Here is a 115343-nt window from a genome sequence, read left to right as displayed (position 1 = left end):
CTATATGGGAAGGGCACTAAAAGCCCTGAACTATGAAAGGGTAAAACAACGTCAAGGTGGGATATATGGCTACCTGATCAAACCCAGGTGGCAGCCGATAATGTAGCCAAGGAATTAGGACTTACCAGGGTTCGGGAAGTACAGAAGGAAAAACTTCACGAGTTAAAAGGCTTAAGACAGGAAATCAAAAATATTAATGACCGGGTGCTTCAAAACAGACCAAAATCGATGGATGAGTACATCAGTAAAATGAAAGCCCATAAAGTAGAAGTGATCCCCACCATTAACAAAGCTAACCAGCTGCAGGGCTTTCGGGTAGCATATAAAGGAGTAAACCTAAAAGCCAGTGAAGTGGACCGTTCGATGAGCGGAAATAGATTAATTCCCCAGATCTCCCAAAACAGGAGTTTTACGAGGCTAAAGGAAGTACCTAAAACCTTCCAGGTATTGGATAAGACGGTACAACTAAGCAGCAATCTATCTACTAAAATAGCTAAAGAACTTGTAAAAGGAGCAATAAAAATAATAAGAGATACCGGAATAGGTATGGGATATTAAAACTTTAAGTGATGAAAAAACTAGACGAAATTATGGAATTGATGGCCGATGAAATGAAGGATTTTAAAACTGCTGTCCTGGAACTCCAAAAGCTTTCGGGACAATTGGCTAAGATGAGCATTCCCATTAGTGCAGAAGCATTGGAAAAGAACCTGAACACATTTCTGCTAAAGCAGGAAGCGGAAAAGGAAAAAACGGATGAAATCCTTAAAGGGATAGACCGGAAATTAAAACATGCCAGGGTTATACCTAATTACCTGCTGATCCTTTTTGGAATCTCAGGAATTATTGTTCTGGGTTCAGTGGGGTATTTCGGCTACACCTCGAAAGAAAAAGTAGAAGAAAATTTTGAAGTCTACCAGACGATCATGGAATCTCAGCATAAACATTATGAAGATTATTTTGCAGCATATCCGGAAATCCAGGAAGCTTACTGCGAGTGGCTAGAGGATGGATACCAGGGTTTGTAATGACAAATGCCCCTGTAGAAAAAATTAGTAAAATTGCGTCAAATGGCCTGAAACCCCAGTAAAACCGTTGAAATTTGCGGCAAAAATTTACTCGATAATCGAGATTTGAAAGCTTTGCGGCTTGCCTTGAAATTCAATTTTTTTTAATCAATAGAAAATAAGTGGACATTACCAGTAAATGAGTTGAAAAGCCCTGTAAACAGGCGGAAATTTACTGATTTAATAAATATAAGTAGGTTGCTCCCTATGCTGTTTTTACTTTACGCTTAACTTCCCGTACACTATAAAAACAGCATAGGATCCGGCGCAGGTAAGTTATGGTAGACATGGGGGCAGGAGGTTAAAATATAAGTTTAAAATTTGGTAGAACAGGTAGCTCTAAGGCTAAAACAATTCGATCAGATCATGTTGGGCATTAAGGAACATTCAGATGAAGTTATCTAATTAACACGGGTGTTTTTTTATAGGGAGCTAACCGACGAAATTAAATTCAGGATTATCAATACCGATTAAAGCAACTGAAAAGATAAAGTCTTAACGGGAATTAAAAAATTTCATGGTTCAGTTCCGGGAAGTTTTCAGCCTATCCAATTAAAATGAAAGATCAATGCAAAGCTTAAAGAGACGAAAGCTTATCTTCTTGATCGTATTGAAAAAATATTGGATGAGACTTAGGTTTATGTGTTTTCCCTGCCAGATTTATAATTAAAAATGACTTAAAAAGGAAATATTACGTCATTTGTCATTATATTTGTGATAAATGGCGCTTGATATGGTGGAAACAATTAATCATAAAAAAGAAAGAGAAACAGTAGCAAAATGGCTGGACCTCAAATCACTCTCCTTAAATAAGGGGAATGCTTCTTTTGCTTACCTAAAGGTTTTAAAGGAAGGTTTGCACCGGAATTCAGTAAACTCTTTTATCAAACATTCAAGTTTGACGCTAAAACAGGTAGCCAAATTGATTCACGTTTCCGAAAGAACCCTTCAGCGCTATTCTCCCGAAAAGACTATGGATATTAATTCTTCGGAGCGATTAATAGAACTTACCCGTCTTTTCCACAAGGGAATTGATGTTTTTAATGAAAAAGAAAAATTTATTGCCTGGCTGGATCGCCCCAATAAATCTCTGGCAAATTCGAAACCAATAGGTCTAATTGAAACCAGCATGGGGATTGATTTGGTTATGGATGAGTTACTTAGAATAGAACATGGAGTTTTCTCATGATTGTCTATAGAATTGCCAAGAAAAAGTGGATTAAAGATTTAAGCGGAACCGGGGCTAAAATAACGGGAGGTCGCTGGAACCCTAAAGGCTTTCCTGTTTTATATTGCGCATCAACTTCCTCTTTGGCTATTTTAGAAAAATTAGTTCACGTAGATTTTGATCTCTTGCCAAATGACCTTTACATCGCAGAAATAGAAATCCCGGATAATAGCATTCAGAAACTAAGGCTAAAAGATTTACCTAAGGATTGGAATAAATATCCTGCACCTGATAAAATCAAATTTCTGGGAAAAGATTGGATTATGGCAAATAAATATTTAATACTACAAGTGCCAAGTGCTGTAAATCCTAATGAAATGAACTTTTTAATTAATGTGGATCATCCGGATTCCGGTAAAATTAAGATCAGAAAAAACTATCCTTTTGAAATTGATGACCGGTTAATAAAATAAACCTTGGCACATAAGAATCTTGATTAGTCTATACAAAAAATAGAAAACATAGGCCCTTATGTATTTTAATTGCATTCAGTGAGTGTGATTTTCACTTTCGCTTAGCTTAGACAATTTGGTACGATAACACATGATGTTAAGTTTTTGTACTTCTAATTTACTAAAAAGGGCTTCAATTGTTTATAAATATGGCAACCCTAAGATTGATAATTTGAATTGAGTTACTCAAATTGTACATTTTAGAATTATAAGACCAAAATTGCAAATACAAGAACAAATGAAAAATATTACCTTTCAGGTTTTTAGAAACCCATTATAAATGAACACCTTCTCCAATCTAAAAGAACTTCTCAGGGCGCTCCAGATGGAGGAAAAGCTGCTTTCTGAAATGTTCGTAAAGAGAAAATCCCTGGTGTACCGCTATGATTTTGCGCTGGAGATGGTGGATTATAAGGAAGAGAAGATCCAGTTCCTTATCGATCATTCGGTTATCTATAAAAATGGAGATTACCTGGAACTGGATACGCAGTACTTGGATTTTTTTGAAAATGTGCTGGGGGTTAATGAGGAAATAAATACTTCCTATATCAATGAGAATATTAGAAACGTCCGGGAAAATATTAATTATTTACTGAACGAGAAAAATGAGATTAGGAGATACAATTACCTAAGGTTTATAAAAAATACCTTTAAAAAGATCGCATTAAGCACTTTCAAAAACGTCGTGGATCTGCGCCGTAATATTGATACCACTTTTAAAAACGAACCCAATTACAAGAACAAGAAAGCAAAACTAGAAAACCTGGATCGTAAAAGACTTGATATCCTAGACCTGATATATCAAACGGAAAACTTGATTTCAAGCGAAGAGAAAACTTTCTTTAAAGCCGCCCTGGATGAAGAACTAAATAATATTATTATTCAGCTCAAACGGGATCTTATCGAATGTTCCCACAACCTTATTGAAACGGAAAAACAGATCATTGAATTTCTGAACCAGATCAAATATCAAAGCGGAATAATTGAAAAATTACGGAAAATAAAATATCTTAAAGACCAATTTATTATAAAGGACGGTACTGATATTATAGAGGTGTTAAGTCAACGGAATTTAGTGGTTTTTGAAAAGCAACCGACCTATCCCGTTAAGCTTTCCCCCGATTTTCTGGCTACAGATGAAGGTTTTGAGGCTATAAAGAGGATAAGCGGGCGAATTAAAACTAAAGCCGAGATAAAAATTCCTGTTGCAGAAAATATCTCACGCGATCAACTGGATACTCAAATACAGGAGGAAGTTTTGATTAACCTGGAGGAGGTGAAAAACAATTTTATGGCTACTGGAAATAACCTCTTTAATTTTTTAATGAATTATAACTTTTTAAAAGAGGTTTCTTTTCCAGAGCGGGTGACCCTGTATTGCCAGCTGATCTCACAGTATGAAGAGATATTTGAGATCATCTCCAGTTATGAAACTTTTCAGGATATTGAATATACACTTGTTTATCCAAAAACAAATTAAATGCAAGAATTCCCAAAACATACCGCAGCGATCTTTGAGATGCTGAGCAAAGGAAAATTTATTTGTTCCAACAGTTCAAGGGATCTTGATCGCAAACTATATGCTGTCCTGGATGATGAAGATCATTTTGAGCTGCTCACTTTTTATTTCGGAAATATCAATTTCATCTTGGAAAAAGGCAATGGATACTTTTATTTTAGTCGAAATGAATCAAAGGTGAACCTGGAACGCAAACTGGAAATTGCTTTTAAGTGGATAGATATTATTGACTTTTTTAAAACCTTTGATCATTCTTTTGGCTCCGGATTTCGGTTTAGCATTGCAGATATTACCGTGCGGCTGAATACAGATGCCGACCTTAAGTCGAAATTAAATTCCTTAAAAAAGATCACAAAGAAGATCAATCATACAGAAGCGGTTTCCAAACTTGTGGACTATCTATTAAAAGACAATTTTTTGGAATTGCAGGATGAAATTACAAACACATATAAAGTTCTTTCATCCTTTGAATACCTGGAAGAATTAATAATGACCTTAAATATCCCTGAAGATATCGCCAATGAGATCCCTGAATAAAATTATCTTCATCAATAGCGCCGCGGCACAATATGCAGAAATTAATCTGGATGGAAATGTCCATTTGATAGGAACACAGGGTGTTGGAAAAAGTACCTTGTTAAGGGCAATCCTATTCTTTTATAATGCTGATAAAACGAAACTGGGTATTCCCCGTGAGAAAAAGAACTTTGATCAATATTATTTCCCATATCAAAACTCTTATATCATTTATGAGGTAAAACGGGAGGATATTACCTATTCTGTAATAGCCTTTAAATCCCAGGGTCGGGTGGCATTTCGGTTTTTTGATGCCAGGTATGATAAGAATTATTTTATAGATGAGACCGGAAAAGCTTTTCCGACTTTTGAACAGACAACGGCTTTTGGAAGGGAGGTCTATTATACAAAGATCATTAGCAACTACGAGGATTATCGCAATATTCTCTACGGAAACAACAAAGGCCTAGCAACCGAATTGAGGAAATATGCCCTTCTGGAAAGCAGGCAATATCAAAATATTCCGCGGACAATTCAGAATGTATTTTTGAATTCCAAACTGGATGCCGCTTTTATCAAGGAAACCATTATAAAATCTCTTAGCGAAGAAGAGATAAAGATCGATTTAAGCACCTATGCCCACAACCACCTACGGAATTTTGAAACAGAACTGAATGATATAAAGATCTGGTCTCAAAAAAACAAGGCCGGAAAGATCATCGTGCGCTCTCAGGCTGAAGCTGTGGCCACTGCCAACCGTTCCTATTTATTTGTGAAACAGGAAAAGAAAATTTTTTCCCGACAATTAGGCTGGTTTCTGAACAGTATAAAATCCACCAAGCCAGAAATAGAAGAGAAACTGGAAAAATCCACGACGGCGGAAACAAAAGCCGAGGATCGCCTGAAGGCACTTAAAGCCAACTTTGAAAAAACCCAGAAACAGCTGCAAACAGAAATTGGGATTATCTTCAGCCAACTCAAGGACCTGAAAGAGAAAAAGAAGGTTTACGACGCCAAAAATATTGAGGCAATCTTATTTAGAGCTGAAAGAAAATCGGGGTTAATTTTCAGCAGACAAAGTTTACAGGAGGAACGAAAGTTGCTTACCGGCAAATTTGAGGCCATTGAACAACAATACCGGGCCAGATTGGATCAACTTGAAACGCAGCTTGAAAAGTTTAAAAATAAGATCACAGGGGAAAGACTGGAGCACCAGGAGAGCTTTGGCACTTATAAAGAAAACCTGCAGGAAAAATACGAAACTCTGATCGCGCAGATAAAGAAACAGCACCGCGAAGCAATCGCAATTGCCGAAAAAGAGTTTCAGGATAAAGACCTCTCTTTACAGGAATTAAAAATTAAAGAAGTAGAAATTAAACATACATCTCTTTTTCAGTCAGAAACCAAAGCTCTGGAAGAGGAGAAAAAGGAGCTGGAACAACTAATAACTACTGCAGAAAGGACTATAGAAAATTCCGGAAAGGAAAAAGACCACCTGAAAAAAGAATGGGAACTGGAAAATGCAAAGGCAGAAAACGGTTCTAAGGCTATAATAGATGATCTGGAAAGATCGCTTCAGGAAATCAGTAAAAATATTGAGTCTGTTCAAAGAAAAATAGATGATAGCAAAGGCTCTTTTTATGAATGGCTCAATAATAACATTCCCAACTGGGATGGCTCTATTGGAAAAGTGGTGGATGAAGAAAACGTACTCTTCAACAAAGATCTTAATCCGCAATTAAACGAGGAAAATTCGGGTAGCTTTTATGGGGTGCAGCTTGATCTAAACGCAATTGACAAACAGGTAAAAACTCTGGAAGACTATGAGGAGGAAATTCAGAACCTTTCAGAAGAAAAGGAAAAACTGCAATTAGGGAAAAAAGAAGCATTAGAAAACCTGGAAAAAGAAAAGCAGAATTTAAAGAGAAGATTCCGTCCTAAGATCAATAGCCTGAAAGAACAAATTTCCTCTAATAGCTATCAAAAGGAGCAATTTTCACAAAAGCTGACAAAAAAAGAAAATTCCCTTCATGACCTGGAGCAAAAAGCAGCTGCAGAAAAAACAAAGGCTCTTGAAAAACTTCAGGAGGATCGAAAAAAATTAGCCGCGGAAAAACAAAGTGCGAAAGATGCTTTGGACAAATTACTAGCGCGGGTAAAGAGGGATGTTTCAGCTAAAAATAAAGAAAAGGAATACCTGTTGCTTCAGGAGGAAACGAATTTACAATCCCTTCTTCAGCAATTAAAGGAGCAGGTAACAAATAAAAAGAAAGAAATTGCTGTTCGAACAAAAGAGATAAAAGACCGGGAAAAATCTGAACTCGGTAAGCAGGGAGCAGATACCGGACGGATCGAAGGAATTGATAAAAACCTGGAGGAAATAGTCGGGGAATTGGATCTTATTGAATCCAATAATACGCTGGTCATTGAATATCAAAAGGACAAGCGGGAATTATTTGATAAAGAGCCGGACCTCAGGAACCGCCGATCTTTATTAAATAAAGAACTGGAAGGAACAGAAGCAGAATATAGAGGTAAGGAACACAACCTTCTAGAAGATCTAAAAAATAAAAGTGAACAGGTTAAAGAACTAAAAGATCAATTGGGACAGATTTTCCAGGACCTGGAAAAGTATGAGGATTTCAAGAAGCTGGAATGGTTTCCTGAAGTTGAGAAGCTTTTAAACCAGTTTAATGAGAAAGACAAAACTGAACTCAGCGGAAGCAAACTGATTGAAAACATAACTGAAAAGCACTACTCCGGCATTGGAAAACTCAGCAGCCTACAGGAAGCAATTACCAGGTTTACCGGAAATTTTACGGAAGATAATATTTTCCATTTCCCAACCCGCTTCAACAGCATCAATGATTACCTAAATTTTGCAGAAGAATTAAGGGAATTCCTGGAGGAGGATAAAATTGCTGAATATGAGACGAGGGTCAATGAACGTTTTTCCAACATCATAAGGCAAATTGGAAAACAGACCGGGGATATGCTTTCTAAAGAAGGGGAGATCAACCGGGTTATCCAGAAGATCAATTCAGATTTTAAAGACAGAAACTTCGTAGGCGCCATAAAAAGTATGGCGATGAGGACGGTGGAAAGTTCCAATAAGATCATGAAGATCCTGCTTGAAATAAAAGCCTTTAATGATGAAAACGGAATGCAGTTGGGGAAAACCAATCTTTTTTCTTCAGATGATCAAACTGGTAATAATGCCAGAGCGGTAAAGCTTCTTAAGCAGTTACTTACAGAAATAAACTTTTTTAAAGCCGATGAATTGAAGCTTTCTGATTCTTTTGGGCTCGAATTCAGGATCGTTGAAAATGACAATGATTCTCAATGGGTAGAAAAACTTTCAAATGTAGGATCTGAAGGAACTGATGTGCTAGTAAAAGCAATGATCAATATTATGCTGCTGAATGTATTTAAAGACAATGCTTCAAAAAAGTTTAAGGATTTTAAACTTCATTGCATGATGGATGAGATTGGAAGGCTTCACCCCAACAATGTGAAAGGTATCCTGAAATTTGCCAATGACCGGAATATCCTATTGATCAATGGTTCCCCAACCAGTTATAACGCAACAGAATATCGGTACACCTATATCCTGTCTAAAAACAACAAAAATTTCACCACTGTAAAACGACTGGTACAAAAGATACCGGCAGCGAAAAGCCTGTAGTAAATGAAACTTCCACTGCGCATAGCAAAAGCTCTTTTGAAATTATCTAATGGTGCTATACTTCCCGGAAGTGCCGCGAAGCATTCTGTAATTGAAGATCTTATCCAGGAGAATATTTTATTCCGAACCGGAAAGATTAGGAAAACACTTGGTTTAACCAATCAGAACAAGCTGGAATTGTACCTCTACAATAGATTTTCCATTAAAGAACTCAAAACCTACGTTGCAGCATTGGAAGAAAGTGAAACTTCACGTGCATCACTTGTAGATATCACAGGGGACTCCAAAATAAAATCGGTACGGACATTTAAAGGGTTTTTAGTAAACTCTTTCAATCCAGTGCCGGCAATTCTAAATTCTGAGAAAATACTTTTAGAACCCCGAGAGGGAATATTTCATTTTATCTATGATTTTGAAAATTTTATTCCTGCGACTAATGTTACTATAGTCGGAGTAGAAAATTCTGAGAATTTTAGAAGGTTAAAGGAACAGGCTTATCTTTTTAAAGATATCAGACCGCTATTTATAAGCCGCTATCCACAAAACCAAAGTAAAGATTTTATTTCCTGGATGAAATCCATTCCCAATAACTATCTCCATTTCGGAGATTATGATATGGCTGGAATCGGTATTTATTTGAATGAATATAAAAAACACTTTCCTGAAAAAAGCCGGTTTTTTATTCCTGATGGTCTTGAAGAAATCCTGAAAAACTCTGGTAGCCGAGAAAGATACAACGCTCAAAAAATTAATTTTAGTGTTTCAGCGATTGAAGAAGGTGCACTTTTAAAGCTTATCAATTTGCTTCATAAATATAAAAAGGGATTGGATCAGGAAATATTAATTAAATAATAGACTTCAATCTAATTCTGAAAATGATCCTTCTCTAGGAAAAGTGATTTTACCCTTATAAAGACCTTAACATTTCTCTAAGATTTTTCTATATTTACCTTTAATTCATTTGCGCCCTACCGCAGTTAGTTATTTAACCCAAACTACCATTTAATGGCAGAATGTATTCAATGTGGATCCTACACTAAGTTTAATGGAGGTCTATGTTATGGTTGCTATAAGAGCGATGATAGCAATGAAGTAGCAGTTTTAGAAGAAGAACCCCAAGAGACTAAAATTGGGCTTTCCGATAAAGACCGAAACTACCGCTATAACATGATTAAAGGAAGAATAGCGGAAACCTTAATTCAAGAACTTTTTCTCAGCTTAAATTATAATGTATTCCGGTATGGGATGGAGAATACTATTCCTGGGATTATGGATCTTTTGAAAGGGGTGAGAACTGATGTGGCAGATGATATTAGAAGGATGCCTGATTTTGTTATCCAAAACCCAAACAATAAGGCGGTATATTTTATAGAAGTAAAATTTAGAGCAAGCGGTGAATTTAAGCTTAAAAACCTACCAGAGAATTATCCATATCAAAATGCCTTTATAATTCTCGTCTCAAAGAAACATATAAAATGTATTACGGTTGAAGAATTAATAGCAGGAAAAGAAATTACTCCAAAAACCAAAAATTATTTCGGTAGTAGAAAGGAGTTTGATCTTGATAAGGAGGTTATAATAGATTTCTGTCAATTCGCAGTACAATTTTTTGAAGGAGTATAGACTTATGAATAACTCTAAATTTTCTTTTCTCGAATCCTCATATCCTGAACTTTTTAAAGTTGCTGAACTTTCAGAAAAGCTAATACATATAGATCCAAGTTCTTCTTTAGCCAAAACACGGTTATTTTCAGAGAAAATTTCGAAACTTGTTTGGAAATTTGAGGGTCTGGATGGTTTTGAGGGGAACCAGATGGAAAGAATAAAGCAGCTGTTTTATGCCAATATTATTCCTGAGATTGTTAAAGATATTCTACACACTATCCGAATATCTGGCAATAAGGCAAGTCATCAAGGAGAAAGGTCAAACCGGGAGGCATTTTTCATTTTAAAAAAATCTTATCAATTAGCGAGGTGGTTCTATGAAACCTATGAAAATGATTATCTGGAAACGGAGGAGTATAAATTACCTTCTAATGAAGAACAAAAATCTGTTGAAAAACTAGAGAAAGAATTAAAACTACTTTCAAAAAAGGTTGTCAATTATGAAGAAAAGATAGCTTCTTTAAATGCTTCAGAGAATGTAGTAGAAGAACGAAAGGAGAGATCTAAAGTTGTAGCAAACAATCTGACCAAAACTGAAGCTGAAACCCGGGAGCTTATTGACGAAAAACTTAGGGAAGCTGGTTGGGAATGCGATACAGAAACTTTCAATTATAAAAAGAATAAAACTGTACCTGAAAAAGGTAAAAACATTGCAATCGCTGAATGGCCGTGTGGCTCTAAATGGGCAGATTATGCCCTTTTTATTGGAGAGGATTTATACGGAATTGTAGAAGCTAAGAAATATGCTTCAGATATTTCTACCGATTTATATCAGTCAAAGAGATATGCGAAAAGCATTCAACCAAATGGAATCTGTAATTTCCTTGGAAAGTGGGATGAGCACTATGTACCGTTTCTTTTCTCCACCAATGGGAGACCATATCTTGAACAGCTTAAAACAAAAAGCGGTATTTGGTTCCTAGATGTTCGTAACCATCGCAATCATTCAGATGCTTTACGTGGTTGGTTTTCTCCGGAAGGTTTAAAGGAATTGTTTGATCGGGATGTGGAAAAGGCGAATCAGAAACTGGAAAATAGTGATTATGCGTATTTAAAAAATCCGAATGGCCTTGGTTTAAGATATTATCAGATCGATGCCATCAAAGCTATTGAAAATAAGATCATCAAAAGTCCCGATGATAAAAGAGCCTTGTTGGTAATGGCTACTGGAACAGGTAAGACACGAACCATTCAGGGGCTGGCTTATCGTTTTATTAAATCAAACAGGTTTAAACTAATTTTATTTCTAACCGATAGGCGTTTACTGGCTAACCAGGCTCTCGGAGGTTTTAAGGATAATAAAATTGAAAACATAAACACTTTTGCCGAAGTTTACCAGGTAGAAGATCTGAACCAGAATGTCCCTGAAGATACGACCAGACTGCATTTTGCTACCGTGCAAAGTATGGTGAAACGCCTTTTTTATAATGAAAATGATCCTCTGCCTATAGATACCTACGATTGCATCATTATAGATGAAGCCCACCGGGGATATAACCTGGATAGGGAAATAGATGAAGATGATTTTTACTTTAAAAATGAGCAGGATTATGTAGGGCAGTATAAACGTGTAATTGAATATTTTAATGCACATATCATTGGGCTTACTGCCACGCCGGCGCTTCATACCAAAAAGATATTTGGAAAACCTGTTCACAGTTATTCTTATCGTGAGGCAGTGATTGATGGATTTCTTGTAGATCATGAACCTCCTTTTATCATCAAAACAAGGCTAAGTGAAGAAGGAATTCTGTGGAAAAAAGGAGAACGACCAAAAGTTTATAATCCTGAGACCAATGAAATAGAGGAACTGGCAGAACTGGAAGATGAGCTAAAAGTAGAAATTGAGCAGTTTAATAAAGGGGTAATCACCGAATCTTTTAATCGTGAGGTAATTAAACAATTGGTTCAGGAATTGGATCCTGAAGGTGATGAAAAAACCTTGATTTTTGCCGTTAGGGATTCTCATGCCGATACTATTGTTAGAATGCTGTTTGAGGAATTCGAAGCGATTGGAGTTGATGTGCCGGAAGGATCTATAAAGAAGATAACTGGGAACACTTATGATCCTGAGGATCTTACCAAACGTTTTAAAAATGAGAAATATCCGAATATCGGAATAACCGTAGATTTACTCACTACCGGCGTAGATGTACCGCATATAACCAATATTGTTTTTATGCGTAGGGTTCGCTCCCGGATTCTATTTGAACAAATGCTGGGAAGAGCCACCAGGCTTTGCCCTGAAATCGATAAGCAGTTTTTTAGAATCTATGATACAGTGAGGGTGTATGAAGCTTTAGAGGATTATACACAGATGAAAACGGTTTCTAATCCTTCTACCTCCTTTCAGCAATTAGTAGAAGAATTGGAGGTCATTGAAAAACCGGAACGTGCTGAAAAGCAACTACAGCAGATTATCGCTAAAATTCAACGAAAAAAGAAGGATCTGGAAGAGTACCGGATTGAAGAATTTATGTACCAAACCAACGGTAAAGATCCGGAAGAATTAATCAAGGTTTTAAAAGCTACCGAAGGAGCTCAGGCTAAAAGGATGGCCGATGAATATAAAAATCTTTGGAGCTTTCTGGATAAGAAAATTTTTATTCCAAGGAGACAATTGGTTTCAGAACATCCTGATGAAGTGCTTGGAATAGAAAGAGGCTATGGAAGAGCCAAAAAACCTGAAGATTATATAGAAGGATTTAGAAGCTTTATTCAGCAAAATCGAAATAAACTTGCAGCACTGGATATTATCTGTACTAAACCTTCAGCCTTGGACAGGAAGTCGCTTAAGGAATTAAAGCTGGCGCTTGATCAGGAAGGTTATAATGCGAAAACCTTGAGTACCGCCTGGAAATCTACTAAGAATGAAGAAATAGCCGCCGACATTATTTCGTTTATTCGAACTATGGCTCTGGATACACATTTAATAAGCCACGAACAGCGGATTAAAAATGCCATTGAAAAAATAAGAAGTTTAAAAGACTGGAATAAAATTCAGCTAAAATGGATTGAGCGTTTTGAGGCGCAGTTGCTCAAAGAAACTGTTTTAACAAAAGAAGACCTGAATGAAGATCCCTTTAAGAGGGATGGAGGCTATAAACGCCTGGATAAAATTTTTGAAAATAACCTGGATGACATCCTAAAAATGTTAAATGAAAATCTATATTCAGCATCCTAAAAAATAGAGAAAAGACGAATGAGCGCAGATCAAATAGCACAAAAATTATGGGGACTTTGTAATGTTTTACGAGACGATGGAGTTACCTATCACCAATATCTAAATGAATTAACTTATATACTTTTTCTGAAATTATCTGAAGTAAAAGACTTCGAAAAGCATATTCCGGAGGAATACAGATGGCGCAGTTTTGTTGATGAAGATGATAACAATGAAGCTTTTGTACGTTACCGTAAATTCCTGGCAGAAATTAGTAATTCCTCCACCAGTGAAAGTATTAAAGAGATTTACACCAATGCTTCTACTAGTTTAAAGAAACCCGTAAACTTTGATACACTTGTGCAGGCTATTGATAAGATAGACTGGTATGAGGAAGATGACCGGGATACTATGGGTGATATTTACGAGAGCCTGTTGGAAAAGAATGCCGGGGAAAAGAAAAGTGGTGCTGGGCAGTACTTTACGCCAAGACCGCTTATTAATGTGATGGTAGATCTTTTGGTGCCAAAATTGGGAGAACGCTGGAACGATCCCGCGGCGGGCACCTTTGGTTTTATGATTTCTGCTAACCAATATTTAAGAGATAAGAACGACAATTATTACAAACTTTCAGAAAAGGAACGCAAATTCCAGGAAGAAGAAGCATTTAGCGGTGTAGAACTGGTAGGTGATGCCCACCGCCTGGCTTTGATGAATGCCAGGTTGCATGGACTGGAAAGCAAAATTTATTATGCTGATACCTTAACGGAATTTGGAAAAAGTTTAAAGAATTTTGATGGCGTGCTCGCTAATCCTCCATTTGGTACTAAGAAAGGTGGGGAGAGACCTTCTCGGGATGATTTCACCTTTCCTACCAGTAACAAGCAACTAAATTTTCTACAGCATATTTACCGAAGCCTTAAACGGGACGGGAAAGCTCGGGCTGCTGTTATCTTACCTGATAACGTTTTATTTGAAGATGGAGACGGCCAGCGTATTCGCCGGGACCTGATGGATAAATGCGACCTGCATACCATTCTTCGATTACCTACTGGTATTTTTTACGCTGCCGGAGTAAAAACCAATGTTTTGTTTTTTACCCGAAGCACCACCGAAATTGAAAATACCAAAAGAGTATGGTTCTATGATATGCGAACCAATGTTCCTAATTATGGGAAACGTACGCCTTTCACCGAAAAAGCATTTGAAGATTTTGTAAAAGCTTATACTGGCGGGATTTCTGTGAAAAATGTGGAAGCAGATTATGACGGTATTATTAGCGACGAAAAAAGAAAGCAAATTAAGGATGAACGCTGGAAATCTATAAGCCGGGAAGAAATCGCCAAAAAGAACGATAGCCTGGATTTAGGCTTAATTGCCGATGAAAGTATTAGTAATGGTGATGATTTAGGTGAACCCATAGAAATCGCTGAAGAAGCTTTAGCTGAATTAAATAGCATTACTGCCGAGTTAAATGCGATGATAAAGGAGTTGAAATAATGAAGGAGGAATTACCGGATAATTGGACTAAAGTTAATCTTGAAAATGTTGTAGAAATCTATGATAATAGAAGAAAACCTATTAGCGCGAAAGAGAGAAGTAAAAGATTAGGAGATATACCCTATTATGGAGCAACAGGAATTGCCGGATACATTGATGATTATATATTCGATGAGGAATTGGTTTTATTGGGGGAGGACGGAGCTCCATTTTTAGAGCGAAACAAGAACGTTGCTTATTTAATAAAAGGTAAATCTTGGGTTAATAATCACGCACATGTATTAAAGGGCAGGGATGGAATTGTTTCTAATAAAATAGTACTATACTTTTTAAATCAATTTAATTATAATGGTTATGTTGGGGGTACCACGCGTTTAAAATTAAATCAAAAGAATTTAAAAATCATACCTTTTCCACTATCTCCTCTAGCCGAGCAAGAACGAATTGTAGCTAAATTGGATAATTTATTCACGAAACTGGATAAAATCAAAGCCAGTTTAGCTAAAATCCCTGAGCTTTTACAAAATTTTCGTCAGCAGGTTCTAACCCAGGCTGTAACCGGGAAATTGACGGAAGAGTGGAGGAAAGGAAGTTCAAAATGGAATAAGGCTACAATAAAGGAATTATCTCAGAAAATTTTTGATGGTCCCTTTGGTTCTAAATTGAAGACTGCCGATTATACTCCTAGTGGAGTTCAAGTTGTGCGGCTTGAAAATATTAAACGATTGTCTTTTGATACAACAAAGCAAAGTTTTATTTCAAAGGAGAAGTATGAAGAATTAAAGGGGAATACTTTAAAAAAAGGAGATATCATTTTTGCATCCTTTGTTGGTGATGAAATTCGCGCGACCTTACTTCCAGAATTAAGCACACCTGCAATCAATAAAGCTGATTGTTTCTGTATTCGCTTAGATCAAGAAAAAATAGATAAACACTTTTGCCTTTATGTTTTGTTATCTAATGAGGGAAAAGATCAAATTATTGAACTGGCTCATGGCATAACTAGGCCTCGAATAAATCTCACCCAGTTGCGTAGTATTAATATTCCATTACCTTCTTTAAAAGAGCAACAAGAAATCGTTAATCGTGTTGAGAATTTATTTAACAAAGCGGATAAAATCCAGAAGAAATATGAGGTGTTAAAAACCAATATTGAGCAATTACCACGGGCTATTTTGCATAAAGCTTTTAAAGGAGAATTAGTGCCGCAATTAGAAAGTGATGGGGACGCGAAGGATTTATTGAGGGAGATTGAGGGGTTGAAGGCAGAAAGTTTACTTAAAAAAGCTTCTGGCCGAAGAAAGGCAATTAAGGATTTCGGTAAAGACTATACTTTGGAACAGGAAAGGCAGCTAAAAGTTGCAGAAGAGAAAGAAACTTATAAAAAATAATTGATGCATACAGGTACTGCAGTTTTTGATAAAAAAGTAATTACAAAATCAGTGGAGAAATTGGAGGGAGTTTCGCCAATCTTTGTAAAAGAACTTATAGAAGGGAATAGAAAAAAAGATTTTTCGGATCTAGCTAAGAAAGCCGGTGTTTACGCCTTTTGGTGGGTAGGTGATACTACGGTGTTGAAAAAGGAAATTAACGAACAGCGGTACAAATTAAAGGGGCCATCAAACCGAAAAGAACTTATACCTGTGCAGATTTGTGAAGCCTGGTTGCAAGCTGCTACCTGCAATGAGCGGATTTGTTTGTATGTTGGAAAAACTACCAATTTAAAGCAAAGAATCTCCGGGCATTTACGTTACACCACTGATAATATCTGGACAGATAGGGAAGGGAAACACCGCACAAATAAGCCTTTTTCTTTTGAAAAAAAGCCTAACACGGTAAGTCAGTTAAGAATTGGTTTAGAACGAATTTTTCAAAATCACTCTCTCAAATACATCAAGAAACACATTGCTATCTCCTGGTTGGAACTGGAGGATAGGGAAGCAGTTAATAATGCGGTGAATCGATTTTATATAGAAGATAAAATGGTTGCTGATCTGTTTCCAATTTTTAATGTGGATGTCGAGAGATAATAATCCAATTTATTTTTATAATTAATCCTATGCTCTTGAAAAAATTATTTTTAGAAAATAAACAATTCGTGCTAAATGCTGCATCTAAATTTGAGAACTTTTTTAATAAAAAAGAATTAGAGCTTTTAAGAATTACAAGAACAGTTTTATTGTTGATTTTTTTAGGATTATTATTAGCATTTTTCCATGGCAAGTTGGAAGTTTTATTTCTGAAAGTTATCCCTTCACCTGGTTGGTCTAATAGAGTAACAGATGGATTGTTTCTTCTATTGTTTTTAATAATTTATCTACATGGCTTAAGACTGTTACGGAAGAATTATGTTTTTTCCAGTTTTCAAATTTCCCTGTTACTATCGGCCTTAGTAGTCCTGTTATTCTTTCACTTTACTGAAAAGGCCTGGAGGTTTTCACCAGTCTTAAACTCTGACTGGGGTCTTACATACTTTCATTTGCTCTTTGGAATCGTTATACATTTCATAGGAATTGTCTTATATACTTCATTAATACCACCTAAACAGAAAAAAAATATAGCATCATTTTGTGAGGATATTTCTATCCAGGGAAATAATTCTGAACCTGATCTACTTAATTACACCAAATTGGCAATAAATTTAAAAGAAAAGATTTCTTACCAATCTTTTATAAATTCCTTTACTGTGGGTGTTGTAGGTCCTTGGGGAAATGGTAAGTCCAGTTTTATAAATCTTTTAGAGAATGAAATTAAAAAAACCGATAGTATAACTCTTCACTTTAGGCCTTATTTAAACCATACAGAAGATGAGATCTCCATGGAGTTTTTTCATGCTTTTCAAGAAGCATTAAGGCCCTATAGTGGAAAAGTTTCAGATTTGATTTTAGAATATTCTAACAAATTACTAAATCTTTACCAAACCAAAAATATTCGAAATTTTTTTAAAAAAGAATCTGTAAATGTGGATTCTTCAGCCAATTCTACCTTTAGAAAGATAAATTCTTCACTTGAAGAGATAAATAAGAAGATTATTGTATTTGTCGATGATCTAGACAGGTTAAACGAAATCGAAATTCTTCAGGTTTTGAAACTAATCCGAAATACGGCCAATTTTACCAATACTACCTTTATAGTTGGAATGGATAAGGGTTATGTGTTAAAGCGACTAAATTCTGGAGATTCAGTATTAGACAATCGATTTATAGATAAATTTTTCCAGTTAGAAATTTATTTACCTGAAATTGATTCATCTATTCTAAAAGTGCAGTTCAAAAAAATTTTAAAAAAATTAATTCCTGATTCTCAGCCGAAGCTGGAGCAAATATATTCCAAAATTGATTCTGATAAAGTCCTTTTTGATGATCATATCAGAAATCTACGGGATGTGAAAAGATTTTGTAATCAAATTCTTTTTGAATTTGATTTTGTAAATCAAGAATTGGATTTAAAGGATTTCCTGAACTTTATTTTATTAAAACTGAAATTCCCCAATTTTATTACTCAATTGAGAAGATACCCGGAAAGGTTTCTACATTTAGAAGGTAAAGAATATACTCTTCGTCTGGAAGGGGAGGGTGAAGTGGAAGCTAATGATAGAGAGAATTTTATACTGGACTTGACAAGAGAATACTTCAATCCTAAAAAATATCAATTGTATTCAAGGCTAAATTTGGAAGAGGATTGTAAACTTGAGTCGGAATTAGGTATTCAATGCGAAGATTCAGAGCTTCTAATAAAAACCCTTGCCCGCTTGTTTGATTCTGAGGATGACACTCCACCAAATTCTATTAAAATAACAACCAATTTCAGAAGATTTATACAGCTTGATTATAATAATTCCGACTTTTTATTCAAGGATTTTGAAAATTTTATACAGCAGGATGATCAATCGAAATTTAAAGAGGAAATAATTAAACTTTCTGTTGATCATCGTGAGGAACTTATAGCCCTTCTCGACTATTTTGTTCCTCAGAACTCACAAGAATTCCAAAATAGTATTCTGATTTACTTATTCCAACTAGAGACAAATAATCTAGATCATGGAGAATTAATGCGAAAGCTAAGTTCTTTTATTTTAATACACTTAGAAGAAAATAAATCTTTAGAACGGTCTGAAAAGAATCTTAAAGAATGGATTTGGCGGTTAGTAGATCAGGATGATTATTTACAACTAGAAACTCAGCTAAAGATCCTTATCTATTTTGGAGAAATTAAGAAAAACAATCTTATAAATAAAAATAAGGAGGAAATTATCCCAGTTGTAATAAAAAAATATAGGGAATATCTAGAAAGACGCAGGAAAGAAAAATGGAAGGTTAACGATTATTCCTTTTATAAAATATATCATGGAATACGTGCATTTGGTGAAGAGACACATGATATAACAAATAAAGTTTTTATTGAAAGCTTAATTAATAACACTGAAAACCTTAGAATATTTTGCGCTCAGATTACTGAGCTTGAGACATTGGGTGCTAACAATTATAAAATTTCAGAAAGTGCAAAATTATTTTTTGGAAGCCATGAGGCTTTTGTTTCGTTTGTCCAAAAAGGTTTAAATGAAAAGGACGACGGTGATAAAGAATATTTGAATTTCTTGAAACTAAATACCATAGTCGATTTCAAGATTGAGGTAATTTTTAAATTTAAAAAGTTCATTCCTATGGTTCAGAAAATAAATCTTCTTAGGAATAATCACGAAGCTATGTTCAATCAAAAAATTGAGGTAGAACAAGTCTTTTATAAAATTCATGATGAAGCAATCTTCAACCTTTTCCTTCAGCATCCTTGGGATATGGAAGAGCATTTCAAAATAAATCACCTACTATCTTTTACATCTAAGGATGGGCATTTTTTAGTTGGTACTGATTACTACAATACTAAAATTTCTTCAAGATATTTACAGACAATGCGTGTTATTTTAGAAATGAAAAATCTACCAATAGCAGTAAATAATGTCGTATTAAAAAGTAGCGAAGGCCAAATAAAAATTGATGGAAAAGTGGTGATTGAAGTGTATTCAATACAACCTAACTAAAAGCCTGTATCAGGAGCCTTAGTGGAAAGGATTCAATATATTACGAGAACAAATGACTAGTTAACAAAATTTGTTACATTTCGAGTATGGAATCATATAAACGTTTAATTGCAGAAGCAAAAGAACATATGGAATTTACTGGAGCACAAATAGCTGTATTAGATTATCTACTGGAGACGCTCAAATTTGAACAACTAGATTTCGAAGAGAAAAATTTTACATATAATTTTATATATCATCTGCGGCAATCCGCTCCGAAATACAAGAGAATAGCCAGTTGCAGGAAAAAGGAAATCTGTCACGATAATGAGAAAAAATACATTCCTGAAAACGGTCTCATTAGCATTCCTTATAAAGAGAATGAGAATGAATTTGAAGCTTTGACTTTGTCAATTGATAATTTCCTACGATTAGAAATTAATCTAAAACGAAAAAAATTATATGAAAGGGTTGACAATTTCAATGAAAATGTTTCCGCAACTGACATTTCCAGTTTTACCTTTTGTCCTGCTAATTATTCTATTTCCAGATCACTCAAATATAAAATATTAGAATCTAGTAACTCTGGTCTAGAACTTCATGAAAAAAGTCCTATTCAAAAATTATTAAAAAAAAGGCCTAAGACCACACTGTCAAAAAGCTACGAATCAGAATTGGAGAATGAAGAATCTTATCAAAACCTTCAAAGTTTGATTCATAATTGTGAGATTTTATACAGTGGTCATTCTATTAACCAGAAAAAGGTTTTTAAAAGTAAGAACGGAAAATTTGTAGGTCAGCCAGATTACATTTTATATGATAAGCATGAGCAAAAGGTGTTTGTTGTGGAAGAAAAATATCACCACATCCCTAAGGAATTTCTGAGTTATGGGGATGATCCGTATTATGATGCATTAGAAGAAAGGAACAGAATTCAAAGAAACAGACAATTTTTTCATGATAACCACATGAACCAAGTCTTATCATATATCTTCGGAATAAAAGAATACAAAATTGAATTTGGTGTTCTTATTTATTGGAAATATGAATTTCAGGACAGCGGAAAAAAAGAGATTACCAAATGTGATTTTAAGATCATAAAGCCGGACAAGAAAGAAAAAGAGAAATTGAACCATTTGTATCTTCAAATTAAAGCATTTAAGGAAAAAGGGGAAATAGTATTTGATCCATCGATCAGAAACCCGAAGAAATGTGCTAATTGCGTGAATAATTACTTATGTGGGCATAAAACGGGTAAATTCAAAACATTGACTTTCCCTTATAAAGAAGATTATTTGAATTTGAATTCTGTAGACTTTCCAAAAAAAATTAAAAGTGTTAAGGATGATCGGAGTTATGAAGAAAGATTTCTAGAAAGGTTAGAGGAGGTCAAAAAGAAATTAGATGAAGATTCTCTTACAATTTAACACTCTACTGCCGAAGCTTCGACAGAAAAATAGCCTTCATCGGCCTCGATCATACCTTCAAGGGTATAGCGCTGGTCTCTCTGGCCCATCGCCTCCCTGATCTTGTGTACCATTGACCAGACGGGTTCGTAACGTTTCAGCCCAAGCTGACGCTGAATCTCCTTGCTGGAAAAGCCCTTCTTGGTGGCACTCATAAGGCAAATAGTTTTATACCAAATCAAAAAAGATAGATTTGAGTTTTCCATTATAGTTCCGCTACGCAAGGTCTGTCGTGCCTCACAGGATTTACACTGGTAGGCCCACTTGTTTTTGAGCCAATAATGTGATGTGCCGCCACATCTATTGCAGGTGACACCTTCCTTATCGCGTTGTGCTTTATAATGTAAACGACAACTCTCTTCATCTGTGAAATGTACTGTGAATGAAAAAATATCCATAACTTGAATTATTACAACTTATCTAATATAGGATAAATTCCTTAATATTGGAATAATTACGGATATGCAATTGATTTTCTATAAAAATTAAAATTCCAGAAGAGTAACGAATAAGACCTTTAATGAACTCATCGGCTAATTCCCTATAGAAATACCTTTAATTTACTAGTTCACGCAAAATCTAAATTGCATAATAATCAGTTAAATTAAAAAAGACTAAACATTTGCTAACATTTTTTGACTTTTTCTAACATGTTGGGATGGGTTTTCGCCTAGATTGTACCTCAAAATGCGGGGAGAGTGAAATAATACTGGAACAATGATTTCCGTATTTGGAGAAAACGACGTCCGTAATCACATTATGATGTGGATCTCAATGTATCTTCGGGGATTAATGCCATAAATACTTTAATTTCCACATTAAAGTGTGGATTTTAATGTAATTTTGAATTCAATAATATTTACAATGTCGGATTCCACATTATAATGTGGATTTAAGGATTTGAAAAATAAAAGAACCTATGGCAGCGATACAAAAGATTGGTCAGCTGATTCAGCAACGCCGCGATAATATGCGGATTACCCAGAAACAATTAGCCGAGATGGCTGATATCGGGATCAATACGCTCTATAAGATCGAGACAGGCCAGGCTAATCCTACCCTGGAATCTTTACAAAGAATAACAGATGTCCTTGGAATGGAGATCACACTGCAGGTCAAAAAAGTATAGATATAAATGAGGCAAGCGACTATATGCTATAAGGGAAAGGAGGCTGGTACTCTGAAACAGCACGACGATGGAAGTTTTACTTTCCGGTACCTGGAAGCCTGGTTGGCTGATTCGGAAAATCCATCTATTAGTCTTACCCTGCCAAGATCCCAACCGGAATATCATGCTGAATACTTATTCCCTTTCTTCTACAATATGCTTCCGGAAGGAACTAATAGACAAACAGTATGTAAAGCTAACCGATTAGATTCCGATGATTACTTTGGAATTCTCATGACTACCGCTCGATATGATACTGTGGGTGCAATTACTGTCAAAAAAAATAAAGAGGTTAAATGAAAGTAGATCACTGCCCAGGAACTTTAGCAGAAGGATTTAGCACTTATAGCAGGACATGTTTAAAGCGTGTTTTTGATGGACGTAAAGTTTCGCACGTGCTGCCTTATGATGCGCCAAATTCTAATCTTAAAACCGATAAACTTTTTGAAGACAATCAAAAACGGATCTCTATTTCCGGGGTGCAGGAAAAGTTTTCGGTTCTTCTGGAAAAAAATAAGTTGCGCCTCATCAAAGAAGGGGGGCAGGGCACTCATATACTAAAACCGATTCCCAGTGCCGGCAAAAAGAACTATGAAATGCCGGCCAATGAGCATTTAACCATGCAGATCGCACGCCAGGTATACAATATTGAAACTGCTGAAAATTCGCTTATTTTTTTTGAAAATGGAGCGCCAGCCTATATAACGAAGCGTTTTGATGTAAACCCGGATGGTTCAAAGAAAGCAAAAGAAGATTTTGCCACCCTTGCCGGTAAAACTCCTCAAACTCATGGAGAACATTATAAATACGAAGGGAATTACCTCGAATTATTTCAGTTGATGAAAAAATTCCTACCGGCTTACCGTGTAGAAATACCTAAATTATTTAAACTACTATTATTTAATTATTTGTTTTCTAACGGTGATGCCCACCTGAAAAATTTCGCCATTTTGGAAACACCGATGGGAGATCACCGGTTAAGCCCGGCTTATGATTTATTGAATACTCGTATCCATGTAGATGATAGCGATTTTGCTTTGGATGAGGGCTTATTACCAAAAAGTATGGGGCAAACCACAACTGCAGGGCAGTTTAAAATTTTGGCAGAACAGGTACAGCTAAAGCCAAAACAATTTGATCAGATAATGACAGATATGATGGAGCATCCAGAAAAAGTTATCCAATTAACCCAGGCATCCTTTTTAGAGGAAGCTACTCAGAGAAATTATATCCAGGACTATCAATCCCGATTAAAGCAACTGCAGAAAAACAACATCTTATAAAATTTTTAAAAAGATAAAGCCAGGCCAACGCCGTTTTGATTTCCTATGAAATTAAAGGTGACCTGGAGGGGGTTGGGCGGTGAAGAATTAACCCGGTTGATTCTTTCTATTGCTTCAAGCGCCTGGTTATTTGACCTTATAGAAATAGGTATGGCTACCCCAATAAAAGCTGCGCCAACCCCTGCTAGTACCCAAGGGCCATCTTGATTGGAAGCCGCGATTCCTATTGGAATACCTACAAAACTACCTCCGATACTTCCTAAAATGGTTGAGATTGTATTATTCTTCCTTGCTTTTTTTATCAAACGTGTAGCTTCCTTGTCCGCGATCATTAATTTTTTCATTGCTTTAAGGTCAAGCCTTTGATTGTTCAAGGTAAACTTATAGCCCAGAAAAACCTTTTCAGATTCGATTTGCTGAGCAGATAATGAAGTGATACTTAAAAATAGTAGAAGTAATAGACTAAGCGCTTTCATGGTAGAGGGGCATTAAATAGAAATCAGTAATTAGTTGCCAATGATCGCAAAATGTTACGTTTTGGTATTTATTTTTTTGTGAATAGGAGTTTATTTAATCGCGCCCTTATAAACCAACATAGCAACATCAGTTTACTGCTTTTTATCATTGTATTATTAATTTCCTATTGCGAATATCAATAGTGATTATTTCACCAATCCAATTGATCCCCATAATTCCTTCATAAATTAAATCGTCAATAAAACTGGCTTTAAAAAATCGAGATTTTAGCAATTTTTAATTATGAGTTTTAACTGTTCAATAGGGTTTGTGAGATTCGGGATGGACCTTTTACCAATATAAAATGGATGAGTGTTAAACTGGTGGACAATGGTATTTATAGGCATATATTTCAGGCTACCGTATTCAGCTTTTCTATACTCCAGGGTGTAAAAATGAGAATTCTGAAAACCTATGATTTTTTTATCGTTATTGGTGGGATAAAACTGTATTTTTCCAATTAGGTTACGTATTTTTTCTGAAGTAATAGCTATACCGTCGAAGCGAATTTGGATTTGTAAGGAGGACTCAAAAATTTCATTAATCTCAATAAGATCTTTTGCTTTTATATCGGTAAGAATTACAGAATACTTCGTTTTAGCATTAGTTGCAAGCCAACACTTTTTTCGCTCTACATAGAAAAGGTTTACATTCCAGGCACCTAATTTTCCGGTATCTATTTCTTCAATACTAGCATTGGTCATTAATCCGCTAATATGTTTTTCTAGTTTTTTGGATGTATAAAGAGGCGTGATCATTTATTTTAATTCTGTCTGTCTCAAAATTTTAGAAATATGGTCTAAATGGCGCTTTTTACGAGATAGAAAAGATAGGTTAATCAAAACATTCCGCACAATCAGGTTCCCCGGTCAGCTGTCCATTTTTATTAATTTCATACTTACAGCATTCATTGAACCTTTGTTTTAAGAGTGATTTAGCGCGCCTAATCCTTGCTTTTACATTTGCCAGACTTATTTTTAGAACTTGAGCAGCTTCTATTTGGGTCTTTCCATCAATATAGACCAATTTTATTACAGATTTATAATGTTCGGGCAATTCTTCAATAAATCGGTTGAAACAGCATATATCTTGATATTTCTCAGCTCCTTTATCTTCCTCACCTTTTAACCTGACCGAATATTTAGCTTCCCGTTTAAAATAATCGGCTATTTCATTCCTGGCAATTTGAAAAACCCAGGATCTTATTTTGATGAGGTCTTCTATTTGATTCAGGTTCTTATGGGTATTATAAAAGGTATTCTGTAAGATGTCACTTGCTGCCTCGGTATCCTTTACCCGTTTAAGAATAAAAAAGTATACTTCTTCACTATGTGCTCTCCATATTTCCTGGGTATCCATATTCAAATTTAAGATATTATAAATAAAAAAGCCGCCTATTTAAAGGCAGCTCTTATTAAGATTTAGTTACAGCAGCTGCAGGTATCACATTCGCATGTGCTACAGGGACAGTTATTTTCCTGGCAATTGGTACAATTACATTTAGTACAACTACAATTGGTGCATTTACAATTATTCATAATATAAAGATTTTATGGTTTATAGAGTAGACTGGAAAAAGTCTAAAAAGATACTCCTAAATTGAAAAAACTCAGATTTTGATTTGCAAATTATAGTAGGTGAATGGATATCAATAGCTACGACTAAGCTTTAGCTAATATTATAAAATTTCTTGTACGAAGTAGATCCATTTATCTTTAAAGTTCAATATTTGACTCCAGTGTTTTTTTTATCCCTTTCTATGGTTTGATTTTAACCCTAAAAAAAGACATATATGAAAACACTCACAAAATAAAAGAAGTTTAAATTAAGTTTACCAGAAGGTAATTGATAAATAAAATTATACTAAGTTAGAAGATGCGGTTGATGGGCCGGATACCAGTAGCCAACTTGAAAATAATACTATTTAGCATTATTTAGACAACAAAAAAAGACTGTCTTTTCAGACAGCCTCTTTAAGAATTTTTTTATCTGTAAAAGATAAATATAATTTAGAATTAGTCTATAACTTCTACGTCAATAGCATTTAATCCTTTTTTTCCTTGTTCAGTATTATACTGTACCTTGTCATCTTCTCTAATATCATCTTTTAAACCAGAATTATGTACGAAAATGTCTTCGCCTGTTTCTGATGATTTAATAAATCCGAATCCTTTTGAATTGTTGAAAAATTTTACTGTGCCTTCTTGCATTTTTACTTAATTTTAAGTTACTAATTATTTTTTCACAATAAAAAATATCCTAGTTATGAAAAGTATACTAAAGAATTATTATAATTAAATTGTAAAAACAATTTATTAACTTAAAAAACTATTGAAAAAGTAATTGGAAAATAAAATTGGAAAGAAGAGAAAACTCTTAAAAACTAATTGTACTATCTACTACATTAAAACTCTATAGGTATCTTTATTGTGTTGCAAATATAATATATTTATGTATTGCTCTCTAATAAGTTGAAAAAAAATATTTTACATCCACCCATTTGGAGTAATCACATTCATTTTTAGTTTTTACCTGGCCGGCAAATTATAGTATTTTGCAAACAACTCTAGATCATTTTTTAGTTTCAGTTCAATTACACGTTATAGATAGATCTACCGGGCCAAATATAGGTTCTGACCATTTACCGATTAATATGATAATTGGAAATAAATTAAACCGGGCAAAAAGAATGTTTAGGCTTAGTTCCATCCTGATAATATTAATGTAGTTGAGCAAAATCCAAAATATGAATAGAATTACGAGAACATTTTTTTTCTTTTATTGTTGATAGTTCAATTTGGATATTCCCAAAAACAAAATATTGTTTAAAATTCTCGATTTAAAGGCTTCTAATACCGTCTAATTACTTCGTTATTTTTCTACATAACTGTTTAGGATTTTATACCCTTTATTCAGAAGGGATCATAATTATTGTTAATCGGTTGTCTATGATTAGTTGCGGCTTTTTCCATCGAAATATGTCCGCTTATTTCTACAGTTAGTTGATTTCAGGAGTTTCTAAATGGTAGTTCCACCCGCAATTAATTGTACATTTGTAGCCTTTAAAAAAAGACCGTTCTATCTTAATTTGAAATCAATAGCAGTTTATGGATAATAAACACTTAGTAGAAGTTATAAAACAAAATACCCAACGTTTTAAAAGCAAGAATGCCTTTTATTATAAGAGTAACGACCTTGATACATGGGAAGGCATCTCCTGGTTAGATTTCCATGATCGTGTTGAAAAGCTGTCTAAAGCGCTCTTGAATTTTGGAATATCGGAACAGCAAAACCTTGCTATTTTTGCCGAAAACATGCCTAATTGGATCATTGCAGATCTTGCCATTATGAGTGTAAAAGCGGTAAGTGTTCCAATTTTTGCTACAAATTCTACAAAAGAAGCTGAATATATAATCAATGATGCTGAGGTGAGCCTGCTTTTTGTTGGCGATCAAAGTGAATATGATAAGGCTCATGAACTTCTGGAAACTTCCAGGCATTTAAAATTAATTGTAGCCTTAACAAATACCATAAAACTTCAACCTTCAAATAAATCTATATATTTAGAAGATTTTGTAGCGGTTGAATCTACTAAAGAACTCGAAACCGAACTTCAGAAAAGATATTACGAGCTCGATTTAAATGATCTGGCAAGTATTATTTATACTTCGGGAACCACAGGCGAGCCAAAAGGTGTTATGCTGGATCATCATAATTTTGCAGGTTTTTTAAAAGCTCATGAATCTGAAATAGACCTGTCGGAAGAAGATGCTTCCTTAAGTTTCTTACCCTTAAGTCATATTTACGAACGCAGCTGGGTGTTCTTTTGTTTATATACCGGAGTTGAGATTTATTTTAATCAGGATCCTAAAAAGATAGCAGAGGTCTTAAAAGAAGTAAAACCCACGGTAATGTGTACCGTGCCTCGTATTTTTGAGAAAATTTTTGCAGCCATCCAGGAGAAACGAAAAGAAGCTTCTCCGGCTAAAATGAAGCTGGCAAGCTGGGCCTTAGGGATTGGTAATAATTATTATAACAAGCACAAAAGACTCGAAAAAAAGGTGCCACTAGCCTTGCAATTGAAATATAAAATAGCCGATAAACTAGTGTTGAGGAAATTGAGAGAAGTATTTGGTGGGCGTATAAAATTTATGCCTTGTGGAGGTGCTCCTTTGGCAGCAGATATGGTTTCGTTTTTTCATTCCTTCGGCCTTAATGTTAAATGTGGCTATGGATTAACTGAAACTACCGCAACCGTTACTTTTTTTGGCGACACCCATTTTGAATTTAATTCTGCCGGGAAACCCCTAAAAGGCACTCAAATTAAAATTGCTGAAAATAACGAGATCTTAGTAAAAGGTCCCGGGGTAATGAAGGGATACTACAAAAAACCTGAAGCTACCGCCCAGGCTTTTAAAAATGGGTGGTTTTGTACCGGTGATGCGGGGAAAATAGATAAAAAAGGCAACCTGGTAATTACCGATAGAATAAAAGATTTAATGAAGACTTCTGGCGGGAAATATATTGCACCGCAAAAACTAGAAAGCGCCTTAATTAATGACTCATTTATCGAGCAAATTGCGGTAATTGGAGATCAACAAAAATATGTTACTGCATTGGCTGTTCCAAGTTTTGAGAATTTAAAGAAATACGCTTTAGAGCATAAAATCAGCTTTGATAATGTAGAAGAATTAATTCATCATAACCAGATTAAAGATCTTTTTGAAAAACGATTTGAAGAACTGCAAAAAGAGTTTTCGAAATTTGAAAAAATTAAAAAATTCACCTTGTTACCAAAAGAATTTAGCATAGAAACAGGAGAAATTACGGCTACTTTAAAATTAAAAAGAAAGGTAATTCAGAAAAAATACAAAGCACTTATCGATAAAATGTATTCAGAATAGAAGTTTTTAAGCCGTTTAGATAGTATTTCACAGCTTTAGTGCTTACCACTCTTCTGTCCATAGCTTTTGTTCTTTCTTTGAAAGGAACGTCCAGGCTACAATTCGGCTGCTTTTATTGCCGGTTCCCATCTCAATGGTTTTAGACTGAGTGGGTTTTACTTTTTCCAGTAATTTATAAATACCTTTAAGGTTAGATTGCTTTGATACCAATGTTGAAAACCAGAAACAGCTCTTAGCATATTCTTCACTTTCGCGAATCATGTTTTTAATGAATTGATATTCTCCACCTTCGTAAATAAGTTCATTTTTAGCTCCTGAAAAATTTAGTTTAGCTTCATTTACTTTTTTCCCTGAAAGGTTCCTTATTTTTCGTCTAGTACCTCTTTGGGCTTCTTCAATGGAGGCATGAAAGGGTGGGTTGCAAATGGTAAAATCAATTTTGTCTTTTTTATTGATTATTCCTCCAAAAATTGCATTCGAATCTTTTTGCAATCTACAATCAACTTTGTCTTTTAGGGACGGATTTGAATTAATAATTTGCTGAGCTGAGGCAATTGATTTAGGATCAATATCAGAAGCTATAAAGTTCCAATTGTATTCTTTAACGCCAATAATTGGATAGATGCAAGTTGCTCCAACTCCAACATCAAGGCCACAAATTTGACTTCCTTTTTGTATTTTACCAGCATTGCTTTCGTTCAGCAAGTCGGCAATATAGTGAAGGTAATCAGCTCTGCCCGGGATGGGTGGGCATAAATTTTCATCAGGGAACTCCCAATTGTTTATACCATAATAATGCTTTAGTAGCGCTTTATTTAGAAGTTTTACAGCTTTTGGATTTGAAAAATCTACTGAATCCCCTCCATATTTATTGACTTTAATATAGTTTTTTAATTTTGGAATAGCATCTGCCAGGGCTTTCAAATCATAAGGTTCCCGGTTTCTATTCCGTTCATGAAGCCTTGTTTTAGGTGTTTGATTTTTTGATGGCATAGGAGGTTGTAAGAGTTTAGCTTCAGAATATTTTTTTCAAAAGTATAAATTTTCCTGTCTTAACGAGTTTATTTTTCCACTGGATCAAAAGCTTTAATACAATAAAGGGTCAATATTTCTGTATTGAAAAATAAAAAATATTAGAGAAATAGGGTATTAATGTCTATCCTGAAAATAGAATGGGGAATAGGTAGCTGATGCGATACATCCTTTTTAAAGTAGCTTTTTTAATTAAGCTGATCATGGTCATTATTTCAACCGCTCTTTTTTCCGAAGTTTATACTATCAAAATCAATAACGAAAACGTTTTCTTAAGATCGGGAATAAACAATCTGTAACTATGAAAAATACTGAAACTCTTGGTGATTTAGAAATAGCACAACGAATTCAACTGCGACATATTTCAAACATCGCTGAAAAAGTGGGTTTAGCAACTCGTGAAATTGAAATGTACGGAAATTACAAAGCTAAAATCCCCCTCGACAAGATCGATAAAGAAAAAATTAAAAAATCAAATCTCATACTGGTCTCAGCAATTTCCCCAACACCTGCAGGAGAAGGGAAAACCACTGTTTCAATAGGACTTTCTGAGGCGTTGAACCGTTTAGGCAAGAAAACTACTGTGGTGCTAAGAGAGCCTTCTTTAGGCCCAGTTTTCGGGATTAAAGGAGGGGCAACAGGAGGTGGTTTTTCACAAGTACTACCTATGGAAGATATCAATCTGCATTTTACCGGAGATTTTTCGGCCGTTGAAAAAGCACATAATCTTTTGGCTGCAATTGTGGATAATAATTTACAGAGCAAATCAAGAAGTCTTGGGCTTGATGCCCGTACAATTTCCCTTAAAAGAGTGATGGATGTCAATGATAGAGCTCTTAGAAATATAGTTATTGGTTTGGGTGGTACCGGCTCTGGAATTCCCAGAGAAACCGGTTTTGATATTACAGCTGCTTCAGAAATTATGGCTATCATGTGTCTGGCTGAAGACCTTACAGATCTTAAAAGAAGGCTGGGGAATATTTTTATTGGGTATACTTTTGACAAAAAACCTGTCTTTGCTCGCGATCTAAATGCAGAAGGAGCAATGACTGCGCTTTTAAAAGAGGCAATAAAACCTAACCTGGTACAGACAATTGAAGGAAATCCGGCTATTATTCACCTCGGTCCTTTTGCTAACATTGCGCAAGGTACCAACTCGGTTATTGCCACGAGAATGGGAATGAGTCTTTCCGATTATACCGTTACCGAGGCTGGTTTTGGCTTTGACCTGGGTGCAGAAAAGTTCCTCGACATCAAATGCCAAAGCGCCGGTCTTGCTCCAAAAGCCGTTGTGATGACCACAACTATTCGTGCTTTAAAATATCACGGAGGTGCTAAATTGAGCAGTTTAACCATTCCAAATGTGGAAGCTTTAGAGAGAGGTCTTCCTAACCTGGAAAAACACCTTGAAAATGCCAAACTCTTCAATCTTACTCCGGTTATCGCCATCAATAGATTTATTTCAGATAGTGAGGAGGAAATCCAGATTATAAAAGATCTGGCAGATAAATTAGGAGTGAAAGTTGCTTTGGCCGATGGATGGGCTAAAGGAGGGGAAGGTGCTTTAGACCTGGCGCAAAAAGTTATTGATGTAGTTGAAGGTGTTGAAGAAGAATTTACTCCGCTTTATGAATGGAACTCTGCAGTGATTACTAAAATTGAAATTATCGCCAAAAAGATATATGGGGCAGAGAAAGTTGAATTTGGTGCTAAGGCCAGAAAAGATCTTAAGAAAATCTATGACCTGGGATTGGAAAATCTGCCGGTTTGTATTGCCAAGACTCAAAAATCTCTTTCAGATGATCCTTCGCTTTTAGGAAGGCCTGAAGGATTCACTCTCAATGTTAGGGAGATTGAAATAGCATCAGGTGCGGGATTTTTGATCCCAATTACGGGAGAAATGATGCGTATGCCGGGATTACCTGGTGTGCCGGCTTCAGAAAGGATTGATATTGATATAGAAGGAAATATTTCGGGGCTAATCTAAAGGGCAAGATTTATATTCTTCTATCGAAAAACGGAGCTTTTTAAGTTCCGTTTTTTATTCTAGGAGGGTAAATATACCGAGGCTTGCCTTGTGAGTAAATTCCTAAAGGTTGAAAACGTGTTCCACTAAAATGCTACATGGGCTTGCCCCCGGAGAATTTTACTTCACTAAAGTTTCCGAATCTAATGATTAACCGGGGATGCCTTCATAGACATTGGAAATACAATTGAATTTCATTTAATTTTCCTCAAAAGAGAAAATAGTCTCTATGGGTAATTTAAAGAGTTTTGAGATCCTAAATGCCGTTGGTAAACTGGGATCAAACTTCTCTTTTTCTATGGCATTAATAGTTTGTCTGGAAACACCAATAATATCCGCTAAATCTTCCTGTGTATAATTATGCTCGGCCCGAAGCACTTTTAATTTGTTTTTCATCTGTATCTCCTGGTATTTATGGTGACCAAAATTAAATAAGTTAAGCCTATAAAAATTACCAGGTTGCTTATTTCTGCATCATTAGCAATCAGGTTGGTAACCTCCAGTAAAGAATAAGACAAACCTACTACAACCGCCAATCCCAGGGTTAAAGCCAGAGATTCTAAATGTATTTTCCGCTCCAGTTCATCGAAATTATTAAACATTTTTCGGTTGGCGATAATCATGAGAATTCCGTGAACAAAATTTACGGAAACAGCCAAAGCGGTTAAAACACGATGATCGTCCCAAATATATTTAGATCCAAAAGTGGCAATTGCCAGGGTAGCCACCCAACTCCAGGTCCAAATAGCCAGGTTGTAAAGATTTTTTTTGCGTTCTTTTATCATTTTAAATGTTATTAATAGTTTACTAAATGTAATGTTTGCTTTACAAATTTAGGAAAAATATTTAAAATGTAAAGTTTTATTTACATAAAATATTTAAATGCCTAATAAAATAAAAGTAGGAGAAGATATAAGTGGGAGAAAACTAAATAGAAAAATACTTGTGGAAACGGGACTACACCTTTATTTTTTCCTGATTTATATATAATAAAGGAACTATATTTGCGCAAAAAAATATGAAAACTAAATTTTTAGCCCTACTACTCGTTTTCTTTATTTCTTGTAGTGATGATGACGAACAGGTAGACTATATAAGCCTTAATGACCAGGAAATTCAGGATTATTTGGAAGCGAATGATCTTCAAGCTGAAAAAAGTGTTTCAGGTTTATATTATGTGGTGGATAATGAGGGAGATGGAGCTCAACCAAAAACAACAGATCAGGTACGTGTAGCATATAAAGGTTATTATACAGATGGAGAAGTTTTTGATCAAAGCCCGGCAGATGGAATTTCTTTTAGTTTAAGACAGGTAATCCCGGGTTGGACAGAGGGAATTACGTATTTTAAAGAAGGTGGCAATGGAATTCTTTTAGTTCCCTCACACTTAGGTTATGGTTTTAACGATTATAGAGGGATACCCGGAGGATCGGTTTTAATTTTTGAAATTAACCTCATTGAAGTCGTTGATAGCTCAAATTAAAGGTAGACCGTATTTTCTATTGAATTCCGAATTTTTGAGGAAAGCTAAATCTTTCATGGTTTTAAAGCAATATATTTTCCGCTCCATTCACTAGCTATAAAAAAGAATAAACCTGCCTCATTTTTTTGAGACAGGTTTATTCTTTTAAGTAATTTTGACTTATAACTCAAAAGAAAACTTGATAGTTTTGTATATCCTGAATTTCTTTAGTTCCATAATTTATTCCATCCTTTGATAGGGATACTTCCACATTTTGATAAGTACGGGTATCACCATTAAATACACCTAATTTCATGGCATCAAAATTCACTTTTTGCCCAAGATCAATAATCATTAAGCCATTAGAATCTAAACCATAGTAACCGGTACTGGCTCCATTTACACCAATACCGTCTCCTAATACTGATGGCGCATCATGACCTGCCGGTAGCACTAACTCAGTTCCTTCACTTATTAAGGTGACTTCAGTTAAATGACTCCAGGAATTTGTGGTACTCCCATTCATTTGTATCTTAATATATTGGTTACTCGTAAAGTTGAACGTATTAAAATTCTGTACATCTTTAATAAGTGCGGGTTTGTACTGGTTTCCATCTGTTGAAAGAGACACTTCTACATCTTCGTAAATACGAGCGTCACCATTATAAACGCCCAATTTTACGGCATCAAAATCATAACCCTGTCCCAGATTGATAACTAATAAGCCATTGGAATCTAACCCATAAAAGCCAGTGCTGGCTCCATTAATGCCAATCCCGTCTCCTAATATTGATGGCGCATCATGACCAACCGGAAGTGTATATTCAGCATTGTCATTTATTAGGGTAACTTCAGTTAAATGGCTCCATTGATTTGTGGTACTTCCATTCATTTGTATTTTAATGTATTGGTTTGATCCTGAGGGTGGAGTAGGAGATGCGATGTACTCGTAGTATTTTACATAATCTATCACATAATCAACCGGTAACTGACTTGCATCAACACCGCCAACCCAGCTTCCTCCCAGTTGTTGGGATAATATAAGATGAAAGTCGCGATCAAATGGCCATTGGCGCCAGTCGGCACCTGCTTCTTTATAATAGGTGAATGTAGTAGTCCCGTTAATAGAAAATACTATTTTATTGGGATGCCACTCTACACCGTAGGTATTAAATTCACCAGGGTTCACATTTGCAGTTTTGGTGCTTGGTGAGCTTTTGGTGTTACTGTGCACGGTAGAATGGATGAAATTGTCGAAATTAAGATGTTCCATAATATCTATTTCGCCATAATCTGGCCAACCACCATATTCATTTGTACTACCAAGTAGCCAAATTGCTGGCCAACACCCTTGTGCTGAATCCATTTTGGCACGCACTTCAACCTTGCCATAGGTAAAATTGAATTTGCCTCTGGTCCAAACTCCTCCCGTTAGATAGGGACGTGGATCAGTTTGTGTGTCTGGGTTAACTATTCCTTTTAGATGAAGCTCCCCGTTTGAAACTTCGTAGACTTGATCGTCTGTGGTCATATAGTTTTTCCAATCTGGATTCCCTTCCGGAATTCTGCTCCATTTGGTGGTGTCTATAGTTGTACCATTAAAGTCATCTTGCCAAACCAATTGAAAATTTACTGATGTTGTTAAGTCGAGACTTGTATGTTCTTTTTGATCAATAATTTCTTCATCTGCTTTATCACATCCAGAGAATAGTGCAATGGAAAACAGGATAATCCATGCTTTTTTCATTTTTTTTCATTTTTAGATTAATAAATAGTTTTAATAAAGAAGTTAGTTTACCAGTACAGGCTCATTGAAAAACAGTTCCAGAAAGCAGCAATCCATCTGGTAAGATATTATTTCTTTTGCCTTAGAAATTGAGAGAATCTTTATAGCAATAGGGCTTAGTAAGCTAATCTTAATGGATATTTTCAAAGTCTCAATATCCTATAATTAAATACCTAAGGTATAATTCCTCAATGTAGGCATAATAAGAAGAAGGGAGTTTTAGAGTCTTAGGTGTTCAAACTCCCTTCTATTGAATAATTAGTATACTTGTATTGAGTGCTTTACTCGATAATCAAGATTTAATGTTTCGAAGCTTGCCTCGAAATCCAAAAAAAATCTCTATTTAATGCCTCGCTGGCTTACCACGAGGGAATCTACTATTATTGAATTATAATTTGATTGTTAACCTTATTTGAGATTGTCATTTATAGATGTCTCAGAAAAAGGTAATGGAAAAGTATAATCCTCTTTTGTGATTTCTCCTAAAGGCTGTAAATCTTCCGGGCTTTTATTAGCATTAGCTTCTTTAACCATTTCCAAACGAACCAAATCAAACCAGCGTGTCCTTTCTGCGGCAAATTCCCAGGCTCTTTCCTGTACTACTGCCTTAGCAAATTCTGTCCCTGTCATTCCGCTTAATTCTTCTAAACCTGCTCTACGGCGAATAGAATTTATACTTTCATAAGCTAAAGCATCAGGGCTACCTGTTGCGCGTGCTTGTGCTTCGGCATAGATTGTCAATACATGGGCATAACGCATCATAGACTCTGGTACTGATGAGCTCCAGGTTCTTATATCTCCCTTAATATAGTACTTTTCGTAATATGGATGCCCTGTTTGGCTGTCTTGCCACGGGATCACCTCTCCGTTTCCGGTTATAAATTCGGTACGAAAAGTTACTTCCTTTCTTACTCCTTCAGGGAAGTCATGAAAGAAATTTAACTCAGCAAAAAAATCATCCCATCCAGATTCTTCTCCTGGCATTGCTGCTGATCCATAATTGGCATTGGTGGTACTGCCGTTACCTCTAAATGTAGAAATCTGAAATACTGTTTCCCTGGTGCCATTCTTTTCAGGATCGTTTTCAAAAACTTCTGCAAGGCTGGGAAGAAGCTCAAAACCGTAGGTTTCCTTATTTTCAATTACTTCTTTTGCTTTAGCAGCAGCAAGTGCATACTTATCGATTTGCTTTAATGGCCATCCTGCTTCGGTTAAATAAACATCGGCAAGATAGGCTTTAACCGTACCTTTATTAGGGCGGCCTGCATCCCGTTTTGTATTCGGAACTTTTTCCTCCGCCATTTTTAAATCAGACTCTATTAAAGCATATACTTCTTCGGGAGAAGATTTTCCGATAGATAAGAGGTCGTCGGTATATTCCGCTTGTGTGAGAAGGGGAATTTCTCCGTATAATCTTACCAACCAATAATAAGAGACCGCTCGCACAAAATAGGCTTCACCAGCAATGGTATTGATATGTTCTTCATTTCCCTTGGTGTTTTCATAATTTGCAATAATGTTATTTGCACCTTGAATCGCTTTATAACAACCTGTGTATAAGGCTTGTGTTCTCTGGTTGGTTTCGGAAACATTAAATTGATCAAACTCCCTAAAGCTGGCTTTGTTGCTGGCCTTATGGGTGGTTACATCATCACCCCCCATGGTTGCCGCTATTGAAGTGGAATGTAAAAAACCAGAGCCCCAAGTAGTACCCCAGGCTTTATAGGCTCCTGTTAGGGCAGCTTCAAGGCCTTCTTCGCTACTTAAAGCCGAATTACCTACTAAGGCCCCATTTACTTCCTCATCAAGAAAGTCTGAACATCCCAGTAGTAGCATTGAAAAAGCTGCTATAAAAAATATTTTAAACGTTTTCATACAAAGATTTTTTTATTAAAAAGTTAAATTAAGTCCTACAGTATAAGTTTTGGAATTAGGATAGGCACCATAATCAATACCTTGAGCTGTATCTGTAGCTGAACCAATATTGCTTGATTCTGGATCTATACCTGAATAATCTGTAATGGTGAATAAATTTGTCGCGCTTAAAGATAGTCTCAGCTTAGTTTCTTTAAGAAATGATTCCGGTAACTCATAAGCCAAGCTTATATTCTTTAAACGAATGTAATCTCCCTTCTCCACAAACCTACTGGATTGAGTATACATAACATTGGAATTGCTAAAAGCTGGAATATCGGAAGTTTCATTTACACCCGGAATATACCTGTCTTTTATATCAGACAAAATAAATTGTCTTGCATCTCCACTACCCGTCATTGCGGCACCACGGGTATAGTTAAGCTTATCTATACCAAATACCCCCTGAAAAAATAAGTTTAGGGTAAAGTTGTTATAAGCAAGAGTATTATTCCATCCAGCTGTTGTAGTTGGAATTCCTTTTCCTATTATTTGAAAATCATCTGTGGTAATGGTACCGTCATCATTAAGATCTTCATATCTTGAATCTCCTGGCACCGCATTATACCTGCTTGCCTCTTCTTCCTGCCCCGGTTTCCAGGTTCCTAAATATTCCAATCCCCAATAAGAGGCTAAAGACTCCCCGGGCATTAACATAAACTCACTAGTTGTAGATAATCCTGCACCCACACCGGTACCTTGTGGTATTCTCGAAGCAATTCCACCAAGGCTTACCACTTTATTCTTAACTGTTGATACATTCAAATTACTTGACCAGCTAAATAATTCTGTATTAAAAATATCTGCACTTAACGCAAACTCAAAACCTTTATTCTCAATTTCTCCTACGTTTTGCGTTTGAGTTCCACCTCCCACATAAGAGGGTAGTGCCTGGTTTAAAAGCAAATCTTTTGTTTCTTTTTTGAAATAATCAACTTCTACAGAAAGCCTTCTATCAAAGAATTGCATTTCCAGTCCGATATCGGTTTGGGAAGTTGTTTCCCATTTTAAATTTGAGTTTCCGGGATTACCTATTTGAATTCCGCTTGTTACCCCGCCGCTATTAAATGCCATTGGGGTATTTGTATTGTAAGCGCTCAAAGTAGCATAAGGATTAATGGCCTGGCTACCGGTTTTTCCCCAACTACCCCGCAGTTTTAAATGATCGAAAACATTTAAATTTTGGATAAATTCTTCTTCAGAAAGAACATATCCTAATGCGAAAGAAGGAAAGGTGCTAAACCTATTATCTTCAGAAAATTTTGACGATCCATCCCTACGAACAGCTATAGAAGCCAGTAATTTATCATTATAGGTATAATTAAATCTACCTAAATAAGATAACAGACTCCATTTGGTATAACCCGAGCCAACTGAATATGATTCCGCAAGTGGTAAGTTATAATACCCTAATGAAGGAAAAAGCAGGGTATTACCCGTAGAAGAAAAATAATTATTGGTAAACTGTTGTGTCTCAAAAACTGCTACTGCACTAATTTTGTGAACATCATTAAAAGTTCTATTATAATTTAAGGAATTAGTACCTTGTAATGTAATTTGCTCACTTGAGGAACGGCTTGCGCCGGGATTGTTTTGGCTAACGGCATTTCCTAAAAAGCTTTGACCTTGCCCGTTTACGTAATTCACGGCATAGTTTAAATCTACCGATAGTCCTTCTACGGGTAATTTATAATTTATATTACCTATAATATTTGCAATGTTTCTTTGGTTGTCATTATTCCTTTCATAAAGCAGGGCTGCAGGACTATAGGTGAAAGACCCCACTGGATCTGAAAGTATATAATCACCATTTTCATCATAAACCGGAGTGGTTGGAGCCCAGGCCAGGGCTTGCACTACCGGATTAGAGGTTCCGCTTCTTAGCCCTGTATTATGATTTTCCAGACGTGTAGCATTAATGTTTACACCAATAGTTAAATTATCGTTTATTTCAGAATTTATATTGGAACGTATCCCATAACGTTTAAAATCGGAATTTTCAATGATCCCTTTTCTGTCAATATAATTCCCCGAAACCAAATAAGAGGTTTTTTCGCCACCGCCTGAAACGTTCACTTTATGTTCCTGACCCCAGGCAGTTCTAAATATCACATCCTGCCAATCTGTGCCTCCATTTGCACTATAACTGGCAATTTCTTCTGGAGTGTAGACCGGCGAAATCCCTAAAGCATCAGAACGTTCATTTACTATCTGCGCAAATTCTTGAGCCCCTAATACATCCCATTTCTTTATAACTTCAGATACAGAGAAATTACCTTCGTATGAAACCTGCATTTCACCTTTTGTACCATCTTTAGTGGTGATTATTACCACCCCATTAGCACCTCTACTTCCGTAGATTGAGGTTGATGCCGCGTCCTTAAGAACCTGGATAGATTCTATGTCACTTGGATTTACCATATTAAAATCTGCACCCACATAACCGTCAATAACGTATAAGGGGTCATTATTTCCCAATACAGAGTTTGCACCTCTAATTCTTACCCGGGACTCACCGCCAGGTGCACCACCTGCTTGTGTAACTTGTACACCAGCAGCCCTTCCCTGTAATACCTCGTCAACGCGGGTTACAGGTTGTTGTGCAAAATCTTCGGTGGAAACTACTGAAATAGATCCTGTTAAATCTTTTTTACTTTGGGTACCATATCCAACTACAATCACTTCATCCAGTGCAGAGGCCTCATTTTCCATATTAATGTTAATCTCGTTTCTTCCATTTACCCGGATTTGTTTTGATGCATAACCAATAAAACTTATTTCTAAGATGGCATTTTCAGAAACTTCAATAGCATAATTTCCATCAAAATCGGTCATTACACCGTTTGTAGTGCCTTTTTCTAAAATATTAGCACCAGGAATTGGAATACCCGTTTCTGCTTCAGTTACCGTTCCAGTTACCTCAATAGATGCTTGCGCAAGCATATCGAGTTGAACCGATAGAAGTACTGTACATAGAATTAAAAATTTTCTCATAAGGTTTAATAAATTAAAATAATTTAGTTAGTTGAATTTTTATTAAATAGTGTGTTGTTTTATAACATATCATACTTGTAACTTGAATTGTAATTTTAAATCATAATTGAATTGTTTTAAGGTTAATACTTCATCATTATTTTTGCCCAGAGGTTATTTTTATACTTAGCTATAGAAGTTTTAAACAAATCATTTGCTTTCTCTGGTTTTTTTAAACCTCTATAGCCAAGTGCTTCCAGATAGTATGCATACGAAATTGTCTTTTCGTTCCCAAGTGTAGCCTGCGAAACTCCGATGGATCTGTTATCTGAATCACCTTCCCTAAGTTCTTTTCCTTTAGTTATTAGAGTTTTAAAAAGGTGCTCTGCTTTGTCAGGCCGTCCTAATTTTTGAAATGATTTTCCCTGGAAATAAAGTAGATCGGTCATTCCGGGACCATTTTGAGAAGCAACGCTATTTTGATATTTATTTTTGGCCTGCTCAATATTTCCCATTTTTTTATAAGCTTCTCCCATAAAATAATAGATCATGGCATTTTTCTCGTCGTGAAGTGGTTTTCCAACTTCAAGATTTTCTGGATAGAGTAGTGCTTTGTTTAATAAACTAATGGCTGTTTTATATTCCTTATTCTTTATAAGATGAAGGGCTTTAATGGTATGAGCATTTACATAGTTCCAATAGGTCTCCCTTCCACCTTCCCAGGTTCTAAAGTGATGATTTTCCAGGAAGTTGATGGCCTTATCATATTCTCCGTTCAGATTTAATAATTTTACATAGGTTTTGGGTGCCGCTACGTCCTTTTTTACGATATCGAGGTTGTTACGGAAAATGCTAAGCATACTCTTAAAGTCCTGTTTAGACTCATCATAATATTGCGATAATTCATCGTACCAAAGCGGGTATGAATTATCAAGCGAGATGGCTTTAGTCATATAATCTATAGCCTGGTCAGGATTTTTTTGATGGTGAAAAGCACCAAAAGCAAGATTTCGCCATACCATAGGGAAAGAACGGTCTAATTTAGTAGCACTTTGCCAGTGAGCCATAGCCTCCTCTGGTCTGTTGTCATAAAGTAGATTTCCTAATAAATACTTTGCCGTGGCATCTCCATTATCTGTTTCCAGAGCATATTTAAGTACTTTTTCAGTTTCTGTTCTATATGGAAATACATAATCTAAAGAACTTTCCTTTGCCATTTTCTGCATTTTGGAAGCCTTTTCAGTATTTCCAGAATTTGCATAAAACCAGGAGAGGTAATAGAATGTTAAAGGATTTTTCGGGCTTTTAATCTCAGACAAAAGGGAAATGCCTTCTTTTAATAAACCGGCATTCATGTAATGTGTAGCAACTTCTAAATAATTGTTTTCTACATCTTGCATATTTTTGTGCCATTTAAGAAGGGAAGCGTCATTTTGTAAAATACTCTTTTCGTAAAGAGCCGAAAAATTTAGAGGGTCATAGGATAATAAATCGTCAATTAATTCTGTCGCCTTTTCTGAATCTCCTACTTCGCGTAAAAGTGCGCTATATAAAATATTTATCCTCCCATCCCTTGTATTTGTGGAATAGGCCGCCTCTATATACTCCAGGGCTTTTTGATAATTAGCATTTTTAGTTTCAATTTGAGCTAACTCGAAGTTACCCGAAGACAGCCATTGATAATACCAGGTAGCACGTCCAAAATTCGTGTAGGCCTGGTCAATAAGTCCTAATTCCTTTTGGGCAAGTCCCATATAATAGTAGAGCTCTCCTTCTTTAGGTTGATAATATTTAATTTTGAGTTTATTGGCGGCAGTTTTAAAATAGGAAAGTGCCTCTTCGTATTTGGTTTGGTTTAATCGTCTAATACCTAAAGCTATATTCACTCTATAATCTTGTGGTGATTTTTCTAAGGCGGCCAAATAATAATTGTCAGGGTTTATTCCCGCCCTTTTGAACTGTTCCACAAAACGGCCGGTAAGATAAAGGTCCTCTACAGATTCCAATTCTTCCGGCTTTTTAATCCTTTCCTGGGGTTCGGGTAATTCTGGCTCTTCGGGTGTATGCGGAGTATAAGAAATCAGTAAATTTCCTTTGCTATCCTTTAATTTAAGAGAAAGTTTAAATTCATTAATTGTTTTCTCACTTTTATAAGTCGCCGTGAAAGGATTGTCTGGAGCAATATCAATATTTTTCTTTGCCAAAATATTATTTCCACTTTTTAAAATTAACTGAGCATTTTTAAAAGCTCTGGTTGTATTAAACCCGTAGAAAACTGTTTTATCATTGCGCATCTGTAGTGCTACCGAAGCATCTTTAGTTGAACTTTTTACAATTTCCAGGTCACGAATAGGATACCAGTAATTCTTAGCGTCTTTTACCGAATTTGGGAGAATCCAACTATAATCTGGTTGATTATTTGAAAAAGTTCCTGTCATCAGTTCAACGTAGGCTTTGCCATCGTCAGTAAGTTTTCGTCTTGCGTTTTGGCCTTGTAGCCCGGGACCAAACTGCCATAGTTTTGAAGTGCTGTTTTCAATGGGGTTACCTACATGAACAGTTCCTGCGTTTTGGCCGTAATCATACCCCCCAATAAAGCCCTCTTTCGCATCCCACATAAAGATTGAAACCGGATTAGGATGATTTTTCCACCAGGTAAGATCTACACCTTCGGTATAATCAATTCCATTATAATTTTGATGTGAAACAGGCCATGCTGTAAAGCTTGTATTGTTATGAAATACACCTATTTCCTGGCTTGGAGGCCAAAAAGTGCGAAAGTCATCATTTGCGGTAATGGCCACATTGGCCCAAAAAAGAAAGTTCTTGGTTAAGGTATTTGTGTTATTAATGCGATAATCTACTTCAATAAAAGAACGTCCTGGACGCAATGTTATCCCTACAACTCCCCGTAAATCCATGGTTTTTTCGGTTTCGCCAATCCAAATAGTAGCACTACCATCTTCGTTTTTTATCATTCTATAGTCGCTGGGCAACATAGTAGTGGTTCGATGATGATGCGGGAAGCACCATTCAATACCACCTGAGACCCAGGCGCCAAGGGTGCCTATAAGATCTGGTTTAATAACACTATTAATATGGAATAATTCGTGTCCGTTGGTTTTGTCTATCGCAGAGAATAAGCGACCGCCAAAAGCCGGTAATACTTTAAGCTTGATGTATTCATTCTCTAAGTAGAGCATTTCATACTCGGTATCCATAAGTTGATTTCCTAAATTTGTTTGAGATGGATATGGATATACTCGGCCCTCGGCTCCCTGAACAGCTCTTCCGGTATAGAATATAGGGCTGGTTTTATTTTCACCCATTTTATAAGTAGGGATAACTTCTGTTCCTTTATATATTTTTACCTGTGCATTGAGATTCATACCAATGAAGAGGGGAAAAATGACCAGTAAAAGGCGAAAACGTTTTAGTTGTTTCATTTTAATTCACTTATTTTTTAATAATTAGTACCTGTAATTTTGAAGTAAAAAAACTCTATACAGTCTTGGTCAATTTTTTACCTTTATAAAAAAACCAAACCAATTTTAAGATTAATTAACGAAACTCTCAGAATCAGAGCTATACAAAGCCTGTTCAAAGTTTTGCATACTTTTTGAATACCGCATGAAAGACCATACATACTTACAATATTGCTTATTTCAGATAGAAGAAAAATTTGACTGGGGGAAATCTCAATCGTGGAAAGAAACCGAATTTTTACGCTTATCTGAAATAATCTCTAAAGAAACTGAGATATCAATAAGTCCGCACACACTTAAAAGATTGTATGGTAAAATTAAATATAAAGAGCACTATAATCCACAACGAGCAACAAAAGATGCTTTAGCCAAATTTATAGGATATGCCAACTGGGGAGCCTTTATCACCTATTATGATGATGAAATTCGTGATGAACCACAAAAGGTAAAACCACGTTTCTGGAAGCAGAAAAGAAATAAAATAGGATTTGTTGCTTTGGCGGGATTTGTTTTGATATTGTTTCTAATACAATGGACAGATACAATTGCGGCCTTTGGTAATAAGGAGCATGAAAGTTCTTTCACCTTCAATACTAATGATACTATCGCGAAGGCACCCCATACCGTATCGGTAAGATATAATATTGAGAATGTAGAATCTGATAGTACATATCTTGATTTTGACTTTGATCACCCCATAACTGGGCCCGCAATAAAGAATTTAGATAATCAACGTTCTTTATATAATTATACTTATCAAATTCCAGGCTATTATCATATTAAATTAACCAGTCAAGGACAGCATCTTGACGGGAAAAATATACTGGTAACCTCAGAAGATTGGTTTAGTTATTATTATCCTGAAGGCAAACAAGTTCTTTGGCTGGATAACCAGATAAAAACTTTGAAAGAAGATGGGTATTTATATCAAACCTCTGAAAGTTTACTCGATGAAGGATTTGATATTAACTCGGTTTATTATGTAGAACACCGAATTTTTAAAAATTTTCAAATTGATGGTGATAATTTTGAAATGAAAGTAAGGTTCAAGAATTCAGAAAAAAGCGGAGGAATAACTTGTTATGACTTTTTCCTGACTTTGTTTTGTGAAAAGGATATTGCCAGTTTTAGCTTAATGGAAAAGGGATGCTCAAGTTATTCCGGGATAAAAGTGGGGAAATTGGAATTAAATGGAGTTGATGAAGACCTGTCATCCTTAACTTTTGATTCTGATTGTTGGAACAATCTTAGTGTCACCGTAAGAGAAAACCGAGTTAAGGTTTTTATCAATAAGGAATTGGTGTTCTCTAATACTTATGAAGGCTCAAACGGAAATATTGTAGGAATAGGCCAATTGTTCAAAGGAACCGGGAAGTTAGATTATCTACGCATAAAAGATCTTGGTACGAATAAGGAGTTTTTTGATGATTTTGAGGAGGTTATAAAATAATTGTCTTTAGCAACATTATAAGCTAATAAATGTTATGCGGGAAAGTAGGTTTAATTAGTTTATGTGGGCTTAGGTCGTATTGTTAAGATAGAAATATCAAAATAGTACAAGAACATTTTACGCTTACTAACGAAAAATATTCATCAAAAAAGGTGTAATATTTTTGGGTAATTCTAAAGTATTTCGGCCTTCCTCCTTATCTTTATATTCGTTAATAATCAATCAAACTTTTACAATAATGAAGAAGCTATATTTTTTCCTGATGCTTTCGGGAATATGCCTTTCTGCAACAGCTCAAACAATGACTCCCGAAAAACTATGGGGACTTGAGCGAGTTTCTCCAATAGGCTTAACCAATGATAGGGAGCAGGTTATTTTTTCAACCAGGTCTAACGATATTAATAGTAATTCTAGCAGTTCAAAAAACTTTGTGCTTTCTCTTAAAGGTGGAGAACCAATCCAAATAAAATCTTACGATAGTATTTTTACAGACACTAAAGTTTCGCCGTCTGGCGAATACAAAATAGTGTCAAAAGAAGTGAAAATTCAGCCTGTTAGCGGAGAGGATTTTTATCCTGAAATGAAAAAATCTGATGTCTATATTTACGATGATCTTAATTACAGGCATTGGGATACCTGGGAGGATGGTAAGTACAGCCATTTATTTATAAAGAATCGTTCTTCAGAAGAAGAATGGGACATTATGGAAGGAGAACCTCATGATACCCCTTTACAGCCATTTGGAGGCTCAGAAGATTATATCTGGAATAAAGATGGTAGCAAAGTGTTTTATGTTTCTAAAAAAGTAAAGGGAAGGGAATATGCAGAAAGTACCAATACTGATATCTATTCCTATGACATAGCTTCCAAAACCACTACCAATTTAACCGATGAGAATGAAGGTTATGATACTTCGCCTGCAATTTCTAAAAACGGAACACTTGCCTGGTTGCAAATGGATGAACCCGGATACGAAGCCGATAAAAATGACATTATAGTTCTGAAAGATGGCGAAAAACTGAATCTTACCAAAGATTGGGATGGGACAGTAAGTAGCTTTCTATGGAGTGAAGATGGAAAAAAGCTTTTCTTTATTGCTCCAACTATGGGTACAAAGCAATTATTTGAAGTGAATATTCCAGGAAAAGCTTCTCCTGAAGTTAAACAAATTACCAAAGGTCAATTTGATATCACCGGAATGGTAGGACAATCAGATAAAAAAATGGTGGTGACCAGAACAGATATGAATCACGCTTCAGAGATTTATACCGTAAATCTTAAAAGCGGAAAAATGGATCAGCTAACCCATGCAAATGATGCTTTTTACAATAAAATTAAACTGAGCGAGGTAGAAAAAAGGATGATTCCAACTACCGATGGAAAAGAAATGTTAACCTGGGTAATTTACCCACCAGACTTTGACCCAAACAAAAAATATCCAACGCTGCTTTACCTTCAGGGTGGGCCTCAATCTCCTTTATCACAATTTTATTCCTTCAGATGGAATTTTCAACTAATGGCGGCGAAAGGTTATATTGTAGTTGCTCCAAACCGAAGAGGAATGCCGGGTTATGGTGTGGAATGGAACGAACAGATAAGTGGCGACTGGGGAGGTCAAAATATGAAAGATTATCTCTCAGCCATAGATGAATTGAGTAAGGAGGACTTTATCGATAAAGAAAGGATTGGAGCTGTAGGCGCAAGCTATGGCGGATATTCGGTTTATTATCTTGCGGGTCACCATGATAATCGTTTTAAAACTTTTATTGCTCACGATGGGATATTTAATACTCGTAGCATGTATGGAACTACAGAAGAACTTTTCTTTGTAAATAAAGATCTTGAAGGTGCATACTGGCAAAGTCCAACACCCAAAGCATACACTGAATTTAATCCTATTAATTTCGTTGAAAAATGGAATACTCCCATGTTGATTATTCAGGGAGGGAAGGATTTCAGGGTTCCAATTGGGCAGGGTCTTGAAGCCTTTCAGGCTGCACAGCTAAAAGGTTTAAAAAGTAAGCTGCTTTATTTTCCTATGGAAAACCACTGGATTTTAAGCGCCCAAAACGGGATCATCTGGCAAAGAGAATTCTTTAAATGGCTGGAGGAAACTTTGTAAGTTAAATTGAATCAGGAAATAATGGTTTCGGAGGATGCGTTACATTTCCTGAAACCAAAATTAATATTTCTTTTTACTCGATAATCGAGATTGAATGCTCCGAGGCTTGCCTCGAAATCAAATTATATTTTTCAATATTAATGCTTCGTGAGCTTGCTCCGAAGTAGTTTACTCCCTCGTAAACTTTTTCCGGGGGAGTTTATTTTTATAGTGTATTAGATGGTTTTTCAATAATTTATTCCAAAACTACACCAACTCCAATTTTACCCAGCAAATAAGGATTATGATCAATAATTAGAATATCATTGGCTTCGCTGAGTTTTTTGAGTATAGCATACAGTAGATCTATATCGGCATAATGAAGTCCTGTGCTGGGTTCATCTAAAATATAAAGTACACCGTTAGCTTCGGCCTGTAGCCAGTTCAACAATAATAATCGTTGCTTCTCTCCAGAAGAAAGAGATTGTACCGGCTGGTTCAATCTAAGATGCTCCAACCCGATTTCCTCTAATTGATTCAGGAATTCTTGGGTTTTAGGATTTACAGTAAGCTTATCTAACCATTCTTTTAATTCTATGATATTCAGGGAAAGTACTTCTGTTATATTTTTCGTTTCAACAGAATGCGCCAGTATATGAGTCCGATAGCGTTTCCCCTTGCACACTTCACATTTTTCAATGGCATTGGCGGCAATATCAAGACTGGTTTCCACATAGCCTTTTCCTTTGCAATTTGGGCACTGACTGCTCTTGGTTTTATAGGAGAAATCTTTGGCCTTTAAGCCGGTTTCAGCTGCAAAGATTTTGCTGACTTCCTTTAAAATATCCAGGTAGGAAATCAATAAAGTAGCCGCGTGAGTATTAAGCTTTTTAGGCTCAAAATAATGAGCGCCTGTATAATTTTCAGGAAAGTCTATGCTCTTACAATTCACCGGCTGGCCGGTTTCAATACTGGGCACCAGGATATCTTTCACCAGGGTGGTTTTCCCTATACCAGATTTTCCTGTTAGTGCAGTAATGCCCCCAATAGGCAGGGATAATGAATCCCTTACCAAAGTATGCCTGGCTAGCTTATTAATAGTAATGTGCTCTTTCCCCTGTTTAAGTTCCACCGCTTGGGTAGGCGCTTTCAGAAATGGATGGCAATCGGCTTGTTGTAATAAACCTTCGGTGCTGCCTTGATAAGTGATATAGCCACCTAATTTTCCCGCTTTAGGACCAATTTGCACTATATGATCTGCTTCGTGTATAATGGCTTTATTATGTTCAATGACCACAACTGTATTTCCTTTTTCAATAAGCTCTTTAAGGATTTGAATCAGGTCCGGAATATTATCATTAGATAAGCCTGCTGAAGGCTCATCTAGCAAATAGGTGATGCCTTTAAGCGGACTGTTTAATTGTTTGATAAGTTCTACCCTTTGATTTTCTCCACCCGAAAGTGTAGGCGATTTTCGGTTTAGTTGCAAGTGGTCAATGTGTAATTGCTTAGCTCTAACAATAGTGTTGATTAAATGAGGTTCAATCTTGGTAAGTAGTTTTCCATCAATATTTTTCCCGGTGGAATTTTCGGCTAGCCACTGGCCAAGCGCTTTAAAATCCATTGATTTAATGTCATGAATAGATTTGTCCGCTATTTGAAAAGCCAATCGTTCCGGTTTTAATCCACTGCCCTTGCAATGGCTGCATTCTCTATTTGAAAATAGCGCAGTTAGCTGACTTATATTTTTATTCTTTCGGGTTTTGAAATACTCGTCTTGTAAGTAATGGTAAAGGCCTTCCCACTTCATACTTAAGGCTTGTGTACCTTCCCTTGTTTTAGTTTTGTACAACCAGTTGGCTTTCCATACTTTTTCACCCGCTCCGTTAAGTAAAATTCCTTTTTGTGAGTCGCTCAGCTCTTTAAAAGGGGTTTCCAGGTTAAATTCATGTTCTTTACCAACTTTTTTTAAGATCGCCATATGCTTTCCTGACGGATCGCCGTAATACCCTAATACTTTATTATGAGCAAAGAGTCCGTTGGTAATGCTTTTATTCTCATCCAGTATAAGTTTGTTGAGGTCGGGGAGTAGTTCTTGCCCAATACCTTCACAAACCGCACATTTTCCTAATTCGTGATTGTTTGAAAAATGACTGGCCGATAATTCCTTTCCTTCGTACTGTGCCTTTCTGGAAAAGGCAAAGCGCAAAATTTTATCAATTCCCGTTTGCTTTGCAATATCTGAGCGTTGAGAATAATTCTTTTGCTTTCGGGTGATACAAATAGTAGGAGTAAGCCCTTCAATATGACTAACCTCCAACTGAAAATTCACACCCACTCTAGATTGCTGATAACTTGAAAATTGTTTAGTCATTTCCTGTAGCCCAAAGCCATGCAGCGTATCAATTACCAATGAAGATTTCCCGGATCCGGAAATTCCCGTCACCACGGTTAATTGGTGCTTTGGCAAATCTAAATTGAGATCTTTTAGAGAATGCGTACGCGCACCCTGAATGGAAATTTTATCCCTTTGCTGTACGGGCTCTTCTTTCACTTTAATAGGTTGAACCTTCAGCGAATTATCTACTAAGGTATCACATTGAGATTGAAAAAGTGAATGATTTTCAAAGCAGATAATGCCTGCAGTTTGTTGCTTAAGTTGGTGCAATGCATCTAGCAACTGACTCACATTTTGTTGATGCAATCCTATACTGGGTTCTTCAAGTAGGAGGAGCGTCTTTTTTGATTTCTTGGCGAAATGCTTAGTGAGTTTAATACGCTGCGCTTCTCCACCGGACAAGGTATTGGAGGGCTGCCCCAGTTTGATATAGCCAAGTCCTAATTGCAGCATTAAAGACAGTATTTCTTTGATTTTCTTTTCCTCAGAAAAGAAATCAAAAGCTTCTTCTATGCTTAGATTATAGAGATCTGCAATATTTTTTTTATTCCAATGAACGCGAAGTACTTCTGGTTTAAAACGTTTGCCATTACAGGTAGGACAAACCTGGTTGATACTGCCTAGTGCACTCATGGAGAGGGTGATTACGCCAGCCCCTTCACAGGCTTCACATCTACCGGTTTTATTGTTAAAAGAAAAGGCTCCTTTGGCTAAATTCGAAGTTTTCGCTTCAGGAGTTTTTGCGAGTAGATCCCTTATTTTATCTGCTAAACCTGTATAAGTAGCCGGATTACTTCGGGGCGTTTTACCTATAGGTTGATCGTTTACAGTAAGAAGATTTAGATCTTCCTTTTTACAAAACTGGCTGATGCTTTCAATAATTTGAGGAGTTTTGCGGCTCACCGCTGTCAGCTCCATTTTGCCGGGTTGAAAAGATTCAGCCGACACTTTTTTAGGTTGGATTTTAGGTGTTTTGTTATTCCCTGCTTCCTTTAATGCCGCTAAAGTTGGGCTGCTTAGGTCTTTTGCTTTTAGAAAATTATTAATGGGGCCGTTAAAAACCACTTCGCCGCCGTGTATCCCAGCTTCAGGGCCTAATTCTACTACCCAATCTGCCGACTTTATAAAATCTAAGTCGTGCTCCACCACCATAACCGTATTTCCCCGGCGAATCAGTCGGTTAAGAATATGAAGTAAATACTTTTGATAGGCTGCAGGCAAACCGATAGAAGGTTCATCGAATACATACAAAATACCTTGTAGCTTACTATTTACCTGATTGATGAGTTTGATTCTTTGCCCATCACCAGAGGAAATCTCCATACTTGGCGTGCTTAGCTGGTATTCTTCCATACCCAGACGAATCAAATCATATAATTGGGTACAGATCTTATCTACCAAAACTTGCTCTCCGGCTGTGAATTGCTGAGACTTCAGTTTTGCATATAATTCTATTAAGGAAAGCTCCATCCAGTCTTGAAAATTGAGTCCTTTCCACTTATATTTTAAATGTTCTGCTTTAATGCGCGCACCTTTACAACTAGGGCAAATTTTAGAGCTGGCAAATTTTAAGATATTGGGATTTCTATCACGTCTTAAAATATCCTGCATAATAGGAAGCATTCCTTTATAGAATCCTTCTTCACGAGGTTTGGCTTTAATTCCTTTCCATCTAAGCCTGGACTCCAGGCCGTGCTTCCCAAAAAATACTTTGAGGCGATCACTGCCATTTAGAACCACATCCTGTTGTTCCGCTGTGAGTTCCTTCCATGGTATATCTACATTAAAGCCGTGCGCCTCACACACTTTATTTAATTCCTCTACGGTTATTTGGGAATAGACGATATAGCCATTAGGCAGGGTAGTGGTAATGGCCCCTTCTCTAAGCGTCTTATTTTCATCCCCTACTAATTTATCAAGGTCAATATATTCTGCTTTTCCAATTCCACGACATACCTCGCAGGCTCCTCTAGGGTGATTAAAAGAGAATAGCGACTTACTCATTGTTTCAGCAGCCGAATAGCGGGCAAATAAAATTCTGAATACAGAAGTAAGTTCAGAGAGCGTACCAAAAGTGGTATTGATAGATTGGAAACGTTTAGATTGCTCTACCTTAATAACTGGAGGGAGCTCCTTTATATCATCTACTTCAGCAGTAGGGATTAACTGACTGTTTTGTTGATTGTAAGCAGGTAGGCTCTCTAAAAAATAGCGATAACCTTCGTTAGCAATAACGCCCATAGCGAGGGAGGATTTCCCGGAGCCCGATAGACCCGTCACTACTATTAATTGATTTTTAGGAATGCTAAGATCAATATTTTTAAGATTATTTTGATGGGCATTAATTATGTGCATAAAGGCTTATTGTTTCTCTTTTTTAATAAATATAGACAGACTATAACAGCTTAAAATGAGTTTTATGGAAAACAAAGCATATTATTAATCTCCCCTTAGCTAGTAATTTCTTTTTTAGTTCAGCAACAAGCAAAACTAAGGATGCTTAGAGTATGGAAAAAGTTGTTGAGGGAATAATCGCAATTAAAATTGAATATATCCCAAAATATTTGCTTTCTCATAGGGAATACTTTTCAAATTTCCTCGGAGTAAAAAGGGCTAAAACAATGGTTAATTAATGTGAATTTTCTTCTTTGCTTTAATGTTTGTAATATATTTAAGTAAAAAAGAGATGTTCGGATTATTCAAAAAAAAGTCAAAAGTTGAAAAACTGGAAGTGAAATACAAGAAACTTCTGGAAGAAGCACATCAACTTTCTACCACTAATCGTAGTAAAAGTGATGAAAAAATGTATGAAGCAAATGAGGTTTTAAAGCAAATCGATGAGATTAAAAAATCAGAAGAAGCTTAAATAATCACGTTTGAGATTTAAATATATTTTTAGAAAATAGAGAATCAGTATCCGGTTATCGGAATTTTATCATTTTACTCGTTAATCGAGATTAAATGCTCCGAGATTTGCCTCGAAATCAAATTGTATTTTTGATCATAATGTTCGAGAGCTTGCTCCGAAGTAGTTTACTTCAATAAAAAAAGGAAGCCTTTCGGTTCCCTTTTTTCTTTTAAATTTTTAATCTTTTGTGATTATCCACGGGTAAGCCAACCTCTTTTGCTTGCGGTGGCAATGGCGTATGGAGTGATCCAGAATAAACCAAAAGTATAAAGTATACTATAGGAATACGCCCAGAAAGATTCCGATAAATTATATCTCTTCGCATAGAAAAGTACCGGGAAACTAGACCATATCAGAATACTGAATAAGGTTGAACTTAAGAATAAAATTGGATCCATAGAGATGAAGAAAAGCATCATCAAGATTGTTGGATAACTCATTACTAATTTCAATACCTGGTTGATGAACAGAAGTCGAGATCCGGCTTTAGAGCTTTCCCTGAAATCTGTGAAAACATATTTTGCCATCGAAATATTCTCACGAACGTTACTTCTTCCCCACCTGATAAACATTTTATAAAGTCCGGTGTATTTTTCAGGTACATTGGTATAAGCGAAAGCATTTCTTTGGAAAAGTACGTGATAACCCTGTTTAAGGATCATATTAGTCATTGCACGATCTTCGCCGATATCTGAAGCCTTGCCCATAAAAGTCTGGTTAATCCATTCTTCCAGGCAACCAAAAACAGCCTTCTTCCTGTAAGCCGCAAGTGCACCAGGGGTACAAAGCACCGATTCCAGGCTACTTTCTGCCGAACGAATAAATTCGAAACTAAGCACAAAGCTCACATCCAGCATCTTAGGCAGCATAGCCTTTTTTTCGTTGTTAAGCACACGAATGTTTCCTGCAACAGCGCCGCATTTTTCATTAACTACAAAAGGGCTTACCAGGTTGCGCAGCGTATCTTTAGTAACTTCAGAATCACTATCTACGGTTACTAGAACCTCTCCGGTACTTAAATTGAAGCCTCGGTAAAGCGCGTGTCTTTTTCCTTTGTTTTCTGGTTGCTGGTAGATGTTCAATTGATCTCCAAGCTCCTTTTTAGCCTTTAGCATCCAATCCCAGGTGTCATCTTTACTTCCGTCATCTATGGCGAGTAGCTGTATTTTATGACTGGGATAATCACTTTTAGCCAGGCTTTTAAGCGTTGCCCAAACCTGTTTTCCTTCATTGTAAGCGGGAACTATTACCGTACAGGTTGGTAGTTCTTTATTGCTTACAGAATTAATTGGTTTATACCTAAGGTAGAGGTAAAGATTATAGAAAAAGAATCCGGCTCTAAATAAAAGTAAAGAACCAGTAACTGCTAAAAATGCTAATTCCCAGGTTGAATCGAGACCGTTGAGGTTATATCTGGTGAAGTCACCTTGCAAAACATATACGAGATATGCGGCACCAAAAAGCAAGGCAAGGCTACTGGCACGTACTATTATTCCTCTTAGATCCCTGGACTTATTCTTTTGATCCTTAACGGAAGGTTTATTAGCAGAAGGAACTGATTGATCTGAAGCTATTTTATTACTTTTCATTTTAATGTCTTTTATTATTTGATCTCAAAAGCTTAGGTTATTCCTTTGAGACTACTAAGTGACAAGCTTAGCAATCTACATACCAACTAATTAAAATGCTTATAAAGAGACTTACATTAGAAGCTTCAGAAGAAAACTGGGGATTTTTTCTACGTTTAAACGTTCAATCTTGCCCCATTCCCGAATCTTAGGAATAAAGTAATTATTGAGTTTGGATGTGGATGTATTCCCTATGAATAAAAAAAGGGCTCAACGCTAAAGTCAAACCCTTCTATGGTATTAAAATGAATTAATCTTGAGTCCTTAAACTTCCTGGGCTTCCGTTTCTTCTGAAACTTTTTCCTTTTGAGTTTCATCTGAATCAAGAACATTAAATTTTTCTAATTGTTCTTCTTCACCGGTAAAATATGGGAATACATCAAGAATTGGAGATTCTGTAATGGATGGAATATTATAATCGCCCATAGTTTCTTCCATAGCCGTGGTAGTATTTTCAAAAGCCTCTTTTACATCGTTAGCCTGAACAAGTAAATAAATATTGGTCTTTTTTTCCTTTCCGCTTTCTTCATCCATAGCGACCAGGGAAACTTTTGATTTAAACCATCGGTCTGAATTCTCAAAAGGATGAACTTCTGAGAAATTGGCAACTTTTATATTCATAATCCTGAAATCCTCACTGGTATAAGCCGTCATTTCCTCGGTGATCCTCGCTTCTGCTTCTGTAAAAGATACTGCATCAAGAAGGTAGGTATCTGTAGTCATTTTTTGCTCTCCTGTTTCGTGTGTTTTTTTGTATTTCACCTTACATTCAAACCAAGTTACGCTCATATCTTTATTATTTAGGGATTCAAAAATAGGGTTTATAACAAGTCTCCTGTGTAAAATAATCAATAGATATTCACAAATTTATATACACCTCTTAATCAGTGGATTGTAGTTAAAATATGGATTCTTACGCAATCATAAAATAAACTATGAAGTGAAGATTAAAAATGCTTTTTGAACACTTTCTTTTACTATCTTTATCTGGTTAATTTTAAAATCTTAAAAGATTATGGCAAAAGAAAAATCACCCTCAAAGAATTCGGCCAGGAAGGAGCCGGTTTTGAGTTTAAAGGAAAAGCGCGCTGCTAAAGCCGCTAAGAAAAAGAACAGAACTTGATGAATGTTTTAAATAAAAATCCCGCTAATTAGCGGGATTTTCTCTTTTTAATTAATGTCAATTGTATAGGCTGCCTGAAAATCTTTTCCTGCTGCCAGTGTTTCAATCCCTTCTTTAGTCTTTAAGTTTTGATCAGTGCCCTCTACATCGGCAATTCCCAACCAGGGTTCAATGCATACATAAGGTGCTCCCGGTTTTGCCCAAACCCCTAAATTTTTAAAATCTTTATATGCTACACTTAGAACCGTACCTGAGTTTTTACTTTTTAACGCAACTTTTTTAGATGGAATATTTTTAAAAATCAATGCATCATTAGCGAAAAGCTCTTTATGTAATCTAATTTTATCTTCGTTATCTAATATTCCTTCAGTAGAATCGCTAACCAGTCCGTCTTCACTTAAAATATAAGTTCTGAGATCCATTTTTCTATCAAATTCAAGAAAATAGTCTTCGTAGACTTCATTGCTGCTTAGTGGAGCATTAAATGCAGGATGCCCGCCTAATGAAAAATATAGAGGTTTATCGTCTAAATTAAAAACTTGATGATGCACAGTAAGCGATTTCCCGATTAATTGAAAAGAAATTTTAAAACTGAATTTAAAAGGATAGATCTCCAGCGTTTCTGCAGAATAATCCAATTGAAAAACCAATTTATCCGCTGTTTTTTCTTTTAACCGAATGTGCTCATTATGCCTTACAAAACCGTGTTTAGGCATAGCATATTCTTTGTTCTCAAAGATAAACTTCCCCTCTTTTAAAATACCAATTACCGGAAATAAATTAGGCGCCTGGCCCGTCCAGAATTCTGGATTTCCCTGCCATATATGTTCAACACCGGTTTCCAGATTTTTAAGGCTGGACAATTCAGCGCCAACGGCATTTATCTTTATACTTAAGAATTCGTTCTGTAATTCGTGCATTTCAAAAATTATTTTTTCTTTCTTCTGTTCGCATTTTTATCGCCACGGGTTTTTGGCTTTTTATACTTTTTGGCAATTTCCCTTCGGTAAGATCCGCCAAGATTCTCTTTCCTGTTTTTTTCCTTTTTTTCGTGAAAAGCGGGACCGGGAGCGTTTTCATCTTTATTTTTCCCCGGGTTATTTATTTCAAAAACCTTAGGTTGCTCTTCCGGAATTAATTCTGAAGAAATTTCAATTTCAGCCGGTAATTCCCTTTGCGGAACTTCCATCTTCATTAAAGCTTCAATTTTTTCCAAATATTCCATTTCAGCTTCGGTAGTCATTAATATCGAATTCCCCTCTTTTTCGGCCCTTCCGGTACGGCCAATTCGGTGCATATAATTTTCAGGATATTTAGGGGTGTCAAAATTAATCACGTGGCTTACCGATTCAATGTCAAGACCTCGCGCCATAACATCGGTTGCGACTAAAATTCGGCAAAATCCGCTGCCAAATTGTTTGATACTGCGTAAACGATAATTTTGGGTTTTATTGGAATGAATCACCGTGCACTCATCCTGGAAATACTGTTCTAATTCCGCGTAAAGTCTGTCGGCCATTCGTTTATAAGCCACAAAGATGAGAACCTTGGAGTAGGTTTCTTTATCGGTTAAAATATGCTTTAGCAAATTTACCTTCGTATAGAAATTCGGGATCTTATACCCGGTTTGTTTAATATTATCGAGTGGTGTTCCGCTGGCGGCTACAGAAATAGTTTGCGGACTTTTAAAATTAGCCTCGATTAAATTTTCAACATTTTCGGTAATTGTTGCCGAAAACATAACATTTTGTCTGTTTGTAGGAAGTAATTCAAAGATATTATTGATCTGAAATTTAAAGCCCAGGTCTAACATCACATCTACCTCATCTATTACTAATTTTTGAATAGATTTTAACTGAAGCGCTCGCCTAAGCACAAGATCGTATAATCTTCCCGGTGTTGCTACCACAATATCCTGGCCCTGCAAAAGCGATTGGTGTTGGGTATTCATATTTACACCACCGTAAATTCCGGTGATACGAACATTCATATAAGCAGTTAGCTTTTCAATCTCTTCAACAACCTGTACTACAAGTTCCCGTGTAGGTACCAAAACCAAGACCCGCGGATTTTTCTGTTCCGAATATTTAAGCATTCGTAATATTGGAAGCATATAGGCAAAGGTTTTGCCGGTACCGGTTTGCGCGATCCCCACCATATCTTTCCCAGACATAATTGTAGAAAAAGATTCCTCCTGAATAGGTGTAGGTGTGTTAATGCCAATATCTTCTAGCGCATTGCGTAGGGGAGTGGTAATATTTAAATCTTGAAAAGTCACTAAATGAAGTTTTTATGAATTGGCAAAGTTAGTGAAACTCTAATTTAAAATTGCTCATGGCAATTTTAAATTAGTTAGTTGAACTAATCCCGCCGCAGGGCGGGATCTCAAATACCTCTGCTTTTTTTGCCTCGGGCAATTTTAAATTAGTTAGTTGAACTAATCCCGTCGCAGGATGAAAAAATAATCTTTAAAGGTTCTGAATTATTTTATTTTCAAAAACCGTCATGCATGACTTGTTTCAGGATCTAAGATAAATAAATGTAAAACTCAACTTAGACCTTGGATAGAAATCGGAGCAGGCTCTCAAAGGAGTTCAGGGTGAAGATAAATTACAAACTAAGAAAAAATAAACGTTCACAAGTTATTCAATTCTATCAATAAGGAATCATTTCATTTATTTCGGTATTTTTGATAAAAATCATTTAAATGAAAAAGATCCTTGCCTTTGCCGGTTCTAATAGTAGCACCTCCATTAATTTTCAGCTATTAACACACGTTGCCAATAGAATCCAGGGACATGAAGTGAAAATTCAGGAGTTTACCCAATATGAATTACCAATTTATAGCGCCGATAGGGAAATAGAAAAAGGTATTCCTGTAAGTGCTAAAATAATTAATAAGATCATTCATGAGTACGATGCCTTGATAATTGCGGTAAATGAACATAACGGCACTGTTTCAGCCTATTTCAAAAATATAATCGACTGGCTTTCCCGATTAGACCGAAATTTTCTTGAGGGGAAAAAGATTTTATTGATAAGTACTTCTCCCGGCAAGCGTGGTGCCGCATCGGCTTTAGAATATACCAAAGGAGTTTTACCAAGATTTGGCGGTGAGATTATAGAAAGTTTTAGTCTGCCCTCTTTTAACGATAATTTTAAGGATGGGAAGATGCTAAATGAAGTGTTGGATATGGGAATAGAAGATGTGTTAACTACTTTTTCCCATCAATTGGAATCCGGAAAATCAGTTTAATTCGCTTTCTTTACTTTAGGACTAAACTCTTCGTTGGCCTTACCTATGTTGCTTAGTTCGGTTTCGGTTTTTCCGGTTATCCCCATATCTGCTTTATGCTTATCTACGGGACTTCCAAATAAAATAATCCAGGCTTCTTTTAGTGATTTTGCCTTCCATATATCTTTTCCTACCTCAATCCACTCGTGGAAAACGAGGAAAAAGGGATTGTAGGAGTTTACCGGTTTGGTAATACCATAACGGGGTTTTTCATCTTCTTCCTGGAAAGTTCCAAAAATACGATCCCAGAATATAAACGTTGAACCATAATTTTTATCCAGATACCTTTCATTTACCGAATGGTGTACCCGGTGATGCGAGGGCGTGGTAAAAATATATTCAATTGGTCGTGGTAATTTTTTTATCAATTCGGTGTGAATCCAAAATTGATACAGCACTTCCAGTTGATGTACAATAAAAAATACTAAAGGATGGAAGCCCAACAAAACTACCGGTAAAAAGAAGATTATTTTTAAATTCTGAGTCCAGGACAATCTAAAAGAAGTTGATAAATTATAATGTTCAGAAGAATGGTGCACAACGTGTGTAGACCACCAAAAACGTTGTTCGTGGGCAAATCTATGCGCCCAATACCTGCTAAAATCTAATAATATTAAACACAAAACATAAGACCACCAGGTATGGGGTATTTTAAAAGGCGCCAAATTGAAAAAGAAAAGGAAAACCATAAAGACTCCTATTTTCATAAACCCGTTCAGGATTAAATTACCAATACCAATAGCTGTGGAGGCTAGAAAATCTTTTCCCGAATAAAGGTTTTTGTATTTTTTTCTTCCAATTAGAAATTCAAGTAAAACAAAAAAGAACATTAGTGGGGCTACAACCCAGATAACAGTAGTGAAATCAAGATTTTCTATATCGGCTAAAGTAAGTTTTTCTGTATCTGTAAACATCGGGAATATTTGGCTCTTAATCTTAAAATCTCGCGTTAAAGCGAATTTTGTATAATTAAGATTTTTTTATCAGAAATACAAGAAGCATTTCCCCCAATTTCACAAACCCGGATTTTCGAAAAGATTTTTAAGGTAAATAGCAGCAGAATTAAAATAGGCACTACGTCAAATTGTTTCTACCTTTGTGCTCCAAATTAAAAGCGAGGTGCGCACAAAAACTACGTATACTTTAGAGGATCCTTTAAAATTTAAACAGCAACTTTTGCAATGGAGCATGCAATTTGAGGAAATTGCATGGCTGGATAGTAATAATTATCAACAGGATTACGGCGAATTTGATGCTCTGCTAGCTGTAGGCGCATTTACCGCTATAAAAACCGATTATCACCAGGCTTTTGCTAAGCTTCAGGAATATCAGCAAACTACTAAAGATTGGATTTTCGGCTATTTGTCTTACGATCTTAAAAATGATGTGGAAAGACTTTCATCTGAAAACTACGACGGATTGGACTTCCCGGACCTGTATTTTTTTCAGCCCCAAAAATTATTTTTGCTGAAGGGCGATCAATTGGAAATGCGATATTTAAAAATGCTGGATGATGAAATTGAAGAGGATTTTAATGAAATTAAAAGCTTAGAAAGAACAGTTAACTCAAAACCTATAACTCACAACCGAGAACTCACAACTGACAAACGAGAACCAAAAACCGAGAACTCAAAACAGAAGATACAAGCCCGAATTTCTAAAGAAGAATACCTTAAAAAAGTCGAAAAAATGCTCGCTTACATTCAGCGTGGCGATATTTATGAAGCTAATTTTTGCCAGGAGTTTTTTGCTGAAAATAGGGAGATTGAGCTTTTTAGAGTTTTTCAGGATCTCAATGAAATCTCCGGTCCTCCATTTGCTACTTTCCTTAAATTGGAGGAGCATTATTTGCTTTCAGCTTCACCGGAACGTTATTTAAAAAAATCTGGCTCAAAATTAATTTCCCAGCCTATAAAGGGAACAGCCAGACGCTCGCAAAACCCCGATGAAGATATCGAAATTGCGGAGGAGCTTTCAAAAGATCCAAAGGAGCAATCTGAAAACGTGATGATTGTAGACCTGGTGCGAAACGACCTTTCTAAAATTGCTAAGAAGGCTAGTGTAAATGTAGATGAACTTTGTAAAGTTTATTCTTTTAAACAAGTGCATCAAATGATCTCTACCATTTCTGCCGAACTGGATGAGGGAATTCCTCCGGTAGAAGCTTTGCGGGCCACATTCCCTATGGGAAGTATGACCGGCGCTCCAAAAATTTCAGCAATGAAAATCATAGAGGAATTGGAAGAGACAAAACGCGGACTTTACAGCGGAGCAGTGGGCTATTTCTCCCCAAATGGCGATTTTGATTTCAACGTGGTGATACGCAGTATTTTATATAATTCGGCTAATAAATATGTTTCTTTTTCGGTTGGAGGAGCCATCACTGCAGGCTCAAATCCCGAAAAAGAATATGAAGAATGCCTGCTAAAAGCAGTCGCAATGAGGCGAGCTTTAGAAAATAGCCATTCGCAAGCCCTTTCATAAGGGAAGAGAGCAAATCCTTGAATGGATAAATCGAAATTCACTTGATTTTTACGAAAAATCTTATACTTAAAGTCCTCCCTATCGGGGAGGATTTAGGAGGGGCTTATTTCGTATCTTTGATTTTCTATGGAAAAAGCCTTTAAAAACGAGATTAAATCGCAGTATCCTTATTTGTGCAATAGTAAAATTTTAATTGCAGTAAGCGGTGGCTTAGATAGCGTGGTTCTTACCCATCTATGCAATACGGCTAAACTGGATTTTAGCCTGGCGCATTGTAATTTCAACCTTCGAGACGAGGAAAGTGATGCCGATGAAGATTTTGTTGCAGCTCTCGCAAAAAACCTTAAAGTAGCGCTTTTTATAGAGAATTTTGATACCGAAAAATACGCGAAAGACAATGGTTTGTCAACTCAAATGGCGGCGCGTGAGCTTAGGTATAATTGGTTTGAAACGCTACGCATTAAACATCAATTTGACTTTACCTTAACCGCACATCATGCAAATGATAGCCTGGAAACCTTCTTTATTAATTTAATTAGAGGAACCGGTTTGGAAGGTTTGAGCGGAATAAATGCCGATAGCAATTATATAATAAGACCTTTATTGAATTTTTCCCGAAAAGAAATTTTAGCCTATGCCGAAGAAAATAATATTCCCTGGCAGGAAGATAGCACTAATGCTTCTACCAAATATCTTCGGAATAAAATAAGGCACGAGATTGTACCTGTTTTTGAAGAAATAAATCCTCAGTTTTTAGAAACTTTTTTAAAAACCCAATCACATTTAAAAGAAAATGAAGAACTAATAGAGGATTATTTGAGTTTGCTCTATCCAAAAATTATTGGAAAAACAGCTTACGGATATAGCCTGGATATAAATTACCTAAAAAAAGTACCAAATACTTCAGCTATTTTATATCAATTACTAAAATCTTTTGGCTTTACCGAATGGAACGATGTTTATCATTTATTAGATGCACAACCGGGAAAAATGGTTTTTTCTACTTCACACAGGTTAGTAAAAGACAGAGATTATTTGTTGCTTACAGAAATTGATGAAACCGAAGATAAAGTTTACGAAATCGCCAAAAATGAAGACTTTGCAATGCTGCCAATGGGAACTTTTTCATTTTTAGCAGTAGATGATATACACGAAAAAACTTCAAATTGCATTTATGTAGATCCCGGGAAACTTGAGTTTCCGCTTAAGGTGAGAAAATGGCAAAAAGGCGATATATTTTATCCTTTTGGAATGAAAGGAAAAAAGAAGTTAAGCGACTTCTTTAAAGACAAAAAATTATCTTTGCCCGATAAAGAAAACAGCTGGTTGCTGTGCTCTGGCGAAAAAATTGTTTGGGTGATAAATCAGCGAGCCGATAGAAGGTTTTCAATAACTTTACCCAATCAGAAAATAATAAAAATTACATTCAGTTTATGAAATATCTGTCGAGTCTGCTCTTACTTTTTATTCCATTTCTTCAATTACAGGCGCAATATTTTAATGATGGGAGCGAAGACTTCCAAATGGACGATCCTATTACCTGGGAGGCTGAGGTTGAAAAAGAAAACGATAGTATATTTAACCTAATTTTTACCGCAACCCTGGAAGAAGGCTGGCATTTATACTCACAAAAAGAAGCCGATATTGATATCGCGCCAATTGCCACTACATTTTCTTACAATAATGCAGAAGAAAGTTTTGAATTAATTGGCGAGACCAAAGAGCCTGATGTAGCACCTATTTACGACCAGGTTTTTGAAGCAGATATTATTTACTTTGAAGATACAGCAGTTTTTACACAGCAAATAAAAGCACAACCCGGTAGTAACCCACAAATTATTGCCGAGATCTATTTCTCTGTTTGTGATGATGAAAAATGTTTGCCTCCGGAAACCGAACGTTTCAATATTTCACTTAAAGATAACGAAATAACCGAAGGTTTTACCAATTTGGAAATTTCAGAAAAAGATAAAGAACTTACCGCAGCATTAAATATTAATGTTTCGGGCATGGAGAAATTCACACCGGAAGAGGAGGAAGGTAATAACTTCCTGAATATTTTTCTACTTGGTTTTGTAGGTGGTTTAATTGCGCTTTTAACTCCCTGTGTTTTTCCCATGATACCTTTAACGGTTTCCTTTTTTACTAAAGGTGCTAAGAACAAGCAAAAAGGCCTGGTAAATGCCATATTGTATGGTGTTTTTATATTTGCTATCTATCTTTTGCTTAGTCTACCTTTTCATTTACTGGACAGCGTAAACCCTGAAATACTCAATAATATTTCAACCAATGTTACGCTAAACATTGTTTTCTTTGTCATTTTTATAATTTTTGCCTTCTCCTTTTTTGGATATTACGAGATAACATTACCTAGTTCCTGGAGCAATAAAATGGACGATAAGGCTTCTAGTGTTGGAGGTATTGTAGGGATCTTTTTTATGGCCCTTACTTTAGCTTTGGTTTCTTTTTCCTGTACCGGTCCTATTTTAGGCTCACTACTTGGAGGATCACTTACTAGTGATGGTGGTGCAATGCAACTATCTATGGGAATGGGTGGTTTTGGACTTGCCCTGGCCCTTCCTTTTGCGCTTTTCGCTTTATTTCCCAACTGGTTAAATTCGTTACCAAAAAGTGGGGGATGGTTAAATACGGTGAAAGTTACTTTAGGTTTTATAGAATTAGGTCTGGCCTTTAAATTCCTTTCTAATGCCGATCTTGTAGAGCATTGGGGGTTTTTAAAACGTGAAATTTTCCTCGGAATATGGATCCTTGTAGGTTTGGGACTTATGGCTTATTTATTCGGACTTATTCGATTTCCGCATGATGGGCCTAAAAAGAGAATTAGTAAAGCCAGATTTGGAGTAGGGGTGATTACTTTCTTTTTTGTTCTCTATTTAATTCCAGGTTTAACCAATACTTCCGCAGCAAATCTTAAACTTTTAAGCGGCTTTCCACCACCATTATTTTATAGTATCTACGATAAAGGCACCGAAGCTCCTTTAGGTTTGGAAGCTTATAAAGATTGGGATAAAGGCCTGGAAGCTGCACGCCAGCAAAACAAACCCATAATTCTTGATTTTACGGGTTGGGCTTGCGTGAATTGCCGGAAAATGGAAGAACAGGTGTGGAGTGATCCTGAAGTTTTTGATGTGTTAAATGAGGAGTATATCCTTATCTCTCTTTATGTAGATGATAGAAAAGAACTTCCGGAGGAAGCGCAATTCAACTATATGAAACCAAAGGGAGGTATAAAACCTATTAAAACCATTGGCGATAAATGGGCAACTTTTCAAACCCTGAACTTTAAGAATAATTCACAGCCTTTCTATGTGCTTTTAGATAACCAGGTAAATCTACTTAACGAGCCCGTGGGTTACACCCCAAAAGTTTCAGAATACCTGGACTGGTTAAAGGAGGGGCTTGCCAAGTTTCAGGAAACAGAGAAATAAATTACTTCATAATCGTGAGATATTTACTGATGAAGTATTATTGAAATAAAACTTAAGGTTAGTAGTATTTAATTCTGGATTATTTACGTGAATTTATTCCTTGGCAGACTTAAAAGGTATTAATTAGAATTTGTCTTTAATTTAGAAACAAGGCCTGATTCATTTAAAACTCGATTATCGAGTAAAATTCTTTTAGGTTTATCGGTGTAATTTCTATCTTAGGGGGCTTAAAACCTGCCTTTACTATGAAATTACTCCGTTTTAGTGCTATTCTTCTGTTTTTTAGTTTTTTACCTGTTCAGATTCTTGCGCAGGAAGAATTTGATGTAAAAGAATTTTATAATAAAACAGAAGTAGTTATCCCAATGCGTGACGGTATAAAGCTGCACACTACAATTTATTCTCCAAAAGATACTTCTAAGGAATACCCAATTTTAATGCAGCGCACACCATATAGTTCCAGGCCGTATGGTGAAGATCAATTTCGCTCGCTTATTGGCCCTAACGAATATTTAATGAAGGAAGGGAATATTATTGTCTATCAGGATGTGCGAGGCCGTTGGATGAGTGAAGGGAGATATGATAATATGCGTGCAATAATCCCTAATAAAAAGCAAGATGAATTTGATGAATCCAGCGATACTTATGATACTATAGACTGGCTTATTGAAAATGTTGATAATAATAACGGAAGAGTAGGGACCTGGGGAATTTCTTATCCCGGACATTACGCTGTCGCTTCTTTAGTAGACGCGCACCCGGCCTTAAAAGCTGCCTCACCACAGGCAGGAATTGGAGATTTTTTCTTTGACGATTTTCATCATAATGGTGCTTATTTATTGAGTTACTGGAGAGCAACGGCGGTTTTTGGCTACGATAAGACCGGTCCAACCACAGAAAGCTGGTATGATTTGCCCGGGCTAGGGACGCAAGACCAGTATCAATTCTTTTTAGATGTTGGTCCTCTTAGTAATTTGGATGAATATTATGGCGAAGACAATGTATTTTGGCAACAGCTAAAGGAACATCCTAATTATGATGAATTTTGGCAATCTCGCGGCATTATTCAGCATTTAGATGATATCGAGCCAGCGGTAATGGTTGTTGGTGGCTTGTTTGATGCTGAAGATCTTTACGGGCCTTTTAATACTTACAAGAAAATTGAAGAAACCAGCGATAACTACAATATTATGGTCTTTGGGCCCTGGAGCCACGGCGATTGGGCAAGACAAACCAAAAGACAGGCGGTAGGAAACGTATATTTTGGTGATGATATCTCTGAAGATTACCAAAGAAATATTGAAACCACTTTTTTTAATCATTTTTTAAAAGGAGACGGAGATGGTGATGTAGATCTTGCTGAAGCTTATGTTTACGATACCGGAGCCAGAAAATGGAATTCCTACGAAGCCTGGCCTCCAAAAAATATAGAAAAGAAGATTTTTTATCTTGGTGATGACCAGGAATTAACCGAGGAAGCTACCGAAAATAAAGAAAGCTTTATAAGTGATCCTGCAAAACCGGTTTCTTATAATAATGAAATTAAAGCGGTTTTTACCCCGAGAGAATATATGACAGGTGATCAGCGTTTTGCCGCCAGGAGACCAGATGTTTTGGTGTTTGAAACTGAAGTATTGGAAGAAGATATGAAACTAACCGGCGAAATTGAAGCGCGCTTAAATGTGGCAACTACCGGAACCGCAGCAGATTGGGTGGTAAAAGTAATAGACGTTTACCCTCCAGATGCCGAAGATTATGAAGAAACCATGGAACATTTAGATATGGATAATTATCATATGATGGTACGTAGCGAAGTGATGCGAGGAAGATTTAGAAACAGTTTTGAAAATCCGGAGCCTTTTGAGCCTAATAAGAAGACTTCAGTAAATATTACCCTTCAGGATATTAACCATACTTTTAAAAAAGGTCATAAATTGCAAATTCAGGTACAGAGCACGTGGTTTCCTCTTATAGATAGAAATCCGCAGACTTATGTTCCTAATATTTTTAAAGCTGAAGAAAAAGATTTTCAGCAGCAAACCCACACTATTTTTGGAGATTCTGCTATAGAATTTTCAGTATTTAAAGAATAGCTTATGAGCATCAGATTTTTTTATAAAATTCTCTATTTAGGTCTACTTGTTTTGGTGATTTCCTGTAATCAAACAAAAGAAAGTTATTCAGAAGAAGAAATTGAAGCACATTCTGCTGAATTAAACCAGTATTTTGAGGAGGAGTTTCAAAAAGATGTTGCAGAGTCACCAATGATGCAAACCCGGCTTGGACAAAAAAACAACTACGGCAAATGGGATGATTTTTCGCATTTAAAATATGTAGAAGACCGTAATAAAGCAAAGAGGCGCCTGGAAGAACTTAAGAAAATTGATGTTTCAAGCTTAAATAAGGAAACACGTTTAAGTTATGACTTGTATCTTCAAAAGCAAGAAAATGAATTAGAAGATTATGATTATAGGTTTTACAATTATCCGGTAAACCAAATGTTTGGCTATCATGCAGAGCTACCTGCTTTTTTAATCAATATGCACCGCATAGATTCAATAAGTGATGCTAAAGCTTACATTTCAAGGTTAGAGGGGATTCCTAAAGTAATGGAAGATGTTATTGGGAATTTAAAAATAAGGGAACAAAATGGCATTGTGCCACCAAGATTTGTTTTTGATAGGGTCTTGGAGTCCAGTAGAAACCTAATTAAAGGTAAGCCTTTTGGAAAATCTTCAGAGAATAGTGCATTGTTGGAGGATTTTAAATTGAAAATAAACGATTTAGAAATTTCTGAAGAACAAAAAAAGGATCTTATTTCTAAAGCCGAAACTGTGCTTATTAAAAAAGTAAAACCGGCCTATAATGATTTAATTGTGTTTTTGGAAACTCAGCAAAAACGTGCAAATACCAATGCAGGAGCCTGGAAGTTCCCTAAAGGTGAGGAGTTTTATGCCAATGCTTTAAAAAGAACAACCACAACAAATCTTTCAGCTTATGAAATTCATGAAATTGGATTAAATGAGGTTGCCCGTATTCATGCTGAAATGGAAAAGATTAAGGAAGCTGTTGGCTTTGAAGGAACATTACAGGATTTCTTTGAGTTTATGCGTAAAGACGAACAATTCTATTATGCCAAAGATTCTACCGGAAGAAATAAATACCTTAAAGAAGCCAGGAGTATCATCAATACGATGAAAGTGGATTTAGATAGACTTTTTTTAACTAAACCTGAAGCAGAATTAGTAGTAAAGGCTGTAGAGCCTTTTAGGGAAAAAAATGCCGGAAAAGCCTTTTATCAGCAACCTGCAAAAGATGGGTCAAGGCCGGGAACGTATTATGCAAATTTATACGATATGTCTGCGATGCCTAAATATCAAATGGAGGCTTTGGCATATCATGAAGGCATCCCTGGGCATCATATGCAAATTGCTATAGCCCAGGAATTAGAGGAGGTGCCACAGTTTAGGAAATTTAGTTCTTATACTGCGTATGTTGAAGGTTGGGGGCTTTACAGTGAATTATTACCAAAAGAAATAGGCTATTATAAAGACCCTTATTCAGATTTTGGAAGATTGGCCATGGAGCTTTGGAGATCTTGCAGACTGGTAGTAGATACAGGGATTCACGCTAAAAAATGGACTCGCGAAGAAGGAATAGCCTATTATAAAGAAAACACGCCAAATGCTGAAAGTGATTGTATAAAAATGGTGGAGCGGCATATTGTTATGCCCGGCCAGGCAACGGCTTATAAGATTGGAATGAATAAAATTTTAGAACTTAGGGAGTATGCTAAAGAGCAACTGGGTGAAGATTTTGATATTAGGGAGTTTCATGATGTGATTCTTCTGGATGGAGCCTTACCTTTGAATATCTTAACAGATAAAGTAAACGCCTGGATTTCTAAAGAAACCCTTTAAATAAAAGAAATTGAAAATTATCAAAAAAGAAGATCTAAAAACACTAAGCCTTGTGAATAATCAAGGTAGCCAACTCGATGTTCTTAACTATGGCGCAGCCGTGCTAAGTTTTAAGATAAAAGACAAAACTGGGAATATGGTAAATGTAGTGGTAAGTCCCAGGGCAGAAGAATTTATTACTTCGATTTATAAAGAACATAATAAATGTTTCGGTGCTTCAGTGGGCCGTTATGCCGGTAGGATTTCCAATGGAGAGTTTAAGTTGGATGAAACTACCTACAAGCTCTTTGAAAAAAATGGTGTGCATTTGCACGGTGGCCAGGAAGGCTTTCAGTATAAAGTATGGGAAATTAAGGAGGAGACTGCCGCTCCAAATCCTTCGGCTACTTTAACCTATTTAAGCAAGGATGGGGAAGAATATTATCCTGGAAACCTTGAGGTTGAGGTGAAATACACCCTTACAGAGGATAATGAAATACAAATAGAATATTCGGCACATACAGATAAAAAAACGGTGATTAACCTTACCAATCATGCTTATTTTAACCTCAATGGAGGAGGCAGTATTAGTGACCATTTTTTAAAGATTAATGCTGAAAAGATTTTGGAGGTTGATAAAAACCTGATGCCAACCGGGAATTTAACGAAACTTAAAAAGCATCCAAAGAATTTTAGTGAAAGTAAACTAATCGGCAATCGAAGCCTTGATGACAGTTTTGTATTAAAATCTGGTGAAGATGAAGTGGCCGCAAGACTTTTTGCTCCGTTAACGGGAATAAAAATGGAAGTACAAACAAATCAAAAAGCACTGGTAGCCTATGCTCCTGAAGATCTTCCTGATGACCTAAATTATTATACCCAAATTGCGGCAGAATACCCTTCGCTATGTTTGGAAGCTCAGAATTTCCCTGATGCTCCAAATTTTAGAAATTTCCCTGACGCAGTTTTAAAACCGGGAGAAAAATATTATAACAGAATAAATTATCGGTTTTCAGTCTCAAAATAACACGTTTAAATTTCACTCTTAAACTTGTCAAATACTTTTTCGGAACTTAAATTTAACACCCAGATAATTATGGGTTTTTAACAGCGTACTTTATGGAATTTGGATTATTAGATCAGATTATTTTCGGGGCTTATGCACTTTTGATTGTGGGCATAGGTTTATACGTTTCAAGAGGAAAAGGAGATTCTTCTGAAGGTTATTTTTTAGCAGATAAAAGTTTGCCATGGTGGGCAATTGGAGCCTCTCTAATAGCTGCAAACATCTCTGCCGAACAGTTTATCGGTATGTCTGGCTCAGGCTTTGCTATTGGTCTTGCTATTGCCTCCTATGAATGGATGGCTGCTATTACTCTACTATTGGTAGGGAAATTCTTTCTGCCAATATTTATTGATAAAGGCTTATATACTATCCCTGAATTTATAGAAGTGAGGTATGGGTCAAACTTAAAAACCATTTTAGCGGTCTTTTGGATCTGTCTTTTTGTGTTCGTGAACCTAACCTCGGTACTATACCTTGGGGCCACTGCACTAGATACGATTATGGGAACCGGTGATGGTTCTTTATTTATATATGCAATTTTAGGACTTGCTTTTTTTGCTGCAGCTTATTCTCTATACGGAGGGCTTTCAGCTGTCGCCTGGACCGATGTAGTACAAGTAGTATTACTTATTATAGGTGGTTTAATTACCACATTTATCGCTTTATCTCATGTAACAGAAGATGGCGGGGTTATTTCAGGAATGGTATCTGTATATGAACAAGTTCCTGAGAAGTTTTCAATGATTCTTGAAAAAGGAGAAATTATTACCCCAAATGGTAAAGATGCCTGGTGGGATCTTCCCGGTCTTGCTGTGCTTATTGGAGGTTTATGGGTAGCAAACTTATATTACTGGGGCTTTAATCAATATATTATTCAGCGTACTTTAGCGGCAAAAAGTCTTAGAGAATCGCAAAAAGGAATTATCCTTGCTGGATTTTTAAAATTAATTGTTCCGTTAATTGTAGTTATTCCCGGGATTATCGCCTACGTGATGAATACGAGCCCAGAGGGTGTTATTTCCCTGGATTTTACCGATGAATCTTTCTTTAGTGGAACTGGAAATATTATAAATGATAATGCCGCACCGTGGCTTATTCAGGAATTTGTGCCGGCAGGTTTAAAAGGTTTGGTATTGGCAGCCCTTGCAGCAGCTATTGTTTCTTCGGTAGCCTCTATGTTAAACTCTACAGCCACTATTTTTACCATGGATATCTATAAGCCCTATTTTGGTAAGAATTCTACAGAAAAAAACCTGGTAAAAGTAGGAAGGCTTTCTGCAACTGCTGCTTTAATAGTTGCCGTAATTCTTGCTCCACAATTGAAGAATTTAGGTCAGGTATTTCAATATATTCAGGAATATACCGGAGTAGTTAGCCCGGGTATTCTTGCCGTATTTATGCTTGGGTTATTCTGGAAAAAGACGACAAACAGAGCCGCAATATTTGGTGTGCTTGCTTCAATACCAATCGCGCTTTTCTTTAAGATAGGACCTAATGGATGGATAGACAGTCCTATATTTGTAACACTTCCGTTTATGCACCAAATGATGCTTACCTGGATATTAACCATGGTATTAATGATAGTGATTAGTTTGGTTGAAAGTAAAGGGAAAGATCATGAAAAAGGAATTGAGCTTAGCAGATCTCTCTTTAAAACAGGTCCTGCATTTAATATAGGTAGTTTTGCTATTCTATTAATTGTAGTAATGCTTTACGCTTTATTCTGGTAAAATAATAAAGATAAAAGCCCGGTTTTTCCGGGCTTTTTTTATTTAAAAAGAATGACTTTATAATTCTGAATTGTAATTTTAAGAAATAATTGATTTAAACTCAAACTTCCAAAATATAAATGAATCGGCTTCAAAAGGACTTTTACAGTAAGAACGATAAATTCTATGTCGCTACTGATTGTATAATCTTTGGTTTTGATGAAGGTAAGCTCAAGCTATTAATATTTAAAAGAAGGGTAGAACCTCTAAAGGGTTCCTGGTCTTTAATTGGAAGCTTTGTTAAGTTGACTGAAAATGTAGACCAGGCAGCGAAACGTGTGCTTAAAGAAATTACGGGTCTTGAAAATGTGTTTATGGAAGAACTTAAAAGCTATGGGAAAGCTGAAAGGGATCCTGGTTATCGTTCAATATCTATAGGTCAATATGCGCTGATTAGATTGGATGAGTACGATAAAGAACTGGTTGAGAAACACGGAGCACACTGGTATGAAATTGAAGAAGTACCAGAACTTGTTTTAGACCACAATCAAATGGTAAAAGATGCTCTGGAACGCTTAAAGCGTAAGGCCAGGTATAAACCAATTGGTTTTGAATTGCTGCCAGAAAAATTTACAATTCCTCAACTTCAGCAGCTTTATGAGGCCATTTATCAAAAAGAACTTGATTCAAGAAATTTCAGAAAGAAAGTTTTATCCCTCAATGTCCTTGTTAAACTGAATGAAAAAGATAAATCTACTTCCAGAAGAGGAGCTTTCCTCTATAAATTTGACTATAAAAATTATCAGGAACTTCTAGAGTCAGGATATAATTTTGAAATTGCCTAATCTTTATTTTTTCTATTTATGAAAATGTTAAGAAAAATTAAAAAATAATAAGCTAAAAAATTTTTATTCTAAATTATAATTGTAAAATTTACTCTTATTGTAAAAGATGGTATGTAGATTACAATTAGGTGAGGGTATAATTCAAATCCCAACAGATTAAATGCTAACTGTATTATTTTTTCATCCCTATAATGATTAAAGAACCTAAAAACCAACAATTATGAGTAAAAAGTTTTCCAGAAGAGATGCTTTAAAAGGTATCGCGATAGGATCGGGAGTTTTGAGTATTGGCGGCGTAGCATCTTCTTTTGCCGCTATGAATTATATTGATAATAGCACATTCCTAACAAATAAAAAAAATAATATTAATCACTCGGTTTGTCGTTGGTGTTTTCAGGATATTCCCTTAGAGGAGTTTGCAAAAAAATGTTCCAATATGGGGATTAAGGCTATAGATCTTCTAAGACCATCAGAATGGGAAACAGTTGAAAAATATGGATTAGTCTGTTCTATGGCTACCGATGATTTTGCCAATATTGAACATGGATTTAATGAACCTAAAAATCATAGCAAACTTCAGGAGAAATATCGTGGTTTAATAGATAAAGCCTCAAAGCACAATATAAAGAATGTAATTGTTTTCTCTGGAAACCGTCATGGTATGGATGAGGAAACCGGAATTAAAAACTGTGCAAAAGGTTTAAAGCCATTGCTTGACTACGCAAAAGAGAAAAATGTAACTTTGGTTATGGAGCTACTTAATAGCAAGGTTGATCATCCAGATTATATGGCAGATCATACCGAGTGGGGTGTTGCACTAGCTGAAGAAATGGGGGTAGAAAATTTTAAATTACTTTTTGATATTTATCATATGCAAGTGATGGAAGGCGATATTATTGCCAGCATTAAAAAGCATCATAAACATATTAATCACTACCATACTGCTGGAGTTCCCGGAAGAAATGAAATTGGTGATACTCAGGAACTATTTTATCCCGCAATTATGAAAGCCATTGTAGAAACCGGTTTTAAAGGTTTTGTAGCGCAAGAGTTTATTCCTACGAGTCCAGATGAAATTAGATCTTTAAGAAAGGCTATTGAAATTTGTGATGTGTAATTTATGTATAATGAGTTGAAAAATCCGCATGGTATGGGGATTATTTCGGTAAGTTTGGAATAGAAGAATTTTTTAAGACAGACTGAAAGTTTTGTAAATCATCATCCTGAATTTATTGGCACCGCCAAAGGGTATAATACCCCGGGGCTTGCCTTGAAATTAAAAATTTGTTTCCAAAGAATGCCTCGTGGGCTTGCCCCGAGATAGTTTACTTCAGGATATAGGATGAGTATAATCAATTCATGCTAGAATCCCGAAGCGAATTCGGGATAAAGTCTGAAACAAGTTCTGCTTGACGAGTGGATTTTTTAAAACTTCCTTTTCAAGCATTTCCCTTCAAAAAAACAAAAAGGCCTTTTGAAATTTCAAAAGGCCTTTTTTATCTAATCTAACAAGAGTCTATGCTATCCACATTTGGAAGAACCGCAATCCTGACAGGTAAGGCAGCCTTCCTGATAGATAAGATTAGACGAATTACAATTTGTACATTTTTGCTTTTTGGCAACGGTACCATCGGCGATAAAGCGCTTTAGTGCTCTGGCAACTCCGTTTTTCCAGGTGTTTATAGATTCGCTATCTAACTGCAGACTGCTTATTAAATCTACTACCTTTTCAATTGGCATCCCATGTCTAAGCGTCGTTGAGATCAATTTGGCATAATTCCAGTATTCCGGATTGAATTTATGCGATAAGCCTTCTATAGTTGTTTTGTAACCTCGTTTGTTTTCATATTGAAAATCGTATCGGGAAGTTCCATCTTCATTTCTGGCTTTAATAATAGTTCCTTCAGTCACCCAGCGTGGAAGCAGAATTCCTTCTTCATCATCGGCAAAACCGGTAAAGATCTCGTAAGGTCTATCGTCTATTAAGCCAATAAAAGCAATCCATTTGTCTTTGTTATTCTGGAAACGAACCACATCTGCGGTTAAGCTTTGTGGGCGCGTAGTTGGGAATGCTGTATTGTTTTCTTCTTCAGCCTCTTCTTTTTTCTCTTCGTTAGAAATTAAAACTCCAGAACGAGAACCATCACGATACACGGTAACTCCTTTACAACCTGCCTGCCAGGCTTCTAAATATAGTTGACCTACCAATTCTTCAGTAGCATCGTTTGGTAAGTTAATGGTCACACTAATAGAGTGATCTACCCATTTTTGTACTGCTCCCTGCATTCTTACTTTACTCAACCAGTCAACATCGTTAGAAGTAGCTTTATAGTAAGGAGAGGCTTTAACCAGCTTGTCTAGGTCGGCTTGAGTATAATCGTCGGTTATTTCGTGACCGTTAACTTTCATCCATTCTTTAAATCTATGGTGAAAAACCACGTATTCTTCCCAGGAATCGCCAACTTCATCTACAAAATCTACACGGGAATCTTTATCGTTAGGATTTACCTTTCTTCTTCGCTTATAAACTGGCATAAATACCGGCTCAATTCCAGAGCTGGTTTGCGTCATTAAACTAGTAGTTCCTGTTGGGGCAATAGTAAGTAAAGCAATATTACGGCGGCCGTATTCCAGCATATCGTAATACAATTTCTCATCGGCCTCTTTAAGTCGAAGAATAAAAGGATTTTCTTTTTCTCTTTCTGAATCAAATATTCCGAAAGCACCTCTTTCTTTTGCTGCATAAACTGAAGCTCTGTAAGCTTCAACAGCGATATGTTTATGGATTTTTACTGAAAAGTCTACACCTTCATCACTTCCGTATTTAATACCTAAAGCGGCAAGCATATCACCTTCAGCAGTGATGCCAATTCCGGTTCTTCTACCTTCCTTAGCTTTGGTTTGAATATTTTTCCAAAGATTATATTCTACACCTTTAATTTCTGAACCTTCAGGATCTGCTTCAATTTTAGCAAGAATCGCATCAATTTTCTCTAATTCAAGATCAATGATATCGTCCATAATGCGCTGTGCAGCGGCAATATGTTTTTTGAAAAGTTCGAAATTGAAAGAAGCCTCTTTAGTAAACGGATTTTCTACATAAGAAAATAAGTTTATAGCCAACAATCTACAAGAATCGTAAGGACAAAGTGGAATCTCCCCACATGGGTTGGTAGAAACCGTTTTGTAACCAAGATCTGCATAACAATCTGGCACCGATTCGTTAATTACAGTATCCCAGAAAAGGATTCCCGGTTCAGCCGATTTCCAGGCGTTATGTACTATTTTTTTCCAAAGCTTATTAGCTTCGATCTCTTTAGATTTCGTTGGGTTTTCGCTAAAAATTGGATATTTCTGAACGTAATTGCGATCTTCTTTAACCGAACGCATAAATTCGTCATCAATTCTCACTGAAACATTAGCGCCGGTTACTTTTCCCTGCTCCATTTTAGCGTCTATAAAATCTTCAGAATCTGGATGATTAATAGAAACCGAAAGCATAAGCGCACCACGACGACCATCCTGGGCAACTTCACGAGTGGAGTTGGAGTAACGTTCCATAAAAGGAACGATGCCTGTAGAAGTAAGGGCAGAGTTTTTTACCGCCGAACCTTTTGGACGAATGTGGGAAAGGTCATGCCCAACACCGCCACGGCGTTTCATAAGCTGAACCTGTTCCTGGTCTATTTTCATGATCCCCCCATAAGAATCTGAATCACCATCGTTACCAATTACGAAACAGTTAGAAAGGGAAGCAATTTGGTAAGGGTTACCTATACCGGCCATTGGGCTACCTTGAGGAACAATATATTTAAAGTCTTTAATTAGATCAAAAACTTCATCTTCACTCATTGGGTTTGGGTAGCGTTGCTCTACACGGGATATTTCTTTTGCAATTCTACGATGCATATCGTTTGGCGTAAGCTCATAAATATTCCCATCGGAATCTTTAAGCGCATACTTATTTACCCACACCCGTGCGGCTAAATCATCTCCTTTAAAATAGTCTAGCGAAGCTTTAAAAGCCTCATCCTGGCTATAAGTCTTAGGAGCGGCGGTAGTAGTGTTCACACCCATATTAATTTTAGATTTTGGATTAGTAATAGTTTCAAGCGGGATGTAAATATAGACAAAGAAGTACAAGAATATAAAATCTTGTTAATAAAAGTTATCAAACAAAAATTGTTAATAAGCTTACTATCAGTTAAATATGAATTTATCAACATTCGAAAGTTGACAAATTTGTAAAAAAAGAGAATTAAAGTTTGTGTAGGAGTAAATTGCTGAAGCTGAAGTAGAGAAGTTGATTTAATGTTATTTTAGATCAAAAATTATATGTATTTTTCTTATGAAATAAACTTTTTAAGAACAAGACCTAACAGGTCTCCGAGACCTGTTAGGTCTATTTTAAAGCTCCCAGTTATTGAAGACTTCGAGAGTTCTATTTTCTAAAAAATTAAATTAAAAACCAGGTTGATTCAATACTTAGCTTAGGCATAGTCAAAGAAAAATTGAATAGCTATAAAAAAAAAGAGGCTGGTTGAATTAACAACCAGCCAGTCTTTGAATTAACACCTATGAAAATTCAAAATAAAACCTATTTTGTTATGGAATATATTGAATATCCATTCGCCGGAGCTTCAATTGTTACCATTCCGTTTTCATCGGAGGTAGGGGTGTATGTTGAGTTGCCACTGTAATCTAACAGGGTAACGTTATTCCAATTAGTTTGAACGTTTCTACGTAAGGTAGAATTTCCGGTGCTAATATATAGAATTAATCCGGGGTTTTCAGCATTCCCTTCTCTTTTCATTATATATTCGTCTTTATCTACGTGAATCACCTCTACATCGCCAATTGCCAGGCTGTTATGAATCTCGATTAACTGTTTAATTTCTTCGTTAAAAGCTTCGTTTTCGTAATCTGAGTAGAAAATTGTAGGATATCCATCGTGTGTTAAAATATAGGCATAAGCCTTCATTTTATTTTCCGTAGCGATGCGATTGTCTTCATTTTCGTCTTTTTCAGTGTCATGATTCGCTACAAATGTTACTGCTTTGTCTGGATTAACCTTACGAAGTGTATGTCCATCTAAATAATTTAGGTCGTCAAAACGATCAAAAGCTTCTTCCATTTTATAGAATGCAGCAAAATCGAAAGCTGAAACTCCGGTTGCATCAACCCAGTCTACAAGAACATCGGCATTTCCATCAAAATTTTCTCCAACAGCAAATCCTCCAACTTCGTTCATCCAATCTTTGATCACCCAGGTTCCAAAACCTTTTACATAATCAAATCGCCAGCCGTCAAAGCCCATTTCATTTTTGTAATATTTAGCTACAGAATTCTCATTCTTCCACAACCAGTCCTGTACATAAGGAAAATCGTGATCTACATCCTGTTCAGAAAAGAAAAGATCGCCCTCATCACTTTGGCTCACATCATTCGGATGAAAATGTTCGTAATTTCTATTGAACATGCCCGAGGCGTTTCCATTTTCTTCGTTGAATAGGGTATAGGTGTCCTTTTCGCGATATGGATTGTATTCCAGGCCGCCGCCCGAATTATGGTTTAGAACGATATCTGCAATCACCTCTAAGCCCAGATCGTGAGATTTAGAAATAAGATTTTCCAGCTCTTCGCGTGTTCCAAAACGTGTAGGAACAGTCCCGTGTTGATCGTATTCTCCAAAGTCGAAATAATCTGAAGGGTCGTAGCCCATAGAGTAACCACCAGATTGACCTTTGGTAGCCACGGGAAGCCATATTCTATCTATCCCGACCTCTGCCCAGCCTTCAACTTTATCTGAAAGGTTATTCCACCATTCAAAGCGAGGTTCTACATCCCAGTAGAAAGTTTGCATCATTACTTTTTGCCCGCTGGAATATTGGGAAAGGTCCAGTAATTCCGGCTCATTTGGTTCCACAGGGATTTCTCCTGAACCATCATCATCAGGGTCCACAACGGGATCATCATCTTTGGAACAGGAGGTAAAGCTCAAGGCGAGCCCCAAAAATACCGGTAGTATTAATTTTATTTTTTTCATCTTTTTAAGATTTAAAAAAAGGCTACCCAGAGGATAGCCTTTTTTTGCCAAATTATTAATTCTTGGTAATGGAGTAGGTGTAATTTCTTGGGTTACTAAGATCTAATGTGATCGTGTAGTTTCCATTTTCAGGGATACCTATGTTATCTCCACCAAATTCCATGGTTCCGTCAGCATCTGTGTCTCCAATATTAAAGTCCCAAGCATCATTAGCTCTAAATTTAATACCATTATCTGGAGCTTCCTGTGCGGTAAGGTCTAAAGTAATGCTCCATACTTTGGTTACAGGATCATAAACCATATCGGTATCTGAATCCCATCCAGTTGGAGTAGCGTTTCCGATTATACCCCAATTAGTTTCGGTTAAGTCGTAGGTCATTTTCTCAGTGTCTGCTTCTACAAAGTAGTATCCACCTTTACCATCAGGAGTACCTGCATTAGATTCCTCTTCCTGTAATAGTACTCCGGTGTAAACACCATTAGTGTCACCAGCATCTCCATAATCACCATCCCATTTTTCATTGCTAGGAAGGAATTTAAATTCAGGAGTGTCTACATTCACAAATACAAATCCTTCAAAATCTGTTTTACCAGCTGCAGATGCTGCTAGTGGAGCGCCGTCTGCTGGGGTCCAGTCACTACCATAACCTCCTGCTGCTTGAAAACTACCTACCATATATAATTTAGGTATTTCAATTTCTTCTTCTTCACCTTCTGGAAGTTCTATATTAACATTTACGATTTCAGAAAATTCTTCAAGAGCATTTCCTTCACCTTCACCGGCAAATGCACTTACTTTAAAATAAACGGTGCCTGTGTTTGGCATTTCGGTTTCAGGATCGTTATCTAAACCTGCTTCCTCGGCAAGATCTAACATCTGGCCAATTGTTACACCAAGGTTATTGCTACCGGTGCTTCCTATTACCATATAACTATCAAAAGCTTCACTCACTGAACCCTGAAGCTCATAAGAGATCGTGGTAGGAGCTTGAAAGTCTACTTCATTCCAAACAAATCTTTCGGCAAGATTATCAGGATTTGCAGACTGTAATACATAAGTGCTTTGTAAAGAATTACTAAATTGAATTCCTTCCGGGTCTGGTTGCGCAACGAACACAATATCGTCGTCTTGTGTACACGCGTTAAAACTTAGTAGCGCGACAAATGCTAAAAATAAAATTGAAAATTTTTTCATTTTAATTCTTTTATAAAATTAATATTCTGGATTTTGTTCTAAGTTGGTGTTTACTCCTAAATCTGAAGCCGGGATAGGCATTAGGTCTCTATAGCTTTGGGTAGTGGCTCCTTGAGGAACATTACCTTTCCATGGCCAAACTCCATTTTCAGTAAATTGGTTGAACCTAATAAGGTCTGTTCTTCTATGAGCTTCCCAGTATAATTCGCGGGCACGCTCACTTAGAATGAAGTCCAGGTTTAAGTCTGAGCTACCAATTTGATTGGCATCAGCTCGCTCTCTTAATTCGTTCATATAACCTAATGCAGCCGCCTGGCTACCACCGCCACCTCTTAAGTGTGCTTCTGCATACATTAAGTAAGCATCTGCAAGTCTAAACATTGGGAAATCGGTATCTGGAAATTCTCCGGTATCATCAGATCCCTGTTCTCCATTTACAGTTACGTTTTTGAATTTGGCAATTGCAAAACCATCATTAAAGCTGGAAATATCCTCGATTTCTTTTGTTTGTCCTTCAGTAAAAAATAGTGCTCTGTTATCTTCAGAATCTGCTCCATCGGGGAATTTATCTACCAGGGCAGATGTAGTTCTAAGTCCGGCCCAGCCACTGCTTACACCAAAAGCTTCAGGATCCATATCTCCACCAATTGAGGCGTGAATAATAAATGCCATTCCACCATAAGATTGTGTTTCCTGTCCATCAAAAGTGATAGGGAAGATTACTTCAGATTGTGCCCCGTTAGAGTCGTTATCTGCAAGGAATAATTTTTGGTAATCATCAGCTAAAGAATAATTAGCATTAATTACTCTTTCAGAATAATCTAAAGCTTCCGTATAGTGATCTTCGCCGGTATAAACTTCAGCATTTAAGTAAAGTTTAGAAAGTAACATCCAAACTGCCGCCTGGTCTGCACGTCCATATTCATTAGAATTCGCGCTAACAATTTCACTCTCTATAGCTAGAAGTTCGCTCTCTACGTAATCAAATAAATCCGGTCTCTTAATTTGCTGCGGAAGAAATGCCCCCACTGGATCCTCTTCGGTTACAAAGGGTACGTTACCAAATAGATCTAAAGCGTGGTAATAATGTAAAGCTCTTAGAAATCTAGCTTCTGCACGATAGCTAGCTATATTCTCTCTTTCTTCAGCAGCAATACCTCTAGATTCCAAAAGTTCTGGAGTACTTTGCCTCAAAAACTCGTTGTTTAGGGCAACCTGGTACAAGATTCTGGAATACATAGTTCTAATAAACTCGTTTCCTGCAGTCCAGTTTTGGCCGTGTAGATCCTGAATTGTTCCATCGTTCCAGCCAATTACAGCTTCATCTGTAGTAAGTTCCTGCATAGACCAATATAATCTTAAATACTGGGAGAAACCTTCGTCAAGACCTATAAGATCTGGATCTCCGGCGGGGCCTTCCTGGCCACTAACGGCAAGACCGGCATAAAGTTTAGCTAAAAACTGCTTATAAGATTCTGGATCTTCAAAAGTAGTTTCTGCTGTGAGCCTGTTATCTTCAGGCTGCAAATCTAAATCGTCTTCACAAGCCCAGAAGAAGCCTGCGCTTATAAAAAGGATGAAGAATGGTTTTAGTGTTTTTAACATAACTATTTTATTAAATATTATTTCTTAAAATGAAAGATTTAACCCAAGTACCACTGTAGTTGATCTTGGATAAAAATTATTGTCTATTCCGCCTGCAATTTCAGGATCCAAACCGTCATAGTTGGTTATAGTCCATACATTGGTAGCAGTTAGTGAAGTTCTAACATCCAAATCTTCTCCTGGGAATAAATACCCCACAGAGATGTTGTCTAATTTTACGAAATCTGCACTCTGGATGTAATAATCTGAAAAGAACTGGTTGTTTTTGAAGTTACTTTCTAAAACATTACTGTTAAAATTAGAATAGTAAGGTTGCGGTGTTACCGTACCTGCTCCAACAAATCCGTTTCCAGACTGTGTGTTATTATACATATAATTCCCAAAGTTACCTCTGAAGGTAAAGCTGAAATCAAAGTTTTTATAGTTTACAGTATTAGTTAGCCCCATAAAGTAATCTGGGGTGGCCTTTTTGTAAGGCACACGGTCCTCTTCGGTAATTTGGTTATCAGCATTTACATCTGCATAAGCACCTTCAATTGGCTGCCCATCTTCATTGTAAACCTGGCGGAATACATTAAAAGTTGTAGGGTCGTAACCTTCTTTCCAAAGCTGAATGTTGTTACCAACACCACCGCTTATTCCTCCTTGAGCAATTTCAAAGTCTGGGTTTTCACCTAATGTAAGATTGGTGATCTCCAGGTCCTGGAAAGTAATGTTATAATTTACATCCCAGTTAAAATCTTCTTGCTGAATAATAGCACCGTTAATTGCAAACTCTAAACCTTTACTTACTGTGCTACCAACATTAGTAACTAAAAGGTCGGTAAGGTTTGCACCTGCCGGTACTGGTACTGTTGCTAGAAGATCTTCGGTCTCCCGGTAATAAGCTTCTACCGTACCTGAGATTCTATTATTGAATAAACCATAGTCAACGCCTACGTTATAGGTTTTTAATTCTTCCCATTTAAGATCAGAGTCAAAAGCTTCAGGACGTAAGGTATTGTAGAATTGATTACCAAACTGGTAACGAACTCCACCTACACTAGGATTGTAAACTCCGAAGTAACCATAATTTGGTCCAATTTCCTGGTTACCGGTTACCCCGTATCCTGCACGAATTTTCAACTGGTTTATTACATTAGAAGTAGCAAGGAAATTTTCATTTTGTAATTTCCAACCTATAGAAAACGCAGGAAAAACACTCCATTTATTATCTCCTCCAAATCTTGAAGAACCATCACGTCTCACACTACCTGAAACCAAATATTTATCGGCAATATCAAAACTAGCTCTTGCAAAATAGGATTCCAGTGAATTACGGTTGATCTCTCTTGGGAATTCCTGGATATCGTTAGAAATTGTTTCAATTCTTTTGCTGGTAATATAAAATTCCTGGTAAGAATGCCCTGCAGTAAGATCTAACTCGGTATTTAAAAAATCTATATCATTTTTATAGTTGAAATAAAAATCAAGTAGCGTATTTCTGTTGAATCCGCCGTAGTCTTCAAAATAAGGAATATCCTGATTATTTGCTGCGGAAGTTAAAGGTCGTCTATTGTAACCGTCGTTTTCTGAATAATCAAAACCAGCATTTACATTAAACTTCAATTCCGGAAGAAAATGAAATTTGTATTCAGCATTTAGGTTTGTAATATTTCTCTTAGTAGTACCGCGTCCATCTAATTGCTCTAGAAGTGCTAATGGATTTCGTGTAGCCTGTATTTGCTGTTGCTGGGGAGAGGTAGTAAACTCATAATACCCATCAAAATAACTACCATCCTGGTAAACCGGCTGCGTAGGATCAAAAGCTATCGCAGCGCCAATAGCGCCATCATCTGCAAAACGGTTTTCATCTACAATCCCTTTAGAAGACAAGGTTAGTTTTAAATGATTATCAAACAAATCCTGGTTAAGAGCTATGTTTAACGCATTTCTTTCATAAACATCAGTTTTTAACACACCTGTTTGAGAAGTATGGTTAAAATTAACCCGGTAAGAGAAATCCTCGAAACCTTGTGTTGCTGTAAAGTTATGAATTGCTCCTACAGAAGTTTGGTAAATTTGGTCCTGCCAGTCTGTGCTGGTATCTCCCAATAAAGAGGAGTCTGTTCCCGGAGTGTTTTCAATTAAAGTTCTGAATTGCTCTGCGTTAAGAACATCTACTTTATCGATAATTCTTCCGGCCGAAACTTTAAGATCATAAGTTAAAGAAAGCGGACTATCTTTTTTACCCTTTTTAGTGGTGATTAAGATAACCCCGTTAGAAGCCCTTGAACCGTAAATGGAAGTTGCTGCGGCATCTTTTAAAATTATAAAATCTTCAATTTCATTCGGATTAATAGAGTTCAACTGGTTTCTTACACCCTGAACTCCTCTTTGGTCTAATGGAATACCATCTACTACAATAAGAGGCGAGTTATTCCCTGATAAAGAAGATCCGCCACGAATTCTAATTTCAGATCCAGCGCCTGGTTCACCACTTCCGGGAGTAATTCTAACCCCGGCAGATTTACCTGCAATTAACTGTTCTGGTGAAACTACCGCTCCCTGGTTAAAGCTTTCGGAAGAAATCTTTTCTACAGATCCAGTAGCATCCTGCTCTGATGTACTACCGTAACCAATAAGAACTACTTCTTCCAAGATAGCTTGATCTTCATCTAATTGAACATTTAAAGTTTCCTGCCCCGCAAATGGGATTTCCTTAGTAGCAAAACCCAAAAATGAAAAGACAAGAATCTCGCCTTCGCTTACATTAGTAATGGTATAATTACCATCAAAATCTGTAACGGCACCATTGGTTGTTCCTTTAACAATAATGTTTACGCCCGGGATAGGAAGACCGGTTGCGCTTTCGCTAACAACACCGCTCACTGTTTCCTGTGCGAAAAAGCTTATTGGCAGCATAAGGAGCAACATCAACGTGCTTTTGAATAGTGTTTTCATAAATTTTTCTATTGATTATTACTAAAAATTTGGCTTATATTTTTACTTCCTGAGGTTAAATGTATGTAAATAGAATGTGAAGAAATAGGAACTTACTTACCACTATTTTGCGCAAACGTTTGAGTGTTGAAAACTTTTATATTTTGAGGGTATCGCGTGTATTTTGTGGTATTTTTACGATATCTTAAAAATAACTCCTTGTTTATTTCTAAATAAAAGATTGCTATGAGGCCAAAATTGACTTTAAAACAAATTGCAAGAGAATTAGACGTATCAATTTCTACCGTTTCCAGGGCACTAAGAGATAGTTCTGAAATTGGGGAAGAAACACGTAAGAAGATCAAAGCTTTTGCGAAATTTTATAATTACAAGCCAAATAATATAGCATTAAGCTTAAAAAACCGAAAAACAAAAACTATAGGAATTATTATTCCAGAAATAGTACATTATTTCTTTACTACGGTTATTAGTGGAGTAGAAAAAGTAGCTAACGAAAAAGGCTATAATGTAATTGTATGCCTCTCTAACAACTCTTTCGATAAAGAAGTACTTAATATGGAGCTACTAGCCAATGGAAGTACAGATGGTTTTATTATGTCTATGGCTAAAGAGACATTACAAAAAGAGGATTACCATCACTTTGCCGAAGTTATTAATCAAGGAATGCCCTTGGTTTTGTTTGATCGTGTAATAGATGAGATTCATTGTGATAAAGTGATTATAGACGATGTAATTGGTGCTAAAAAGGCAGTGCAGTATTTATTAGATACCGGGGCAAAGAAAATAGGTCTTGTCTCTACTGTAGATTATGTGAGTGTTGGGAAACTAAGAACTCGTGGTTATCTTGAAATTTTAAGGGAAAATAATATTGAAGTTGATCAAAACCTTATCCTTAAAATAGAAGATATGGATAATAGTGAAGCCGAAATAAAGGATTTTATTGATAAGAATGAAGTAGACGCAGTGTTTGCGGTAAATGAACACTTCGCTATTCACGCCATAAAGGCCATACAGGAAAAAGGTTTAAAAGTTCCAGAAGATGTATCTGTAATTGGGTTTACTAATGGTGAGCTTTCAAAAAGATTTATTCCCAGTCTTACTACAGTAAGTCAGCACGGGGAGCGTATGGGAGGCGAAGCCGCAAAGCTTTTAATAGATAAACTGGAAAGAAAACCAGATGAAGGAGAATCTTATAAAACAGTGATTGTAGAAACCAGTTTAATAGAAAGAAATTCTACCAAATCTTTAATTTGAAGTCTCAGATTTAAAATTTTGCATATATTTACAGCATCTTAATTATATTATCAGAACTTATATTTTTACTTCCTACCTAAAAATAAGTTTTGATAAGCCTTCCGCTTATCGTAATTCTTAATTGTACGATATGCAAAAACGCAGATTAAGTTTCTGGGAGATCTGGAACATGAGTTTTGGTTTCCTTGGAATTCAGATGGGGTTTGCACTCCAAAATGCCAACGCAAGTAGAATTTTACAAATTTTTGGTGCCGATATTCACGAACTTTCGTGGTTTTGGTTAGTTGCGCCAGTTACTGGTTTAATCGTTCAGCCCATTATTGGCTACTATAGCGACAGAACCTGGACCAGTCTTGGCCGTAGACGACCATTCTTTTTAACCGGAGCAGTTTTAGCGGCAATAGGTTTGATTTTAATGCCTAACGCCGATTGGTTCATTGCTATTTTGCCTTCTCTTTGGGTAGGTGCCGGGATGCTCTTTATTATGGATGCTTCCTTTAATATAGCGATGGAACCTTTTCGTGCCCTGGTGGCCGATAAATTACCTTCAGATCAAAGAACCCTTGGCTTTAGTGTACAAACCGTTTTAATAGGAATTGGGGCCGTAATTGGTTCCTGGTTACCTTATGTATTGGCCAATTGGTTTGATATAAGTAATAGAGCAGTAATAGGAGAAGTTCCGCTGAATCTTTTACTTTCTTTCGTCATTGGAGCAGCTATCCTGGTTGGAAGTATTTTGGTGACGGTGATTACAACCAAAGAATATTCTCCTGAAGAATTGGAAAAAATGGACGACCACGTTGAAGAACCGGTCGATGAAAATGAAAAATCCAGTTTGCTGGATATATTTTCAGATTTTGCTAAAATGCCACATACTATGAGGCAGCTTAGCTGGGTACAATTCTTTTCCTGGTTTGGGCTTTTTGGAATGTGGGTTTTCTCAACTCCCGCAATTGCCCACCATATTTATGGATTACCACTTTCAGATAATAGCAGTGAAATCTACCAGGATGCCGGCGATTGGGTTGGTGTGCTTTTTGGCGTTTATAATGCAGTTTCAGCAGTTTTTGCATTTTTTCTTCCGGCAATTGCCTTGAAAATAGGAAGAAAAAGCACACATATCGTTTCCTTATTTATTGGAGCCTTAGGGATGCTTTCCATTTATATAATGCCAAACGAATATTGGCTTTTGCTTTCAATGGTCGGTATAGGAATTGGCTGGGCCAGCATTTTAGCGATGCCTTATGCTATTCTTGCCGGTTCTATTCCAGCGAAAAAAATGGGGGTTTATATGGGAATCTTCAACTTTTTTATTGTGATTCCACAAATTGTAAATGCACTTCTTGGCGGGCTAATGGTAAAATACCTTTACGATGGAAATCCAATCTACGCCTTAGTTACCAGCGGAATTGCCTTTTTAATAGCTGCTATACTAACTTTTAGAATAGATGATGTAGATGAACCGGTAAAGGCATAGAATTAAAACGTCAGTTCAATTTGATTAAGCGAAATAAAAACCAAAGTATATCGAACACTTCGCATAAAAATTACCCGAATTGACAGTCTTAATTAAGGTTTAGACGCTACTTACAAACAATGATACTTAAAGTAAAACAGATTGAGAGATATTAAAAATGATGGAGACATATAAAGGAGTAATATTCGATTTGGACGGGGTAATTGTAGATACCGCAAAATTTCACTTTTTGGCATGGCGAAAACTGGCTAACGATTTGGGTTTCGATTTTACCGAAGAGCAAAACGAGCAACTTAAAGGCGTTAGCAGGGTAGAATCCCTTAAAAAAATACTGGAATGGGGAGAACTTGAGCTCTCCAAAACAGAGTTTAAGCGCCAAATGGCACTTAAGAATGAAAATTATCTCTCTTATGTCGCTAAGATGGATGAGGACGAAATTTTGCCCGGCGTTCAAAAAGTGATCAATTATTTAATTAAAAATAATATTCCGTTTGCACTGGGTTCAGCAAGTAAAAACGCACGAAACATTTTGAAAAAGATCAATTTACTGGAAAAATTTGATGCCATTGTAGATGGAAACGATGTTAGTAAGGCAAAACCCGACCCTGAGGTATTTCTTATCGCTGCAGAAAAACTAAATATTAAACCCGAAAACAGTATTGTTTTTGAAGATTCGGTTGCCGGAGTGCAGGCAGCAAATAATGCAAAAATGATGAGCATTGGAATTGGAGGGCAAAAAACATTGGGTGAAGCCAATTATGTGTTTACCGATTTCACAGAAATAGATATAGAATTTATAGAGAAATTACTCACTAAGTGAGTTTTTTTAAATATTAGAATTTACAGCTTAAACCCTTGAGGCTGCTGTAATTTAATTAGAAACCAGACAGAAATAAAGCAATGAACCAAGATTATATACAACCAAACGAGTGGTCCATTCTGGAAGAAGGATTTGATGTAGAACGCGTAAAATCGTCTGAAAGTCTTTTCAGTATAGGTAACGGCGTTATAGGCCAGCGAGCCAATTTTGAAGAAAAATACTCTGGCCCAAGTTTCCAGGGGAGCTACATTGGCGGGGTTTATTATCCCGATAAAACCAAAGTAGGCTGGTGGAAAAACGGCTACCCTGAATATTTTGCCAAAGTATTGAATGCGCCCAACTGGATTGGGATAAATGTATTTGTGAACGATGAAGCTTTGGACCTTTTTACTTGTAAAAAAGTTGAAGGTTTTAAGCGTGAGCTTAATATGAAAGAAGGTTTTCACTGTCGCAGTTTCGTAGCTACTTTGCCAAACGACATTGAAATTTCGGTAAAAGCTACCCGTTTCCTCTCTATTGTAGAAGATGAACTTGGCGCCATAGATTTTGAAATTGAAGTTTTGAATAATGATGCTGAGGTTCGTTTTGAGCCTTATCTAGATGGCGGAATCACGAATACAGATGCCAACTGGGAAGAACGTTTTTGGAAGACTTTAGAAGTGAAATCTGAAGCCAATAAAGGTTTTGTGCTCTCTAAAACCCTGAAAACCGAATTCCACGTGAACACCTATATGCAATCTGAAGTTTTGCTGAACGGGGAAAAACAGGATGTAGATTTCACTGAAACGAAAACCGAAGATAAACTTACTTTTTCCTATTCAATTAAAGTTGAAAAAGGACAAAAAGTAAGTCTTAGAAAATATGCCGGCTACGTAACCGATATGAATCATAAGCGTTCAAATTTGCTTGATGCAGCTAGTAAAGTATTAGATTACGCCACTAAAGCTGGATTTTCCAAATTGCTTCAGGAACAAAAAGAAGCCTGGGGAAAAATTTGGGAAATGGCAGATATCACTATTGAAGGTGATGTAAAAGCCCAACAGGGAATTCGCTTTAATATTTTTCAGCTAAATCAAACTTATTTAGGAAAAGACGAGCGTTTAAATATTGGTCCAAAAGGCTTTACCGGTGAGAAATACGGCGGAAGTACTTATTGGGATACCGAAGCTTATTGTATTCCTTTTTATATGGCAACCAAAGATCAGCAGGTAGCCAGGAATCTACTGACTTATCGTTACAATCATTTAGACAAAGCCATAGAAAATGCCGAAAAACTTGGTTTTACCAATGGTGCGGCGCTTTATCCAATGGTAACAATGAATGGCGAAGAAAGCCATAACGAATGGGAAATTACCTTTGAGGAAATTCATAGAAATGGAGCGATGGTTTACGCCATTTATAATTATGTACGCTACACGGGTGATTTCGATTATATTCCGGAAAAAGGCCTTGAAGTAATGATCGCTATAGCAAGATTTTGGCAGCAAAGAGTGAATTTCAGCGAACAGAAAAATAAATACGTAATGCTGGGTGTAACCGGGCCAAACGAGTACGAAAATAACGTGCATAATAACTGGTACACTAACTATTTAGCGAAATGGTGTATTGAATATTGCCTGGAAACCATTGAAAAGGTTCAGGAGGCTTATACCGAAGATTACGAGCGTGTAATGGGCAAAACCAAACTCAATGAAGGCGAAATGGCAAAATGGAGAGAAGTTGCTGAAAATATGTATTTTCCATATTCTGAAAAGCATGAGGTTTTCCTTCAGCAGGACGGATTTTTAGATAAAGAGATCGTTCCAATCGCTGAATTGGAGAAATCTCAGCGACCCATTAACCAGAAATGGAGCTGGGACAGGATTCTACGCTCTTGTTACATCAAGCAGGCCGATGTTTTACAAGGCTTCTACTTTTTCGAAGATCATTTTAGCAAAAAAGAACTCGAAAAACATTTTGATTATTATGAGCCTATTACCGTTCACGAATCATCGCTTTCACCTTGCGTACACAGCATTCAGGCATCGTTGTTAGGTAGAACTAAACAAGCGTATGAGTTCTATTTAAGAACTTCCAGGTTGGATTTGGACGATTACAATAAAGAAGTAGAGGAGGGTTGCCATATTACAAGTATGGCAGGGACCTGGATGAGTATTGTAGAAGGTTTTGGTGGAATGCGGGTTAAAGAAGATCAACTTTCATTTAATCCCACAATTCCGGATGATTGGAAATCCTATTCTTTTAAAGTGAATTTTAGAGATCAAATTTTAAAAGTGAAAGTTTCTGCTGAAAAATCGGTTTTCTATTTGGAAGGCGAGACTGCGATTGAAATCAACGTAAACGGAAAATCAGTTGAGTTGCAACCCAATCAGGAGTTTGCGGTTTAATACGTCATCCTGAACTTGTTCCAGGATCTAAGTTGTTATGATATAAAAACACCAACAAGGTTTCAAAACCTTTTTGGTTTATAATAAATAGATAAAATCTGTTCAAAAAGTAATTTAAACCGTCATTACGAACGGAGTGAAGTAATCTCTTCCCTAATAACAACATATTGCCTCTCCCGATAAAAATCGGGATCGCAATGACCGGATATTGAGAATACAAAACTTTTAAATAAATAATCATGAAAAAAATACTAATCACTTTAATGCTTCTCGCGGGTTTTTCCGGGTTTGCGCAAATAGAACGCGTAGAACCACCAAACTGGTGGACGGGTTTTGAAGAAACCGAACTCCAGCTAATGGTTTACGGCGAAAATATTGGAAATGCCACTCCGAATATCGATTATCCGGGAGTTAGCATTGAAAATGTAGAAAAAGCCGATAGCCCTAATTACATGTTCATTGATTTAGAGATTGGTGACGCAGAAGCCGGAACTTTCGATATTACATTTCAGTTAGAAGATGGTTCAGAAGAAGTTTATGAATATATATTGAAAAGTCGGGAAAAACCTGCTTCAGAATATGTTGGTTTTGATAATACCGATGCAATCTATCTAATCACCCCAGACCGATTTGCAAACGGAGATAAATCTAATGATAGCTTTGATTTTCTAAACGAAAAAACCAAGAACCGCGAAGATGATTATGGCCGCCACGGTGGTGATATCCGTGGGATCATCAATCATTTAGATTATATAGATGAAATGGGTTTTACCGCTATTTGGCCTTCGCCTTTGGTGATTAACAATATGAAATCTGGTTCTTATCACGGTTACGCGATGACCGATTTTTATAAGGTAGATCCGCGTTTTGGAACGCTGGAAGAATACCGTGAGCTGGCAGATAAAGCCGCCGATCGTGGAATAAAACTGGTTATGGATCAGGTTGCGAACCACGCCGGTGTGGAGCATTGGTGGATGGAAGATTTACCTTTTGAAGATTGGATCAACTTCCAGGAGAAATTTGAAAATGGGGAAAATTTGGTGTATTCCAATCATCGCAGAACCACCAACCAGGATTTATACGCCTCAGAAACCGATAAAAAAGGAATGACTGAAGGTTGGTTCGTAGAAACTATGCCAGATCTAAACCAGGAAAATCCTTTTATGGCCAAATACCTTATTAAGAATAGTATTTGGTGGATAGAAACTCTTGGACTGGGCGGAATTCGGCAGGACACTTATCCTTATCCAGATAAAGCTTTTATGAGCGATTGGGCAGATGCGATTATGACCGAATATCCAAACTTTAATATTGTAGGTGAAGAATGGAGTTTAAATCCGTTGCTTATTCGCTACTGGCAAGATGGTGTTGATAACGGCTATGATTCTAACCTGAAATCTACGATGGATTTCGCGATGCAGAATAAAATTGTAACCGGCTTAAAAGCTGAAGAAACCTGGGGCACCGGGCTCGTAGAAATTTACGAGGGCTTGGCTAACGATTTCGCTTATGCCGATCCTGAAAATATTATGATCTTTCCCGATAATCACGATAAAAGCAGGATTTACACTCAGCTAGGAGAAGACGTTGCCAAAACTAAAATGACCGTTGCTTATATGGCTATTTTACCTAGAATTTTCCAAATGTATTACGGTACCGAAATATTAATGGACGACACCGAAAATCCTGGCGATCACGGTTTAATTAGAACTGAATTCCCAGGCGGTTGGGATGATAGCGAAGTGAATGCTTTTACCGGCGAAGGACTTTCAGAAGAAAAAACTGATATGCAGAATTTCGTAAAAGAAGTGATGAATTATCGTAAGAATAGTGAGGCGATTCATTCAGGAGAAACCAAACATTTTGCTCCGGAAGATGGTACTTATTTAATTACCAGAAAATCTGGAGATGAGGTTGTAGTATTGATTCTGAATAAAAATGAAGAAGCTGTAAAAATGGAATTAGACCGCTTCAGCGAATTGAATTTAAAAGGAAAAACCTTTAAAAACCTGATTTCCGAAGAAACATTTCAGTGGGAAGATTCATTGGAATTATCTGAAGAAGGAGTTTACTTTTTTACAACTAAAATGAAGTAGTGAATTTCCTACGAAGTTTTCAAAACCTCGTAGGTATACAAAAAAGGAAAACCTACAAGGTTTTAGAAACTTTGCAGGCGGAAAAATATAGGGCACGTCAAGCTGAACTTGTTTCAGCTTCTAGTATGATATTATATTCGAACATGTTAGATCCTGAAATAAATTCAGGATGACGTTAGAAAAAACAGAACACAAATCAAATATTAAATAAATAAAATGAAAAAAACTTTAATAATGTTACTGGTTTTTACAGCCGTGTTTTCTTGCAAGGAAAACGAAAATCAAGAGCAGCCAGAACAACAGGGAAAAGTGCAGGCAATCGCACCGGTTTCTAACGACGCTTTAGAGTCGGCAGTGATTTATGAGGCGAATATTCGCCAGTATTCACCGGAAGGAACCTTTGATGCTTTTACTAAAGATATTCCACAATTAAAGGAACTGGGTGTGAAAGTGATTTGGTTGATGCCTGTTTATCCTATTTCGATGAAAAATAGGAAAGCTACAGGTGATCTTTCCGTAGAAGATATTGAAGATCCGAAAGAGAGAGAAAAATATCTTGGCAGCTATTATGCAATTTCAGATTACACCGATGTAAACCCTGAATATGGAAATTTTGAAGATTTTGAGGAACTGGTTGAAACTGCACACGAAAACGGGATGTATGTAATTCTGGATTGGGTGGCTAACCACACTGGCTGGGATCACAAATGGATAGAAGAAAACCCTGATTACTATCATAAAAATGAGAAAGGTGAAGTTACAGATCCTATTAATCCTGCAACAGGGGAATCCTGGGGATGGACAGATGTAGCTCATCTAAATTTTGAAAATAAAGAGCTTCATAAAGCTATGGGTGAAGAAATGAAATTCTGGGTTGAAGAATATAATATAGACGGTTTTAGAGCAGATGTTGCCGGTGAAGTTCCAACCGAATTCTGGGAAAGCATAGTTCCTCAATTAAAGGAAATTAAGCCAATTTTCATGCTGGCAGAGTCAGAAGACAAAGATCTTTTTGAAAATGCTTTTGATATGGGTTACAATTGGGAAGGACACCATATAATGAATGAAATGGCTCAGGGTAAGAAAACTGCTAAAGATTGGGATGCTTATATGCAGAAGATTGATTCTACTTACCAAGAAGATGACTATTTGATGAATTTTGTTACCAACCATGATGAGAATTCCTGGAACGGTACAGTGAAGGAGAGAATGGGAGATGCTTCAGAGGCTATGACAGCACTTACTTATACTTTACCGGGTATGCCTCTAATATACAGTGGCCAGGAGTACGATATGGATAAAAGACTTTTATTTTTTGAAAAAGATACTATTCCGAAGGAAAAAGGTGAAGTTTGGCCATTATTGGAAAAACTTGGTAAATTAAAAAATGAGAATAAAGCTCTTCACGGAGCAAAAGAAGCTGCTTCTTATGAGAGTATTGAAACTTCAGAAGAAGAAAAAGTTTTAGCTTTTAAAAGAGAAAAAGATGGTGTAATGCTGATTTATATCGCGAATATGAGTGAAAAAAGCAGCAGTTTTAGCATTGAATTAAATGGAACGTTTGAAGATTATTTATCAGGCAAAGTATTAAAAATTTCAAAAGAAAGGGATATGAATTTGAAACCCTGGCAGTATTTTATCTTGATAAATAAGTAAAATTTTTACTAAAATACTAAAAGCAGCCCCCTTTAAAGGGCTGCTTTTTTTAGTTATTAACCGAAAACGTTTTAGTTTTTTAAGAAATTAGGTTATATGGTAGAATTAAAATAGCTTTGACCTAATGGCAAAGAAAATCAATAAAATCGCAGTCCTAACATCCGGTGGAGATGCTCCCGGAATGAATGCCGCTATCAGGGCGGTTGTTAGATCTTGTTCATACTATAATATGGAGTGTGTTGGTGTTTACCGCGGCTACCAGGGACTTATAGATAAAGATTTTGAAGATCTTACCGCAAGATCGGTTAGGAACATCATTAATAAGGGCGGAACTTTCCTGAAGTCCTCCAGATCTGAAGAGTTTAAGACCAAAGAAGGAAGAGCAAAAGCTCACAAGAATCTTATCGATGCTGGTGTAGATGCTTTGGTAGTAATAGGAGGTGACGGAACCTTTACGGGTGGTCTCTATTTTAATAAAGAATTTAATTTTCCAATTGTAGGGATTCCTGCAACTATAGATAACGATATTAACGGTACAGATTATACCTTAGGCTACGATACCGCTTTAAATACGGTAGTAGAGGCCATAGATAAGATTCGGGATACCGCAAGTTCTCATAACCGTTTATTTTTAATTGAAGTTATGGGTCGGGATGCAGGTGATATCGCTTTAAATAGTGGTATTGGTGCCGGTGCCGAAGAAGTATTGCTTCCGGAAGAAGATCAGGGAATTCAACGAATGATGGATTCTTTGGAAAAAAGTAAAAAATCCGGAAAAACCTCCAGTATTATAGTGGTGGCTGAAGGTGAAAAAAGCGGAAAGAATATATTTCAGTTAGCTGAATTTATCTCGCAAAGCCACAAAGAATATGATATTAGAGTCTCTGTGCTGGGTCATATTCAAAGAGGGGGTTCTCCAAGTTGTTTTGATCGTGTTCTAGCCAGTAAACTTGGTGTTGGTGCGGTTGAAGCATTAACCGATGGTAAAACCAATATTATGGTAGGTGTGGATCGCCAGAAAGTGGTGCACGTACCTTTGGAAACTGCTTTAAAAGAAGACAGGGAATTTGATCAAGAATTAAGAAGGGTGGCAAACATCACTTCTGTGTAAAATTTTTAAAATTTAAATTATGAGTACAAAAATTGGAATTAATGGTTTTGGCCGAATTGGACGTATTGCGTTTAGAATTGCGGCTGAAAAAAGTGACGTAGAAGTTGTTGCAATAAACGATTTATTAGATGTTGATCATTTGGCATATATGCTGAAGTACGACTCTGTTCACGGTAAATTTAAAGGAGATGTTTCTGTTAAAGATGGAAATCTTGTAGTGAATGGTAAAGACATTCGTATTACAGCAGAAAGAAATCCGGAAGACCTTAAATGGGGAGATGTTGGAGTAGACGTTGTAGTAGATTGTACCGGAATTTTCAAAGAAAAAGATAGCGCAAGTGCACATCTTAAAGCAGGAGCCAAAAAAGTTGTAATTTCTGCACCTTCTAAAACAGCACCTATGTTTGTAATGGGTGTGAATCACCAGGATGTAAAACCAGAAGATACTATTGTTTCCAATGCATCTTGTACAACCAACTGTCTTGCTCCACTTGCTAAAGTGATAGATGATGAGTTTGGTCTTGTTGAAGGTTTAATGACCACGGTTCATGCAACTACGGCTACACAGCTTACAGTAGATGGCCCATCAGCAAAAGATTTTAGAGGAGGAAGAAGTGCGCTTATGAATATTATTCCTTCTTCAACCGGGGCAGCGGTAGCTGTAGGTAAAGTAATTCCTAAGTTAGACGGGAAACTTACCGGGATGGCTTTTAGAGTACCAACTGCTGATGTTTCTGTGGTAGACCTTACAGTTAAGACCGAAAAGTCTGTAACTTACGATCAGGTTAAGGCTGCATTCAAAAAAGCTTCTGAAGGTTCTTATAAGGGAGTGATTTCTTATACTGAAGATGCAGTGGTTTCTCAGGATTACGTATCAGATGCACATACATGTAACTTTGATGCTGAAGCTGGAATTGCCCTTAATGATAACTTTTTCAAACTAATCGCTTGGTATGATAATGAATATGGTTATTCAGCTAAGCTTTTGGAATTAGCTGCACACGTTAATTCAATTTAATATTTTATTTTAGAGCCTGAAGAAAGTTATGCCTAGGTTTTTTTAATCTTCTTAGCACTTTCCTCAGGCTTTTTAATTTAAACAATATTCATACAGATGATATTAATAGCGGACGGTGGATCAACAAAATGTGACTGGATTTTACTTAGTGCAACGGGAGAAGAATTACTCAGAACCCGCACAAAAGGTTTAAATCCGGCAGTTTTTCCAGAAGTAGTACTGGAACAGCGTGTTGAAGAAAATGCCGATTTAAGAGAGGTAAAGGACAAAGTGGAACGAGTGCATTTTTATGGCGCTGGTTGTGGTACCGAAACGCCTAAAAAACTATTGGAAGGGATTTTTACCAATTTCTTTACCAATGTAGAAGAAGTAATAATTTTAGAAGATATGGTGGCTGCCGTTTATGCTGCTACTACAGAACCTGGGATTGTTTGTATTCTAGGAACAGGTTCTAACAGTTGTTTCTTTGATGGTGAAGATATACATCAGTCAGTTCATTCTCTGGGGTATATTCTTATGGATGAAGCCAGTGGGAATTACTTTGGAAAAAGACTTATTAGGGATTATTACTATAAAAGAATGCCGCCTGAACTAGCAGAAGAATTTGGCCAAAAATACAATATGGATTCTGATGAGATTAAGAAGAATCTTTATCGTAAAGAAAATCCAAATACTTATCTCGCTTCTTTTGCAGAATTTATTTTCTCTAACGAACGTAATGGCTATTTCTACAAATTAGTACACGAAGGAATTACCGATTTTATGCATTCTCGTGTGATGTGCCATAAGCAAGCTCAAAATACTCCAGTTCATTTTATAGGTACTATCGCTCATTTTAGCGAAGACATTATACGAGCTGTTGCTCAGCCTTATGGTATAGAAATAGGTAATATTGTTCGTAGACCAATTGATGGTTTGATAGAGTACTATAGAGAAAAAGTGCTTATCGCTAAATAGTAAGGTTTTTTCGTAAATTTTAGTACATTTAAGAAATTATATGCTTAAATGTTAATAAAAGTTTATGGAAGTGCCGTGTTTGGGGTAGAGGCAACTACAATTACTATAGAGGTGAATGTAGCAACCGGCATAGGTTACCATCTTGTGGGCCTGCCCGATAATGCGGTGAGGGAAAGCAGTTTTAGAATTGCTGCCGCTCTTCAAAATAACAATTATAAGTTCCCGGGCAAAAAGATTATTGTCAATATGGCGCCGGCAGACCTTAGAAAAGAAGGTTCGGCTTATGATCTTAGTTTAAGCCTTGGAATTCTGGCCGCTTCTGGCCAAATTAAAGCAGAAAATATATCAGAATATCTTATTATGGGTGAGCTTTCGCTAGACGGAAGCTTACAGCCCATAAGAGGTGCGTTGCCTATTGCTATAAAAGCTAAAGAAGAAGGTTTTAAAGGATTTATTCTTCCGAAGCAAAACGCTAAGGAGGCTGCAATAGTAAGTGGGCTCGAGGTATACGGAGTTGAAAATATTACCGAAGTCATTAACTTTTTTGATAAAGATGAAGCCTTAGAGCGCACTATAATAAATACCCGTGAAGAATTTTATAAAAGCCTGGATCACCCAGAACATGATTTTGCCGAAGTAAAAGGACAGGAGTCTATAAAGCGATGTATGGAAATTGCCGCAGCAGGCGGTCATAATATTATTCTTATAGGACCACCCGGAGCAGGAAAAACAATGCTGGCTAAACGATTGCCTAGTATTCTGCCACCCATGACTTTGCACGAAGCTTTAGAAACTACAAAAATACATAGTGTAGTTGGTCGTGTTAAAGAACATGTTGGTTTAATGTCTCAAAGACCTTTTAGAAGTCCTCATCATACCATTTCAGATGTTGCATTAGTTGGCGGTGGGGCATATCCGCAACCTGGTGAAATTTCACTCTCGCATAATGGAGTGTTATTTTTAGATGAATTACCCGAATTTAAGCGTGGCGTTTTGGAAGTTATGAGGCAACCTCTGGAAGATCGCGAAGTAACTATTTCCCGGGCCAAATTTACGGTGACTTATCCTTCAAGTTTTATGCTAGTGGCTAGTATGAACCCAAGTCCAAGCGGATATTTTAACGATCCAGATGCACCGGCAACTTCTTCTCCGGCAGAAATGCAACGCTATTTAAGTAAAATTAGTGGGCCACTTTTAGATAGAATAGATATTCATATTGAGGTTACTCCTGTACCATTTGAGAAATTGAGCGAAGAACGCCGTGGCGAAAGTAGCGTGGATATTAGAAAAAGAGTTACTAAGGCACGTCAACTTCAAACCCAACGTTTCGAAGAATCTGATTCGGTTCATTACAACGCTCAAATGAGTGTACGCCAAATTAGGAAATTCTGTGCCTTAGAGGAAGCTTCAAAGGCTTTGCTTAAAACTGCAATGGAGCGTTTAAACCTTTCTGCCAGGGCTTACGATCGTATCCTCAAAGTTTCCAGGACTATCGCCGATTTAGAAAACTCAGAGAATATAAGAGGAAATCATATTAGCGAGGCTATTCAATATAGAAGCCTGGATCGTGACGGCTGGTTAGGTTAATTTTGATGTTTTCGAGTGCTTTTTGTGTTTAAATATGTCAACTTTTAAAATTATATTTACCTGCTAAAGAAAAGCATAGAAAATTTAAATTAGGGGTTTTTAATTTTCGATACCTCGCAAAAAATTCTGAAGGTGTTTATTTGCTAAGACTACATTATTATGAAAAAAAGTTTATCCTTGTTTATATTAATTTTGATTTTTGCCTGTAAGGGCGATCCTGAAGTAAAAGAAGTTTCAGAAATTGAAAGCGACAGCATAAAAGAGGAAAGTATTTTAAGTGGCGAATTGCTTGGAGAGGATCGGGTTCAGTTTACTATTCAAGAAGCAAATAACCTGGCTGAACTTCCGTTAAACTGTATTAATACCCAATATCCAAATAAACTAGGGCAAACACTGGAAAATAAAGAAGCCATTGGAGAACCTTCAGAGCTTCACCCTGCATTTTATGGATGTTTTGATTGGCATTCTTCAGTACACGCACATTGGTCCATGTTGAGTTTGCTTAAGCAATTTCCCGATCTGGAAAAAGCAGAAACCATTAGGGCGAAATTAAAAGAATCTCTTTCTGCTGAAAATATTCAGGGAGAAATAGATTACTTCAAAAGGGAACAAAGCGATTCTTTTGAACGTACATACGGTTGGGCCTGGCTGCTGAAATTGGCTGAAGAAATAGAAACATGGAATGATCCAATGGCAGAAGAACTTGGTCAGAATTTAGCCCCTTTAACCGATCTTATCGTTAAAAAATATATAGAATTTTTACCAAAATTAAATTATCCAATTAGAGTAGGAGAGCATTCTAATACAGCCTTTGGGCTTAGTTTTGCTTACGATTATGCGATTGCTGCGGAAAATACCGAATTGAAACAACTCATTTCAAAACGTGCTAAAGATTTTTACTTAAAGGATGATGATTGTCCATTAACCTGGGAACCTAGCGGGTTCGATTTTCTTTCTCCTTGCCTGGAAGAGGTAAATATTATGCGTCGTGTTTTACCAAAAAATGCTTTTGAAATGTGGCTTGAAGACTTTCTCCCGCAGTTGAAATCTGAAGATTTTGAAATGGAAGTAGGGGAGGTTTCAGATAGAACTGATGGGAAACTGGTACACCTTGATGGGCTTAACTTTAGTCGTGCCTGGGTTTTCTACGGACTTATAAACCAATATCCGGAAAAATTCTCGCACTTGAAAGAAATTGCCGATAGGCACGTGGCTCACTCTTTTCCTAATCTGGTAGGAGATAGTTACGAAGGTGGCCATTGGTTGGGAACTTTCGCTATTTATGCCTTGCAGGAATCTAAAGATAGATAGTGCAAAATTTTCTTAAAAACCTTGGTCCGGGAATTTTAGTTTCAGCGGCATTTATTGGTCCGGGAACGGTCACTGTTTGCACGCTTGCCGGGGTTGAATTTGGTTATAGCTTACTTTGGGCGTTATTACTTTCAATTTTTTCCTGTATAATTCTACAGGAGATGGCTGCGCGTTTAGGTGTGGTTTCGCAAAAAGGTTTAAGCGATGTTATCCGGGAAGAGATCAAAAAACCGATCTTCAGGGTTTTGGCAATTATCCTTATTTTTTCAGCAATAGTTATAGGGAATGCCGCTTATGAGGCGGGTAATATTACCGGTGCGGTTTTGGGAGCCGAAGCTATTTTTGGAGTTCAAAACCTGCAATTTGGTGATTTTACGCTTAATCTGTGGAGCTTATTTATTGGCGCCATTGCTTTTATACTCTTATTTACCGGAAGCTATAAAACCCTCGAAAAGATCTTTATTGGCCTGGTTTTACTAATGAGTATAAGTTTTGTGCTTACTGCTATTCTAACAAAACCGGATATTTTAGAAATTTTAAGAGGACTTATTCCAACAAGTAATGCTGCCGGTTTGCTTACGGTAATGGCTATTGTAGGTACTACGGTTGTTCCTTACAACTTGTTTCTACACGCTTCTTTGGTTAGTGAAAAATGGAAAGAAGCTTCCTATTTACCTATTGCCAGGAAAGAACTCATAGTTTCTATAATCCTTGGTGGTACGGTTTCTATGGCAATTCTAATTAGTGCCGCTTCTTCAGGCTTAACTAATGTGAATTCCGCAGCTGATATGGCGGTAAGCCTCGAGCCGCTTTTCGGGAAATTTGCTACCTGGTTTATGTCTTTGGGACTTTTAGCCGCAGGGATTACTTCTTCTATTACCGCTCCTTTAGCAGCCGCTTACGTAGTAAAAGGCTGCTTTGGTTGGAAAGGAGGAATGAAGTCAGCGAAATTTAAAACGGTCTGGGCCGTGGTTCTTATTTTGGGTGTTTTCTTCTCTTCCCTACAAATTAATCCTATTGAGATTATACGCTTTGCTCAAATTGCCAATGGAATCCTATTGCCCGTAATTGCTATTTTCTTATTTTGGGTAGTCAATAAAGCCTCGGTTTTGGGGAAACACCGCAATTCTAAGCTTCAAAATGTACTGGGAATACTTGTTATTGCGCTTTCCGTATTTTTAGGGATTAAAGCGATTCTAAGCGTTTTACAAAGCTTTTAATAAATTCCGAATATTCTATCTTACTAAGAGGCTTTAATAGCTTCGAGGAATTGCAAAATTTAAAATAAAAAAATGAAAAAAATCCATATAAACTGCGATTTAGGTGAAGGCGGCGACTTTGATGCAGATCTAATGCCGCATATCTCAGCCTGCAATATTGCTTGTGGCGGTCACGCCGGAAACCTGGACACCATGCAGCAAACTATTAAACTTGCCGTGGAGAATAATGTAGAAATAGGAGCGCATCCTTCTTATCCCGATAAGGAGAATTTTGGAAGAAAACCTATAAATATTTCAGCGGAAGAATTGCAGCGTTCTATAGTTGCACAAATTTTAAGTTTAAAACAATTGGCCGAAGCAGAAGGGGTAAAACTCACCCATGTAAAACCTCATGGGGCACTTTATAATGAAGCTGCAAAAGAGGAAAAAACAGCTCAAATTATCATTGATTCTTTGCTGGAATTTGATCAAAATTTGGCGCTTTTTTGTCCGTTAAATTCTGTGATTGCTAAACTTGCGAAATGGAAAATTCCAATCGTTTTTGAAGCCTTTGCAGACCGAAATTATAACCCGGATTATAGCCTGGTTTCCCGTTCAAAGCCTAATGCTTTAATAAGCGAAAAGGAAGCTGTTTTTGAACATCTTTTTTCTATGTTTTCTGAAGGTAAAATCACCTGTGAAAACGGGGCTAAAATTAGTTGCAATGCTACTACTTTTTGTCTGCATAGTGACACACCAAATTCTGTTGAAATTATAAACTTTTTACAGAAGAAATTTACCGAGCATAATATTAAAATTAAGAATGAAAGATGAATGATTTTCCTAAAATAACACCGATGGGAGAACGGGGAATTCTAATAGAATTTGAGCCCGAAATCAGTGAGAAACTACTGGAGAAATTACTTTTCTACAAAGACAAGCTGGAAGAATTTTATGATGAAGTAAATGTTGAGGTAATCAATACATATAACTCGTTATTAATTAGTTATATGTTTAGTATAGAAAACGTCTATAATGAGGTTTCAGCGATTAAAGAGCTGTTTGGTGAGGCTAAGATAGGAAAAATAAATAACCAGCAAATTTTCCATTTACCGGTTTGCTATGAGGACGAATTCGGTTGGGATCTGGAATACATTTCCAAAGAAAAGAACCTCTCAAAAAAGGAGGTTGTTGAGCTTCATACAAAACCTTTTTACACTGTTTTTTTTACCGGTTTCTTACCCGGATTTTTATACCTGGGAGGGCTCGATAAAAAGCTGCAAATTTCACGTAAAGATCAACCCCGAATGAAGATCGAAAAAGGGGCTATTGGGATAGGCGAAAACCAGACCGGAATTTACCCAAAATCCAGTCCCGGCGGATGGCAGATTTTAGGCAATTGTCCGGTTCAATTTTTTGATAAAAACAACGATCCGCCTTGTGAGATTACGGCGGGTGATAAAGTGAAATTTTATTCGGTTTCTAAAGAAGAATTTGAAGAGATTTCGGAGCGAATTTCCGAAGGAATTTTTCAACTAAAAAAAGAGAATTATGAAGGCTGAAGTTGAAATTTTACATCCGGGATTATATTCCACGATCCAGGATTTTGGTCGACGCGGATTTCAAAAATACGGAGTTCCTTTAAGTGGAGTGATGGATAGGATTGCTTTAAAAACGGCTAACCTCATTTTGCAAAATCAGGCAGATGCCGCAGTGATGGAAATTACCCAAATGGGACCAAAACTTAAATTTTCAGCAGCGACAAAAATTGCCATTAGCGGCGCAAATCTTTCCCCAAAATTAAACGATACTGAAATAGACAATAATGAAGTGGTAAAAATTCACGAAGGCGATATTTTATCTTTTGGAAGACCCAAATACGGTATGCGTTCCTATTTAGCAATCCTCGACGGATTTAAAACCGAAAAGGTTCTGGGAAGTCGAAGTTGGTACGATGATATTACCAGCCACGAAAAGCTCGAAAAAGGAATGAATTTGCAATACGAAGCTTCTGAAGAAGAGAAATACGAAACTCATGCCACGATAAAATTTAATGATGAATATTTGAATTCTGAAGAAATAGAAGTTTTTGCCGGTCCTGAATTTCAAAAACTGCCTGAAACTTTAAAAAGTCATTTGAGACAAAGTAAGTTCAGTATTGATAAGAATAATAATAGAATGGCGATCCAGCTTGGTGAGATCTTAGAGAACAAACTAGATCCCATTATTACCGGCCCGGTGCTTCCCGGAACCGTTCAACTTACTCCCGGCGGAAAATTGATCGTACTTATGCGCGATTGTCAAACCACAGGTGGTTATCCAAGGGTTTTGCAATTAAGTGAAAAAGGGATTAATATGATGGCACAGAAGAAAGCCGGAGATAAAATTAGGTTTTCGTTTAAATATTAATCTTTTTACGTCATTCTGAACTTGTTTCAGAATCTAATATATAAAACCCAAGCACCCCAAAGGGGGAGCAGCATTTTCCTGAAAAATTAGCGTTAATTTTTTATTTATACTTACGTCATGCTGATTTATTTCAGCATCTAAGTTGTTTCAAACCGAAAATTAAATCACAAAAGATTGTCACATCCCGCTATCGCAGTTTTCGGAATAGTTGCATCCTGAACTTATTTCAGGTTCTAAGTTGTTAGATTCTGAAACAAGTTCAGAATGACGGGTGGCACAACATTTAGGTGTAGAAGATCCCGATGTGAAATCGGGATTAGTTCGCTCTAAGATATTCAGTTCGGCCAAAGGCCTTATGAATATCAAGGCTCACTAATAAAAAAGTGCCGTCTTGATTACGAAAAACCTGATTACCCTACCAATCAGACTCCTCACCGTTAACGACACTTCTTTGCTCTAAAACATTTTAGCTCTCTAAAATGACCGTGTCAAAAGTAGAAGATGAGTATGTTCATTGCAAGGGGAAAAACCCCCTCTTTTTCTCGAATTGATTTCGATAAATTAAGATGAAATATCTATGAATGAAATTTTATGTATGTTTTGAGATTGATGCAAAATGAGATTTGATTCAGATGGTTTAGATCCCGATGTGAAATCGGGATTATTTCGCTCTAAGATATTCATTACGGCCAAAGGCCTTATGAATATCAATGCTCACTAATAAAAAAGTGCCGTCTTGGTTTACGAGAAACCTGATTACCCTACCAATCAGACTACTCACCGTTGACGACACTTTTTTGCCCCAAAACACTTTAGCTAACTAAAATGACTATGTCAAATGTAGAAGATAAGTACGCTCGTCACAAGGGGAAAAATCCCCTTTCTTCAAAAACGTCATGCTGATTTCAGCATCTAGGTTGAATTAAGCCTTGAACACCAAATAGACAACTCACCAAGAACAGATTGCCACGTCAGCTAACGCTTCCTCGCAATGACGCTGCTTTCTCTTTCCGTCATCGCGAATGAGGAACGAGTGTGGCGATCTTTTGTTTGGAGTTCCCCGTCACTTCGAGTGATCCGACGGGAGTCGGAAAGTATCGAGAAGTGCTTTATGTTTAAAAATTGAAAAGTGATTAGTGAATAGTGATGAGGGGAAGAAAAAGCAAGAAACAAGAGAGTAGATTTAAATTCTGTAAATCTTCAACAATAAACAATAAACCCCGAACTATAAACTGACTAATGCCAAACGCAAACCCGAAACATACAGTAACCGAAAACTCATAACCCACAACCGAGAACTCATTTAGAACAGATTGCCACGTCAGCTAACGCTTCCTCCAATGACGGTGCTTTTTCTTTCCGTCATCGCGAATGAGGAACGAGTGTGGCGATCTTTTGTTTGGAGTTCCCCGTCACTTCGAGTGATCCGACGGGAGTCGGAAAGTATCGAGAAGTGCTTTAAGTTTAAAAGTTGAAAAGTGATTAGTGAATAGTGATGAGGGGAAGAAAGCAAGAAACAAGAGAGTAGATTTAAATTCTGTAAATCTTCAACAACAAACAATAAACCTCGAACTATAAACTGACTAATGCCAAACGCAAACCCGAAACATACAGCAACAGAAAACCGAGAACTGAAAACCGAAAATTCATCGAGAACAGATTGCCACGTCAGCTACCGCTTCCTCGCAATGACGAAACAAAAATTTTAGTGTATTCGTGGCGAAAAACAACATACCTCAAACAATAAATACCAGACAATTAATACCAAACCTTTAACTGGATTAATCGACAACCGAAAACTCACAACTGAGAACCAACAACCGAGAACTCATCCAGAACAGATTGCCACGTCGGCTATCGCCTCCTCAATGACGAAAAAGAAAATATTCGTGTATTCGTGGCGAAAAAACAAACCTTAAACTTCGAACACTAAACACTAGACTACAGACTGCCAAAAGCAAACCCCTTAACCACCAAAAACTGACAACCCAAAACCGAAAAAACAACTGACAACCAAAGATTTGCCATAATAAAAATTTCCCCTAAATTTACCTTAACAAAAAATTAAGCTTATTTAACCAACCAATTTCGATGAAAAAACCAAAAAAATGCATTAGCGTCGACGCAGCGCGTAAGGAACAGGACGAATGGGTGAAGACCCGTGGAGAAGATATTAGGGAAGCCGAGGGTTATGAAGATACCCGCGAATTCTGGTATAGTGTGGACGAATTACAGGAATACCTGGATTATGTTAAGGAGAAATCTAAAGAACAGGGTGTGGAAAAACCAGGGATTCGGTTTTATTTAGGGGCTTATCCTAAAACTAAGGAGAAAAAAAGTTATACCACCATGTTTCTCTCACCTACCAAGGAAGCTAAGGGTGAAACGGAAAGTGATAATGAAGATTCTGATCCTAATAATTATGAAATTGAGCCGTACAATACAATTGGAACCGGCTGGCCTCCAACTAATTATTAATGCAAGATCTTAGATTTCTCGTAATTTTACTTGAAGGGCTTGCAGCAATATGCGGTTTGTATTATTATAAAAAGAACCCAACGATTCAAACAGTTGGGTTTTTTTCATATTTTTTATTATTTACCTTTTTCGTTGAAAGTATTGGGTTATTTCCAGCTGCAATTTATTGGAATGAAGAATTACATTTTCTAAAACAAACCTTTTGGTATAAAAACTTTTGGTTGTATAATCCTTACCAGATTATCAGTTTTGTTGTCTATATACATTATTTTAAATGGAATATTTCAAATAATAAAACAAGAAAATTTATTGATAAAGCTTTATTGTTATATGTGATAATTTGTATTACTAATTTAATATTTTCAGATGTTTTGCTTAAGAGTCATTCAGTGGTTACTTATCTATTGGGAAGTTTTTTTCTATTAGGAGTAATATTCTATTATTATTTTGAAATTTTATTGAGTTCTAAAATTCTAAATATTAAAAGGGAAATCAGTTTTTATATCTCCTTTCCTGCTCTTCTGTTTTTTTTAACTACTGCACCTATTTTTATTTACTTTAAATATTTTACTTCTAAAAGTCCTGAGTTTGTTGAATTGAGTTCCTGGGTGCTAATAGGTATGAATATATTTATGTACAGCTCCTACAGTATTGCCTTTTTATGGCTCGCGAACAGAAGAAAACGAACTTCTAAGAATATAACAAATGCTTTCTAAAGACGAAATTTTACTCATTATCTATTTTGTGGTAGTTATTCTACTGCTAACGGCTTTTGTGATTGTTTTTTTTGTGGTGTACCAACGACGAAAAAACAAGATGCTGCAAGAGCAATTTGAGGCTAAACAGCGGTTTGAGCGGGAGATTTCCCAATCGCGTTTAGAAATGCAGGAACAAACTTTAAAAAATGTAGGCTGGGAATTGCACGATAATATTGGTCAGTTACTTTCGGTCGCTAACATGCAGCTTAATATTTTCTCTAAAAATATTTCAGAAACCGATAAAACTTCAGTTTTAGAAATTAAAGAAACCGTGGCGAATTCACTTCAGGAAGTGCGTTCGCTCTCAAAGTCCTTAAACAACCAGGTGATTGGTTATGCCGGTTTGGTGATTTCTGTAGAAAATGAACTGGCAAGGTTTCAGCGTATGGGCGTTATTAAAACTGAATTGAAAGTAACCGGAGAAAAACAGGAAATTCCGCAGCAGCACAGTATAATTTTATTCAGGATACTTCAGGAATTCTTTTCTAATGTGATAAAACATGCAAAGGCTTCAGCATTAGATGTTCGTATTGCTTTTACTTCCGAAGAAATTATTATTACTGCAAAAGATAACGGGCAGGGGTTTGATATGGAAGCGGTAAAGAAGAATTCAGGATTGTTCAATATGGAAAGCAGGGCAGCGCTGATACAGGCAAAGTTTAAGCTGGAAACTTCTATAGGCGCGGGAACTTCCTTATATTTACGTTATTCTTTAATGGGGCAACAAGATGAGTAATACCGTAGCAATTGTAGACGATCACACTTTATTTTCACAATCTTTAAAAAACCTGGTGAATTCTTTTGAGAATTACGAGGTTAATAGCATTCATAAAAACGGGCAGGAACTGGTGACGCATTTTAAAGCCAACCAGCCTAAACCCGACTTGGTGTTATTGGATATCAGGATGCCTATCATGGATGGCCCTGAAACGATGACCTGGCTCAAAGAAAATTATCCTGACCAAAAAGTTTTGGCGCTTACTATGGAAGACGATGAGGAAACCGTGACTTTTATGGTGAAATTAGGTTGTCGCGGTTATCTATTAAAAGATATAGATCCAGATGAGTTTAAGTTTGCTCTTGATGAAGTGGTAAAGGAAGGCTTTTTCTATAGCGATGCGGTTTCTGAAGCCATTAAAAATAAGGATAAAGAGAATAAACTCACTAATCTTACAAAACGTGAGCTGGAATTTCTTGAACTGGCCTGTTCCGAAATGACCTATAAAGAAGTGGCCAACGAAATGAACCTTAGTCCAAAAACTATTGACGGGTATCGAGAAAGTTTGTTTCAGAAACTAAACGTAAGAAGTCGAACCGGTTTGGTGCTTTATGCAATTAAACACAGGATTTTGTTGTTGTAAAAAGCCTCCTAGCCCCCCAGCCCCCAAAGGGGGAGTTTTGAAAATTTTAAACAGAACTAAGATTATTTGAATCTGTTTCTAATAATTCTGACCTTATCATAGAACGTCATGCTGTCCCGACGCTTAGGGATCGTTTCAGACTTTATCCCGAATTTCCTTCGGGAATCTAACATTAAAACTAGTAACGCTCTACTTAGACCTCCGAATAAATTTAGGAGCAGGCTCTGAAATAAATTCAGGGGACGAATAGAAAAATCGGCTTATAAATTCAATTATTTTTTTATCCTTTTTCGCAGAATATGTGGACAAAACCCCGAGATTCAGGATGAGCGATTTTTTCAATCGGTTATTCACGGGATTTTGGTCACGGTTTTTGGCCTTTTGCCAAAAAAATCCTTGGAAAAGGCGTCTTTTTCTTTGCTTCGTTTCTTTTGGACGAGCAAAAGAAATGAAGGGCAGGTCTAATAAAACATTTGCGTGACTAAAAGTTAACAAAATAAGAGCTATTTTAGCTGCAGTTAGATTTCATTAAATTTCTCTTTGAATATTAGGGACTTTCAAACCAACATTTTCTACAGTATCTTCGCGGAAATAAATAATGTCGTGAACGAAACTCCCAAAATAGAACTTCGAAATTTAAAGCTTAAAGATTATCAGGAACTTAAGGTTTCTATGATAAAAAGCTACCAGAAAATGCCAGAGGAATACTGGAGTAAAGATGAAATTAGAAATCTGGTCAATAAATTTCCCGAAGGGCAGTTTTGTATAATTATAGATAATAAAATTGCAGGTTGCGCGCTTTCCATCATTATCGATTCTAAAAAGTTTGATGAAGATCATACTTATGATGAAATAATTGGTGGAGAAAACTTTTCTACCCATACTAATAATGGCGATGTTTTATACGGGATAGATGTTTTTATTCATCCCGATTACCGCGGAATGCGCCTGGGAAGACGTTTATATGAAGCCCGAAAAGAACTTTGTGAGCAGCTTAACCTAAAGTCTATAGCCTTTGGTGGTAGAATACCAAACTATGGGGCTTATTCAGAAGAGCTTACTCCTAAGAAATATATTGAAAAAGTAAAATTACAGGAAATCCACGATCCTGTGTTGTCTTTTCAACTTTCCAACGATTTTCACGTAAAGAAAGTGATAAAAGGCTATTTGCCGGGCGATGCAGAAAGTAAGGAATATGCGGTGTTAATGGAGTGGAATAATATTTACTACACCAAAACCACCAAATTGATAGATACACCCAAAACCGTGGTTCGGCTTGGTTTGGTACAATGGCAAATGCGACTTTTTAAGGATTATGATGCGCTGGTTTCACAAATTGAGTTCTTTGTAGATGCGGTAAGTGATTACCAGAGTGATTTTATACTTTTTCCTGAATTGTTCAACGCGCCACTTATGGCCGAATTCAACGAATTAACAGAGCCTGAAGCTATTCGTGGTCTTTCAACTTATACCGAACGTTTGTTGGAAACTTTTCAGGAATTTGCGGTAAATTATAATATAAATATTATTACCGGTAGCATGCCTATGGTTATTGGCGAGCATATGTATAATGTAGGCTTTTTATGCCGAAGAGATGGAAGTTACGAACGTTACGAAAAATTACATATTACTCCGGCTGAAGAATCGGCCTGGGGAATGAAGGGCGGTAGTAAACTCCAAACCTTTGATACAGACTGTGGAAAAATTGGCGTGTTAATTTGTTATGATATTGAATTTCCGGAAGTAGGAAGAATTTTAGCTGAAGAAGGCATGAATATTTTATTTGTACCGTTTATGACCGATACACAAAATGGTTATTCACGTGTGAAAATATGCGCCCAGGCCAGAGCGGTAGAGAACGAATGTTATGTTGCCATTGCAGGATCTGTAGGGAATTTACCCAAAGTAAATAATATGGATATCCAATATGCCCAAAGCGCGGTGTTAACACCATCAGATTTCGCATTTCCTGTAAACGGAATTAAGGCCGAAGCTACGCCTAATACAGAAAGCACATTATTGGTTGATGTAGATCTGGATTTATTAAAAGAGCTACATGCTTTTGGGAGTGTAAGAAATATGAAAGACCGCCGAAAGGATTTATATTCTTTAAAAAAGAAAAAGTAAAAATTTGGTTTAGTTTAAAAAAAGATTACTTTTGAATCATGCAGAGAATAAATAATAATATTAATACGTCAATTATTGTCGAGATCATTTTCCAAGTGAAAACCTGATCCGGTATTGATGTGCATTATAAAAGCAAAAACCATCCTTCCCGGATGGTTTTTTTTTTTTTTTGGGGACTAATCTTGAGTAAATAGAAAATTATGAGAAAAAATATTAATTCAGCAATCGTAATAAAATAAAGCGTAAATACATGATAAACAGTTTGTTAAATGTTTTTGTTTGTTCACGGAAATAGGTTTGAAGTCGTGAATACATCACTATAAACGAAAGAGGGAAGTACTTTTAATTTTATAAATAAGATATAGCTTAATATATGTACAATAAATATAGCAAAATATTAACACAAAGTGATTCGCAACCGGCATCACAAGCCATGTTGCACGCTATAGGTCTAACCAAAGAAGATTTTAAAAAGCCGTTTGTGGGAATTGCCAGTACGGGTTATGAAGGCAATCCATGTAATATGCATCTTAACGATTTAGCCAAACTGGTTAAAAAAGGAGCTAATGAGAATGAGCTTGTCGGTTTAATTTTTAATACTATTGGCGTTAGTGATGGGATTTCTATGGGAACCCCGGGAATGCGATATTCGCTGCCGTCTCGAGATATAATAGCAGATTCTATGGAAACGGTGATTCACGCGATGTCTTATGATGCGTTGATTACCGTGGTGGGATGTGATAAAAATATGCCCGGCGCTCTAATGGCGATGTTGCGAATTAACCGTCCGGCTATTTTAGTTTATGGAGGTACAATTGCTTCCGGATGCCATAACGGCAAGAAACTAGATGTAGTTTCAGCATTTGAAGCCTGGGGAGCAAAAACTGCCGGGGATATAGATAAGGATGAGTACGATAGTATTATAGAAAAAGCTTGTCCGGGTGCTGGTGCTTGTGGTGGAATGTACACTGCGAACACTATGGCTTCAGCTATAGAAGCTTTAGGAATGGCTTTGCCGTATAATTCTTCTAATCCTGCGGTAGGAGAAGAAAAGAAAACAGAAAGTGAAGAAGCCGGGAGAGCCGTGCGTTTGCTTATAGAAAAAGATATTAAGCCCAGAGATATTGTAACTCGCAAATCTCTTGAAAATGCCATTAGACTGCTTACGGTTCTAGGTGGTTCCACCAATGCCGTATTGCACTTTTTGGCTATAGCAAAATCTGCCGAAGTTGATTTTAGCTTAACAGATTTTGAGAAAATATGTGATAGTACCCCGTTTTTGGCCGATTTAAAGCCAAGTGGGAAATATGCGATGGAAGATGTGCATAGAATTGGCGGAATTCCCGCAGTTCTAAAATATATGTTGAAAAACGATATGCTTCACGGTGATTGCCTTACGGTAACAGGAAAAACATTAGCCGAAAACCTTGCCGATGTTCCAGATATGGAAGAAGGTCAGGACGTATTTAGGCCTTTAGATAATCCAATCAAAAAAACAGGTCATATTAGAATTCTTTATGGAAATCTTGCTGAAGGCGGATCTGTTGCGAAAATTACCGGAAAAGAAGGTTTGCAGTTCACAGGAACGGCTAAAGTGTTTAATAGTGAATATGAAGCCAATGATGGGATTTCAGAAGGAAAAGTGAAAAAAGGAGATGTGGTCGTCATTAGGTATGAAGGGCCTAAAGGAGGTCCCGGAATGCCAGAAATGTTGAAGCCTACTTCTGCAATAATGGGAGCAAAACTCGGTAAAGACGTAGCCTTAATTACAGACGGAAGGTTTTCTGGTGGAACTCATGGTTTCGTCGTCGGCCATATCACTCCGGAAGCGCAGGAAGGTGGTTTGTTAGCATTTTTGGAGGATGGAGATGAGATTACAATAAACGCCGAAAGCAATAAAATTGAAGTAACACTTTCAGCAGAAGAAATAAAGAAAAGAAAAGAAAACTGGAAAGCCCCCGCTTTAAAATTTAATAAGGGTGTGCTTTACAAATACGCAAGAACGGTTTCTTCGGCCTCACAAGGCTGCGTGACCGATGAATTTTAATAAGGTGAATTATGGAAGTTAAAACAGCTAGTTTCGAAAAAACAGCTTCTCCAAAAGCAACCACGGTTTCAGGAGCTGAAGCAGTGATAAAATGTTTGTTGGAGGAAGGAGTGGATACGCTTTATGGCTATCCCGGCGGAGCAATTATGCCCGTTTATGATGAGTTATATAAATATCAGAAACAAATTCACCACGTCCTTACCCGCCACGAACAGGGCGCAACCCATGCGGCACAAGGTTATGCCAGGGTAAGCGGGAAAGTAGGTGTTGCTATAGCAACATCAGGTCCGGGAGCCACTAATCTGGTGACGGGAATTGCAGATGCGCAAATAGACTCTACCCCAATGGTATGTATTACGGGGCAGGTAGGTTCTCATTTATTAGGTAGTGACGCTTTCCAGGAAACCGATATTATTGGTATCTCTACACCAATTACCAAATGGAATTACCAAATTACCAAAGCAGAAGAAATTCCGGAAGTTTTAGCAAAGGCTTTTTTTATTGCTCGCTCGGGAAGACCGGGGCCGGTATTGATAGATATTACTAAAGATGCGCAATTCCAAAGCCTGGATTTTTCGTATAAAAAATGCTCGGGAATTAGAAGTTATAAACCTATACCTCAAATAGATTTAAAAGAGATAGAAAGAGCTGCAGAAGCCATTAACAATGCCAAAAAGCCTATGATCGTTTTTGGTCAGGGGGTTATTTTAGGTGGTGCAGAAGAACTTTTTAAACAGGTTGTGGAAAAATCGGGCGTACCGGCTGCATGGACTATTCTAGGACTTTCAGCTATGCCAACAGATCATCCTTTGAATGTTGGAATGGTAGGTATGCATGGTAATTATGGGCCTAATGTGCTTACCAATGAGTGTGATGTGTTAATTGCCATTGGGATGCGATTTGATGATCGGGTAACCGGAAATTTGGAGAAATATGCCAAACAGGCGAAGGTGATCCATTTTGAAATAGATCCTGCTGAAATTAATAAAAACGTTTACGCAGATATCCCTGTTTTGGGAAATGTAAATGAAACACTTAAAGTTTTATTAGAGCTTTTAAAGCCGAATAAACACGAGACCTGGCATCAGAAATTTAAAGATCATTATAAAATTGAATTTGATAAGATCATTAAAAACGATTTGAATGCTGAACGCGGTAAAATAGGAATGGCCGAGGTGATAGATGAGATAAATACCTGTTCTAATGGTGATGCAGTGATCGTTTCAGATGTTGGACAACATCAAATGGTAACCTGTAGGTATTCAAAATTTAATCAAACCCGAAGTAATGTAACTTCCGGCGGATTGGGCACTATGGGATTTGCACTGCCTGCGGCTATTGGTGCCAAAATGGGCGCGCCAAAGCGGGATGTAGTAGCTGTAATTGGAGATGGCGGTTACCAAATGACCATACAGGAATTAGGAACGATTTTTCAAACTAAAGTTCCTGTAAAAATTGTTGTTTTAAATAATGATTTTCTAGGAATGGTGAGACAATGGCAGCAATTGTTTTTTGAAAAGCGTTACGCTTCTACAGAAATGATTAACCCAGATTTTATAACTATTGCCAAAGGTTATCATATTAAAGCGAAACAAGTAAGTGAACGCGCAAATTTAAAAGATGCGGTTAAGGAGATGATGGATTCAAAGGAAGCTTATTTCCTAGAAGTAAAAGTTGAACAGGAAGAAAATGTTTTCCCAATGGTTCCAACCGGGGCTTCAGTTTCAGATATAAGATTAGAGTAATGGAAAAGAAGAATTTTACCGTTTCGGTATATACCGAAAACAATATTGGTCTTTTAAGCCGTATTGCGGCTATATTTCAGAGACGACATATTAATATAGAGAGTATAACGGCTTCCAGAAGTGAGGTGAATGGAGTTATGCGGTTTATAATAGTAGTGCAGATTACAGAAGAACAGGTAAAAAAGATCGTTGGGCAAATAGAAAAGCAAATTGAAGTAATTAAAGCTTTTTATCATACCGATGATGAAATGATCTACCAGGAAACTGCGCTGTATAAGATAAATTCAGCTGAATTTGTTGAAGATCTTAATATTCAGGATTTTATAAAAGAATCTAACGCAAGAATTGTAACGGTTACCCCAAAGTTTTTTGTGATTGAAAAAACAGGAAAACGTCACGAAACCGATAACCTTTACGAAAAATTAAAACCTTATGGGTTAATGCAGTTTGTACGTTCCGGCACTATTGCTGTAACCAAAAACGAAATGCAAATCTCGAACATTTTAGAACAATTTGATACAACCAATTAAATAAAAGTGATGACGAATTATTTTAACAGTCTTTCTTTACGTGAACAATTAGCCCAGCTGGGAACCTGTAGGTTTATGAATAGCGATGAATTCAGTGATGGAGTGGCTGCTTTAAAAGGAAAAAAAATAGTGATTGTGGGCTGCGGTGCCCAGGGCCTTAACCAGGGTCTAAACATGCGGGATAGTGGTCTTGATATTTCTTATGCGCTTCGTGATGGGGCAATTAAAGAAAAACGCCAGTCTTTTAAAAACGCTTCAGAAAATAATTTTGAAGTAGGAACTTATGAAGAATTAATTCCTAAAGCAGATTTGGTAATTAACCTAACGCCAGATAAACAACATACTTCAGTTATAAAAGCGATTCAGCCGCATATTAAAAAAGACGCAGTGCTTTCTTATTCCCACGGGTTTAATATCGTGGAAGAAGGGATGAAAATTAGAGAAGACATTACCGTAATTATGGTAGCGCCAAAATGCCCTGGAAGTGAAGTTAGAGAAGAATATAAAAGAGGTTTTGGAGTTCCTACTTTAATTGCTGTGCATCCTGAAAACGATCCGCAGGGAATTGGTTTCGAATGGGCTAAAGCTTATGCTGTGGCTACAGGTGGAGACCGTGCCGGAGTTTTAGAATCTTCTTTTGTTGCCGAAGTAAAATCTGATTTAATGGGAGAGCAAACCATTTTATGCGGATTGCTACAAACAGGTTCTATATTAAGTTATGATAAAATGGTGGCAGAAGGTGTAGCGCCTTCTTATGCTTCTAAACTAATCCAATATGGATGGGAAACCATTACCGAGGCTTTAAAGCATGGTGGAATTACCAATATGATGGACAGGCTTTCGAATCCGGCGAAGATAAAAGCCGATGAGATTTCCGAAGAATTAAAACAAATAATGCGTCCGCTTTTTCAAAAACATATGGACGATATTATTTCAGGTGAATTTAGTAGCCGAATGATGCGTGACTGGGAAAATAATGATAAGGAATTATTGGAGTGGCGTGCCGCAACCGGTGAAACCGCTTTTGAAAAATCGGATGCAACT

At 36.7% G+C, this 115343-nt stretch carries 80 protein-coding genes and 1 pseudogene (2 of these 81 cut by a window edge); 58 read left to right on the top strand and 23 right to left on the bottom strand.

Features of this window, described 5'->3' with window-relative positions; all coding sequences use genetic code 11:
- The 16 genes from B5X51_RS03755 to B5X51_RS03680 all read left to right on the top strand — a co-directional run.
- Positions 1-106: the final stretch of a VapE domain-containing protein gene (locus B5X51_RS03755; protein ID WP_245828695.1), read on the top strand. It extends 842 nt beyond the left edge of the window; 106 of the gene's 948 nt are visible here — the last part of the coding sequence; its start codon lies off the left edge, out of view; the stop codon is at positions 104-106.
- Positions 88-558: a hypothetical protein gene (locus tag B5X51_RS03750; protein ID WP_079719529.1), complete on the top strand. Its 471-nt coding sequence runs from the start codon at positions 88-90 to the stop codon at positions 556-558. The genes B5X51_RS03755 and B5X51_RS03750 overlap by 19 nt, the downstream gene beginning before the upstream one ends.
- An 11-nt stretch (positions 559-569) precedes the next feature.
- A complete protein-coding gene (locus B5X51_RS03745) occupies positions 570-1028 on the top strand; it encodes a DUF6730 family protein (RefSeq protein ID WP_079719528.1) in 459 nt (152 codons plus the stop codon).
- A gap of 772 nt (positions 1029-1800) precedes the next feature.
- Positions 1801-2256, top strand: coding sequence for a type II RES/Xre toxin-antitoxin system antitoxin (gene parS, locus B5X51_RS03740; RefSeq protein ID WP_176132722.1), 456 nt, complete (start codon positions 1801-1803; stop codon positions 2254-2256).
- Positions 2253-2708 carry an RES family NAD+ phosphorylase gene (locus B5X51_RS03735; RefSeq protein WP_079719526.1) on the top strand — a complete coding sequence of 152 codons (456 nt, stop codon included), beginning with the start codon at positions 2253-2255 and terminating at the stop codon, positions 2706-2708. The genes parS and B5X51_RS03735 overlap by 4 nt, the downstream gene beginning before the upstream one ends.
- Positions 2709-3027: 319 nt before the next feature.
- Positions 3028-4227 (top strand): hypothetical protein, encoded by a 1200-nt coding sequence (locus tag B5X51_RS03730; RefSeq protein ID WP_079719525.1) that lies wholly within the window; start codon positions 3028-3030, stop codon positions 4225-4227.
- Positions 4228-4803 carry a condensin complex protein MksE gene (locus B5X51_RS03725; RefSeq protein ID WP_079719524.1) on the top strand — a complete coding sequence of 192 codons (576 nt, stop codon included), beginning with the start codon at positions 4228-4230 and terminating at the stop codon, positions 4801-4803. It abuts the gene before it with no gap.
- A complete protein-coding gene (locus B5X51_RS03720; RefSeq protein ID WP_079719523.1) occupies positions 4787-8467 on the top strand; it encodes an ATP-binding protein in 3681 nt (1226 codons plus the stop codon). The genes B5X51_RS03725 and B5X51_RS03720 overlap by 17 nt, the downstream gene beginning before the upstream one ends.
- Positions 8468-8470: 3 nt before the next feature.
- A complete protein-coding gene (locus B5X51_RS03715; protein WP_079719522.1) occupies positions 8471-9319 on the top strand; it encodes a DUF7281 domain-containing protein in 849 nt (282 codons plus the stop codon).
- Between the two features lie 153 nt (positions 9320-9472).
- A complete protein-coding gene (locus B5X51_RS03710; RefSeq protein ID WP_079719521.1) occupies positions 9473-10090 on the top strand; it encodes a hypothetical protein in 618 nt (205 codons plus the stop codon).
- A gap of 4 nt (positions 10091-10094) precedes the next feature.
- Complete coding sequence (hsdR, locus tag B5X51_RS03705) at positions 10095-13316, top strand: type I restriction-modification system endonuclease (protein WP_079719520.1); 3222 nt, start codon at positions 10095-10097, stop codon at positions 13314-13316.
- 18 nt (positions 13317-13334) lie between these two features.
- Positions 13335-14795 (top strand): class I SAM-dependent DNA methyltransferase, encoded by a 1461-nt coding sequence (locus B5X51_RS03700; protein ID WP_079719519.1) that lies wholly within the window; start codon positions 13335-13337, stop codon positions 14793-14795.
- Positions 14795-16186 carry a restriction endonuclease subunit S gene (locus B5X51_RS03695; RefSeq protein ID WP_079719518.1) on the top strand — a complete coding sequence of 464 codons (1392 nt, stop codon included), beginning with the start codon at positions 14795-14797 and terminating at the stop codon, positions 16184-16186. The genes B5X51_RS03700 and B5X51_RS03695 overlap by 1 nt, the downstream gene beginning before the upstream one ends.
- Positions 16187-16189: 3 nt before the next feature.
- Entirely contained in the window at positions 16190-16825 is a 636-nt protein-coding gene (locus tag B5X51_RS03690; RefSeq protein ID WP_139374827.1) for a GIY-YIG nuclease family protein, read from the top strand.
- Between the two features lie 35 nt (positions 16826-16860).
- Positions 16861-19833, top strand: a complete 2973-nt coding sequence (locus B5X51_RS03685; protein WP_176132721.1) for a KAP family P-loop NTPase fold protein — start codon at positions 16861-16863, stop codon at positions 19831-19833.
- 86 nt (positions 19834-19919) lie between these two features.
- Positions 19920-21239, top strand: a complete 1320-nt coding sequence (locus tag B5X51_RS03680) for a hypothetical protein (protein ID WP_079719515.1) — start codon at positions 19920-19922, stop codon at positions 21237-21239.
- A gap of 2 nt (positions 21240-21241) precedes the next feature.
- On the opposite strand, the pseudogene B5X51_RS03675 reads toward B5X51_RS03680, so the two are convergent.
- Positions 21242-21676 (bottom strand): annotated as a pseudogene (locus tag B5X51_RS03675) (IS1595 family transposase); the annotation flags it as partial.
- 521 nt (positions 21677-22197) lie between these two features.
- On the opposite strand from B5X51_RS03675, the gene B5X51_RS03670 reads away from it, so the two are divergent.
- From B5X51_RS03670 to B5X51_RS03660, 3 genes are read left to right on the top strand one after another with little or no spacing between them, the layout of a single operon-like run.
- Positions 22198-22407, top strand: coding sequence for a helix-turn-helix domain-containing protein (locus B5X51_RS03670; protein WP_079719514.1), 210 nt, complete (start codon positions 22198-22200; stop codon positions 22405-22407).
- 6 nt (positions 22408-22413) lie between these two features.
- The gene (locus B5X51_RS03665) at positions 22414-22746 is read left to right on the top strand and encodes a HipA N-terminal domain-containing protein (RefSeq protein WP_079719513.1); all 333 of its coding nucleotides are present in this window, start codon (positions 22414-22416) and stop codon (positions 22744-22746) included.
- On the top strand, positions 22743-23729 hold the full coding sequence (locus B5X51_RS03660; RefSeq protein WP_079719512.1) for a type II toxin-antitoxin system HipA family toxin: 987 nt from the start codon (positions 22743-22745) through the stop codon (positions 23727-23729). Before B5X51_RS03665 ends, B5X51_RS03660 begins: the two co-directional genes overlap by 4 nt.
- Before the next feature lie 5 nt (positions 23730-23734).
- Here the strand turns inward: B5X51_RS03660 and B5X51_RS03655 are convergent, their stop codons facing one another.
- The 4 genes from B5X51_RS03655 to B5X51_RS03640 form a co-directional block, all read right to left on the bottom strand.
- Positions 23735-24205, bottom strand: coding sequence for a hypothetical protein (locus B5X51_RS03655; RefSeq protein WP_079719511.1), 471 nt, complete (start codon positions 24203-24205; stop codon positions 23735-23737).
- A gap of 267 nt (positions 24206-24472) precedes the next feature.
- Positions 24473-25003 carry a DUF6933 domain-containing protein gene (locus B5X51_RS03650; protein WP_079719510.1) on the bottom strand — a complete coding sequence of 177 codons (531 nt, stop codon included), beginning with the start codon at positions 25001-25003 and terminating at the stop codon, positions 24473-24475.
- 76 nt (positions 25004-25079) lie between these two features.
- Positions 25080-25604, bottom strand: a complete 525-nt coding sequence (locus tag B5X51_RS03645; protein ID WP_079719509.1) for a sigma-70 family RNA polymerase sigma factor — start codon at positions 25602-25604, stop codon at positions 25080-25082.
- A gap of 656 nt (positions 25605-26260) precedes the next feature.
- Positions 26261-26455, bottom strand: a complete 195-nt coding sequence (locus B5X51_RS03640) for a cold-shock protein (protein ID WP_079719508.1) — start codon at positions 26453-26455, stop codon at positions 26261-26263.
- A gap of 897 nt (positions 26456-27352) precedes the next feature.
- Here B5X51_RS03640 and B5X51_RS03635 point away from each other — a divergent pair.
- Positions 27353-29149, top strand: coding sequence for an AMP-dependent synthetase/ligase (locus B5X51_RS03635; RefSeq protein WP_079719507.1), 1797 nt, complete (start codon positions 27353-27355; stop codon positions 29147-29149).
- A 42-nt stretch (positions 29150-29191) separates the two neighbouring features.
- Here the strand turns inward: B5X51_RS03635 and rlmF are convergent, their stop codons facing one another.
- On the bottom strand, positions 29192-30142 hold the full coding sequence (rlmF, locus tag B5X51_RS03630) for a 23S rRNA (adenine(1618)-N(6))-methyltransferase RlmF (RefSeq protein WP_079719506.1): 951 nt from the start codon (positions 30140-30142) through the stop codon (positions 29192-29194).
- Positions 30143-30482: 340 nt separating this feature from the next.
- Between rlmF and B5X51_RS03625 the strand changes: the two genes are divergently transcribed.
- Positions 30483-32168 carry a formate--tetrahydrofolate ligase gene (locus tag B5X51_RS03625; RefSeq protein WP_079719505.1) on the top strand — a complete coding sequence of 562 codons (1686 nt, stop codon included), beginning with the start codon at positions 30483-30485 and terminating at the stop codon, positions 32166-32168.
- Between the two features lie 237 nt (positions 32169-32405).
- Here the strand turns inward: B5X51_RS03625 and B5X51_RS03620 are convergent, their stop codons facing one another.
- Both B5X51_RS03620 and B5X51_RS03615 read right to left on the bottom strand, forming a co-directional pair.
- Positions 32406-32603 (bottom strand): helix-turn-helix transcriptional regulator, encoded by a 198-nt coding sequence (locus B5X51_RS03620; RefSeq protein ID WP_079719504.1) that lies wholly within the window; start codon positions 32601-32603, stop codon positions 32406-32408.
- Positions 32600-32992, bottom strand: a complete 393-nt coding sequence (locus B5X51_RS03615; RefSeq protein ID WP_176132720.1) for a hypothetical protein — start codon at positions 32990-32992, stop codon at positions 32600-32602. Before B5X51_RS03615 ends, B5X51_RS03620 begins: the two co-directional genes overlap by 4 nt.
- Positions 32993-33225: 233 nt before the next feature.
- Here B5X51_RS03615 and B5X51_RS03610 point away from each other — a divergent pair, with 233 nt between their 5' ends.
- A complete protein-coding gene (locus tag B5X51_RS03610; RefSeq protein ID WP_079719502.1) occupies positions 33226-33690 on the top strand; it encodes an FKBP-type peptidyl-prolyl cis-trans isomerase in 465 nt (154 codons plus the stop codon).
- 166 nt (positions 33691-33856) lie between these two features.
- On the opposite strand, the gene B5X51_RS03605 is transcribed toward B5X51_RS03610, so the two are convergent.
- The 4 genes from B5X51_RS03605 to B5X51_RS03590 all read right to left on the bottom strand — a co-directional run bounded on the left by B5X51_RS03605 (position 33857) and on the right by B5X51_RS03590 (position 43788).
- Positions 33857-35416, bottom strand: coding sequence for a glycoside hydrolase family 16 protein (locus B5X51_RS03605; protein ID WP_079719501.1), 1560 nt, complete (start codon positions 35414-35416; stop codon positions 33857-33859).
- Between the two features lie 447 nt (positions 35417-35863).
- Entirely contained in the window at positions 35864-37330 is a 1467-nt protein-coding gene (locus B5X51_RS03600; RefSeq protein WP_079719500.1) for a RagB/SusD family nutrient uptake outer membrane protein, read from the bottom strand.
- A 15-nt stretch (positions 37331-37345) separates the two neighbouring features.
- Positions 37346-40363 carry a SusC/RagA family TonB-linked outer membrane protein gene (locus B5X51_RS03595; protein WP_079719499.1) on the bottom strand — a complete coding sequence of 1006 codons (3018 nt, stop codon included), beginning with the start codon at positions 40361-40363 and terminating at the stop codon, positions 37346-37348.
- A gap of 122 nt (positions 40364-40485) precedes the next feature.
- Complete coding sequence (locus B5X51_RS03590; protein WP_079719498.1) at positions 40486-43788, bottom strand: DUF5107 domain-containing protein; 3303 nt, start codon at positions 43786-43788, stop codon at positions 40486-40488.
- Between the two features lie 184 nt (positions 43789-43972).
- Between B5X51_RS03590 and B5X51_RS03585 the strand changes: the two genes are divergently transcribed.
- Both B5X51_RS03585 and B5X51_RS03580 read left to right on the top strand, forming a co-directional pair.
- Positions 43973-45277 carry a hypothetical protein gene (locus tag B5X51_RS03585; RefSeq protein ID WP_079719497.1) on the top strand — a complete coding sequence of 435 codons (1305 nt, stop codon included), beginning with the start codon at positions 43973-43975 and terminating at the stop codon, positions 45275-45277.
- 238 nt (positions 45278-45515) lie between these two features.
- Positions 45516-47399 (top strand): S9 family peptidase, encoded by a 1884-nt coding sequence (locus B5X51_RS03580; protein ID WP_079719496.1) that lies wholly within the window; start codon positions 45516-45518, stop codon positions 47397-47399.
- Between the two features lie 235 nt (positions 47400-47634).
- On the opposite strand, the gene B5X51_RS03575 is transcribed toward B5X51_RS03580, so the two are convergent.
- Positions 47635-52131: an excinuclease ABC subunit UvrA gene (locus B5X51_RS03575; RefSeq protein ID WP_079719495.1), complete on the bottom strand. Its 4497-nt coding sequence runs from the start codon at positions 52129-52131 to the stop codon at positions 47635-47637.
- Between the two features lie 331 nt (positions 52132-52462).
- Between B5X51_RS03575 and B5X51_RS03570 the strand changes: the two genes are divergently transcribed.
- Positions 52463-52642, top strand: coding sequence for a Lacal_2735 family protein (locus B5X51_RS03570; protein ID WP_079719494.1), 180 nt, complete (start codon positions 52463-52465; stop codon positions 52640-52642).
- A 233-nt stretch (positions 52643-52875) separates the two neighbouring features.
- Here B5X51_RS03570 and B5X51_RS03565 read toward each other — a convergent pair whose 3' ends face one another.
- The 4 genes from B5X51_RS03565 to B5X51_RS03550 all read right to left on the bottom strand — a co-directional run bounded on the left by B5X51_RS03565 (position 52876) and on the right by B5X51_RS03550 (position 57713).
- A complete protein-coding gene (locus tag B5X51_RS03565) occupies positions 52876-54273 on the bottom strand; it encodes a glycosyltransferase family 2 protein (protein WP_079719493.1) in 1398 nt (465 codons plus the stop codon).
- Between the two features lie 303 nt (positions 54274-54576).
- Positions 54577-55101: a DUF4494 domain-containing protein gene (locus B5X51_RS03560; protein WP_079719492.1), complete on the bottom strand. Its 525-nt coding sequence runs from the start codon at positions 55099-55101 to the stop codon at positions 54577-54579.
- A gap of 381 nt (positions 55102-55482) precedes the next feature.
- Entirely contained in the window at positions 55483-56355 is an 873-nt protein-coding gene (locus tag B5X51_RS03555) for an aldose 1-epimerase family protein (RefSeq protein WP_079719491.1), read from the bottom strand.
- A gap of 8 nt (positions 56356-56363) precedes the next feature.
- Positions 56364-57713: a DEAD/DEAH box helicase gene (locus tag B5X51_RS03550; RefSeq protein ID WP_079719490.1), complete on the bottom strand. Its 1350-nt coding sequence runs from the start codon at positions 57711-57713 to the stop codon at positions 56364-56366.
- Between the two features lie 429 nt (positions 57714-58142).
- Between B5X51_RS03550 and B5X51_RS03545 the strand changes: the two genes are divergently transcribed.
- Positions 58143-58691 (top strand): NADPH-dependent FMN reductase, encoded by a 549-nt coding sequence (locus B5X51_RS03545; protein WP_079719489.1) that lies wholly within the window; start codon positions 58143-58145, stop codon positions 58689-58691.
- On the opposite strand, the gene B5X51_RS03540 is transcribed toward B5X51_RS03545, so the two are convergent.
- Positions 58688-59644, bottom strand: coding sequence for a sterol desaturase family protein (locus tag B5X51_RS03540; protein ID WP_079719488.1), 957 nt, complete (start codon positions 59642-59644; stop codon positions 58688-58690). The two genes, B5X51_RS03545 and B5X51_RS03540, sit on opposite strands and share 4 nt — an antisense overlap.
- A gap of 205 nt (positions 59645-59849) precedes the next feature.
- On the opposite strand from B5X51_RS03540, the gene pabB reads away from it, so the two are divergent.
- The 9 genes from pabB to B5X51_RS03495 all read left to right on the top strand — a co-directional run bounded on the left by pabB (position 59850) and on the right by B5X51_RS03495 (position 73299).
- Positions 59850-61214: an aminodeoxychorismate synthase component I gene (gene pabB / locus B5X51_RS03535; RefSeq protein ID WP_245828694.1), complete on the top strand. Its 1365-nt coding sequence runs from the start codon at positions 59850-59852 to the stop codon at positions 61212-61214.
- Between the two features lie 126 nt (positions 61215-61340).
- On the top strand, positions 61341-62651 hold the full coding sequence (gene tilS, locus B5X51_RS03530) for a tRNA lysidine(34) synthetase TilS (protein WP_079719487.1): 1311 nt from the start codon (positions 61341-61343) through the stop codon (positions 62649-62651).
- Positions 62648-64663 carry a protein-disulfide reductase DsbD family protein gene (locus B5X51_RS03525; protein WP_079719486.1) on the top strand — a complete coding sequence of 672 codons (2016 nt, stop codon included), beginning with the start codon at positions 62648-62650 and terminating at the stop codon, positions 64661-64663. Before tilS ends, B5X51_RS03525 begins: the two co-directional genes overlap by 4 nt.
- A 245-nt stretch (positions 64664-64908) precedes the next feature.
- A complete protein-coding gene (locus B5X51_RS03520) occupies positions 64909-66756 on the top strand; it encodes a CocE/NonD family hydrolase (protein WP_079719485.1) in 1848 nt (615 codons plus the stop codon).
- Positions 66757-66759: 3 nt separating this feature from the next.
- Positions 66760-68583 (top strand): DUF885 domain-containing protein, encoded by a 1824-nt coding sequence (locus B5X51_RS03515; RefSeq protein WP_079719484.1) that lies wholly within the window; start codon positions 66760-66762, stop codon positions 68581-68583.
- Between the two features lie 10 nt (positions 68584-68593).
- Positions 68594-69589: an aldose epimerase family protein gene (locus B5X51_RS03510; protein WP_245828693.1), complete on the top strand. Its 996-nt coding sequence runs from the start codon at positions 68594-68596 to the stop codon at positions 69587-69589.
- A gap of 92 nt (positions 69590-69681) precedes the next feature.
- Positions 69682-71358 carry a sodium/sugar symporter gene (locus tag B5X51_RS03505; protein WP_079719483.1) on the top strand — a complete coding sequence of 559 codons (1677 nt, stop codon included), beginning with the start codon at positions 69682-69684 and terminating at the stop codon, positions 71356-71358.
- A 119-nt stretch (positions 71359-71477) separates the two neighbouring features.
- On the top strand, positions 71478-72182 hold the full coding sequence (locus B5X51_RS03500; protein WP_079719482.1) for an NUDIX hydrolase: 705 nt from the start codon (positions 71478-71480) through the stop codon (positions 72180-72182).
- Between the two features lie 220 nt (positions 72183-72402).
- Positions 72403-73299: a hydroxypyruvate isomerase family protein gene (locus tag B5X51_RS03495; protein WP_079719481.1), complete on the top strand. Its 897-nt coding sequence runs from the start codon at positions 72403-72405 to the stop codon at positions 73297-73299.
- 404 nt (positions 73300-73703) lie between these two features.
- Here B5X51_RS03495 and B5X51_RS03490 read toward each other — a convergent pair whose 3' ends face one another.
- The 5 genes from B5X51_RS03490 to B5X51_RS03470 all read right to left on the bottom strand — a co-directional run bounded on the left by B5X51_RS03490 (position 73704) and on the right by B5X51_RS03470 (position 83971).
- Positions 73704-76259 (bottom strand): adenosylcobalamin-dependent ribonucleoside-diphosphate reductase, encoded by a 2556-nt coding sequence (locus tag B5X51_RS03490; protein ID WP_079719480.1) that lies wholly within the window; start codon positions 76257-76259, stop codon positions 73704-73706.
- A 520-nt stretch (positions 76260-76779) separates the two neighbouring features.
- Positions 76780-78228: an alpha-amylase gene (locus tag B5X51_RS03485; RefSeq protein WP_079719673.1), complete on the bottom strand. Its 1449-nt coding sequence runs from the start codon at positions 78226-78228 to the stop codon at positions 76780-76782.
- 55 nt (positions 78229-78283) lie between these two features.
- A complete protein-coding gene (locus B5X51_RS03480; protein WP_079719479.1) occupies positions 78284-79423 on the bottom strand; it encodes a SusE domain-containing protein in 1140 nt (379 codons plus the stop codon).
- A gap of 18 nt (positions 79424-79441) precedes the next feature.
- Positions 79442-81028 (bottom strand): RagB/SusD family nutrient uptake outer membrane protein, encoded by a 1587-nt coding sequence (locus B5X51_RS03475; RefSeq protein ID WP_079719478.1) that lies wholly within the window; start codon positions 81026-81028, stop codon positions 79442-79444.
- Positions 81029-81052: 24 nt separating this feature from the next.
- Positions 81053-83971, bottom strand: coding sequence for a SusC/RagA family TonB-linked outer membrane protein (locus tag B5X51_RS03470; RefSeq protein WP_079719477.1), 2919 nt, complete (start codon positions 83969-83971; stop codon positions 81053-81055).
- A gap of 225 nt (positions 83972-84196) precedes the next feature.
- Between B5X51_RS03470 and B5X51_RS03465 the strand changes: the two genes are divergently transcribed.
- The 23 genes from B5X51_RS03465 to ilvC form a co-directional block, all read left to right on the top strand.
- Positions 84197-85225, top strand: coding sequence for a LacI family DNA-binding transcriptional regulator (locus B5X51_RS03465; protein ID WP_079719476.1), 1029 nt, complete (start codon positions 84197-84199; stop codon positions 85223-85225).
- Between the two features lie 130 nt (positions 85226-85355).
- Complete coding sequence (locus tag B5X51_RS03460) at positions 85356-86702, top strand: MFS transporter (RefSeq protein WP_079719475.1); 1347 nt, start codon at positions 85356-85358, stop codon at positions 86700-86702.
- A 160-nt stretch (positions 86703-86862) separates the two neighbouring features.
- Positions 86863-87522 carry a beta-phosphoglucomutase gene (gene pgmB / locus B5X51_RS03455; RefSeq protein ID WP_079719474.1) on the top strand — a complete coding sequence of 220 codons (660 nt, stop codon included), beginning with the start codon at positions 86863-86865 and terminating at the stop codon, positions 87520-87522.
- Positions 87523-87602: 80 nt separating this feature from the next.
- On the top strand, positions 87603-89909 hold the full coding sequence (locus B5X51_RS03450) for a glycoside hydrolase family 65 protein (RefSeq protein WP_079719473.1): 2307 nt from the start codon (positions 87603-87605) through the stop codon (positions 89907-89909).
- Positions 89910-90148: 239 nt separating this feature from the next.
- The gene (locus B5X51_RS03445) at positions 90149-92005 is read left to right on the top strand and encodes a glycoside hydrolase family 13 protein (protein WP_079719472.1); all 1857 of its coding nucleotides are present in this window, start codon (positions 90149-90151) and stop codon (positions 92003-92005) included.
- Between the two features lie 216 nt (positions 92006-92221).
- Positions 92222-93661, top strand: coding sequence for an alpha-amylase family glycosyl hydrolase (locus B5X51_RS03440; RefSeq protein WP_079719471.1), 1440 nt, complete (start codon positions 92222-92224; stop codon positions 93659-93661).
- Between the two features lie 124 nt (positions 93662-93785).
- Positions 93786-94772, top strand: a complete 987-nt coding sequence (pfkA, locus tag B5X51_RS03435) for a 6-phosphofructokinase (RefSeq protein WP_079719470.1) — start codon at positions 93786-93788, stop codon at positions 94770-94772.
- Positions 94773-94791: 19 nt separating this feature from the next.
- Positions 94792-95790 (top strand): type I glyceraldehyde-3-phosphate dehydrogenase, encoded by a 999-nt coding sequence (gene gap / locus B5X51_RS03430; protein ID WP_079719469.1) that lies wholly within the window; start codon positions 94792-94794, stop codon positions 95788-95790.
- A gap of 96 nt (positions 95791-95886) precedes the next feature.
- Entirely contained in the window at positions 95887-96747 is an 861-nt protein-coding gene (locus B5X51_RS03425) for an N-acetylglucosamine kinase (protein ID WP_079719468.1), read from the top strand.
- A 48-nt stretch (positions 96748-96795) separates the two neighbouring features.
- Entirely contained in the window at positions 96796-98334 is a 1539-nt protein-coding gene (locus B5X51_RS03420; protein WP_079719467.1) for a YifB family Mg chelatase-like AAA ATPase, read from the top strand.
- Between the two features lie 159 nt (positions 98335-98493).
- Complete coding sequence (locus tag B5X51_RS03415) at positions 98494-99645, top strand: DUF2891 domain-containing protein (protein WP_079719466.1); 1152 nt, start codon at positions 98494-98496, stop codon at positions 99643-99645.
- A complete protein-coding gene (locus B5X51_RS03410; protein WP_176132719.1) occupies positions 99645-100865 on the top strand; it encodes an Nramp family divalent metal transporter in 1221 nt (406 codons plus the stop codon). Before B5X51_RS03415 ends, B5X51_RS03410 begins: the two co-directional genes overlap by 1 nt.
- A 72-nt stretch (positions 100866-100937) precedes the next feature.
- Positions 100938-101678: a 5-oxoprolinase subunit PxpA gene (gene pxpA / locus B5X51_RS03405; protein ID WP_079719464.1), complete on the top strand. Its 741-nt coding sequence runs from the start codon at positions 100938-100940 to the stop codon at positions 101676-101678.
- Positions 101675-102406: a 5-oxoprolinase subunit PxpB gene (pxpB, locus tag B5X51_RS03400; protein WP_079719463.1), complete on the top strand. Its 732-nt coding sequence runs from the start codon at positions 101675-101677 to the stop codon at positions 102404-102406. The genes pxpA and pxpB overlap by 4 nt, the downstream gene beginning before the upstream one ends.
- Entirely contained in the window at positions 102396-103253 is an 858-nt protein-coding gene (locus tag B5X51_RS03395; RefSeq protein WP_079719462.1) for a 5-oxoprolinase subunit C family protein, read from the top strand. Before pxpB ends, B5X51_RS03395 begins: the two co-directional genes overlap by 11 nt.
- Before the next feature lie 2091 nt (positions 103254-105344).
- Positions 105345-105731, top strand: coding sequence for a hypothetical protein (locus B5X51_RS03390; protein WP_079719461.1), 387 nt, complete (start codon positions 105345-105347; stop codon positions 105729-105731).
- A 705-nt stretch (positions 105732-106436) separates the two neighbouring features.
- On the top strand, positions 106437-107225 hold the full coding sequence (locus B5X51_RS03380; RefSeq protein WP_079719459.1) for a sensor histidine kinase: 789 nt from the start codon (positions 106437-106439) through the stop codon (positions 107223-107225).
- Positions 107218-107850, top strand: a complete 633-nt coding sequence (locus tag B5X51_RS03375; RefSeq protein ID WP_079719458.1) for a response regulator — start codon at positions 107218-107220, stop codon at positions 107848-107850. Before B5X51_RS03380 ends, B5X51_RS03375 begins: the two co-directional genes overlap by 8 nt.
- Positions 107851-108453: 603 nt before the next feature.
- Positions 108454-109977, top strand: a complete 1524-nt coding sequence (locus B5X51_RS03365) for a bifunctional GNAT family N-acetyltransferase/carbon-nitrogen hydrolase family protein (protein WP_217699527.1) — start codon at positions 108454-108456, stop codon at positions 109975-109977.
- A 373-nt stretch (positions 109978-110350) separates the two neighbouring features.
- Positions 110351-112024 carry a dihydroxy-acid dehydratase gene (ilvD, locus tag B5X51_RS03360; RefSeq protein ID WP_079719456.1) on the top strand — a complete coding sequence of 558 codons (1674 nt, stop codon included), beginning with the start codon at positions 110351-110353 and terminating at the stop codon, positions 112022-112024.
- Between the two features lie 11 nt (positions 112025-112035).
- On the top strand, positions 112036-113769 hold the full coding sequence (gene ilvB, locus B5X51_RS03355) for a biosynthetic-type acetolactate synthase large subunit (RefSeq protein ID WP_079719455.1): 1734 nt from the start codon (positions 112036-112038) through the stop codon (positions 113767-113769).
- Positions 113769-114299 (top strand): acetolactate synthase small subunit, encoded by a 531-nt coding sequence (gene ilvN, locus B5X51_RS03350; protein ID WP_079719454.1) that lies wholly within the window; start codon positions 113769-113771, stop codon positions 114297-114299. The genes ilvB and ilvN overlap by 1 nt, the downstream gene beginning before the upstream one ends.
- Positions 114300-114308: 9 nt before the next feature.
- On the top strand, positions 114309-115343 hold the 5' portion of the coding sequence (ilvC, locus tag B5X51_RS03345) for a ketol-acid reductoisomerase (protein ID WP_079719453.1). Its footprint extends 441 nt past the window's final position; 1035 of the gene's 1476 nt are visible here — the first part of the coding sequence; it begins with the start codon at positions 114309-114311; the stop codon falls past the right edge of the window.

Source organism: Salegentibacter holothuriorum (genome assembly GCF_900168045.1).
GTDB classification, from domain to species: Bacteria; Bacteroidota; Bacteroidia; order Flavobacteriales; family Flavobacteriaceae; genus Salegentibacter; species Salegentibacter holothuriorum.
Note: the sequence above shows the minus strand (reverse complement) of the source record. Positions and strands in the feature narration are given on the sequence as shown.

Excerpts from the sequence above, each read along its gene's own strand:
- B5X51_RS03720 (WP_079719523.1), top strand. The coding sequence starts at position 4,787 with ATGAGATCCCTGAATAAAATTATCTTCATCAATAGCGCCGCGGCACAA.
- B5X51_RS03440 (WP_079719471.1), top strand. The coding sequence starts at position 92,222 with ATGAAAAAAACTTTAATAATGTTACTGGTTTTTACAGCCGTGTTTTCT.
- B5X51_RS03640 (WP_079719508.1), bottom strand. The coding sequence starts at position 26,455 with ATGCAAGAAGGCACAGTAAAATTTTTCAACAATTCAAAAGGATTCGGA.
- B5X51_RS03560 (WP_079719492.1), bottom strand. The coding sequence starts at position 55,101 with ATGAGCGTAACTTGGTTTGAATGTAAGGTGAAATACAAAAAAACACAC.
- B5X51_RS03500 (WP_079719482.1), top strand. The coding sequence starts at position 71,478 with ATGAATCGGCTTCAAAAGGACTTTTACAGTAAGAACGATAAATTCTAT.
- B5X51_RS03515 (WP_079719484.1), top strand. The coding sequence starts at position 66,760 with ATGAGCATCAGATTTTTTTATAAAATTCTCTATTTAGGTCTACTTGTT.
- B5X51_RS03420 (WP_079719467.1), top strand. The coding sequence starts at position 96,796 with ATGTTAATAAAAGTTTATGGAAGTGCCGTGTTTGGGGTAGAGGCAACT.
- B5X51_RS03565 (WP_079719493.1), bottom strand. The coding sequence starts at position 54,273 with ATGAAAAGTAATAAAATAGCTTCAGATCAATCAGTTCCTTCTGCTAAT.
- gap (WP_079719469.1), top strand. The coding sequence starts at position 94,792 with ATGAGTACAAAAATTGGAATTAATGGTTTTGGCCGAATTGGACGTATT.
- B5X51_RS03425 (WP_079719468.1), top strand. The coding sequence starts at position 95,887 with ATGATATTAATAGCGGACGGTGGATCAACAAAATGTGACTGGATTTTA.
- B5X51_RS03645 (WP_079719509.1), bottom strand. The coding sequence starts at position 25,604 with ATGGATACCCAGGAAATATGGAGAGCACATAGTGAAGAAGTATACTTT.
- B5X51_RS03650 (WP_079719510.1), bottom strand. The coding sequence starts at position 25,003 with ATGATCACGCCTCTTTATACATCCAAAAAACTAGAAAAACATATTAGC.
- B5X51_RS03465 (WP_079719476.1), top strand. The coding sequence starts at position 84,197 with ATGAGGCCAAAATTGACTTTAAAACAAATTGCAAGAGAATTAGACGTA.
- tilS (WP_079719487.1), top strand. The coding sequence starts at position 61,341 with ATGGAAAAAGCCTTTAAAAACGAGATTAAATCGCAGTATCCTTATTTG.
- B5X51_RS03585 (WP_079719497.1), top strand. The coding sequence starts at position 43,973 with ATGAAAGACCATACATACTTACAATATTGCTTATTTCAGATAGAAGAA.
- ilvN (WP_079719454.1), top strand. The coding sequence starts at position 113,769 with ATGGAAAAGAAGAATTTTACCGTTTCGGTATATACCGAAAACAATATT.
- B5X51_RS03580 (WP_079719496.1), top strand. The coding sequence starts at position 45,516 with ATGAAGAAGCTATATTTTTTCCTGATGCTTTCGGGAATATGCCTTTCT.
- B5X51_RS03695 (WP_079719518.1), top strand. The coding sequence starts at position 14,795 with ATGAAGGAGGAATTACCGGATAATTGGACTAAAGTTAATCTTGAAAAT.
- B5X51_RS03700 (WP_079719519.1), top strand. The coding sequence starts at position 13,335 with ATGAGCGCAGATCAAATAGCACAAAAATTATGGGGACTTTGTAATGTT.
- B5X51_RS03745 (WP_079719528.1), top strand. The coding sequence starts at position 570 with ATGAAAAAACTAGACGAAATTATGGAATTGATGGCCGATGAAATGAAG.
- B5X51_RS03505 (WP_079719483.1), top strand. The coding sequence starts at position 69,682 with ATGGAATTTGGATTATTAGATCAGATTATTTTCGGGGCTTATGCACTT.
- B5X51_RS03655 (WP_079719511.1), bottom strand. The coding sequence starts at position 24,205 with ATGAAAGCGCTTAGTCTATTACTTCTACTATTTTTAAGTATCACTTCA.
- B5X51_RS03470 (WP_079719477.1), bottom strand. The coding sequence starts at position 83,971 with ATGAAAACACTATTCAAAAGCACGTTGATGTTGCTCCTTATGCTGCCA.
- B5X51_RS03575 (WP_079719495.1), bottom strand. The coding sequence starts at position 52,131 with ATGCACATAATTAATGCCCATCAAAATAATCTTAAAAATATTGATCTT.
- B5X51_RS03395 (WP_079719462.1), top strand. The coding sequence starts at position 102,396 with ATGAAGGCTGAAGTTGAAATTTTACATCCGGGATTATATTCCACGATC.
- B5X51_RS03555 (WP_079719491.1), bottom strand. The coding sequence starts at position 56,355 with ATGCACGAATTACAGAACGAATTCTTAAGTATAAAGATAAATGCCGTT.
- B5X51_RS03735 (WP_079719526.1), top strand. The coding sequence starts at position 2,253 with ATGATTGTCTATAGAATTGCCAAGAAAAAGTGGATTAAAGATTTAAGC.
- parS (WP_176132722.1), top strand. The coding sequence starts at position 1,801 with ATGGTGGAAACAATTAATCATAAAAAAGAAAGAGAAACAGTAGCAAAA.
- B5X51_RS03525 (WP_079719486.1), top strand. The coding sequence starts at position 62,648 with ATGAAATATCTGTCGAGTCTGCTCTTACTTTTTATTCCATTTCTTCAA.
- B5X51_RS03520 (WP_079719485.1), top strand. The coding sequence starts at position 64,909 with ATGAAATTACTCCGTTTTAGTGCTATTCTTCTGTTTTTTAGTTTTTTA.
- B5X51_RS03375 (WP_079719458.1), top strand. The coding sequence starts at position 107,218 with ATGAGTAATACCGTAGCAATTGTAGACGATCACACTTTATTTTCACAA.
- B5X51_RS03490 (WP_079719480.1), bottom strand. The coding sequence starts at position 76,259 with ATGGGTGTGAACACTACTACCGCCGCTCCTAAGACTTATAGCCAGGAT.
- B5X51_RS03600 (WP_079719500.1), bottom strand. The coding sequence starts at position 37,330 with ATGAAAACGTTTAAAATATTTTTTATAGCAGCTTTTTCAATGCTACTA.
- B5X51_RS03380 (WP_079719459.1), top strand. The coding sequence starts at position 106,437 with ATGCTTTCTAAAGACGAAATTTTACTCATTATCTATTTTGTGGTAGTT.
- B5X51_RS03475 (WP_079719478.1), bottom strand. The coding sequence starts at position 81,028 with ATGTTAAAAACACTAAAACCATTCTTCATCCTTTTTATAAGCGCAGGC.
- B5X51_RS03730 (WP_079719525.1), top strand. The coding sequence starts at position 3,028 with ATGAACACCTTCTCCAATCTAAAAGAACTTCTCAGGGCGCTCCAGATG.
- B5X51_RS03595 (WP_079719499.1), bottom strand. The coding sequence starts at position 40,363 with ATGAGAAAATTTTTAATTCTATGTACAGTACTTCTATCGGTTCAACTC.
- B5X51_RS03610 (WP_079719502.1), top strand. The coding sequence starts at position 33,226 with ATGAAAACTAAATTTTTAGCCCTACTACTCGTTTTCTTTATTTCTTGT.
- B5X51_RS03665 (WP_079719513.1), top strand. The coding sequence starts at position 22,414 with ATGAGGCAAGCGACTATATGCTATAAGGGAAAGGAGGCTGGTACTCTG.
- B5X51_RS03495 (WP_079719481.1), top strand. The coding sequence starts at position 72,403 with ATGAGTAAAAAGTTTTCCAGAAGAGATGCTTTAAAAGGTATCGCGATA.
- ilvB (WP_079719455.1), top strand. The coding sequence starts at position 112,036 with ATGGAAGTTAAAACAGCTAGTTTCGAAAAAACAGCTTCTCCAAAAGCA.
- B5X51_RS03445 (WP_079719472.1), top strand. The coding sequence starts at position 90,149 with ATGAAAAAAATACTAATCACTTTAATGCTTCTCGCGGGTTTTTCCGGG.
- B5X51_RS03660 (WP_079719512.1), top strand. The coding sequence starts at position 22,743 with ATGAAAGTAGATCACTGCCCAGGAACTTTAGCAGAAGGATTTAGCACT.
- B5X51_RS03670 (WP_079719514.1), top strand. The coding sequence starts at position 22,198 with ATGGCAGCGATACAAAAGATTGGTCAGCTGATTCAGCAACGCCGCGAT.
- B5X51_RS03690 (WP_139374827.1), top strand. The coding sequence starts at position 16,190 with ATGCATACAGGTACTGCAGTTTTTGATAAAAAAGTAATTACAAAATCA.
- B5X51_RS03605 (WP_079719501.1), bottom strand. The coding sequence starts at position 35,416 with ATGAAAAAAGCATGGATTATCCTGTTTTCCATTGCACTATTCTCTGGA.
- B5X51_RS03710 (WP_079719521.1), top strand. The coding sequence starts at position 9,473 with ATGGCAGAATGTATTCAATGTGGATCCTACACTAAGTTTAATGGAGGT.
- B5X51_RS03540 (WP_079719488.1), bottom strand. The coding sequence starts at position 59,644 with ATGTTTACAGATACAGAAAAACTTACTTTAGCCGATATAGAAAATCTT.
- pgmB (WP_079719474.1), top strand. The coding sequence starts at position 86,863 with ATGGAGACATATAAAGGAGTAATATTCGATTTGGACGGGGTAATTGTA.
- pfkA (WP_079719470.1), top strand. The coding sequence starts at position 93,786 with ATGGCAAAGAAAATCAATAAAATCGCAGTCCTAACATCCGGTGGAGAT.
- B5X51_RS03590 (WP_079719498.1), bottom strand. The coding sequence starts at position 43,788 with ATGAAACAACTAAAACGTTTTCGCCTTTTACTGGTCATTTTTCCCCTC.
- B5X51_RS03715 (WP_079719522.1), top strand. The coding sequence starts at position 8,471 with ATGAAACTTCCACTGCGCATAGCAAAAGCTCTTTTGAAATTATCTAAT.
- B5X51_RS03485 (WP_079719673.1), bottom strand. The coding sequence starts at position 78,228 with ATGAAAAAAATAAAATTAATACTACCGGTATTTTTGGGGCTCGCCTTG.
- B5X51_RS03450 (WP_079719473.1), top strand. The coding sequence starts at position 87,603 with ATGAACCAAGATTATATACAACCAAACGAGTGGTCCATTCTGGAAGAA.
- B5X51_RS03390 (WP_079719461.1), top strand. The coding sequence starts at position 105,345 with ATGAAAAAACCAAAAAAATGCATTAGCGTCGACGCAGCGCGTAAGGAA.
- ilvD (WP_079719456.1), top strand. The coding sequence starts at position 110,351 with ATGTACAATAAATATAGCAAAATATTAACACAAAGTGATTCGCAACCG.
- B5X51_RS03625 (WP_079719505.1), top strand. The coding sequence starts at position 30,483 with ATGAAAAATACTGAAACTCTTGGTGATTTAGAAATAGCACAACGAATT.
- pxpA (WP_079719464.1), top strand. The coding sequence starts at position 100,938 with ATGAAAAAAATCCATATAAACTGCGATTTAGGTGAAGGCGGCGACTTT.
- B5X51_RS03545 (WP_079719489.1), top strand. The coding sequence starts at position 58,143 with ATGAAAAAGATCCTTGCCTTTGCCGGTTCTAATAGTAGCACCTCCATT.
- B5X51_RS03480 (WP_079719479.1), bottom strand. The coding sequence starts at position 79,423 with ATGAAAAAATTTTCAATTTTATTTTTAGCATTTGTCGCGCTACTAAGT.
- B5X51_RS03570 (WP_079719494.1), top strand. The coding sequence starts at position 52,463 with ATGTTCGGATTATTCAAAAAAAAGTCAAAAGTTGAAAAACTGGAAGTG.
- hsdR (WP_079719520.1), top strand. The coding sequence starts at position 10,095 with ATGAATAACTCTAAATTTTCTTTTCTCGAATCCTCATATCCTGAACTT.
- B5X51_RS03415 (WP_079719466.1), top strand. The coding sequence starts at position 98,494 with ATGAAAAAAAGTTTATCCTTGTTTATATTAATTTTGATTTTTGCCTGT.
- B5X51_RS03460 (WP_079719475.1), top strand. The coding sequence starts at position 85,356 with ATGCAAAAACGCAGATTAAGTTTCTGGGAGATCTGGAACATGAGTTTT.
- rlmF (WP_079719506.1), bottom strand. The coding sequence starts at position 30,142 with ATGCCATCAAAAAATCAAACACCTAAAACAAGGCTTCATGAACGGAAT.
- B5X51_RS03615 (WP_176132720.1), bottom strand. The coding sequence starts at position 32,992 with ATGATAAAAGAACGCAAAAAAAATCTTTACAACCTGGCTATTTGGACC.
- B5X51_RS03680 (WP_079719515.1), top strand. The coding sequence starts at position 19,920 with ATGGAATCATATAAACGTTTAATTGCAGAAGCAAAAGAACATATGGAA.
- pxpB (WP_079719463.1), top strand. The coding sequence starts at position 101,675 with ATGAATGATTTTCCTAAAATAACACCGATGGGAGAACGGGGAATTCTA.
- B5X51_RS03725 (WP_079719524.1), top strand. The coding sequence starts at position 4,228 with ATGCAAGAATTCCCAAAACATACCGCAGCGATCTTTGAGATGCTGAGC.
- B5X51_RS03635 (WP_079719507.1), top strand. The coding sequence starts at position 27,353 with ATGGATAATAAACACTTAGTAGAAGTTATAAAACAAAATACCCAACGT.
- B5X51_RS03620 (WP_079719504.1), bottom strand. The coding sequence starts at position 32,603 with ATGAAAAACAAATTAAAAGTGCTTCGGGCCGAGCATAATTATACACAG.